Annotated in this window: 108 protein-coding genes (1 of these 108 cut by a window edge); 55 read left to right on the forward strand and 53 right to left on the reverse strand. The window is 59.8% G+C overall.

Going from position 1 to position 100,132, the window contains the following annotated elements; genetic code table 11:
* The 4 genes in view from pyrC to ACR0MI_RS08775 are tightly spaced (each overlapping or abutting the next) and all read right to left on the reverse strand, a layout consistent with a single transcriptional unit that may run on beyond the window.
* Positions 1 to 1,192 carry the 5' portion of a dihydroorotase gene (gene pyrC, locus ACR0MI_RS08760; RefSeq protein WP_170614343.1) on the reverse strand. Its footprint begins 89 nt before the window's first position, so the window shows 1,192 of its 1,281 coding nt (coding positions 1–1,192); its start codon is at positions 1,190 to 1,192; the stop codon falls past the left edge of the window.
* Positions 1,189 to 1,575 (reverse strand): hypothetical protein, encoded by a 387-nt coding sequence (locus ACR0MI_RS08765; RefSeq protein ID WP_170614344.1) that lies wholly within the window; start codon positions 1,573 to 1,575, stop codon positions 1,189 to 1,191. The genes pyrC and ACR0MI_RS08765 overlap by 4 nt, the downstream gene beginning before the upstream one ends.
* A complete protein-coding gene (locus tag ACR0MI_RS08770) occupies positions 1,560 to 2,078 on the reverse strand; it encodes a hypothetical protein (RefSeq protein WP_170614345.1) in 519 nt (172 codons plus the stop codon). Before ACR0MI_RS08770 ends, ACR0MI_RS08765 begins: the two co-directional genes overlap by 16 nt.
* Positions 2,075 to 3,010 carry an aspartate carbamoyltransferase catalytic subunit gene (locus ACR0MI_RS08775; RefSeq protein WP_170614346.1) on the reverse strand — a complete coding sequence of 312 codons (936 nt, stop codon included), beginning with the start codon at positions 3,008 to 3,010 and terminating at the stop codon, positions 2,075 to 2,077. The genes ACR0MI_RS08770 and ACR0MI_RS08775 overlap by 4 nt, the downstream gene beginning before the upstream one ends.
* A 762-nt stretch (positions 3,011 to 3,772) precedes the next feature.
* Between ACR0MI_RS08775 and ACR0MI_RS08780 the strand changes: the two genes are divergently transcribed.
* The 6 genes from ACR0MI_RS08780 to ACR0MI_RS08805 all read left to right on the forward strand — a co-directional run bounded on the left by ACR0MI_RS08780 (position 3,773) and on the right by ACR0MI_RS08805 (position 11,270).
* Positions 3,773 to 4,540 carry a uracil-DNA glycosylase gene (locus ACR0MI_RS08780; protein ID WP_170614347.1) on the forward strand — a complete coding sequence of 256 codons (768 nt, stop codon included), beginning with the start codon at positions 3,773 to 3,775 and terminating at the stop codon, positions 4,538 to 4,540.
* The gene (locus ACR0MI_RS08785) at positions 4,537 to 5,136 is read left to right on the forward strand and encodes a metallophosphoesterase (RefSeq protein ID WP_170614348.1); all 600 of its coding nucleotides are present in this window, start codon (positions 4,537 to 4,539) and stop codon (positions 5,134 to 5,136) included. Before ACR0MI_RS08780 ends, ACR0MI_RS08785 begins: the two co-directional genes overlap by 4 nt.
* The gene (locus ACR0MI_RS08790) at positions 5,133 to 5,753 is read left to right on the forward strand and encodes a LysE family translocator (RefSeq protein ID WP_170816945.1); all 621 of its coding nucleotides are present in this window, start codon (positions 5,133 to 5,135) and stop codon (positions 5,751 to 5,753) included. Before ACR0MI_RS08785 ends, ACR0MI_RS08790 begins: the two co-directional genes overlap by 4 nt.
* Positions 5,754 to 5,759: 6 nt before the next feature.
* Complete coding sequence (moaB, locus tag ACR0MI_RS08795) at positions 5,760 to 6,302, forward strand: molybdenum cofactor biosynthesis protein B (protein ID WP_170614350.1); 543 nt, start codon at positions 5,760 to 5,762, stop codon at positions 6,300 to 6,302.
* A 106-nt stretch (positions 6,303 to 6,408) separates the two neighbouring features.
* On the forward strand, positions 6,409 to 7,863 hold the full coding sequence (locus ACR0MI_RS08800) for an RND family efflux transporter (protein WP_170614351.1): 1,455 nt from the start codon (positions 6,409 to 6,411) through the stop codon (positions 7,861 to 7,863).
* A 5-nt stretch (positions 7,864 to 7,868) separates the two neighbouring features.
* Positions 7,869 to 11,270 carry an efflux RND transporter permease subunit gene (locus ACR0MI_RS08805; protein ID WP_170614352.1) on the forward strand — a complete coding sequence of 1,134 codons (3,402 nt, stop codon included), beginning with the start codon at positions 7,869 to 7,871 and terminating at the stop codon, positions 11,268 to 11,270.
* Here the strand turns inward: ACR0MI_RS08805 and ACR0MI_RS08810 are convergent.
* Both ACR0MI_RS08810 and ACR0MI_RS08815 read right to left on the reverse strand, forming a co-directional pair.
* Complete coding sequence (locus ACR0MI_RS08810; protein ID WP_480440879.1) at positions 11,248 to 11,682, reverse strand: NUDIX hydrolase; 435 nt, start codon at positions 11,680 to 11,682, stop codon at positions 11,248 to 11,250. The two genes, ACR0MI_RS08805 and ACR0MI_RS08810, sit on opposite strands and share 23 nt — an antisense overlap.
* Positions 11,683 to 11,689: 7 nt before the next feature.
* Positions 11,690 to 12,502, reverse strand: coding sequence for a protein-disulfide reductase DsbD domain-containing protein (locus tag ACR0MI_RS08815; protein ID WP_170614353.1), 813 nt, complete (start codon positions 12,500 to 12,502; stop codon positions 11,690 to 11,692).
* Positions 12,503 to 12,648: 146 nt separating this feature from the next.
* Between ACR0MI_RS08815 and ACR0MI_RS08820 the strand changes: the two genes are divergently transcribed.
* Positions 12,649 to 13,203, forward strand: coding sequence for a YqgE/AlgH family protein (locus ACR0MI_RS08820; protein ID WP_170614354.1), 555 nt, complete (start codon positions 12,649 to 12,651; stop codon positions 13,201 to 13,203).
* Here the strand turns inward: ACR0MI_RS08820 and ACR0MI_RS08825 are convergent, their stop codons facing one another.
* On the reverse strand, positions 13,204 to 14,154 hold the full coding sequence (locus ACR0MI_RS08825) for an L-threonylcarbamoyladenylate synthase (RefSeq protein WP_170614355.1): 951 nt from the start codon (positions 14,152 to 14,154) through the stop codon (positions 13,204 to 13,206). It lies immediately after the preceding gene.
* 137 nt (positions 14,155 to 14,291) lie between these two features.
* Between ACR0MI_RS08825 and ACR0MI_RS08830 the strand changes: the two genes are divergently transcribed.
* The 7 genes from ACR0MI_RS08830 (at position 14,292) to ACR0MI_RS08860 (ending at position 20,799) form a co-directional block, all read left to right on the forward strand.
* A complete protein-coding gene (locus ACR0MI_RS08830; RefSeq protein ID WP_170816944.1) occupies positions 14,292 to 15,995 on the forward strand; it encodes an acyl-CoA dehydrogenase family protein in 1,704 nt (567 codons plus the stop codon).
* Positions 15,992 to 17,041: an MBL fold metallo-hydrolase gene (locus ACR0MI_RS08835; RefSeq protein WP_480854147.1), complete on the forward strand. Its 1,050-nt coding sequence runs from the start codon at positions 15,992 to 15,994 to the stop codon at positions 17,039 to 17,041. Before ACR0MI_RS08830 ends, ACR0MI_RS08835 begins: the two co-directional genes overlap by 4 nt.
* A 3-nt stretch (positions 17,042 to 17,044) precedes the next feature.
* Positions 17,045 to 17,497, forward strand: coding sequence for a DUF6173 family protein (locus tag ACR0MI_RS08840; RefSeq protein ID WP_170614358.1), 453 nt, complete (start codon positions 17,045 to 17,047; stop codon positions 17,495 to 17,497).
* A 64-nt stretch (positions 17,498 to 17,561) separates the two neighbouring features.
* Positions 17,562 to 19,400 carry a glycerophosphodiester phosphodiesterase gene (locus ACR0MI_RS08845; RefSeq protein WP_170614359.1) on the forward strand — a complete coding sequence of 613 codons (1,839 nt, stop codon included), beginning with the start codon at positions 17,562 to 17,564 and terminating at the stop codon, positions 19,398 to 19,400.
* Positions 19,387 to 19,947, forward strand: coding sequence for a hypothetical protein (locus ACR0MI_RS08850; protein WP_170816942.1), 561 nt, complete (start codon positions 19,387 to 19,389; stop codon positions 19,945 to 19,947). Before ACR0MI_RS08845 ends, ACR0MI_RS08850 begins: the two co-directional genes overlap by 14 nt.
* Positions 19,948 to 20,014: 67 nt before the next feature.
* Positions 20,015 to 20,149, forward strand: a complete 135-nt coding sequence (locus ACR0MI_RS08855) for an aa3-type cytochrome c oxidase subunit IV (RefSeq protein ID WP_170614361.1) — start codon at positions 20,015 to 20,017, stop codon at positions 20,147 to 20,149.
* Between the two features lie 17 nt (positions 20,150 to 20,166).
* Positions 20,167 to 20,799: a hypothetical protein gene (locus ACR0MI_RS08860; protein WP_170614362.1), complete on the forward strand. Its 633-nt coding sequence runs from the start codon at positions 20,167 to 20,169 to the stop codon at positions 20,797 to 20,799.
* Here the strand turns inward: ACR0MI_RS08860 and ACR0MI_RS08865 are convergent.
* Positions 20,788 to 21,120, reverse strand: a complete 333-nt coding sequence (locus tag ACR0MI_RS08865; protein ID WP_170614363.1) for an AzlD domain-containing protein — start codon at positions 21,118 to 21,120, stop codon at positions 20,788 to 20,790. The two genes, ACR0MI_RS08860 and ACR0MI_RS08865, sit on opposite strands and share 12 nt — an antisense overlap.
* Positions 21,117 to 21,839: an AzlC family ABC transporter permease gene (locus tag ACR0MI_RS08870; protein WP_170614364.1), complete on the reverse strand. Its 723-nt coding sequence runs from the start codon at positions 21,837 to 21,839 to the stop codon at positions 21,117 to 21,119. The genes ACR0MI_RS08865 and ACR0MI_RS08870 overlap by 4 nt, the downstream gene beginning before the upstream one ends.
* Between ACR0MI_RS08870 and ACR0MI_RS08875 the strand changes: the two genes are divergently transcribed.
* From ACR0MI_RS08875 to ACR0MI_RS08890, 4 genes are read left to right on the forward strand one after another with little or no spacing between them, the layout of a single operon-like run.
* Positions 21,838 to 22,776 carry a formate dehydrogenase accessory sulfurtransferase FdhD gene (locus tag ACR0MI_RS08875; protein WP_480440889.1) on the forward strand — a complete coding sequence of 313 codons (939 nt, stop codon included), beginning with the start codon at positions 21,838 to 21,840 and terminating at the stop codon, positions 22,774 to 22,776. The genes ACR0MI_RS08870 and ACR0MI_RS08875 overlap by 2 nt on opposite strands.
* Complete coding sequence (gene mobA, locus ACR0MI_RS08880) at positions 22,773 to 23,417, forward strand: molybdenum cofactor guanylyltransferase MobA (protein ID WP_170614365.1); 645 nt, start codon at positions 22,773 to 22,775, stop codon at positions 23,415 to 23,417. Before ACR0MI_RS08875 ends, mobA begins: the two co-directional genes overlap by 4 nt.
* Positions 23,414 to 23,905, forward strand: coding sequence for a molybdopterin-guanine dinucleotide biosynthesis protein B (gene mobB, locus ACR0MI_RS08885; protein ID WP_170614366.1), 492 nt, complete (start codon positions 23,414 to 23,416; stop codon positions 23,903 to 23,905). The genes mobA and mobB overlap by 4 nt, the downstream gene beginning before the upstream one ends.
* Positions 23,902 to 25,971, forward strand: a complete 2,070-nt coding sequence (locus ACR0MI_RS08890) for a molybdenum cofactor synthesis domain-containing protein (protein ID WP_480854153.1) — start codon at positions 23,902 to 23,904, stop codon at positions 25,969 to 25,971. Before mobB ends, ACR0MI_RS08890 begins: the two co-directional genes overlap by 4 nt.
* Before the next feature lie 9 nt (positions 25,972 to 25,980).
* Here ACR0MI_RS08890 and ACR0MI_RS08895 read toward each other — a convergent pair whose 3' ends face one another.
* The 3 genes from ACR0MI_RS08895 to ACR0MI_RS08905 form a co-directional block, all read right to left on the reverse strand.
* Positions 25,981 to 26,970, reverse strand: a complete 990-nt coding sequence (locus ACR0MI_RS08895) for a hypothetical protein (protein ID WP_170614367.1) — start codon at positions 26,968 to 26,970, stop codon at positions 25,981 to 25,983.
* Positions 26,971 to 26,984: 14 nt separating this feature from the next.
* Complete coding sequence (gene greA / locus ACR0MI_RS08900; RefSeq protein WP_170614368.1) at positions 26,985 to 27,455, reverse strand: transcription elongation factor GreA; 471 nt, start codon at positions 27,453 to 27,455, stop codon at positions 26,985 to 26,987.
* A gap of 232 nt (positions 27,456 to 27,687) precedes the next feature.
* Positions 27,688 to 28,068, reverse strand: coding sequence for a VOC family protein (locus ACR0MI_RS08905; RefSeq protein WP_170614369.1), 381 nt, complete (start codon positions 28,066 to 28,068; stop codon positions 27,688 to 27,690).
* An 86-nt stretch (positions 28,069 to 28,154) separates the two neighbouring features.
* On the opposite strand from ACR0MI_RS08905, the gene soxR reads away from it, so the two are divergent.
* From soxR to ACR0MI_RS08925, 4 genes are all read left to right on the forward strand, one after another.
* On the forward strand, positions 28,155 to 28,610 hold the full coding sequence (gene soxR / locus ACR0MI_RS08910; RefSeq protein ID WP_170614370.1) for a redox-sensitive transcriptional activator SoxR: 456 nt from the start codon (positions 28,155 to 28,157) through the stop codon (positions 28,608 to 28,610).
* 136 nt (positions 28,611 to 28,746) lie between these two features.
* On the forward strand, positions 28,747 to 30,393 hold the full coding sequence (locus tag ACR0MI_RS08915; protein ID WP_170614371.1) for an electron transfer flavoprotein-ubiquinone oxidoreductase: 1,647 nt from the start codon (positions 28,747 to 28,749) through the stop codon (positions 30,391 to 30,393).
* Positions 30,394 to 30,533: 140 nt separating this feature from the next.
* Complete coding sequence (locus tag ACR0MI_RS08920; RefSeq protein ID WP_170614372.1) at positions 30,534 to 32,210, forward strand: tetratricopeptide repeat protein; 1,677 nt, start codon at positions 30,534 to 30,536, stop codon at positions 32,208 to 32,210.
* Positions 32,200 to 33,018, forward strand: a complete 819-nt coding sequence (locus ACR0MI_RS08925) for a 4-(cytidine 5'-diphospho)-2-C-methyl-D-erythritol kinase (RefSeq protein WP_170614373.1) — start codon at positions 32,200 to 32,202, stop codon at positions 33,016 to 33,018. The genes ACR0MI_RS08920 and ACR0MI_RS08925 overlap by 11 nt, the downstream gene beginning before the upstream one ends.
* Here ACR0MI_RS08925 and ACR0MI_RS08930 read toward each other — a convergent pair.
* The gene (locus ACR0MI_RS08930; RefSeq protein WP_170614374.1) at positions 33,011 to 34,009 is read right to left on the reverse strand and encodes a polyprenyl synthetase family protein; all 999 of its coding nucleotides are present in this window, start codon (positions 34,007 to 34,009) and stop codon (positions 33,011 to 33,013) included. The genes ACR0MI_RS08925 and ACR0MI_RS08930 overlap by 8 nt on opposite strands.
* A 56-nt stretch (positions 34,010 to 34,065) precedes the next feature.
* Between ACR0MI_RS08930 and ACR0MI_RS08935 the strand changes: the two genes are divergently transcribed.
* From ACR0MI_RS08935 to ACR0MI_RS08945, 3 genes are all read left to right on the forward strand, one after another.
* A complete protein-coding gene (locus ACR0MI_RS08935) occupies positions 34,066 to 34,281 on the forward strand; it encodes a putative signal transducing protein (RefSeq protein ID WP_170614375.1) in 216 nt (71 codons plus the stop codon).
* Positions 34,278 to 35,048 carry a methyltransferase gene (locus ACR0MI_RS08940; protein ID WP_170816941.1) on the forward strand — a complete coding sequence of 257 codons (771 nt, stop codon included), beginning with the start codon at positions 34,278 to 34,280 and terminating at the stop codon, positions 35,046 to 35,048. The genes ACR0MI_RS08935 and ACR0MI_RS08940 overlap by 4 nt, the downstream gene beginning before the upstream one ends.
* A gap of 125 nt (positions 35,049 to 35,173) precedes the next feature.
* A complete protein-coding gene (locus tag ACR0MI_RS08945) occupies positions 35,174 to 35,338 on the forward strand; it encodes a YdcH family protein (RefSeq protein WP_170614377.1) in 165 nt (54 codons plus the stop codon).
* Between the two features lie 100 nt (positions 35,339 to 35,438).
* On the opposite strand, the gene yddG is transcribed toward ACR0MI_RS08945, so the two are convergent.
* From yddG to ACR0MI_RS08990, 9 genes are all read right to left on the reverse strand, one after another.
* Positions 35,439 to 36,305 (reverse strand): aromatic amino acid exporter YddG, encoded by an 867-nt coding sequence (yddG, locus tag ACR0MI_RS08950; RefSeq protein WP_170619264.1) that lies wholly within the window; start codon positions 36,303 to 36,305, stop codon positions 35,439 to 35,441.
* A gap of 80 nt (positions 36,306 to 36,385) precedes the next feature.
* The gene (gene phbB / locus ACR0MI_RS08955; protein WP_170614379.1) at positions 36,386 to 37,108 is read right to left on the reverse strand and encodes an acetoacetyl-CoA reductase; all 723 of its coding nucleotides are present in this window, start codon (positions 37,106 to 37,108) and stop codon (positions 36,386 to 36,388) included.
* Positions 37,109 to 37,295: 187 nt separating this feature from the next.
* The gene (locus tag ACR0MI_RS08960; RefSeq protein ID WP_480854159.1) at positions 37,296 to 38,471 is read right to left on the reverse strand and encodes an acetyl-CoA C-acetyltransferase; all 1,176 of its coding nucleotides are present in this window, start codon (positions 38,469 to 38,471) and stop codon (positions 37,296 to 37,298) included.
* A gap of 191 nt (positions 38,472 to 38,662) precedes the next feature.
* Positions 38,663 to 39,496, reverse strand: coding sequence for an EAL domain-containing protein (locus ACR0MI_RS08965; protein ID WP_170816940.1), 834 nt, complete (start codon positions 39,494 to 39,496; stop codon positions 38,663 to 38,665).
* A 114-nt stretch (positions 39,497 to 39,610) separates the two neighbouring features.
* Positions 39,611 to 39,799, reverse strand: coding sequence for a hypothetical protein (locus ACR0MI_RS08970; RefSeq protein ID WP_170614382.1), 189 nt, complete (start codon positions 39,797 to 39,799; stop codon positions 39,611 to 39,613).
* A gap of 92 nt (positions 39,800 to 39,891) precedes the next feature.
* Positions 39,892 to 40,863: a sterol desaturase family protein gene (locus ACR0MI_RS08975; RefSeq protein WP_170816939.1), complete on the reverse strand. Its 972-nt coding sequence runs from the start codon at positions 40,861 to 40,863 to the stop codon at positions 39,892 to 39,894.
* Positions 40,860 to 41,246, reverse strand: a complete 387-nt coding sequence (locus tag ACR0MI_RS08980) for a hypothetical protein (RefSeq protein WP_170614384.1) — start codon at positions 41,244 to 41,246, stop codon at positions 40,860 to 40,862. Before ACR0MI_RS08980 ends, ACR0MI_RS08975 begins: the two co-directional genes overlap by 4 nt.
* 59 nt (positions 41,247 to 41,305) lie before the next feature.
* The gene (locus ACR0MI_RS08985; RefSeq protein ID WP_170614385.1) at positions 41,306 to 41,635 is read right to left on the reverse strand and encodes a hypothetical protein; all 330 of its coding nucleotides are present in this window, start codon (positions 41,633 to 41,635) and stop codon (positions 41,306 to 41,308) included.
* A 115-nt stretch (positions 41,636 to 41,750) separates the two neighbouring features.
* Entirely contained in the window at positions 41,751 to 42,323 is a 573-nt protein-coding gene (locus ACR0MI_RS08990; protein ID WP_170614386.1) for a TlpA disulfide reductase family protein, read from the reverse strand.
* Between the two features lie 21 nt (positions 42,324 to 42,344).
* Here ACR0MI_RS08990 and argH point away from each other — a divergent pair, with 21 nt between their 5' ends.
* The 5 genes from argH to ACR0MI_RS09015 are packed head-to-tail and all read left to right on the forward strand — an operon-like array spanning position 42,345 to position 47,999.
* Complete coding sequence (argH, locus tag ACR0MI_RS08995; RefSeq protein ID WP_170619261.1) at positions 42,345 to 43,733, forward strand: argininosuccinate lyase; 1,389 nt, start codon at positions 42,345 to 42,347, stop codon at positions 43,731 to 43,733.
* Positions 43,730 to 43,915 carry an argininosuccinate lyase gene (locus ACR0MI_RS09000; protein WP_480440899.1) on the forward strand — a complete coding sequence of 62 codons (186 nt, stop codon included), beginning with the start codon at positions 43,730 to 43,732 and terminating at the stop codon, positions 43,913 to 43,915. Before argH ends, ACR0MI_RS09000 begins: the two co-directional genes overlap by 4 nt.
* A 30-nt stretch (positions 43,916 to 43,945) precedes the next feature.
* Positions 43,946 to 44,095 (forward strand): hypothetical protein, encoded by a 150-nt coding sequence (locus ACR0MI_RS09005; protein ID WP_170614389.1) that lies wholly within the window; start codon positions 43,946 to 43,948, stop codon positions 44,093 to 44,095.
* Positions 44,096 to 44,150: 55 nt separating this feature from the next.
* Entirely contained in the window at positions 44,151 to 45,416 is a 1,266-nt protein-coding gene (gene lysA / locus ACR0MI_RS09010; protein ID WP_170614390.1) for a diaminopimelate decarboxylase, read from the forward strand.
* A 36-nt stretch (positions 45,417 to 45,452) separates the two neighbouring features.
* On the forward strand, positions 45,453 to 47,999 hold the full coding sequence (locus ACR0MI_RS09015) for a TIGR02302 family protein (protein ID WP_480440901.1): 2,547 nt from the start codon (positions 45,453 to 45,455) through the stop codon (positions 47,997 to 47,999).
* An 18-nt stretch (positions 48,000 to 48,017) separates the two neighbouring features.
* Here ACR0MI_RS09015 and ACR0MI_RS09020 read toward each other — a convergent pair whose 3' ends face one another.
* Entirely contained in the window at positions 48,018 to 48,731 is a 714-nt protein-coding gene (locus tag ACR0MI_RS09020; RefSeq protein ID WP_170614391.1) for a zinc-ribbon domain-containing protein, read from the reverse strand.
* Positions 48,732 to 48,919: 188 nt separating this feature from the next.
* On the opposite strand from ACR0MI_RS09020, the gene ACR0MI_RS09025 reads away from it, so the two are divergent.
* Genes ACR0MI_RS09025 through ACR0MI_RS09040 form a run of 4 tightly spaced genes read left to right on the forward strand, consistent with a single transcriptional unit; the run spans position 48,920 to position 51,825 of the window.
* On the forward strand, positions 48,920 to 49,597 hold the full coding sequence (locus ACR0MI_RS09025) for an ATP-binding cassette domain-containing protein (protein ID WP_170614460.1): 678 nt from the start codon (positions 48,920 to 48,922) through the stop codon (positions 49,595 to 49,597).
* Positions 49,594 to 50,493 carry an FtsX-like permease family protein gene (locus ACR0MI_RS09030; RefSeq protein WP_170614392.1) on the forward strand — a complete coding sequence of 300 codons (900 nt, stop codon included), beginning with the start codon at positions 49,594 to 49,596 and terminating at the stop codon, positions 50,491 to 50,493. The genes ACR0MI_RS09025 and ACR0MI_RS09030 overlap by 4 nt, the downstream gene beginning before the upstream one ends.
* Entirely contained in the window at positions 50,493 to 51,233 is a 741-nt protein-coding gene (locus ACR0MI_RS09035; RefSeq protein WP_170614393.1) for a lysophospholipid acyltransferase family protein, read from the forward strand. The genes ACR0MI_RS09030 and ACR0MI_RS09035 overlap by 1 nt, the downstream gene beginning before the upstream one ends.
* Positions 51,220 to 51,825 carry a pyridoxamine 5'-phosphate oxidase family protein gene (locus tag ACR0MI_RS09040; protein ID WP_170619259.1) on the forward strand — a complete coding sequence of 202 codons (606 nt, stop codon included), beginning with the start codon at positions 51,220 to 51,222 and terminating at the stop codon, positions 51,823 to 51,825. Before ACR0MI_RS09035 ends, ACR0MI_RS09040 begins: the two co-directional genes overlap by 14 nt.
* Positions 51,826 to 51,971: 146 nt before the next feature.
* On the opposite strand, the gene lpdA is transcribed toward ACR0MI_RS09040, so the two are convergent.
* From lpdA to mdh, 10 genes are all read right to left on the reverse strand, one after another.
* Positions 51,972 to 53,360 carry a dihydrolipoyl dehydrogenase gene (gene lpdA, locus ACR0MI_RS09045; RefSeq protein WP_170614395.1) on the reverse strand — a complete coding sequence of 463 codons (1,389 nt, stop codon included), beginning with the start codon at positions 53,358 to 53,360 and terminating at the stop codon, positions 51,972 to 51,974.
* Between the two features lie 74 nt (positions 53,361 to 53,434).
* The gene (locus ACR0MI_RS09050; protein WP_170614396.1) at positions 53,435 to 53,704 is read right to left on the reverse strand and encodes a hypothetical protein; all 270 of its coding nucleotides are present in this window, start codon (positions 53,702 to 53,704) and stop codon (positions 53,435 to 53,437) included.
* 2 nt (positions 53,705 to 53,706) lie between these two features.
* Complete coding sequence (gene odhB, locus ACR0MI_RS09055; RefSeq protein WP_170614397.1) at positions 53,707 to 55,224, reverse strand: 2-oxoglutarate dehydrogenase complex dihydrolipoyllysine-residue succinyltransferase; 1,518 nt, start codon at positions 55,222 to 55,224, stop codon at positions 53,707 to 53,709.
* Positions 55,225 to 55,227: 3 nt separating this feature from the next.
* On the reverse strand, positions 55,228 to 58,185 hold the full coding sequence (locus ACR0MI_RS09060; RefSeq protein ID WP_170614398.1) for a 2-oxoglutarate dehydrogenase E1 component: 2,958 nt from the start codon (positions 58,183 to 58,185) through the stop codon (positions 55,228 to 55,230).
* Positions 58,182 to 58,721: a DUF805 domain-containing protein gene (locus ACR0MI_RS09065; RefSeq protein ID WP_170614399.1), complete on the reverse strand. Its 540-nt coding sequence runs from the start codon at positions 58,719 to 58,721 to the stop codon at positions 58,182 to 58,184. The genes ACR0MI_RS09060 and ACR0MI_RS09065 overlap by 4 nt, the downstream gene beginning before the upstream one ends.
* A gap of 206 nt (positions 58,722 to 58,927) precedes the next feature.
* Positions 58,928 to 59,809, reverse strand: a complete 882-nt coding sequence (gene sucD / locus ACR0MI_RS09070) for a succinate--CoA ligase subunit alpha (RefSeq protein WP_058278790.1) — start codon at positions 59,807 to 59,809, stop codon at positions 58,928 to 58,930.
* A 19-nt stretch (positions 59,810 to 59,828) separates the two neighbouring features.
* Positions 59,829 to 60,350: a hypothetical protein gene (locus ACR0MI_RS09075; protein ID WP_170614400.1), complete on the reverse strand. Its 522-nt coding sequence runs from the start codon at positions 60,348 to 60,350 to the stop codon at positions 59,829 to 59,831.
* A gap of 19 nt (positions 60,351 to 60,369) precedes the next feature.
* Positions 60,370 to 61,038, reverse strand: coding sequence for a class I SAM-dependent methyltransferase (locus ACR0MI_RS09080; RefSeq protein ID WP_170614401.1), 669 nt, complete (start codon positions 61,036 to 61,038; stop codon positions 60,370 to 60,372).
* Positions 61,039 to 61,083: 45 nt separating this feature from the next.
* Positions 61,084 to 62,277, reverse strand: a complete 1,194-nt coding sequence (gene sucC, locus ACR0MI_RS09085; protein WP_170614402.1) for an ADP-forming succinate--CoA ligase subunit beta — start codon at positions 62,275 to 62,277, stop codon at positions 61,084 to 61,086.
* Between the two features lie 330 nt (positions 62,278 to 62,607).
* A complete protein-coding gene (gene mdh / locus ACR0MI_RS09090) occupies positions 62,608 to 63,570 on the reverse strand; it encodes a malate dehydrogenase (protein WP_170614403.1) in 963 nt (320 codons plus the stop codon).
* A 161-nt stretch (positions 63,571 to 63,731) separates the two neighbouring features.
* Between mdh and ACR0MI_RS09095 the strand changes: the two genes are divergently transcribed.
* Positions 63,732 to 64,487 carry a sulfite exporter TauE/SafE family protein gene (locus tag ACR0MI_RS09095; protein ID WP_170614404.1) on the forward strand — a complete coding sequence of 252 codons (756 nt, stop codon included), beginning with the start codon at positions 63,732 to 63,734 and terminating at the stop codon, positions 64,485 to 64,487.
* Between the two features lie 4 nt (positions 64,488 to 64,491).
* Here ACR0MI_RS09095 and ACR0MI_RS09100 read toward each other — a convergent pair whose 3' ends face one another.
* The gene (locus ACR0MI_RS09100; RefSeq protein ID WP_170614405.1) at positions 64,492 to 64,806 is read right to left on the reverse strand and encodes a hypothetical protein; all 315 of its coding nucleotides are present in this window, start codon (positions 64,804 to 64,806) and stop codon (positions 64,492 to 64,494) included.
* 167 nt (positions 64,807 to 64,973) lie between these two features.
* On the opposite strand from ACR0MI_RS09100, the gene ACR0MI_RS09105 reads away from it, so the two are divergent.
* From ACR0MI_RS09105 to sdhA, 8 genes are all read left to right on the forward strand, one after another.
* Positions 64,974 to 65,831, forward strand: coding sequence for an HpcH/HpaI aldolase/citrate lyase family protein (locus ACR0MI_RS09105; protein WP_170614406.1), 858 nt, complete (start codon positions 64,974 to 64,976; stop codon positions 65,829 to 65,831).
* Positions 65,832 to 65,837: 6 nt separating this feature from the next.
* Entirely contained in the window at positions 65,838 to 66,392 is a 555-nt protein-coding gene (locus ACR0MI_RS09110) for an NnrU family protein (RefSeq protein WP_480854172.1), read from the forward strand.
* Positions 66,393 to 66,404: 12 nt separating this feature from the next.
* Positions 66,405 to 66,611 (forward strand): DUF1737 domain-containing protein, encoded by a 207-nt coding sequence (locus ACR0MI_RS09115; protein ID WP_170614408.1) that lies wholly within the window; start codon positions 66,405 to 66,407, stop codon positions 66,609 to 66,611.
* Positions 66,611 to 67,639 carry a MaoC family dehydratase gene (locus tag ACR0MI_RS09120; protein WP_170614409.1) on the forward strand — a complete coding sequence of 343 codons (1,029 nt, stop codon included), beginning with the start codon at positions 66,611 to 66,613 and terminating at the stop codon, positions 67,637 to 67,639. Before ACR0MI_RS09115 ends, ACR0MI_RS09120 begins: the two co-directional genes overlap by 1 nt.
* A 52-nt stretch (positions 67,640 to 67,691) precedes the next feature.
* Positions 67,692 to 68,363 (forward strand): DUF1194 domain-containing protein, encoded by a 672-nt coding sequence (locus ACR0MI_RS09125; protein ID WP_170614410.1) that lies wholly within the window; start codon positions 67,692 to 67,694, stop codon positions 68,361 to 68,363.
* Between the two features lie 205 nt (positions 68,364 to 68,568).
* Entirely contained in the window at positions 68,569 to 68,955 is a 387-nt protein-coding gene (sdhC, locus tag ACR0MI_RS09130) for a succinate dehydrogenase, cytochrome b556 subunit (RefSeq protein ID WP_170614411.1), read from the forward strand.
* 13 nt (positions 68,956 to 68,968) lie between these two features.
* Positions 68,969 to 69,340, forward strand: coding sequence for a succinate dehydrogenase, hydrophobic membrane anchor protein (gene sdhD, locus ACR0MI_RS09135; RefSeq protein ID WP_170614412.1), 372 nt, complete (start codon positions 68,969 to 68,971; stop codon positions 69,338 to 69,340).
* Positions 69,341 to 69,359: 19 nt separating this feature from the next.
* Positions 69,360 to 71,165, forward strand: coding sequence for a succinate dehydrogenase flavoprotein subunit (gene sdhA, locus ACR0MI_RS09140; protein WP_170614413.1), 1,806 nt, complete (start codon positions 69,360 to 69,362; stop codon positions 71,163 to 71,165).
* Between the two features lie 74 nt (positions 71,166 to 71,239).
* On the opposite strand, the gene ACR0MI_RS09145 is transcribed toward sdhA, so the two are convergent.
* On the reverse strand, positions 71,240 to 72,109 hold the full coding sequence (locus tag ACR0MI_RS09145) for an FkbM family methyltransferase (protein ID WP_170614414.1): 870 nt from the start codon (positions 72,107 to 72,109) through the stop codon (positions 71,240 to 71,242).
* Entirely contained in the window at positions 72,093 to 72,761 is a 669-nt protein-coding gene (locus ACR0MI_RS09150) for a glycosyltransferase (RefSeq protein WP_170614415.1), read from the reverse strand. The genes ACR0MI_RS09145 and ACR0MI_RS09150 overlap by 17 nt, the downstream gene beginning before the upstream one ends.
* Positions 72,762 to 72,860: 99 nt before the next feature.
* Between ACR0MI_RS09150 and ACR0MI_RS09155 the strand changes: the two genes are divergently transcribed.
* The 4 genes from ACR0MI_RS09155 to ACR0MI_RS09170 all read left to right on the forward strand — a co-directional run bounded on the left by ACR0MI_RS09155 (position 72,861) and on the right by ACR0MI_RS09170 (position 75,557).
* Positions 72,861 to 73,313 (forward strand): hypothetical protein, encoded by a 453-nt coding sequence (locus tag ACR0MI_RS09155; protein WP_170614416.1) that lies wholly within the window; start codon positions 72,861 to 72,863, stop codon positions 73,311 to 73,313.
* Between the two features lie 17 nt (positions 73,314 to 73,330).
* Entirely contained in the window at positions 73,331 to 74,110 is a 780-nt protein-coding gene (locus ACR0MI_RS09160; protein WP_170614417.1) for a succinate dehydrogenase iron-sulfur subunit, read from the forward strand.
* A gap of 136 nt (positions 74,111 to 74,246) precedes the next feature.
* Complete coding sequence (locus ACR0MI_RS09165) at positions 74,247 to 74,393, forward strand: hypothetical protein (RefSeq protein WP_170614418.1); 147 nt, start codon at positions 74,247 to 74,249, stop codon at positions 74,391 to 74,393.
* Between the two features lie 318 nt (positions 74,394 to 74,711).
* Positions 74,712 to 75,557, forward strand: a complete 846-nt coding sequence (locus tag ACR0MI_RS09170) for a DUF1989 domain-containing protein (protein WP_170614419.1) — start codon at positions 74,712 to 74,714, stop codon at positions 75,555 to 75,557.
* A gap of 43 nt (positions 75,558 to 75,600) precedes the next feature.
* Here the strand turns inward: ACR0MI_RS09170 and deoD are convergent, their stop codons facing one another.
* The 3 genes from deoD to ACR0MI_RS09185 all read right to left on the reverse strand — a co-directional run bounded on the left by deoD (position 75,601) and on the right by ACR0MI_RS09185 (position 78,738).
* The gene (gene deoD / locus ACR0MI_RS09175; RefSeq protein ID WP_170614420.1) at positions 75,601 to 76,314 is read right to left on the reverse strand and encodes a purine-nucleoside phosphorylase; all 714 of its coding nucleotides are present in this window, start codon (positions 76,312 to 76,314) and stop codon (positions 75,601 to 75,603) included.
* Between the two features lie 16 nt (positions 76,315 to 76,330).
* Positions 76,331 to 76,648 (reverse strand): H-NS histone family protein, encoded by a 318-nt coding sequence (locus ACR0MI_RS09180; protein ID WP_170614421.1) that lies wholly within the window; start codon positions 76,646 to 76,648, stop codon positions 76,331 to 76,333.
* 122 nt (positions 76,649 to 76,770) lie between these two features.
* Positions 76,771 to 78,738: a methylmalonyl-CoA mutase family protein gene (locus tag ACR0MI_RS09185; RefSeq protein ID WP_480854177.1), complete on the reverse strand. Its 1,968-nt coding sequence runs from the start codon at positions 78,736 to 78,738 to the stop codon at positions 76,771 to 76,773.
* A 143-nt stretch (positions 78,739 to 78,881) separates the two neighbouring features.
* On the opposite strand from ACR0MI_RS09185, the gene ACR0MI_RS09190 reads away from it, so the two are divergent.
* The 4 genes from ACR0MI_RS09190 to ACR0MI_RS09205 all read left to right on the forward strand — a co-directional run bounded on the left by ACR0MI_RS09190 (position 78,882) and on the right by ACR0MI_RS09205 (position 82,749).
* On the forward strand, positions 78,882 to 80,270 hold the full coding sequence (locus ACR0MI_RS09190; RefSeq protein ID WP_170614423.1) for a 1-acyl-sn-glycerol-3-phosphate acyltransferase: 1,389 nt from the start codon (positions 78,882 to 78,884) through the stop codon (positions 80,268 to 80,270).
* 113 nt (positions 80,271 to 80,383) lie between these two features.
* Positions 80,384 to 81,670, forward strand: coding sequence for a crotonyl-CoA carboxylase/reductase (gene ccrA / locus ACR0MI_RS09195; protein ID WP_170614424.1), 1,287 nt, complete (start codon positions 80,384 to 80,386; stop codon positions 81,668 to 81,670).
* A gap of 202 nt (positions 81,671 to 81,872) precedes the next feature.
* Complete coding sequence (locus tag ACR0MI_RS09200) at positions 81,873 to 82,091, forward strand: hypothetical protein (protein ID WP_170614121.1); 219 nt, start codon at positions 81,873 to 81,875, stop codon at positions 82,089 to 82,091.
* Entirely contained in the window at positions 82,030 to 82,749 is a 720-nt protein-coding gene (locus ACR0MI_RS09205; RefSeq protein WP_170614425.1) for a LuxR family transcriptional regulator, read from the forward strand. The genes ACR0MI_RS09200 and ACR0MI_RS09205 overlap by 62 nt, the downstream gene beginning before the upstream one ends.
* Positions 82,750 to 82,797: 48 nt before the next feature.
* Here the strand turns inward: ACR0MI_RS09205 and ACR0MI_RS09210 are convergent, their stop codons facing one another.
* The 3 genes from ACR0MI_RS09210 to ACR0MI_RS09220 form a co-directional block, all read right to left on the reverse strand.
* Positions 82,798 to 83,217: an excalibur calcium-binding domain-containing protein gene (locus tag ACR0MI_RS09210; protein ID WP_170614426.1), complete on the reverse strand. Its 420-nt coding sequence runs from the start codon at positions 83,215 to 83,217 to the stop codon at positions 82,798 to 82,800.
* Between the two features lie 72 nt (positions 83,218 to 83,289).
* Complete coding sequence (locus ACR0MI_RS09215) at positions 83,290 to 83,697, reverse strand: universal stress protein (RefSeq protein WP_170614427.1); 408 nt, start codon at positions 83,695 to 83,697, stop codon at positions 83,290 to 83,292.
* A gap of 70 nt (positions 83,698 to 83,767) precedes the next feature.
* Positions 83,768 to 84,088 (reverse strand): antibiotic biosynthesis monooxygenase family protein, encoded by a 321-nt coding sequence (locus ACR0MI_RS09220; RefSeq protein ID WP_170614428.1) that lies wholly within the window; start codon positions 84,086 to 84,088, stop codon positions 83,768 to 83,770.
* Between the two features lie 141 nt (positions 84,089 to 84,229).
* Between ACR0MI_RS09220 and ACR0MI_RS09225 the strand changes: the two genes are divergently transcribed.
* The gene (locus tag ACR0MI_RS09225; RefSeq protein WP_170816936.1) at positions 84,230 to 84,892 is read left to right on the forward strand and encodes a hypothetical protein; all 663 of its coding nucleotides are present in this window, start codon (positions 84,230 to 84,232) and stop codon (positions 84,890 to 84,892) included.
* A 43-nt stretch (positions 84,893 to 84,935) separates the two neighbouring features.
* Here the strand turns inward: ACR0MI_RS09225 and ACR0MI_RS09230 are convergent, their stop codons facing one another.
* The 3 genes from ACR0MI_RS09230 to ACR0MI_RS09240 all read right to left on the reverse strand — a co-directional run bounded on the left by ACR0MI_RS09230 (position 84,936) and on the right by ACR0MI_RS09240 (position 89,386).
* Positions 84,936 to 87,224 (reverse strand): glycosyl hydrolase family 28-related protein, encoded by a 2,289-nt coding sequence (locus ACR0MI_RS09230; RefSeq protein ID WP_480854182.1) that lies wholly within the window; start codon positions 87,222 to 87,224, stop codon positions 84,936 to 84,938.
* Between the two features lie 137 nt (positions 87,225 to 87,361).
* The gene (locus ACR0MI_RS09235; RefSeq protein ID WP_170816934.1) at positions 87,362 to 87,763 is read right to left on the reverse strand and encodes a DUF4864 domain-containing protein; all 402 of its coding nucleotides are present in this window, start codon (positions 87,761 to 87,763) and stop codon (positions 87,362 to 87,364) included.
* A 48-nt stretch (positions 87,764 to 87,811) separates the two neighbouring features.
* Positions 87,812 to 89,386, reverse strand: a complete 1,575-nt coding sequence (locus ACR0MI_RS09240; RefSeq protein ID WP_170614432.1) for a lysine--tRNA ligase — start codon at positions 89,384 to 89,386, stop codon at positions 87,812 to 87,814.
* A gap of 239 nt (positions 89,387 to 89,625) precedes the next feature.
* Between ACR0MI_RS09240 and ACR0MI_RS09245 the strand changes: the two genes are divergently transcribed.
* The gene (locus tag ACR0MI_RS09245; protein WP_170614433.1) at positions 89,626 to 90,033 is read left to right on the forward strand and encodes a hypothetical protein; all 408 of its coding nucleotides are present in this window, start codon (positions 89,626 to 89,628) and stop codon (positions 90,031 to 90,033) included.
* A 10-nt stretch (positions 90,034 to 90,043) separates the two neighbouring features.
* On the opposite strand, the gene hemF is transcribed toward ACR0MI_RS09245, so the two are convergent.
* The 4 genes from hemF to clpS are packed head-to-tail and all read right to left on the reverse strand — an operon-like array spanning position 90,044 to position 93,132.
* Positions 90,044 to 90,928, reverse strand: a complete 885-nt coding sequence (gene hemF, locus ACR0MI_RS09250; protein ID WP_480854185.1) for an oxygen-dependent coproporphyrinogen oxidase — start codon at positions 90,926 to 90,928, stop codon at positions 90,044 to 90,046.
* Positions 90,929 to 90,933: 5 nt separating this feature from the next.
* On the reverse strand, positions 90,934 to 91,734 hold the full coding sequence (locus ACR0MI_RS09255; RefSeq protein ID WP_170614435.1) for an SDR family NAD(P)-dependent oxidoreductase: 801 nt from the start codon (positions 91,732 to 91,734) through the stop codon (positions 90,934 to 90,936).
* A 37-nt stretch (positions 91,735 to 91,771) separates the two neighbouring features.
* Complete coding sequence (locus tag ACR0MI_RS09260) at positions 91,772 to 92,737, reverse strand: class I SAM-dependent methyltransferase (RefSeq protein WP_170614436.1); 966 nt, start codon at positions 92,735 to 92,737, stop codon at positions 91,772 to 91,774.
* 53 nt (positions 92,738 to 92,790) lie between these two features.
* Positions 92,791 to 93,132 carry an ATP-dependent Clp protease adapter ClpS gene (clpS, locus tag ACR0MI_RS09265; protein WP_170614437.1) on the reverse strand — a complete coding sequence of 114 codons (342 nt, stop codon included), beginning with the start codon at positions 93,130 to 93,132 and terminating at the stop codon, positions 92,791 to 92,793.
* Between the two features lie 91 nt (positions 93,133 to 93,223).
* On the opposite strand from clpS, the gene ACR0MI_RS09270 reads away from it, so the two are divergent.
* Positions 93,224 to 93,925, forward strand: a complete 702-nt coding sequence (locus tag ACR0MI_RS09270) for an HAD family hydrolase (protein ID WP_170614438.1) — start codon at positions 93,224 to 93,226, stop codon at positions 93,923 to 93,925.
* A 278-nt stretch (positions 93,926 to 94,203) separates the two neighbouring features.
* Positions 94,204 to 95,604: a D-alanyl-D-alanine carboxypeptidase family protein gene (locus tag ACR0MI_RS09275; protein WP_170614439.1), complete on the forward strand. Its 1,401-nt coding sequence runs from the start codon at positions 94,204 to 94,206 to the stop codon at positions 95,602 to 95,604.
* A gap of 59 nt (positions 95,605 to 95,663) precedes the next feature.
* Here ACR0MI_RS09275 and ACR0MI_RS09280 read toward each other — a convergent pair whose 3' ends face one another.
* The 4 genes from ACR0MI_RS09280 to ACR0MI_RS09295 all read right to left on the reverse strand — a co-directional run bounded on the left by ACR0MI_RS09280 (position 95,664) and on the right by ACR0MI_RS09295 (position 99,602).
* Positions 95,664 to 96,911 carry a hypothetical protein gene (locus ACR0MI_RS09280; RefSeq protein ID WP_170614440.1) on the reverse strand — a complete coding sequence of 416 codons (1,248 nt, stop codon included), beginning with the start codon at positions 96,909 to 96,911 and terminating at the stop codon, positions 95,664 to 95,666.
* A gap of 172 nt (positions 96,912 to 97,083) precedes the next feature.
* Positions 97,084 to 97,845, reverse strand: coding sequence for a 5-oxoprolinase subunit PxpA (locus ACR0MI_RS09285; RefSeq protein WP_170816933.1), 762 nt, complete (start codon positions 97,843 to 97,845; stop codon positions 97,084 to 97,086).
* Positions 97,846 to 97,857: 12 nt separating this feature from the next.
* Complete coding sequence (locus tag ACR0MI_RS09290; RefSeq protein WP_170614442.1) at positions 97,858 to 98,856, reverse strand: 5-oxoprolinase subunit C family protein; 999 nt, start codon at positions 98,854 to 98,856, stop codon at positions 97,858 to 97,860.
* Complete coding sequence (locus ACR0MI_RS09295; protein ID WP_170816932.1) at positions 98,856 to 99,602, reverse strand: 5-oxoprolinase subunit B family protein; 747 nt, start codon at positions 99,600 to 99,602, stop codon at positions 98,856 to 98,858. The genes ACR0MI_RS09290 and ACR0MI_RS09295 overlap by 1 nt, the downstream gene beginning before the upstream one ends.
* Between the last annotated feature and the right edge of the window lie 530 nt (positions 99,603 to 100,132).

Here is a 100,132-nt window from a genome sequence, read left to right on the forward strand (position 1 = left end):
ACTTGGATCTCAGGGCGAACCGGTCCAACACAAAGGGGACATCGGGATCGAACAGCACCAGATCAGCCGGCGCGCCTTCGGACAGGCGACCGCACTCCAGGCCCAACCGTCTCGCCGGGTTCAGGGCCATGGCGCGAAACAGCGTCGGCAGGTCCAGCTGCTTGGCATGATAAAGGCGCAGCGCGGCGGGCAGCAGTGTTTCCAGCGCCACCGCGCCCGAGGCGGCTTCTTCAAACGGCAGGCGCTTGCTTTCTTCGTCCTGCGGCGTGTGCATCGAGCTGATCGTGTCGATCAACCCGGTGCGCAGCGCCTCGATCACCGCCAGCCGGTCGTCTTCGGACCGCAGCGGGGGTTTGACCTTGAAGAAGGTACGGTAGTCGGCCACGTCCAGTTCGTTCAGCGTCAGATGATGGATCGAAGTGCCCGCAGTGACGTCCAGCCCATTGCGCTTGGCGCGTTCCAGCGCGGGTAGGGCGCGGGCGGTGGTGATCTGGTCGGCGTGGTATTTTGCACCGGTCATTTCCAGCAGGGCGATGTCGCGGTCCAGCCCCATCCGCTCGGCCATTGGCGATACGGCGGGCAGGCCGCGCAGGGCAGCGAACTTGCCGCTGGTCGCGGCGGCCCCGGCGCTCAAGCCTGGTTCCTGCGGATGCGCGATGACCAGTGCGCCGCAGGATTTCGCGTAGGTCAACGCGCGAGAGAACACTTTGGTATTGGCGATAACGTGATCGCAATCGGTGAACGCAACGGCTCCTGCGTCTTGCAGGAAACCGATCTCGGTCATTTCGCGGCCCTCGCGGCCCTTGGTCAGGGCGGCCATCGGCAGCACGTTAACCGGTGTATCGGCCTGTGCCCGGCGGGTGACGAATTCCAACGTTTCCGGCGTGTCGATGGCGGGGCTGGTGTCGGGCCGAGTGACCATGGTGGTCACACCTCCCGCAGCAGCGGCAAGGCCCGCCGACTTGTAGCTTTCCTTGTGCCGTTCACCCGGTTCGCAGACCTTGACGCCGATATCAACGATACCCGGTGCCAGACAGTGGCTGCCGCAGTCGATGATTTGGGAGTCGCAAACCGGTGCCTGCCCCTCTCCGCGCGCCACAATCCGGCCCTCGGCGACCTGCAGCCACCCGGTTGCATCGGTTCCGGCCTCGGGGTCGATCAGGCGGGCGTTTGAGAAGAGAACGGTGCTCATGAAATGGCCCTTTCGATTGCGGCTTTGGTGGCGGCAGGGTCTGCCTGGTATTTGATCAGATGTTTGTCACCGCTTTTGGTGACGATCTGGACGAAGCTGCCTAGGATGTTGACCGCATCGATCTGGTTCAGTGGCAAATTGCGGGGGCCGGGGCCGGTCAGGGTGGTATCCGTCATCTGCCAAGTGGCAACCAGTTCTTCGGAGGCCAGATACCAGGCCCGGATGCCGATGGCGGCAAGCCCGGCGGGTGCGCCGGTCCAGACGTAGGGGTTGCCGATCAGCCAGAGAACCAGCATCGCACACGCCATGGCCCCGGCAGCGAGCCAGGCGTTGGTGCGGATATAGGCGCCTTTGTCCGGTGCGAAACTTACAGGATCAGCCACAGGACACCTCCGATTACCAGAAAGATCACCAGAGCAAGTATGGCCGACCCCATACGGCGTGGCTTGTCATCAACAGGGGCGGTCTGAGGCGCCGAGAACGGTTTCGCGCTTTCGGTCTCGATTGGTCCGCCGGTCCAGTTGGTGGCCTCTTCGGTATAAAGACCGGTCAGGTGCAGCCTCGGGTCCGGCGTCAGTGTTACCGGGCGGTCGTCAAAGGCGGCACTGCGCACGACCATCACCCAGCCTTCGATGGCGTCCAACGCGGCGCGGTCCAGTTGGTCGGCAGAGACGCCGCAGCCCTCGTTCAGATAGCCGTAAAGCCCGAGGTCTTCGAGGTCCGAGACCGGAAAGACGTCGATCTGGTCCGGGTCCAGTCCGTCAACCCCCAGAACCTGATCGGCAGCGCCCGGTTCGCGCAGGAACTTCGCCTCTTCGGAACGCATGTCCAGCGTGAACACGCGGAGCACGCCGCGTTCGTGGGGGGCGACAGTCAGATCGCTCATGCGGCCTCGCGCAGGTTGCGGGCCAGCAGTTCCATCGCGGCCATACGCACTGCGACGCCCATCTCGACCTGTTCCTGAATGACGGACCGGTTGATGTCATCGGCCAGTGTGCCGTCGATCTCGACGCCACGGTTCATCGGGCCGGGGTGCATGACGATCGCGTCGGTTTTTGCCAGTGCCAGCTTGGCGGCGTCCAGACCATAGCGATGGTAGTATTCCCTTTCCGAAGGGATAAACCCGCCATCCATCCGCTCTTTCTGAAGGCGCAGCATCATGACCACGTCGACATCTTTCAGGCCCTCGTTCATGTCGTCGTAGATTTCGGCTCCGAACTCGGCGAATTGCGCAGGCACCAGCGTAGGCGGGCCGATCAGGCGAATACGGTTCTCCATCTTGCCCAACAGGATCAGGTTCGAGCGGGCCACACGGGAATGGGCCACGTCTCCGCAAATGGCGATGTTCAGACGGTGTAGCCGGCCCTTGGCGCGCCGAATGGTCAGCGCGTCCAGCAGCGCCTGCGTCGGGTGTTCGTGCCGCCCGTCGCCCGCGTTCAGCACGGCGCAGTTCACCTTCTGCGCCAGCAGATCGACCGCGCCGGAATGCGGGTGCCGCACCACCAGCAGATCGGGATGCATCGCGTTCAGTGTCATAGCTGTATCAATCAGCGTCTCGCCCTTTTTGATCGAACTGGCCTGCATCGCCATGTTCATCACATCCGCGCCCAGCCGCTTGCCCGCAATCTCGAAGCTTGCCTGCGTGCGGGTCGAGTTCTCGAAGAACATGTTGATCTGGGTCAGCCCCGCCAGCACATCTGAGTGTTTCGACGACTGGCGATTCATATCGACGTATTTCTCGGCCAGATCCAGAATGGCGGTGATATCGGATTGCGACAGATGCTCGATGCCAAGAAGGTGACGATGGGCGAAACGCATGGGCGGGCTCCTGTCTGACAATCGGGCCGCTTATAAGAAGCCACGCAGCGCAAGGCAACCTAAGGATCAGTGCTCTCGGGCAGTTTCTCGCACCCGCCTTTCGGCAGGCACTGCTCGCCGGGTTTGCACCATTTGCCATAACCGCAATCAATGGCCCGGACCGGCACACAGCCTTGATTTCTGGAGCATTTGAAACCGGGACGGCACTGCGATCCGGTTTTTTCGCACAAAAACCAGCCCGGACGGGAGCAACCGCCAGCCGGCAGACAGGACGATCCCGCAGAGCAGACATTTCCGTCGTCGCAGGCGCTTGGCAGCCCGGGGTTGAACTCAGGCGTGATCCGTTCGCATTCTCCGCGCCCGTTGCAGAAACTGTTGCTTGGACAATCCAGGCGCGACGTGCATTTGTTTGCCCCTGCAGGCGCACAGCGGGTGCCGCCTGCCACGCAGCGTTCAAATGGCCCGCAAGACCGGCCCCCGCCGCAATAGGTTCCGCCTGCGCGGATGCAGTGGCCGTCAAAGCTGCACCGCTGTCCTCCGCTGCAGCAGGTGCTGCCGCATTGGAACTGCCCTGCGCGGCACTGCCCGTGCTTGTCGTGAAAGGTCGCCATGGCCGGTCCGCTGCCAAAGACGTTGAACAGCAGCAGGAGCAGGAGATATCTCAGAGCAATCAGCATGTGCATGGCCATCGTCGGTGCGACCGGGTGCCATGGCAAGGTCTATTCGCTTTCCCTCGGGCCAAAGCTGGTTAGATTATGAGGCATGGAATCGGCAATGGACCATCATACCGCGCGCGCGCTGCTGGAATGGCAGGTTGAACTGGGCGTCACCGACGCTATCGGTGACGCGCCGGTTGACCGCTATGCCTTGCCGGATACCGCGCCGAAGGCCCGGACACAGGTTGTTGAACATTCGTCGCAAGAAAAGCCGCGACAGGCGGACCCAATTGCGGCTGCCGAAAAGGCCGCGCGCGGGGCAGGGTCGCTGCCGGAATTGCGCGCAACGATGGATGCGTTCGATCTGTGCGACCTGAAGCGGGGCGCACGGCAGCTGGTGTTTGCGGATGGCACCCCCGGCGCGCGGGTGATGATCATAGGCGAGGCCCCGGGCCGGGATGAGGATCGCGAAGGCAAGCCGTTCGTGGGTCGCGCCGGGCAATTGCTGGACCGGATGCTGGCCGCCATTGATCTGAACCGGGCCGAGAATGTCTATATCACGAACGTCCTGCCATGGCGCCCGCCGCAGAACCGTGATCCGAAGCCCGAGGAAATCGGCATGATGAACCCGTTTCTGCAGCGTCATATCGCATTGGCAAACCCTGAGGTTCTTGTGGTGATGGGCAATATCAGCTGTCAGGCCGTGCTGGGAAAACGCGGCATCACGCGGCTGCGCGGGAATTGGGAACAGGCGCTGGATCTGCCGGTCATACCAATGTTTCACCCTGCCTATCTGCTGCGGCAGCCGCAGATGAAGCGGCAGGCCTGGGCCGATCTGCTGGAACTCAGGGCGTGGCTGGAGGCGAAGCGATGAAAATACTGGCGTTCTCGGACCTGCATATGGCGCGCAACCGCGCCGTCGATCTGGTTGCGGCCAGTGCAGAGGCCGATCTGGTGATCGGGGCCGGGGATTACTGCAACATGCGTCAGGGTCTGGACGAAGCGATGGCCATGCTGTCCGGTATCGCTGCACCGATGGTTCTGGTGCCGGGCAATGCCGAAAGCGCGGAAGAGCTGGCAGATGCCGTCCCCGACGGGGTGCATGTGCTGCACGGGTCCGGTATGACCGTCGACGGGCTGCGGCTGTTCGGTCTGGGCTACGGCGTGCCGGTTACGCCTTTTGGCGACTGGTCCTGTGACATGACCGAAGGCGATGCGACAGAAATGCTTGCGCGATGCGTCGGGACTGACATCCTGATCGCGCATTCACCGCCGAAAGGATACGGCGATAAGACGTCTCAGGGGCTTTCAGTCGGGTCTACGGCCATCCGGAATGCAATTGAACGGATTCAGCCCGCGTTGGTGCTTGGTGGCCATATCCATGACAGCTGGGGGTATCGCGGTTCGATCGGCCGGTCGCAGGTCGCCAATCTCGGTCCGCAAGTCAACTGGTTCGAGGTCCGCGCATGATCGAGACCGTGACGCTGCTGGCCTTTGTGCCTGCGGCCATCGCACTGAACCTCACGCCGGGTGCGGATATGATGTTCTGTTTCGGGCAGGGGCTGCGATCCGGCACAAAACCCGCGATTGCCGCCAGCGCCGGAATTTCGATGGGCTCGATGATCCATGTTTCGCTGGTCGGACTGGGATTGGGCGCGGTTGTTGCCGCTGTTCCGTGGGTGTTCGACGCGATCCGCTGGCTGGGTGTCGCCTATCTGCTGTATCTGGCATGGGGTGCGATACGGCACGGCGCGATTTCGGCCGAAGGTCCGGTAAAACCGACACGCTATGCCTTTCGCGACGGGTTTCTGGTCAACCTGACCAACCCGAAGGTCATTCTGTTTGTCCTTGCCTTTATTCCGCAATTCGTAAACCCCGCCTCGGGGTCCGTTCTGCTGCAATTCCTGATCTTCGGGGCGATCATTTCCATCGGCGGGTTCGTTATCAACGGGCTGGTGGGCGTGTTTGCCGGGGGCGCGGGTCAAATGCTGATCAACAGCCCCCGCGCGTCCAGAATTCTGGGCTGGGTCAGTGGCGGCATCTTCACCGCTCTGGCGATCCGACTTGCCATCATGGAAAGGGCCTGACGCCAAATGTCACGCATTGATGAAACCATGGAGTTCATCCCGGTTCGTATCGCCGTTCTGACCGTGTCAGATACGCGCTCGATCGAGGAAGACCGTTCCGGCCAGACCCTGGTCGACCGGATTGAACGGGCCGGCCACACACTTGCCGACCGCAAAATCCTGCCGGATGAGCGCAGCCAGATCGCAGATCAGCTGCGGGCCTGGATCGCCGAGCCCGATATTGACGTTGTCCTGTCGACCGGAGGAACTGGCCTGACGGGGCGTGATGTCACGGTGGAGGCGCATCGCGACGTCTATGAAAAGGAAATCGAGGCGTTTGGAACCGTCTTCACCATCATCTCGATGGAAAAGATAGGCACTTCGGCTGTTCAGTCGCGCGCGACAGGCGGCGTGGCGGGCGGGACCTATCTGTTTGCCCTCCCCGGTAGTCCCAGCGCGTGCAAGGACGCCTGGGACGGGATTTTGGAAAAACAGTTCGATTATCGGCATCGCCCCTGCAATTTTGTGGAAATAATGCCCCGATTGGACGAACATCTGCGACGGAAGTAGACTGGTCATACGTTCAAGTCCTTATAACCGCCTTGTGGCTTGGCTTATTTTCCGGTCCAGCTACATTTCGCGTATGGCAGCCTGTTGCAACTTGGGTGAATGATTGATGCGATTTCTGAGGCAAAGCCTTGTCGGTGTCTTTCTGGCGTCCCTGACGCTGGCCCTGTTGTTTGTGGCTGCACAGATGATCGCAAATGCGCTGCAGGATGTGCTGACCCGGGACGAAAACCGCCCGCCAGCGCAGGAGAGGGTATTTGCGGTCAGCGTCAAACCCGCGCTGGTGGAAACGGTAATCCCCTATCTGGATGCGTTTGGCGAAGTGCAAAGCCGCCGCAGGCTTGAGTTGCGCGCGGCTCTGGGCGGGCGGGTTGTATCCCTGGCCGAGGAATTCGAAGATGGCGGCGTTGTGTCCGCTGGCGAGGTACTGGTTGAACTGGACCCCGCCGATGCGCAATCGGCGCTGGACCGTGCCAAATCCGATCTGTTGGATGCCCAGTTCGAAGAGCGCGATGCCGAGCGGTCGCTGCTGCTGGCGCAGGACGAGTTGAACTCGGCCGAAGCTCAGGCCGAGTTGCGCGGACGCGCCCTGCAGCGCCAGAAGGATCTGCAAAGCCGTGGCGTCGGTGCCGCCGCCAGCGTGGAAGAGGCTGAACTGGCCGCAGCGTCGGCTCAGCAATCGGTTCTGGCCCGGCGGATCGCACTGGCGCAGGCCGAATCCCGTGTCGATCAGGCCACCACGTTGCTGGCCCGCGCGCGGATCGCCTTGGAAGCGGCCGAGCGGGATCTGGACGACATGACGATTCGCGCCCGGTTTGGCGGCACGCTGACCGATGTCACACTGGTCGAGGGCCGATTGGTGACGGCCAATGAAAAACTGGCCGAACTGGTCGATCCGGACGCGCTGGAAGTGGCGTTTCGGGTGTCGACCGCGCAGTATGTGCGCCTGCTGGACGCGCGGGGCGAGCTGATCAAAGCCCCCGTTTCCGTGTCGCTGGAAGTGACCGGCACCGACCTGGTCGCCCTTGGCCGGATCAGCCGCGACAGCGGATCGGCGGGGGAAGGGCAGACGGGCCGGTTGATCTATGCCCGCCTGAATGATGCGTTTGGTTTCAAACCCGGTGACTTCGTAACGGTCTCTGTCGAGGAACAACCCGTCGAGAATGTTGTTCGCCTGCCGTCGACGGCCCTTGATGCGTTTGGCACCGTATTGGTGCTGGGTGATGGCGACCGGCTTGAGGCGCTGCCTGTGCAATTGATTCGCCGACAGGGCGATGAGGTGCTGTTGCGCGGGCAGGGGCTGGAAGGGCGCGAGGTGGTGATCGGACGCACCCCGTTGCTGGGCGCAGGCGTACGTGTGCGCCCCTTGCGGGCCGAAGCCCGGGCGCAATCGGACACGGATATGGTCGAGTTGTCGGATGAACAACGCGCGCAGTTTGTGGCTCAGGTCGAAGCCAGTGCAGGCATGTCGCAGGACGCCAAGGCCCGCGTGCTGGGCCAGTTGAGCGAGGCGAAAGTGCCTGCATCGCTGGTGCGCCGTCTTGAAAGCCCGACAGGGGGATAAGCGTCATGATGCGCGAAATCCCCGGTGCAGCAGGCGGTATCCTGAGCTACTTCATCCGGCACCGGACCGTGGCCAATCTTTTGCTGCTGGTGATGTTGGTTCTGGGCGCCGCTGCGATTCCGAACATGCGGGCGCAGTTCTTTCCCGATGTGGTGCTGGAACGGGTGGACGTCACCGTCAATTGGGATCAGGCCGGCCCCGAGGATATGGACAGTGCCATCGTCAGGGTTCTGGAACCGGCCCTGCTGGCTGTCGAGGGCGTGACCAGCACCGAATCCAGTTCGCATCCCGGACATTCGCGCATCCGGATGGAGTTCGAACCGGACTGGGACATGGCCAGGGCCGTCGAGGAGGTGCGCACCGCCGTTGACGCTGTGACCGATCTGCCGGACGACGCTGACGAGCCCATTATCCGGCGCGGCGCCTGGCGGGACCGCGTCACGGACGTTGTACTGACCGGACCGGTCGGGACCGAACAGCTTGCGAACTTCACCGATGAGCTGATCAGCCGCCTGTTCGCAGCCGGTGTGACCCGCACATCGATCCGCGGCATAGCTGCGCCGCGTGTGGTGGTCGAGGTGCCAACCGCGCAGCTGATTGCCAATGACATCACCCTGTCCGAGATCGCCTCGGCCATTGCGGCCGAAGTCAATGCCAGCCCTGCGGGCGAAGTGACCGGGGCCAACGCGCGCATCAAAACCGGTGTTGAAAAACGGACGCCCGAGGAAATCGAAGGCATCGCCCTACGCACGTTCGAGAACGGATCAAAGCTGGTGGTCAGCGATGTGGCGCGGATTTTCGTCGAAGGCGTCACCCGTCATCGCAGCTATTTCGTCGATGACGACCCGGCCATGTCGATCCGCGTCGATCGCTCGAATCTTGGGGATGCGATCGACATCCAGCATCGGGTCGAGGATGTCGTCGCCGAGATGCAAGCCAGTCTGCCCGATGGTGTCACGATCGAACTGATCCGGACCCGGGCGCAGGCCATCACCGACAGGCTGAACATTCTTGTCGACAATGGTCTGCTCGGCCTGGGTCTTGTGGTCTGCCTGCTGTTTCTCTTTCTCAATGCGCGTATTGCGTTCTGGGTTGCAGCCGGTATTCCCGTCGCCATGTCCGCCGCGATCGCGTTCATGTATATCGGCGGGCTGTCCATCAACATGGTTTCACTGTTCGGCCTGATCATCACACTGGGTATTGTGGTCGATGATGCCATCGTGGTCGGTGAACATGCCGATTTCCGTGCACGGCGATTGGGCGAGGCACCGATGGTTGCAGCCGAACGGGCCGCCCGGCGCATGGCGATGCCCGTCTTTGCTGCGACAGTCACGACGGTTATCGCCTTTTTTGGCCTGACCCTGGTTGGTGGGCGCTTTGGCGTGTTGATCCGCGATGTCCCGTTTACCGTGATTGCCGTCCTGATCGCCTCACTGATCGAGTGTTTCCTGATCCTGCCGAACCATATGGCCCACGCCATAAAACACTCTGCCAAGGAACACTGGTATGACCTGCCCAACCGGGTGGTGAACAAGGGTTTTCGCTGGGTGCGTGACCACCTGTTCCGACCGCTGATCGCCTGGGTGGTCTGGGCCCGCTATGTGGTTGTCGCGGTGATGGTGGTGATTCTGGCCAGTCAGGTCGCGCTGTTTATCCGTGGCGATGTGAACTGGCGCTTTTTCAACGCGCCCGAGCGTGGTTCGGTCACAGGCAGCTTCATCATGCGCGAAGGGGCGACGCGGGATGACACGCTGGAAATGATGCGCATGTTGCAGCAGGCCGCCGAAGAGATGGGTCAGATCTATGCGGAGCGCCATGGGCGCAATCCCATCGAATATGCGCTGGCCCAGATCGGCGACACGCCGGGCTATGGGCTTGCGGCGGCAGACGGCAAGGACGGGTCGCTGCTGGGGGGTATTTCCATCGAACTGATCGATGCCGATCAGCGCCCCTATTCCAGTTTCGAGTTTGTCGGAGAATTGCAGGAATATGTTCCGCGCCATCCCAAGGTTGAGCTTGTCACGTTTCGCGGCTGGCGGTCCGGCCCGGGCGGCGATGCGATCGATGTTCAGTTTTATGGGGCTGAGATCGACACGCTCAAATCGGCGTCCGAGGATTTGCAGACCGAACTGTCGAAATACCCCGAGGTTTCCGCGCTGCAGGACGATCTGGCCTATGACAAGGAAGACTTCATCCTGGAACTCACAGCACAGGGTCAGGCCCTGGGATTCCGGATCGAAACGCTGGGCCGGGTTCTGCGCAGCCGCCTGAACGGCATCGAGGCCGCAACCTTCCCGGATGGTCCGCGCAGCGCCGAAATACGGGTTGAATTGCCCGAAAGCGAACTGACGGCCGATTTTCTGGAACGCACACTGATGCGGTCGCCCGAAGGGATATACGTACCGCTGGCCGATATCGTTTCGGTCCAGCGAAAGTCAGGCTTTTCCACGATCCGGCGCGAGAATGGCTTGCGGGTGGTCTCGGTAAATGGCGACATCTCCGAAGATGACCCCGATCGCGCCGCTGAAATTGAACGCGCACTCAGTCAGGAAATCCTGCCCAAAATCGCCTCCGAGCGGCAGGTCGAATGGCGCATGTCGGGGCTGAGTGAGCAGGAGGACGATTTTCTGTCGCAGGCGCGCACCGGCCTGATCCTATGCCTGACGGGCATTTATCTGGTTCTGGCCTGGGTCTTTGCGAGCTGGACGCGGCCGTTGTTAGTCATGGCGATCATTCCATTTGGCCTCGTGGGTGCCATCTGGGGCCACTACATCTGGGCTGTACCGCTTAGCATGTTCACGGTCGTGGGCCTGCTGGGGATGACAGGGATAATCATCAACGACTCCATCGTGCTGGTGACGACCATCGACGCCTATCAACAGGACAGGGGGTTGATTCCGTCCATTGTCGAAGGCACAGCCGACAGGTTGCGGCCGGTGATGCTGACCACTTTGACCACGGTTCTGGGTCTCACACCGCTGCTGTACGAAGGCTCGCAGCAAGCGCAGTTCCTCAAGCCCACAGTGATCACGCTGGTCTACGGTCTTGGGTTCGGAATGCTTCTGGTTCTGTTGCTGGTACCCGCGCTGCTGGCCATCCTGAATGACGTGACACGTCCGATGACCTCAATGCGTCGCGCCCTGCGCGCGCCGGATAGGGTGGTGCAAGGGATGATTGTCATAACCGGTCTGGCATTGCTGGCCTGGTTTGCGGTGACGATGGTGTGGCCCGCTGTCGCGGGCACGCCGCTGACCGCTCTGGCCGACTATTACCCCGGCGAAGATGGTTCTGCGGTTCTGCGTATGGGACTGGGTGTGTTCGCTGCCGGCGCAGCGCTGATCCTGGTGCTGAGCGTCGCGCTATCCGGTCTGATTTACGCGCGGCTTAGAGGCCGGATCGGGGCTTGACCCCGTCCAATGCGGTCTCCAGCAGGTCGGCGACACGAGCGCTCATATTCAATTCGCCGCGCGTGATCTGATCGATGGGAAACCAGCGCGCGTCCATCGCGTCATCGCCGGCAACCGGATCGCCGGCCTGATATCGGCAGGCTACGCCGACCAGCAGGTAATGCGACAGAACCTGCCCGTTAGGATCACGACGCAGCAGATCCAGATTGTCCAGATACTGCAGAGGTTCAGCCATCACCGATGTTTCTTCGTGCAGCTCGCGCTGCGCGGCCTGCATCACGGTCTCACCCCATTCGACATGACCGCCGGGAAATCCCCAAAGCCCGGCATCCGGTTGCTTGGAGCGCTGAACCAGCAACACCCGATCCTGATGCACAACAATGGCCAGAGCGCCGATTTTTGGGTATTGCATCACCGGATCAGCCCGCGCTGCATCCCTGAATGTCAACCGCGTGGCTGCTGCCCAGCACTGTGATCCTGACGGCTGACCGGTCCAGCGCAAAGGGACTGCCCGATGCATTGACCACCTCGGTCCGGGCGATCAGCGTGTCGCCCTGCCGCCGGGTTTCGGGATGCGCGGCCCACAACGCCGGATTGCCCGGCTCGATCACGGCGACCTCGGTCCCTCCGGCCGACGGCATGGTGATGCGCGCCTCGATTTGCATGCCATCTTTTGTGGGCGCCAGGTGGCATTTGGCGCTGGCAACACGGGCCTCGTTGGCGGAATAGGGGCGTTGTGCCAATGCGGCGGCAATGGCCGGGTTGCGTCCTGCGTTCTTGTCCAGAGTATGATCGAAACCCAGCCGCTCGGGGATGCAGACATCCTTGCACACGCCCAGATCCATCTCACCGCGCAGACGCACTGGCTTGGCAGGGTTCTTTGGCGTGATTTCGACCGGCAGAACCAGCTGATCCTGATACCCGATCGAGCGCAATCCGTTCTGGTCAAAAACATCCGGCGCAGGCCAGGTGATCGAAATGTCGCCAACGTTGCGCGACCCTTTCCAGTCGAACTGTGGCGGGATGCCCGCATCGCCCGGCGCGCGCCAGTAAGTTTTCCACCCGTCTTTCAGGGTCAGGCGCAACGCACCAAGATAGGTACCGTTGGCAGTGCGCCCGCCATCCAGAATATCCAGTTGCACAGGTTTGCCCACGCTCTGCGACAGGGCAGGCGAGGCAAGGGCAAAACAGGCGGTCAGCGCAACTGCGGCGGGTCTGAGAAGTGATCGCATACTACATAAATGCGCGCTCTGGCGCGCGATTCCAAGTCACGTTCCGGTCACTGGGGTGAAATACCGCTAAATGTCGGACGATCCCTTGCCAATTGTGGTCCCACGGGTTCATTGTTGAGACAGGACTCAGTCAGAAACGGCGGCTTATGGATCTTACCGGAAAACTGTTGATTGCGATGCCGGGAATGGGCGATCCGCGCTTTGACCACTCGGTTGTCTATATCTGCAGCCATGGTGAAGACGGCGCCATGGGGCTGATTGTCAACAAACCGTCGGACCTACGCATCAAGACATTGCTGGGGCAGCTCAATATTGCCTGCAACATTCCCGTCATAGGTGAGCGTCTGGTCCATGTCGGCGGTCCGGTCGAGATGTCGCGCGGCTTCGTCCTGCACAGTGCCGATTACGAAGCTAACCTCCACTCGATGCAGATTTCGACCGATTTCAGCATGACGGCTACGCTGGACGTGCTGGAAGATCTGGCTTCGGGCCGGGGGCCTTTGAACTCGATGCTGACGCTGGGATACTCCGGATGGGGCCCGGGCCAGCTTGAGGATGAGATTGCCATGAATGGCTGGCTGACGACCGATGCAACCTCGAAACTGGTGTTCGATGTCGCTGATGACGAAAAGTGGGAGGCCGCGCTGGCAACCCTTGGCGTTGATCCCCTGACCTTGTCGGCCAGCGCAGGACGCGCCTGATCAGCTGTCGCGCGGGGCCGCCGCGCGGCGCAGCCGGTCGTTGATTGCCGCCCCAAGGCCATGGTCGGGGATCGGCGAGACCGCAATCGGGCGACCTGTTGTGTTCAGCGCATGAAGGGCAGAAAACAGGTTGGCCGCAGCTTCGGTCAGAACACCATCAGCCGACAAGTTCAAATCGCAGTCGACCGGCCCAAAGCCCAGCAGGACTTCATCGCCCTGTCGGGACAGCGCATTCAGCCGAACCGGCGCGTCCGGAGCATAATGAGACTGTAATTGTCCCGGCGCCGTCAAAAGGTCCCCGGGCTGGTGATTATGCAGTCGCGTGTTCAGAACATCCTCGATCTGTTCCAGCGCCACGCCGCCCGGACGCAGCAGCGCCGGTTCTCCGGCCAGGCCGACGATGGACGATTCCAGCCCGACACCGCAGGGGCCGTCATCCAGAATGGCTGCGATACGCCCACCCAGACCGGCGCGCACATGCTCGGCGGTGGTCGGGCTGATCTGTCCTGACGGGTTGGCGGATGGCGCGGCCACCGGACCATCGAATTCGGCCAGCAATGCCCGCGCGCTGGGATGCGCAGGCACCCGGACGGCCAGCGTGTCCAGCCCGGCTGTGACCAGCGATGAAATGCCATGTCCGTCGCGCAGCGGCAGGACCAGCGTCAAAGGCCCGGGCCAGAACGCGGCGGCCAGTCGCTCGGCCTGATCGGACCAGCGGACGAACCGCTGCGCTGCCTGAACGGATGCGACATGCGCGATCAGCGGATTGAAGCTGGGCCGCCCCTTTGCTTCATAAATCCCGGCGACCGCTTCGCCATTACGGGCATCACCGCCCAGGCCATAGACCGTCTCGGTCGCAAACGCGACCAGAAGACCCTGCCGCAGCAGGTCCGCAGCGCGTGAGATGCCGGCCGGATCTGCGCTCAGGTCGAGTGTGCCGTGGGGGATCATGACTGGTGACGCCGCGTTTTGATTGCTTGTAACATGGGGAAGAGTAGGTAATGCCTTCGAGCCCAGATGCATAGTGCCGTGCGCGGATGATTCCAAGCCCGCCTGCGCAAACCGAACTGACAGCCCCGAGGGAAGCCATGACGTATCGCGCCCCAGTCCCAGATTATGAATTCCTGTTCCGCAACGTGATCGACTTTGACCAGATCGCAGCCACCGAGATGTTTTCAGAGGCCAGTACGGATGTGGTCAGCGCCATTCTGACCGAAGCAGGCAGGATGTGCGAAGAAGTGATGGCCCCGCTGCAACGCCCCGGTGATCTGGAACCGGCGCGGCTGGAAAACGGGGTTCTGCGCTCGTCTCCGGGGTATGCCGATGGCTGGAAGGCGATATCCGAAGGGGGCTGGATCGGGATAAGCGGCGATCCTGAATATGGCGGCATGGGCCTGCCGATGACCTTGACCAGCGCAGTGAACGAGATGATGAGCGCGGCCTGCCTTTCGCTGCAACTGGCCCCGCTGATGAGCCAGGGCCAGATCGAGGCGCTGGAGCATCACGCCAGTGCCGAGCTGAAAGAGCTTTATCTGCCCAAACTGATGTCGGGCGAATGGTCCGGCACGATGAACCTGACCGAGGCGCAGGCGGGGTCGGACGTGGGTGGCCTGGCCTCAAAGGCGGAACCGAACGGGGATGGCACCTACGCGGTGACGGGTCAGAAGATCTTCATCTCGTGGGGCGACAACGATTTCGCGAAAAACGTCTGCCACCTGGTGCTGGCGCGCCTGCCGGACGGCGTTCCCGGGACGAAGGGAATTTCCCTGTTTCTGGTGCCCAAGTTCATCCCGGATGAGAACGGCAATCCGGGCGTGGCGAATGATCTGAAGGTTGTGTCGCTTGAGCACAAGATGGGCCTGCACGGCTCACCGACCTGCGTCATGCAATATGACGGAGCCAGGGGCTGGCTGGTTGGCAAGGAACATGGCGGCATGGCCGCGATGTTTACGATGATGAACAATGCCCGTCTGGGTGTTGGCGGGCAAGGCGTCGGCGTTGCGGAAGGCGCCTATCAGCATGCGCTGGCCTACGCGCTTGAGCGCAAGCAGGGCAAGACGCCCTCGGGTACGATTATCGACCATGCTGATGTGCGCCGCATGCTGATGGAAATGCGCGCGGATGTGTTCGCGGCACGGGCCATCCTGCTGGCCAATGCAGTGGCCATCGACATGGCCAACGCGACCGGCGATGCGGACTGGTCGGCCCGCGCGGCGCTGCTGACGCCAATTGGCAAGGCTTTTGGCACCCAGACCGGCATGCGTGTCGCCGAAACCGGCGTGCAGGTTCACGGCGGCATGGGTTTTATCGAGGAAACCGGTGCGGCCCAATATTACCGTGACGTTCGCGTGACCGCGATTTACGAAGGCACCAATGGCATTCAGGCGATGGATCTGGTCGCCCGCAAAATGATGGATGGGGGTGAGGCTGCGGCGCGGCTGCTGGATGAAATCGAAGATCACGCAGAACAGGCGCGGGCCACCATGCCGGAACTGGCCGGCCCGGTCTGGGAAGCCACCGAAAGCCTGCGTGAGGCCACTGAATGGCTGGTTTCCCAGTCGGAAATGAACAACCGCTTTGCCGGGGCCGTCCCGTATCTGCAAGCCTTTGCGCGGGTTCTGGGCGCGCATTACCATCTTGCGGCAGCTCTGGCGGAACCCGATGGGCCGCGGTTCAAGCTGGCGCGGTTCTACATCAACGCTTTGTTGCCCGAATATGCGGGCCTGCTGGCAAAGGCGCAAAACGGTGCGGACGATATCTTCGCGCTCAACGTGGACGAGCTGCTGGCATGAAGGATGGTGGGCAACGATTGACGACGCACTACCCCTGGCCTGAACCTCCGGCCCCCGATGAGGCGATCGAGATTGCCGAAGGCGTCCTTTGGCTGCGCCTGCCGCTGCCCATGGCGCTTGATCACGTCAATGTCTATGCGCTGGATGATGGCGACGGGTGGACGGTGATCGACACCGGTATTTCGTCCAGAAAGTCGCGTGGCATCTGGCAAACGCTGATGGACGGGCCATTGGCGGGCAAGCCGGTGACCCGTGTTGTCGTTACGCATCATCACCCCGACCATGTTGGCAATGCAGGGTGGTTCCAGACCGAACACGGCGCTGAATTGGTGGCCAGCCGCACCGCATGGCTGTTTTCGCGGATGCTGACGCTGGACGTGCAGGAAACCTGGCCGCAGGAAACGCTGGACTACTACCGCAGCGCGGGCATGGCGCATGAAATTCTGGCAAAGCGTATGTCGGACCGGCCCTTCAACTTTGCCGACACCGTCTATCCGATGCCGCTGGGCTATACCCGGATCAAACAGGGCGACGTGATCCGCATGGGCGGGCGTGACTGGGACGTTCACGTGGGCAATGGCCACGCGCCCGAACACGCCACGTTCTGGAGCCGCGATGACAATCTTGTCCTGTCCGGCGATCAGATCATCAGCTCGATCAGCCCCAATCTGGGTGTCTATGTCACCGAACCCATGGCGGATCCGGTGGCCGAGTGGCTGGAAGCCTGCGAGCGGCTGTCGGCGCTGGCGCGTCCCGATCATCTGGTGTTGGCCGGGCACAAGCTGCCCTTCACCGGATTGCCGGTTCGCATGCGGCAACTGGTCGACAATCATCACGGCGCGCTCCGGCGGCTGCTGGATCATCTGGACCAGCCCAAAGCTGCCGCCGAGTGCTTTGCCCCCCTGTTCAAGCGTCCGATTGGCGAAGGTGAATACGGTCTCGCGCTGGTCGAGGCGGTTGCACATCTGAACCATCTCTACCACATTGATGCTGTAACCCGGTCGCGCCGCGCGGACGGGGCGTGGGAGTTTCAGCGCAAAGGGTAAGCCATGCAGGATCAGATCGAAACCTCGGCCGAGGCCGCAGAATCCGCCGCATTGCCACGCTGTTACGAGGTCCACGCCAACTCCAGTGCGCAATCGGGCAACAAGGATCTTCCCGGCCGCCTGAAAAAGCCGGTCGAAACCAAAAGCCCGGCCCAGTGGGCCTATGAACGCCTGATCCTGTATATCCAGAATTTTGAAAAGACGCTGGACGGCGATCAGGAGGTTGCCATGGGCTTCACCGGCGGCGATGCCGGGGTGATGCGGATCGAGGGGATGGGTTATTTCGACCCTGACGTGATCACCTTTTTCGGCTCGGACGCCACCGGTGCGCGCACCCAACTGGTACAGCATGTCAGCCAGTTGAACGTGATGCTGCGCGCGCTGCCCAAATCGGTCGAGGACAAGCCTGCCAACCGCATCGGTTTTCGGCTGGCTGCGGATCTGGAAGAAAGCTGACAGTCCCGCTTGCAATTCACGCAATCGCAGCCTTGAATGAGCGTATCATTCAGGAGAGCGCCGCGTGACACATTTCTCAACCGTTACAGAGGCCTGGCGGGGGGCTTGGGCGCGCCGTCGGGTGTTCGTACCGATCTATGTTGCGGTGCGACTTTTGCTGGTGGCGCTGATTGCGCCGGGCGTGGCGATAGCCGTGCAACTGGCGGTGTCCCTGTCCAATCAAAGTGCCCTGACCGATCAGGCCATTGCCGGGTTCATCCTGTCCCCGGTGGGCTTTATCGCGGCGATCCTTGCGCTCAGCCTGTTTCTGCTGGCCGAAGTGTTTGTCTTCTCCGTCATGGCGGGTTCTCTGCGCATGGGCGAGGCCGATCCCTGGCGCGCCGGCAGCTCCGCCATCCAACTGATCCTGTCCCGACTGCCCGCTTTGTTCGGCTTTGCGGTCCGGTTTGTCCTGCGCGTGTTGCTGCTGGTTCTGCCCTTTGCAGCCATTGCCGCCGTTGTCGCGTGGTGGACACTGACGGAATACGACATCAACTATTACCTGACCTTCCAGCCACCCTCGTTCTGGGTGGCGGTCGTTCTGATCGGGTTAATCGTTCTGGCATTGGCCTGGGTTTTGATCCGCAGGCTGTCGGCCTGGGCCCTGTCGCTGCATCTGGTTCTGTTTGAAAGCTGCAATCCGGCAGAAGCGTTTGAAACCAGCACCGGGCGGATGGAGGGCAAACGCGGACGCCTAAAGATCGAACTGGCGCAGTGGCTGGGCATACGCATCGTGATCGCAGCCGGAATTGCGGCTGTGGCCGGGTTTCTGTTCGATCTCGTACCCCTGCAACCGGGTGGTCGTCTGCAACTGGCACTGACCTACACACTGGTCATCGCCGCGCTCTGGTCGCTGGCCGGTCTTGTTCTGGCGGCCGTCGCGCTGGGCGCTTTGGCGGTGCTACTGGACGGTTTCTTCGAGGCAAAAACGTCAGACATCCCCCACCCCGAACCGGGCAACTTGAGGTTGCCGCTATTTGGTGTTTTGGGGGCTGCCGTCCTTGCAGTGCTGGCCGGTGGCTGGTTCGGGCAGCGGCTGCTTGAACAGGTGCAGGCCCTCGACCACGCGGATGTCATCGGCCACCGCGGGGCCGCGGCCTTGCGGCCCGAAAACACCATGGCGGCCGTTCTTAAGGCCATCGAGGATGGCGCGGACTGGGTTGAGATCGACGTGCAGGAAACGGCCGATGGTGAGGTCATCGTCGCCCATGACAGCGATTTCATGAAACTGGCGGGCGTCAACCTCAAGGTCTGGGATGCCACAATGGACGACGTCGCGGACATCGATATCGGCAGTTGGTTCGGACCCGAATACGCCTCGGAACGCACGCCGACCCTGCGTGAGGTGCTGGAAGCCGCAAAAGGCCGGTCGAAGGTGATCATCGAACTGAAATATTACGGCCATGACGTCGATCTGGAAAACCGGGTTGCCACAACTGTCGAAGAAATGGGGATGCAGGACGATATCGCCACAATGTCCTTGAAATATCCGGCGGTGCAGAAGATGAAGGCCCTGCGCCCGGACTGGCGCGCCGGTGTACTGGCTGCGACCGCAGTCGGCAATCTGTCGGGGTTGGATGGCGATTTTCTGGCGGTGAACGCGGCGATGGCGACACCCGGGCTGGTCCGGTCTGTCCATGCTGCCGGCAAGGATTTGTATGTGTGGACGGTGAACGATCCGTTGCAGATGTCGGCTTTGGCGTCGATGGGCGTCGATGGTCTGATCACCGACCGGCCTGCCATGGCCCGCGAGGTTCTGCGCGTCCGAGCCGAGATGGGTCCGGCTGAACGTTTGCTGCTGTGGTTGGCCACCGAGTTCGGGATGACCGTGGACACAGAGGCGATGCGCGATGCGAGCCCTTAAAACGGCGCTTATCCTGATCGCCCTTGGCACATCCACCGCCGCGCAAGATCTGATGCGCGGCATCGAGATGCCCGGCCATCAGGCCCTGATGACACAATCGGCCGGGGCCGAAGTGACGCCATTTGAAACCGATGGCTGCTCGGGCGGGCTGTCGGCCAGCTGGCGATTGGTGGCTGACATCATCCCAAGCTTCGCCGCACGCTATGAAAACAACCCTCCGTGGGAATATTGCTGCGTTACCCATGACAGCGCCTATCACAACGCCGGCGGCGCAACGCGGGCCGAAGACAGCTATGACGCCCGCCTGTCGGCGGACGATGCACTGCACGCCTGTGTCGAACAACACGGCGATGCGCATGCCGAAGAATACGCGGATCGTTACGGGGTGACACCCGAACAGGTCCGAACCGCCCATTCGGTCACCGCGGATGCCATGTATATGGCGGTGCGATTTGGTGGCGGCCCCTGTTCCGGCCTGCCATGGCGATGGGGCTTTGGTTTTCCGGGCTGTTCGGTATTCGGGTCACAGTCACCTGCGCGCGAATGACGTGGTGACAGCGCTTTCGTTTTCCTTTATCCAAAGCCCAAACACGCGAATTCAGGAGTCTTCCGACATGGCCGAACACAAGCACGGCGAGATGGACATCACAGTTCAAACCAAAACCTTCGAAGGGTTCGTCAAAGCCACAGTCTGGTGCTGTGTGGCCATTGCTTTCCTGGGATTGTTCCTGGCGGTTTTCGCGTCTTGATCTGAACGGGGCGAACCGTGCTCAGAATAATTGTCGCCTGCCTGTTGGCAGTGACCGTAGCTGGCTGCACCGGATCGAATCGTCCGCAGGCAGACCTGGCCGAGGTCGCTGCACGGTCCTACCGTGACCCCGGCCCGTCGACGCTGACGCTTTACACGATGATCAACACCCGGACCGGATCGGGCGCGCATACGTCGCTGATGATCAGCGCCAGCGAGCGGGTGATCTTTGACCCTGCGGGATCGTTCCGTGCGGATGTGGTTCCGAACAAGGATGATGTCCTATACGGTATCACGCCCGCTGTCGAACGCGCCTATCGCAGCTCGCACGCGCGCGAGACGCACTATGCGCGCATCCAGACCATCGAGGTCACGCCGCAACAGGCCGAGATCGCCTATCAACTGGCCAAGCAGTCCGGCCCGGTGGCCAGCGCGTATTGCGCCCATTCGACGGCAAGTATCCTGAGGCAAGTGCCGGGGTTCGAACAGATCGACGTCACATTCTACCCGGTCAAACTGTCGGAACAGTTCGCCCAGATTCCGGGCGTGGTGACAGAAGAATACCGTGAATACGACGACGCGGACCTGCAAAAGGGACTGGCTGCGAATAACGCGCGCCTCAATCAACTGGACGCGACCTCAACCCAGTAGGTAGAGCAATCCGTACAGCGTGGCGGCGCCCGAAAAGATTGCCGCCAGAACGTTCTTGGTGACCAAACCGACCGACAGCGCCACCACGGCGGCAGCCATGCGGGGCAGGTCCGGCTGACCTTCGGTTGCGGCGGGCCAGACGACAAGTGGTGCGATCAGCGCCGGAATGATCGCCACCGCCGTGTACCGCAGATGACGCAGCAGCCACGGCGGCATGGGGCGGTCTCCGACGAGGCCGATAAAGGTAAAACGCAGGGCAAAGCTGCCGACGGCCAGCCCGACGATGATGATCCACATGGTTGTCGGGTCAATTTGGGTCATGTCTCTTTCCGCTCCAGCCTGCGTTCCAGCATCAGTTCGGCCTGCGCGCCCGCCATCATGCCCGCCGCGCCCGCGATCAGCAGGCCCAGATTGAATGGCACCGAAACGGCCAGCAGGGCGACAATGATCGCAACCAGCGCCGCAATCACATGCGCCAGCGTCCGCATCATTGGTCCAATCATGGCCAGAAACGTGATCGGCAGGGCGAAATCCAGCGCCCAGCTTTCCGGGATTTGCGCGCCCAGCACCGCCCCGAGATAGGTGGCGAATATCCAAAGCGGGGTGATCGGTGTGACCGAGCCAAAGAAATAGGCCATCCGCTGCGGTACAGTCATCTTCGGCTCTTTTTCAAACTGGACGATCCCACAAGCATAGGATTGATCGACCGTCAGGTAGGCCGCAATGGCCCTTTGCCACAACGGGGCGGCCCCCAGATAAGGTGTCAGCGAGGCGGAATACATCGCCACCCGCAGGTTCACCGCAAGCGCCGAGATCAAAACAATCGCCGTAGGCGTGTTGTCCTGCAACAACTGCAGGGCGGTGAACTGCGCGGCACCCGCAAACACCGTTGCGGAAAACGCGATGGTTTGAACGATATCCAGCCCGGCCTCGGTCGCGAAAACCCCAAACAGCGTGCCAAAGGGGATGGCCACGAAGATAAACGGCGTGCCGTCCCGAAAACCCTTCCAGAAGTAAGACTTGGATGTGGTGTCTGCCATGGCTAGATCCTATGGTGTCGCCAGCACAACTAGCGGTCTTGGGAAAGGGTTGCAATTGGCCACGCACACGGACCTGTCGGACTACATCATCGCGCCTGATCCCGGCGCGGCCCGCCTGACCCGCGCGGTGGAAGGCGTGGACCAGAACGGCGAGGTCAGCCAGATCTCGGTGATCGAGGAGCGCCCGCTGACGATTTTCCTAAATGCACAGGAGATCGTGACGGCGATGACCATCGGCGATTACCCCGAATATCTGGCGCTGGGTTTTCTGCGCAATCAGGGGATGCTGCTGGCGGATGATGAGATCACCGGCGTCGATTATGACGACGATCTGGAAACCGTGGTTGTTCGCACAGCGCGCCAGACCTCGTACGAGGACAAGCTGAAGAAAAAGACCCGGACCAGCGGTTGCGCGGTCGGTACCGTCTTTGGCGACATGATGGACGGGCTTGAGGATGTCCGCCTGCCGCAGGTTTCTGTCCGCACCTCATGGCTTTATGAACTTACGGCCCGGATCAACCGAACCCCGTCGCTGTATCTTCAGGCCGGGGCGATTCACGGCACCGTCCTGTGCCGGGAAAACCGCCCGCTGGTCTATATGGAAGACGTGGGCCGCCACAATGCGGTCGACAAGATCGCCGGCTGGATGCTTTCGACCAGGGAGGAGGCTGGTGACAAGATCCTCTACACCACGGGCCGCCTGACGTCCGAAATGGTGATCAAGACCGCGATGATGGGCATTCCGGTTCTGGCTTCGCGATCGGGTTTCACGGCATGGGGCGTTGAAATTGCACGTGAGGTCGGGTTGACCCTGATCGGTCGTATGCGCGGGCAGCGGTTCGTGTGTCTGTCCGGCGAGGATCGTCTTGTTCGGGATATCGACCCTTCGTCCGTGGCGGTTGAGGACAAAAAACATCGCAGGAAAAGCGCAGGATGACCAAACCAAAGGGCGTGATCCTCGCAGGCGGTCTGGCCACCCGGATGGGCGGAGGCGACAAGGGCCTGCTGCAACTGGGCGGGCAAAGCCTGCTAACCCGGGTAATTGACCGGCTGGCCCCGCAGGTCGACGGTCTGGCGCTGAACGCCAATGGCGATCCGTCCCGGTTCAGTGCCCTGAACCTGCCTGTGTTGCCGGACACAATCGAAGGTTTCGCAGGACCGTTGGCCGGTGTTCTGGCCGGTCTCGACTGGGCCGCGGAGCAGGGCGCCGACAGCATCGTCACCGCTGCTGCCGACACGCCGTTCTTTCCCCGCGATCTGGTGGCGCGGCTGATGCAGGCGGCTGAAGGACAGGCGCATCCGCTTGTGTTGGCGACGACCCCGCGCACGGGTGACGAAGCTCTGAAATCCGGCGGTGGAAAGCGGGTCAACCGGCACCCGACATTCGGGTTGTGGCCAGTCGCATTGCGCGACGATCTGCGGGCCGCGTTGCAGGACGGGCTGCGCAAGGTCGTCTTGTGGACCGATAAACATGACGGTCGCGAGGCGCTGTTTCCGGCAGACCCTTTCGATCCGTTCTTCAACGTGAACACGCCCAAAGACCTCGAAAGGGCGCAGACCTTGCTGGAGCAGGCATGAGAGTCTACGGCGTCACCGGCTGGAAAAACGCGGGCAAGACCGGGTTGATGGAGCGACTGGTGGCCGAGATCACCGGACGGGGGTTCACGGTTTCAACCGTCAAACACGCGCATCATGCCTTTGACGTCGATCAGCCGGGCACCGACAGCCACCGTCACCGTGTTGCCGGCGCCTCCGAGGTTCTGCTGGCGTCCGGGCAGCGTGTCGCCCTGATGCAGGAACTGCGCGGCGCGCCTGAGCCGTCTCTGGACTCGCTGCTGGCCCGGCTATCACCGGTCGATCTGGTCCTGATCGAAGGATACAAACGTGAAAGCCACCCCAAGGTCGAGGCATTTCGGGCCGAACCCGGCAACCCGCTGATCGCTTTAAAGGATGAAACGATCCGGGCGGTGGCCAGCGACACGCCACTGGATCTGGATCGCCCGGTCTTTGACCTAAACGACACTGCGCGCATTGCTGCGTTCATCCTGCAAGAGGTTGGTTTGTGACCACATTCGACACCTTTGCGATGGTCGATTGGTCTGGTGGAAATGACACAGGGCCAACGCCCCGCAAGGATGCGATCTGGGGATGTATGGTGCGCGACGGGGCCACTGGTCAGGCTGAATACTTGCGCAATCGTAAGGTCGCAGAAGATTGGCTGACCAGGTTGATTGAAACGGAACTGAATGCGGGTCGGCGCCTGTGTCTGGGGTTCGATTTCCCATTCGGCTATCCTAGGGGCTTTGCCCGCGCACTGACCGGTGCGGACGATCCGCTGGGCTTGTGGGAGTGGTTCGAACACCGGATCGAAGACGCGCCGAAGGCCAATAACCGTTTCGATCTCGCCGGCCGGATCAACCGGGATTTCGGCGGCAGGGGCCCGTTCTGGTTCAACGGTCTGGCCCGCGATGTTCCGGGCCTGCCGAAAACCAAAGCGGATTATCACAATCCCTTTCCGGATCGCCGTCAGGTGGAAGCTCTGGCCAAGGGTAGCTTCACCTGCTGGCAGATGGGCGGATCCGGCGCGGTTGGCGGGCAGGTGATGACCGGACTGCCGGTTCTGTCCCGCCTGCGTCGCCGATTTGCAGGGCAGGTGGCCGTCTGGCCGTTCGAAGTGCTGGACAAACCGGTCGCCTTTGTCGAAATCTGGCCCTCACTGACGCTGGGGGCGGAACCCGATGATCGGATCAGGGACGCCTGGCAGGTCGAACAAGTCGCGAAGTCTCTGGCGCAGATGCCAGAGGCGGAACTGACCCGGCAGCTGACCGTCAGCGCCGCCGAAGAAGGATGGATTTTGGGCGTGCCACAGGACAAACCGAATATCACACCACCGCCATTGCAAAACGACTGCTTTGCCCTGCCCGCAGGCGTGGACTGGACCCCGGTGGATGAGGCATTGGCCTTGCTGCAGGACCGGCTTTCGGTAGTGAAGGGGGCTGAGACCGTGCCACTGGGTCAGGCGACAGGTCGTATTCTGGCGGCGGATCAGATCGCGAAACGCTCCAATCCGCCGCAACCCAATACGGCGGTAGATGGCTATGGGTTTGCAGGGCCTTTTGCAGAAGGCGCACAGGTTCTGCCCCTGATCCAAGGGCGCGCGGCGGCGGGTATACCGTTTGAAGGCACCGTTCCCCCCGGTCAGGCCCTTCGGGTTCTGACCGGGGCGGCTCTGCCTGCGGGTGTGGATACCGTCATTCTGGAAGAGGATGTGACCGTTCAGGACGGCCACATTGCCTTTCACGGCCCTCTAAAAAAGGGCGCGAATACCCGAAAGGCAGGCGAGGATGTGGCCGCCGGAGATCTGGCTTTGGCCGCAGGTCGCCGCCTGACACCCCCGGATCTGGCGCTGCTGTCAGCAGTGGGAATTGCCGAGGTTCCGGTGCGCAAGACCCTGCGCGTGGCGGTTCTGTCCACCGGTGACGAACTGATCGAAGCCGGAGAGCCCGCCGGACCCGGGCAGATATTCGATGCCAACCGCCCGATGTTGCTGTCTCTGGCAGCCCGGATGGGATTCGCTGCGGTTGATCTGGGCCGTGTGGCCGATGATCGTGACGCGTTGGCGACGCGGCTGTACGAGGCGTCCGAGCGGGCCGATGTGATTCTGACCAGTGGTGGCGCATCCGCGGGCGACGAAGATCATGTCTCCGCTCTGCTGCGGCAGGCCGGGGCGATGCATGAATGGCGTATTGCGCTGAAACCGGGCCGTCCGCTGGCGCTGGGGATGTGGAAGGGCACTCCGGTCTTCGGCTTGCCGGGCAATCCGGTGGCGGCACTGGTCTGCACGCTGATCTTTGCGCGCCCCGCCCTGGGGCTGATGGCCGGCGAAGGCTGGCAGGAACCGCAAGCGTTTGACCTGCCCGCCGACTTTGAAAAACGCAAGAAACCTGGTCGCCGCGAATATCTGCGTGCACGGGTCCGGGACGGTCGTGCTGAAGTATTCGCGTCAGAAGGTTCGGGCCGGATCAGCGGCCTCAGCTGGGCCGAGGGACTGGTCGAGATCGAAGACGGCGCGCGCCATATCCGGCCCGGCGACCCTGTCCGGTTCATTCCCTATGGCAGTTTCGGGCTGTAGCGGCGCCTGTCAGTCGAAGGTACCCGCAACCCGTCCCAGCAGCATGAACGCGCGGGCGGTTCGGGTTTCACCTAGCGCGGTCAGTTCAGCATCGCTGGCGATGGGCTCGAATTCCACGATCATGTTGTCGAACCGCCGCAGAAAATGGTGCGCGGCGTCGCGGAAAATCGGGTCCTGCTTCATTCGCGCCGCCGTCAAGGCCAGCGAGGACCGGTCCCGAATGCCGCCCAGAGCGGCCACTGCACGGCCGCGTGCGCCCTGCGCGAACTGGCGCCAGATTTCAGGTCGGGCCATGTCGGGACGCAGGTCGTCCATATAGATCCCCTCCTGGCTGAGAAGGGTCAGCACATCCTGCGAGGCCTGCACCAGTTGTGCGGTCTTCCTGTCCTTCAGCGCCAGCCTCAGGGCGTCGAACCCTTCGGCATCGTCCTGTGTTTCAGGAAAGTTCAGGGCACGGATAAAGATACCGGTCGGCAGAGGGCGCGCGATGTCTTCCGCTGGTGTGCCAAGCGCAAGTGAGGTCTGGTCTCCCGGTGATGGTGCCGCCCTGCGCACAGGTTCGCGGCGCTTGGAAGAAAACGTAGCCAATGCGCTTTCCGTCTTCTTCGCTGTCTGCGCGATTTCATCCAGCTTCTTGCTGACGGCAGGCTCATACGTACTGGCGGCGCGCTGCTGCTGCGTGACATAGGCGTTTCGGATCGCGTCGATTGCCGTCTGCAGTCGGGCACTTTCCTCGCGCATGACGCGGCTGGCGCGCATGGCCATGGCCGCCACCCAGATCATGGCCACGGGCATGAACACTGCAAGCAGCGTGACGATGAAACTGCTGGTTTCGACCCGGCCGGGCAGCACCAGAAAAACCACCGAAACAACCAGCCAGATCAGGCTGAGAACAACACCCGCGATCTCGATGCCGCTCACCGACGGCGCTCCGGGGCGATCGTAGATGCCCAGAGATGTCGGTTGCTTGGTTTCGCGGTCAGGATTGGACCCCGACATGATCAACGCTCCGATCAGGCGTACTCGATACTCAGAATTTCATAAGACCGCACACCGCCGGGGGTACGGACTTCGACACTGTCCCCCTCTTCCTTGCCAATCAGGGCGCGGGCAAGGGGGGATTTGATGTTCAGCAGGCCTTTTTCGATATTGGCCTCATATTCACCCACGATTTTCCAGGTCTTTTCTTCGTCGGTGTCTTCATCGACCAGCCTGACCTTGGCGCCGAACTTGATCGCGCCCGACAGTTTGGCCGGATCAATTACGTCAGCCAGCGACAGGATGCCTTCCAGCTCTTTGATGCGCCCTTCGATAAAACCCTGTTTTTCACGGGCCGAATGATACTCGGCGTTTTCCTTCAGGTCGCCCAGTTCCCGCGCCGTCGCAATGGCCTCGATGATCGCCGGGCGTTCGACGGACTTCAGGTTCTTCAATTCCGCCTCAAGCGCGGCATTGCCCGCGGGCGTCATGGGAATTTTTTCCATTTTGTCTTCGTCCACGCATAAATTGAGTCGCCCCGCCGCTCAAAGCGTCGGGGCGAATGATGGGTCGTCAGATACCTGACCCAAATGCAGCGTGAAATGCAAGGGGGCTCAGTGGTTCCGGTGCTTTATTCGCGAACTCGCGCCGTCGGGATGGGGCAAGGCATGCCTGCGGCGATGCCCCAGAAGGTCGCCCCTGCGCCAGTGATGCGCTTCGGTTCCCAGCCACAGCAACTCAATCATACTGCACCACCTCGAATTCGATGCCGTTGTCATCCTCGAAATAGAACCGCCTGCCGGGTTCGTAATCCGCATGGTTGTGCGGCTTGAATCCCGCTTTGCGCACCTTGCTTTCAGTGGCATCGATATCCTCGACCAGCACGCCGACATGGTTCAGCCCGCCGACATAGTCGTAACTGTTCTCACCCGAGCGCATGGGTTTGCCCGGCGCATAGAGCGCGAGATAGGTGTGTGCGCTGCCCACGTGGACCGTATAGCCGCCAGCGATTGCCGGACCTTCCCACCGGGTTTTCCAGCCAAAGACCTTCTCCATCCAGTCTGCCGAAGCCTTTGGGTCGCGGACAGTGAAATTGGTGTGTTCAAGCGTCGCCATCATGGGATCTCCTTTGCGAATTCAGGCTTGTCACGACTCACCGTAATTTCTAAACCTAACTTTAGGTCAAGAAGTTTTTTGAGGTTCTGATGGCTGCATCCGAAGGGCTGGCAATTGGCGCACTGGCCCGGCGCACCGGACTGGCTGTTTCAGCCATCCGGTATTACGAGGCACAGGGCCTGATTGCACCCTGGCGCAATGCAGGCGGGCAGCGTCGCTATCAACGTGCCGATATCCGGCGGCTGAGTTTTGTCATGATCGCCCAGCAATTCGGCCTGACCCTGCCGGAGATCCGAGAGGTGTTGTCGGGCCTGCCCGGAAACCGCACCCCCACACCGCAGGACTGGAAGCAGATCAGCACCACCCTGCGCGCCCGGCTGGATCTGCGAATCGATACCCTGACACGATTGCGCGACAATCTGGATGGCTGCATCGGGTGCGGCTGCCTCAGCCTGCCGAAATGCGCCCTTTACAACCCCGATGACCGGGCAAAGTCCAATGGTAGCGGTCCCAGGTATCTCATGGGTGATACACCAGACGGCTGAACTGCCGTATTGCTGCTGTTTTACGCCGTGTTTCGATTGACCAAGGTCTTGCCGACCGGGTAATCAGCCGTGAAACAAAATTGCGCACACCACGCAGTGAAAGCGCCAATTCGGAAAGTTAGCTAAGGAGCCCGCGATGGCCGAGATTGAACGCGAAGCGATGGAATACGATGTGGTGATCGTGGGCGCAGGCCCCGCGGGCCTGTCGGCGGCCATTCGTCTGAAACAGCTGGATGCCGACCTGAACGTCGTTGTTCTGGAAAAGGGCTCGGAAGTGGGCGCACATATCCTGTCGGGTGCGGTACTGGATCCGTGCGGTCTGGATGCGCTGATCCCCGACTGGAAGGAAAAGGGCGCGCCGCTGAACGTGCCTGTGCACGAAGACAACTTCTACATGCTGGGTGAGGCGGGCAAGATCCGCATCCCGAACTTCCCGATGCCGCCGCTGATGAACAACCACGGCAACTACATCGTGTCGATGGGCAATGTCTGCCGCTGGATGGCGGAACAGGCCGAGGAACTGGGCGTGGAAATCTTCCCGGGCATGGCGTGTTCTGAACTGGTTTACGGCGACAATGGCGAAGTCAAAGGCGTTGTTGCTGGCGTTTTTGGCCTGGAAGCAGATGGTTCCTACGGCCCGAACACCGAACCGGGCATGGAGCTGCACGGCAAATACGTCTTCCTGTCGGAAGGTGTGCGCGGCTCGCTGTCGAAAGAAGTCATCGCCAAATACGACCTGTCGGCCGGCAAAGAGCCGCAGAAATACGGCGTCGGCATGAAAGAGATCTGGGAGATCGACCCGGCCAAGCACAAGGAAGGCTCGGTCACGCACACCATGGGCTGGCCGCTGGGCAGCAATGCGGGCGGCGGGTCGTTCATCTATCATCTTGAAAACAATCAGGTCTATGTCGGTTTCGTGGTGCACCTGAACTACAAGAACCCGCACCTGTATCCTTACATGGAATTCCAGCGCTTCAAGCATCACCCGATGGTCGCCGAACTGCTGAAAGGCGGCAAGCGCGTGGCCTACGGCGCCCGCGCGATCACCGAAGGCGGCCTTCAGTCGATGCCGAAACTGGTCGCACCCGGCGTGGCGCTGTTGGGCTGTTCTGCGGGCATGGTCAACGTGCCGCGCATCAAGGGCAACCACAACGCGATGCTGTCGGGCAAGGCCGCAGCCGAGGCTGCTTATGACGCCATCAAGGCCGACCGCTCGGGCGACGAACTGACCGCCTACGAGGCCGACGTGCGCGAAGGCGCAATCGGCAGCGACCTCAAGAAGGTGCGCAACGTCAAGCCGCTGTGGTCGAAATACGGCCTGACTGCTTCGCTGGTGCTGGGCGGCATGGACATGTGGACCAACACGCTGGGCTTCTCGTTGCTGGGTACTCTGGGTCATGGCAAGAACGACGCGGAATCGACCGAAGATGCCAGCAAGCACAAGCCGATCGACTATCCCAAACCTGACGGAACGCTGTCGTTCGATCGTTTGACCAACGTTTCCTTCGCGGCCACCAATCACGAGGAAAGCCAGCCCTGCCACCTGCGCCTGGCCGACCCCGAGATTCCAGTCAAGGTCAACCTGCCCAGGTTCGACGAACCGGCGCAGCGCTACTGCCCGGCGGGCGTCTACGAGATGGTCGAGGATGAAAACGGTCCGCGATTCGTGATCAACTTCCAGAACTGCGTCCACTGCAAGACCTGCGACATCAAGGATCCCAGCCAAAATATCACCTGGACCACACCGCAGGGCGGCGACGGGCCGAACTATCCAAACATGTAAGCGAAAACCCGGGCAATGGCGGCGTCGTGAAGGCTCTGCCATTGCCTCTCAGGGGCCAAAGCCCTAGCTTATCGTTCAGATAACGATAGCGAGGCAGAATTCTGGTGATTTCCCTGGTTCGACGCGTGGCATTGGCTGCAATGCTTTCTTCCCCTATTGCCGTTCCGGTCTTGGCCGATACCGGCGCCGGGGCGTATCTTGCGGGTCGTCAGGCGATCTATGAAAGCGACTATACGGCGGCCGAGAAATATTATTCGCAGGCCCTTCGCTTTGATCCGGAAAACCTGCACCTGCTGGAAAGCGTGGTCGTGGCCCGTCTCGCGCTGGGCGAGATTCAGCGAGCCCTGCCCGTCGCGCAGAAAATCGTGGACAACGACTTGCCAAGCCAGGCCGCGCGCATGGTGCTGTCGGCGGCTTTGGTGGCAGACGAAAAATATGACGCGTTTCTGGCCCTTGATCCTGAAACGCAAGGTGTCGGGCCGCTGGTTGACGGGCTAATGATTGCCTGGACCTACATGGCGCAGGGCGCCATGACCAAAGCGATGGAGCAGTTTGACAAGGTTTCCACGCAGGACGGTCTGAGGGAGTTTTCGCTGTATCATAAGGCAATGGCCCTTGCGTCCGTGGGCGATTTCGAAGGGGCTGAGGCAATTTTTGCCGAAAACAACGGAACCATTGCCCGCTTCAGCCGCCGCGCTGCACTTGCCCGGGCCGAGGTCCTGTCGCAACTGGACCGCAATGCCGACGCGCTGGCATTTCTGGACGAAGTGTTTTCCATAGGCAGCGACCCGACCATCGAAGGCTACGAGACGCGTCTGACCGACGGCGAAACCCTGCCTTTCACACATATCGGATCAGCTCGGGACGGCATGGCCGAGGTTTTCTTCTCGGTTGGCGCGGCACTGAATGGCGAAGCGGCACAGAACTATGTCCTGCTTTACACACGTGTGGCGACCTTTCTGCGCCCCGATCACGTCGACGCGATTTTGCTGGGGGCAGAGCTGCTGGACGATCTGGAACAGTTTGATCTTGCAGTTGCGGCCTATCGGACAGTGCCTTCTGACAGCCCTGATTTTCACGTTGCCGAACTGGGCCGGGCCGAAGTTTTAGGGCGTGCAGGCAAGAAAGACGCTGCAGCGGAAGTTCTGCAGAACCTGGCGGCACAACGTCCGAACCTGCCGTCCGTTCATGTGGCACTGGCCGATTTGTTGCGCCGGGACGAAAACTATGCCGCCGCGGTGCCGTCCTACGACCGGGCGATCGAGCTGACCGAAACCGGGGCGGGCGGCAGTTGGTTCCTGCACTATGCCCGCGGAATTTCGCATGAGCGTCTCAAGAACTGGGATCAGGCCGAGGCGGATTTTCGCCGCGCGCTTGAACTGAACCCGGACCAGCCGCAAGTGCTGAATTACCTCGGCTACTCGCTGGTCGAACGTCGCGAAAAGCTGGACGAGGCGCTTGAAATGATCGAACGCGCCGTCGCCACGCGCCCGGACAGCGGTTATATCGTGGACAGCCTCGGTTGGGTTCTGTTCCGGCTCGGCCGCTATGAAGAAGCCGTTGAGCATATGGAACGCGCCATCGAGCTGATGCCGGTCGACCCGGTGGTCAATGATCATCTGGGCGACGTCTATTGGGCCGTTGGGCGCGACCGCGAGGCCGAGTTCCAGTGGAAACGCGCCCTGTCTTTCATCGACCCCGACGACACCGATGGTGAGGCCGATCCCGACCGTATCCGGCGAAAGCTCGAGATCGGGCTGGACGCGGTTCTGGCGGAAGAAGGTGCAGAGCCTCTTCAGGTTGCCAATGAAGGCTGAGGCATTTGCCCCCGCCAAGATCAACCTGACCCTGCATGTGACTGGCCAGCGCGAAGATGGCTATCACCTGCTGGATTCTCTGGTCGTGTTCGCAGATATCGGTGATCACCTGACGTTCGAGCCCGGCCCGGACCTGTCGATGGACGTCACCGGTGAACATGCCCGGGGTGTACCATCCGATCAGCGTAATCTGGTTTGGCAGGCGGCGGATGCAGTTGGCTGGACAGGCCGAATTACCCTGAACAAGTCGTTGCCCCATGGGGGCGGTATCGGCGGCGGGTCTTCGGATGCGGCCGCGACATTGCGTGTGCTCGCGGGATCGGGCAACGGAAAGCTGCCGAACCCGGTGTCACTGGGTGCTGATATCCCGGTCTGTTTGATGGCGAAAGCCGCGCGAATGCGGGGCATAGGCGAACAGATCAACCCTGTTTCCCTTCCGCCGCTTTATGCGGTTCTGGTCAACCCTTGCGTCGGGGTTCCGACCGGTTCCGTTTTCAAGGCGATGGAAACGCGCCACAACCCGGCTATGCCCGAGGATATCCCTGAATTTGAAACGGCGGAAGACTGCGCCGCGTGGCTGAAAGGCCAGCGCAACGATCTGCAGGCACCGGCCATGGGCATTGCGCCTCAGATCGGGCGGGTTCTTGATGAGCTCGACGCCTCTCGCGGTGTTCTTTTGTCGCGGATGTCCGGCTCGGGCTCGACCTGTTTCGGGCTTTACCCGTCCATGAAGGCCGCGCATTTCGCGGCCTATGAAATCGGCGCGGCCCATTCCGACTGGTGGTGCCGCGCAACGCAGCTTAATTGAGGCGCGCGACCACGTAGTCGGCCAGATCGCGCAGCAGCGACCGGATCTCGTGATCGGGCAGCACCTCCAGCGCGGTTTTGGCCTTGGCGGCCCAGCCGATGGCATCCGAACGGGTGGCCTCCAGCGTGCCGTATTTGTTCATCAGGCTTAGCGCGTGATCCAGATCGCCATCCTGCTGGCGGCCCTTGCCAATCGTGCGTTCCCAGAAGGCGTGTTCGTCTGCCGTGGCCTGCGCCACGGCCTTGATCACCGGCAGGGTCAGTTTGCGCTCGCGGAAATCATCGCCGACATTCTTGCCGGTTGCCTTGCTGTCGCCCTGATAGTCCAACAGGTCATCGGCGATCTGAAAGGCAATGCCAAGCGCGTCGCCATAGTCGAACAGCGCTTTCACCTGCTCTTCCGATGCACCGGCAATCACGCCGCCTACCTCGGTTGCAGCCGAAAACAGCGCGGCCGTCTTTCCGCGCACCACCTGCAGATAAATGCCCTCGTGGGTGCTCAGGTCGGTGGCTGCCGTCATCTGCAACACTTCACCCTCGGCAATCGTGGCCGAAGCGTTGGCCAGAATGTCCAGAACGCGCAACGACCCGGTTTCCACCATCAGCTGGAAACTGCGGGAAAACAGGTAATCGCCAACCAGAACACTGGATTTGTTGTCCCACAGCAGGTTTGCCGTGGGCCGCCCGCGCCGCTGGGCGCTTTCGTCCACAACGTCGTCATGCAGAAGCGTGGCGGTATGAATGAATTCGACCGTCGCGGCCAGACGCACATGGTGGTCGCCTGAATAGCCAAACAGACGGGCTGCGGCCAGAGTCAGCATGGGGCGCAGACGCTTGCCGCCCGCCTCAACCAGATGAGCGGTCACTTCGGGGATACGAGGGGCGTGTTCCGACGCCATGCGCGTGCGGATCAGATGGTTTACCGCATCCATTTCACCGGCCAGAATGTCGGCCAGCCGTTCATGTGGTTTCGAGATTGTGCTGACGTTCATCACACTCCTGATACAAGGCTCGACTTCCGCCGCTCCTTGCCCTTACATCCATCCCCATGGAAGAACTATTGCGCAGCACCGATCCGACAATCCTGGCCTTTGCATCCGCTCTCCTTGAAGGCGAGGATATAGACTGCTTTCAGATGGACGTAAATATGAGCATCCTCGAAGGCGGCATAGGAATTTTCCCCCGCCGCCTGATGGTGCGCGCCGACGACCTGATCCGCGCCGAACGGGTAATGCGTGACAACGACATCCCCTTGGGCCGATGAGCGGGTTCTCCGACAGCGAGCTGATCTGCAACGAGTTCCTCGGCGGACGCGTGCGGCTGTGGCAGCCTTTGTCCGGCTATCGCGCAGGTGTTGACCCGGTTCTGCTGGCGGCCTCGGTTCCGGCCACGGCAGGCCAAACCGTGCTGGAGCTTGGCTGCGGGGCAGGCGCCGCCATCCTGTGCCTTGCCGCCCGCGTGCCGGGCCTGCACCTGACAGGGGTCGAATTGCAACCCGCCTACGCCGATCTGGCGCGGCGCAACGCCGCAGAGAACGATGTGCCGCTGGCAGTGATACCGGCAAACCTGACCGATCTACCCAATGATCTGAGGCAAAGACAGTTCGATCACATTATCGCCAACCCGCCCTATTACCGCCCCGGCGCACACAGCCCGGCGCAGGATTCAGGGCGGCAGGTGGCGCTGGGCGAGCAGACACCGCTGTCGGACTGGATCGGCGTGGCCGCCAGGCGGCTTGCCCCGCGCGGCTATCTGCACATGATCCAAAAGGCCGAACGCCTGCCGGACATGTTGTCGGCCTGTGCCGGCAGACTGGGTTCAGTCGAAGTCCTGCCGCTGACGCCGCGCGCGACCCGAGATGCGGAACTGGTTATTCTGCGCGCGCGGAAAGAGGGGCGCGCTGCCTTCCAGCTCCATTCCCCGCTGATCCTGCACACAGGCGCACGGCACGAGAGGGACGGTGAGAGCTATACGCCCCAGGTAACTTCGGTGCTGCGGAACGGGGCCGGGCTACCCGGATTCTCGGATTGATAGGCGGTGACCGGCCGAATTTGTCGGATTTGTGACAGATTCTGTGCGTCTGCGGCGTGACAGGCTGGAAACGATGTGGTCAACTTCCCATGTAAAACTCAGACATCCAACTAAGGAGGATCGCCATGAGCGTGAGCGCACATCTGACGGAACTGAAGAAAAAACACGAAAGTCTCGGTCTCGAAGTGGAAAAAGCCCAACGCTCGCCAGGAATTGATGATCTCCATATTGCGCAGCTCAAAAAGCAGAAGCTCAAGCTGAAGGAAGAGATCGAACGCCTGTCCAATTAAAGCGTCCAGCACCTGACCTGAATCACTCTGTATCGCCAATGTCCCGAAAGCACCAAAGGCGCGGCAGGTTATTGGCGATGCAAGTTCAGGGCAGGGCGAACTAGGACTTCAGACTGGCCCGCGCCGCAATTGTGGCCCCGCCGGTGATCAACAGCGCCGCGACCGCCAGACCCCAGGAAGGGGCGGCGATCCCGGCGAGAACCAGCGCAAGCGTAGACAGCAATGGTGCCGCATAGGACGCGGTGCCCAGTATCTGAATGTCGCCCCGCTTGACCCCGATATCCCAAACATAAAACGCCAGCCCGACCGGTCCCAGACCCAGGGCAAGGATCGATGCCCAGCCGAATGCGGTCGCGGGCCAGACCGTTTCCTCCACAGCAAGATGCAGCGCGCCCGAGGCAATTGCCGCGGCGATGCAGAAAACAGCAACCGAACTGGTGGGGGTATCGCCCAGACGCCGGGACAGAACGGAATAGCCCGACCAGGTCAACGCGCACATCAGTGCCAGCGCATATCCGGGCAGGTGTTGCACCTGAAACCCGGTGCTGCCGCCACCGGCAATGATCAGCGCCGCGCCCGCGAAACCGAAGCAGGCACCAATCAGATGCCCGATGCGCAACCGCTCGCCGGGCAACAGCCCCGACAGCAGAACGATCAGCAAAGGCCAGAGATAGGCGATCAGACCCGCCTCGGCCGCGGGGGCCATCCTCAGTGCCGAGAAATATAGGGCGTGATAGCCGAACAGACCCAGCGTTCCGAACAGATAAGTTGTCCAGGGTACGCGCCCAAGTTGTTGCAATCCGCCGGTGGCCCAGGTCCAGATCAGGCCCAGGGTGCCGCCGATTGAAAAGCAGACGGCGTTCAGCAGCAACGGTGGTGTCGGTGTCGAGCCGACAGTGAACAGGGCCAGCAGGGACCACAGCAGCACAGCAATAAAACCAATCGCCGTTGCGCGCATTCTGGTCATGGGGCAGCCTCTTCGGGAATCTGAAATTGACAGGGCCGGCCCATTTGGACCGGCCCGTTCAAAATTGCAATCGCTCTTGATCAGACGAAGAACTGCGCACCGTTGGCCGAGATGGTCGAGCCGTTGATGAACTGGGAATCGTCCGATGCCAGGAACGCCACGCAGCGCGCGATTTCCTCGGGCTCACCCAACCGGCCGGCCGGGATCTGACCGATGATCGATTCGCGGACTTTTTCCGGAACCGCCATGACCATCTCCGTAGCGATATAGCCGGGGCAGATCGCGTTTGCGGTGATGCCCGCACGTGCACCTTCCTGCGCCAGCGATTTCACAATGCCCAGATCGCCCGCTTTGGTTGCGGCATAGTTCACCTGCGCGAACTGGCCCTTCTGTCCATTGATCGAGCTGATGACGATCACGCGGCCAAACTTACGCTCGCGCATGCCGGGCCAGACCGGGTGTACGGTGTTGAACACGCCGGTCAGGTTGGTGTCGATCACCTGATGCCACTGCTCGGGCGTCATCTTGTGGAAAGGGGCGTCTTTGGTGATACCGGCATTTGCCACAACGATGTCGATGGGGCCAACTTCGGCCTCGACCTTTTCGATACCCGCCTTGGACTCGTCATAGTCGGCGACGTTCCACTTATAGGTGGCGATACCGGTTTCCTCGGTGAATTTCGCGGCGGCTTCGTCATTCCCCGCATAGGTGGCTGCAACGTTGTACCCTTCGGCTTTGAGCGCCTTGGAAATTGCTGCGCCGATGCCGCGGGAGCCGCCGGTTACGAGTGCTGTACGTGCCATTTAGGAGTCCTCCAAATTTAGTCGGCTTGGTAATTCTGTTACTCTGAGAGAGATTGGTGCGCAATATCGTTTCGTTCAGGTCTTTGCTTTTCTGCTCAGCGAAATTGTCGCAGCTACGGTGTAAGGCTTGATTGTAACAAAAAAGGGCGTCCGTGGGACGCCCTTTTCTATTTGGTTCTCAACGCACTTAGTCGCGCTCCACGCACAGGGCGACACCCATGCCGCCGCCGATGCACAGGGTCGCCAGACCCTTCTTCGCGTCGCGGCGCTTCATTTCGAACAGCAGCGTGTTCAGAACGCGGCAGCCCGAGGCACCGATCGGGTGGCCGATGGCAATCGCGCCGCCGTTCACGTTCACGATCGACGGGTCCCAGCCCATGTCCTTGTTCACGGCGCAGGCCTGCGCGGCAAAGGCTTCGTTCGCCTCGACCAGATCCAGATCGTCTACCGACCAGCCGGCTTTCTCCAGCGCCTTGCGCGACGCGTAGATCGGGCCCACGCCCATGATCGACGGGTCCAGACCGGCAGTGGCGTAGGATGCGATACGGGCCAGCGGCTCGATCCCGCGCTTTTCGGCGTTTTCAGCAGACATCAGCAGGGTTGCGGCCGCGCCGTCGTTCAGGCCCGAGGCGTTTGCCGCGGTGACAGAACCGTCCTTGGTGAAGGCAGGGCGCAGCTTGGCCATGGCTTCCATGGTCGCGCCGTGACGGATGTATTCGTCGCTGTCCATCACGATGTCGCCCTTGCGGGTCTTGATGGTGAACGGCGTGATCTCGTCGGCGAACTTGCCGGCCTTCTGCGCGGCTTCGGCCTTGTTCTGCGAGGCAACGGCGAATTCGTCCTGCATGTCGCGGCTGATCTGCCACTTCTCGGCGACGTTTTCAGCGGTCTGACCCATGTGATAACCGTTAAAGGCATCCCACAGACCATCGCGGATCATCGTGTCGATGTATTTCATGTCGCCCATCTTGTGACCGGCGCGCAGGGCGGCAGCATGGGGCGAAAGGGTCATGTTTTCCTGGCCGCCGGCGGCGACGATTTCGGCATCGCCCAGCTGGATGTGCTGTGCGCCCAGAGCAATGGCACGCAGGCCCGAGCCACAGACCTGGTTGATGCCCCAGGCCGCGCTTTCCTGCGGCAGGCCGGCATTGATGTGCGCCTGGCGCGCGGGGTTCTGGCCCTGAGCGGCGGTCAGAACCTGGCCCATGATGGTTTCGCTAACCTCGCTTTTGTCGATTCCCGCGCGTTCGACAACGGCCTCAAGCACAGCGGCCCCAAGATCGTGGGCGGGGGTGTTGGCAAACGAGCCGCCAAAGCTGCCGACACCGGTACGTGCGGCGGATGCGATTACTACGTTGGTCATTCGATTAATCCTTTACCGTCATGGTCCTGTGGGAAATGTGACGGCGCAGATCGTAGAGGATCCCCCTGCAATCAAGAGCGCCCCGTGATCCCCGCTCCAGCACCATTTGGATATCGCAATGCTGCACGCGCAGCAACGGGCAGCTTGTCTCAGGGCGGCAGGTCGTAGGCTGAAATGTGTTGCGGCAGGTGTTAAGTCCCTGTCTCCTGTGTCTTTTCCGCTTTCCACGGCGGTTTGACCGAAGGCGCGCCGAACAGAAAGCCCTGCAGGCAATCGACACCGCTGGCCACCAGAAACTCGGCATCCTGCTTGGTTTCAACCGATTCGGCGGTCACGAGGATTTCGAATTCGCGGGCAACCGCGATCAGGGCTCTGACCAGCGCCTGATTGTCGGGGTTCGTGCTGACACCACGCACGAATTGTCCGTCGATCATTGCCGCGTCGAACAGAAACTCGCGAAAGTGGCGAAAGCTGAAGTTGCTGGCGCCAAAATCGTCCAGCGCAAAGGCGATGCCGCGGGCCTGCAGACGATCCATGAAATCGACCACCAGTTCCGGTACCTGCATCGCCGAACTTTCCGAGATTTCAAGGATCAGCCGCTCACCCAGAGCGGGGTCATTTTTCATGAACCGCTCAAGAATACGCGACCAGCGGGTGTAACCGATCGAGCGGGCCGACATGTTGATCGACAGTCGGATCCCCGGATTGCGCGTCAGGGTGCGCAAACCCATTTCAAGCGCGACACAGTCCAGCTCGCGCCCGATTGGCGTGTTTTCAACCTCGGGCATGAACTCGCGCGCTGGAATGACCCGCCCGGTTTCGTCCAGCACCCGGATAAACCCTTCGTAGAACGCCACGCCGTGGGGGGCATTGGCCTGCATGACCGGCTGAAAGGCCAGCTTGCATTGCTTGTGTTTCACCGCCTCCGTCGCCATTTGCACCGTCGACAAATCGCGCGAAGCCACCGCCGCGTTCAGCGGATTGTCCGCGCCTTCCGGCAGATCAGCCAGTTTCCTGTCCCGCATGGGCGCACCCGGTCCTTGCGTAAAATTGATAGGGGTCTGATGCCCATATCAGAGCAAAGAAGTGAATCTGACGTTAATCGAGACAGAAGCGTAAAAGCTGCTATGTGCCGGGGATCACTTGGCCGATCGGCTGGTCTGACGCAATGTGGTTGCTGCGCCGATCAGGGCCCCAAGAAGGCCCAGCGTCATCATTGCAAAGCCCAAACCCAGGAATACCGAAGGTCCTCCGCCAATGGCTGTCAGCATGGCAAGGACAAGGCCGGTCAGGCCAAAAACAGTATAAAGGGTCGTTGTACGAGACATAAAGGCCTCCGGGCACGCTAAATCAAAACATCGTTCTAATATGAAGCCGGGGCCAATAATATCAAGTATTCAGCGTAAGATAGTCGTTGCGCTCAGGAATTTTCCGCCTGTTTTGCGGGCAAAAATTCCTCGAGATGTTCAAATCCGGGCGTTCCGCGATCTTCGGGATGTCGGGCCAGATGGCTGGCCTTGATCTGCTCAGAATTCTTCCGGCTTCCGTCATGGCTGTAGCCCGGCGGCGCAAAGCAATAGGCCAGGCGCTGCCGCCATGTCAGCTCGGGCTGCGTCGCGTCGCGCCAGATGCCGACCCATTCGTGAAAGGCCACGCGCAGCGGGTTGAACGTGCCGATATTATGCACCAGCCCATAGTCGACACGGTCATCATCCTGTTCCGGTACAAAAGTACCGAACATCTTGTCCCAGATGATGAACACACCAGCATAGTTGCAATCCAGGTAACGCGCATTGCGGCCATGATGCGCGCGGTGATGGCTAGGGGTGTTCATCACCGCCTCGAACCAACGCGGCATTTTGCCGATGGCTTCTGTGTGAATCCAGAACTGATAGATCAGGTTCAGCCCGCCGACGAACAGCACCATCGCGGGATGGAACCCCAGCAGGATCAGCGGCGCGCGCACCACCATCATGAAGGTGAACGTATAGGTCCACGTCTGCCGTAGCGCCGTGGTCAGGTTGTAATGCTGCGAACTGTGATGGTTCACATGGCTGGCCCAGACCCAGCGGATGCGATGGCCAAACCGGTGCACCCAGTAATAGCGCAGGTCATCCAGCACGAAGCAAAGAAAAATCACCGGGATCGAAGTGCCCAGGTCCAGCGGCGTAATCCGCCACAACCACATGAAAAACGCGTATGCGATGAAGCCCAGCAGAAAGCCCGAGGCGATGTTGCCCGCACCCATGATCAGCGAGGTTACGGCGTCGCGCGTCTCATACCGTCCGCCGCGGCCCTTGATGGCAATCCACAGAAACTCGGCCAGAATGGCGGCGATGAAAAACGGGACGGCCCATTGCACGGCGTCGGGAAAGCTCACTTGGTCGGTCATGAAGGGTCCATCATCAGACGCCAGTGCTGGCGTTCGCTGTCATCAAGGCTGAGGATTACGCGTGGGGTGCTGAAATCATGAAACTGAACCTCGATGCCTTTGGGATGGTCCATCCAGTCGAAATCAAGCAAATGCCGCGCCACGGTATCCGCACCGAACGACCACAAAAGCCCCTTGCCAGCGTCCGTGCGGATCAGCGCCGCATGGCCGTCATGGGCAATCATGACATCAATGATGTAGTCCTCCGGGGCATGTCGCAGCCATTCCGACCGCGCCGTGTCCGGTGTCAGAAGGCGCAAACGGGACTTGCCCGTCGCATGCAGCAACAGGGTAATTCCGGCGATACCGCCGACCACCAGAACCAGCAGGATTTCAAGCGGCATTCCGTCCTCCCGCCGACAAGTTGCAAGGCGGATAACCGACTGTCAAAGGTGGCGTCGCGTCAGCCTTTTTCCAGACTTTCCAGGATTTCATGCTGCACCACGCGCCGGACGAACGGGACCAGACCTTCGGGACCAGACGTGCGGTCTTTCAGGTGAATGCAGATATCCGGACGGCGGGAGGCGATTATGCCCACCATTTCGCCCCGTACCTTGTCATCCAGCCCCGCGCCCATGATGGCGCATGCGATCCGGGGTTCGGCGTCCAGTTGCCGCCGCACCTCATCAGGGTCATGTGCACCCAGCCATTGAATCGGCAGGTGATCCAGTTGCTGCGCGACATCTCCGATCACATTCGGCAAGCGTCCAATCAGCAAAACCACAGGTCTCATCGTCACCTCCATTCCCAAAACGCAAACTGCCCCGCCCAACAGGAGGGGCGGGGACAGTATATCACGAGATTGAAATGGACGGGCCTACATTACCGGATTGTACCGATAGTCTTTTTCAGCTTTCGCCCTCTGTGCCGACCAGCGCCGCGATGATCGCCTTGGCGCTGTCCGAATTCCATTCCGCATCCCCTATCAGGCGCGCGATTTCCTGTCCCTCGGGGTTCAGGATGACGGTGATCGGCAGGGCGATGACGCCGAATTCACGCGCGGCGGCCTGGCTGGGGTCCTGATGGCGCGGAAGGTTGACGATTCCGTTCTCGTCGAAGAACTTCTTGATCCCGGCAGGGGTGTTTCGACCGGTGGCCAGGGTGAGAACCTGAAATTTGTCGCCGCCGAATTCTTCCTGCAATTCTGCAATCTGGGGCATTTCCTTGCGACAGGGCGCGCACCACGTGGCCCAGAAATTCACCAGCACATATTTGCCGGCGTAATCTTCAAGTGTGCCGACCCCGCCGTCGTCTTCCAACTGGAACTCGATGGTCTTTGCCGGTTTGGGTTCCTTATGCAGGATCAGCCGCTTCAGGCTGCCGTCCCGCAGCGGCGCCAGAGTTTCGGCATCACTGGCCAAAGCCGCATTTGCACCCAGCGCAAGGGCCATATAAAGGGGGATCAGACGTAACAGGCGCATATCAACTCCGGGTTTTCCAACATGACCGATCAATCCTCGAACCAGATGTGGGGCGGCCGCTTTGCCGCCGGTCCAGACGCGATCATGGAGGCAATCAACGCCTCGATCGGGTTCGATCAGCGGATGGCAGCCCAGGACATCGCAGGCTCGCGCGCCCATGCCGCCATGCTGGCTGCCACGGGCGTTATAACTGATAGTGACGCGCAGGCCATTCGGGAAGGGCTGCTCACCGTTTTGTCAGAAATCCAGAACGGAGATTTTCAGTTCTCGACCGCGCTGGAAGACATCCACATGAATGTTGAAGCGCGCCTGAAGGAAGTAATCGGAGAGCCCGCAGGCCGTTTGCACACGGGCCGCAGCCGTAACGATCAGGTGGCAACCGATTTCAAACTCTGGGTCCGCGATCAGCTGGACGCGGCGGAAACCGGGTTGCTGGCCCTGATCCGCGCGCTTTTGGCGCAGGCCGAGGCCGGGGCGGACTGGGTCATGCCGGGCTTTACCCATCTGCAAACCGCGCAGCCAGTGACGTGGGGTCACCACATGATGGCCTATGTCGAGATGTTTGGCCGTGATCTGTCCCGCGTGCGCGACGCCCGCGCCCGGATGAACGAATCGCCGCTGGGTGCCGCCGCGCTTGCGGGCACTTCTTTCCCGATCGACCGGCACATGACGGCCGAGGCGCTCGGTTTTGACCGCCCCGCGGCGAACTCGCTGGATGCGGTCAGCGACCGCGACTTCGCGCTGGAATTCCTTTCGACCGCCTCGATCTGTGCCGTGCATCTGTCGCGCTTCGCCGAGGAACTGGTGATCTGGTCCTCGGCCCAGTTCCGGTTTGTGACGCTGTCAGACCGGTTCTCGACCGGATCATCGATCATGCCGCAAAAGAAGAACCCGGATGCGGCGGAACTGATCCGCGCCAAGGTGGGGCGCATCTATGGCGCCAATACCGCGCTGATGATGGTGATGAAGGGCCTGCCGCTGGCCTATTCCAAGGACATGCAGGAAGACAAGGAACAGGTCTTTGACGCCGCCGACAACTGGATGCTGGCGCTGGCGGCGATGGAAGGCATGGTCAAAGACATGACCGCCAACCGCGACAGCCTTGCCGCCGCCGCCGGATCAGGTTTTTCGACCGCTACCGACCTGGCTGACTGGCTGGTGCGCGTTCTGGGCCTGCCGTTCCGCGACGCCCACCACGTCACCGGCGCGCTGGTGGCCATGGCCGAAGCCAAGGCCTGCGACCTGCCCGATCTGACCCTTGAGGATATGCAGTCTGTCCATGCCGATATCACGAATGATGTCTATTCTGTCCTAACCGTCGAAAATTCGGTAAACTCACGTCAGTCCTATGGCGGCACGGCACCGGATCAGGTCCGCGCCCAGGCCGAGCGATGGAAGGGACTGGTGTGAAACAAGTCATGCGCATCCTCATGCTGATCGCGGTCGGAGTTGCTCTGGCCGGGTGCGGCGCGGACGGCGAGCCGACCACCCCAACCATGAGCGCCAGTGTCGGTGTCGGATCAAATGGCGTTCACGTCGGCGCAGGCGTCGGGTTCTGGCGCGGACCCGTCGGTGTGTTCTTTGGTGTCTGACCGGCCGAACGAAAGAACGAAAAACTCTTGATGAAAACCTTTCTTCTGATCCTTTCGCTGGCCGCCCTTGCAGCTTGCGACCCAAACTACAAACCGCGCTCTGAACCGGCGGCGGAACCCAGAGGTTCGGGCATTTCCATCTCGGGATATGGCCGCGTGGGAATTTCGACGACAAAATAAGGGTTCCGCCGGAATCATTTGCTCCGAATGCCCTTTTTGGTCTAAGCGCGCAGTCATGGATCACTTTCTCTACCGCGACGGCGCGCTCTACGCCGAGGATGTCCCGATTTCCGAGATTGCAGCCGCGGTCGGAACGCCGTTCTACGTCTATTCCACCGCGACATTGCTGCGGCACTTTCAGTTGTTCGATGACGCGCTTGAGGGCACCGATCACCTTGTCTGCTACGCGATGAAGGCGGCCAGCAATCAGGCGATTCTGAAAACGCTGGCGCAAGCCGGTGCGGGAATGGACGTGGTCTCGGGCGGGGAATACATGCGCGCCAAGGCAGCCGGTGTGCCGGGCGACAGGATCGTGTTTTCGGGCGTTGGCAAGACGGCGGATGAAATTCGCACCGCACTGACCGGTGGCATCCGCCAGTTCAACGTGGAATCCGAGCCCGAGATGGAGGTGATCAATGCCGTCGCGCAGGAGCTGGACGTTGTGGCGCCGATCACAGTGCGGGTGAACCCCGACGTCGACGCCAAAACCCACGCCAAGATCGCGACCGGCAAGTCCGAGAACAAGTTCGGCATCCCGATTGCGCGCGCTTCCGAAGTCTACGCCCATGCTGCCAGACTACCCGGGCTGGAGGTGATCGGCATCGACGTTCATATCGGCTCGCAACTGACCGAGCTTGAGCCGTTCGAGCTGGCATATACCAAGGTGGCGGAGCTGACCGAAAAGCTGCGGTCTGAAGGGCACGATATTCGTCGCCTCGATCTGGGCGGTGGTCTCGGCATTCCGTACACCCGCTCGAATGACGCGCCACCACTGCCGGTGGAATACGGTGCACTGATCAAGAAAACGCTGGGCCATCTGGGTTGCGAGATCGAGATCGAGCCGGGCCGATTGATTGCCGGAAATGCCGGGCTGATGGTCAGCAAGGTGATCTATGTGAAATCCGGCGAGGGTCGCGATTTCCTGATCCTTGACGGCGCCATGAACGACCTGATCCGCCCCGCAATGTACGAGGCGTATCATGACATTGTCGCCGTTCATGAACCCGCGCCGGGGGTCGAACAGCAACCCTATGACATCGTGGGCCCGGTCTGCGAAACCGGTGATACCTTTGCCAAGCAGCGCGATATGCCGCCGCTGAACGCCGGTGATCTGGTCGCGTTCCGCAGCGCCGGGGCCTATGGTGCGGTGATGTCCAGCGAATACAACACCCGTCCCCTGATCCCCGAGGTTCTGGTGCATGGGGATCAATTTGCGGTTATTCGTGAACGCCCAAGCTTTGACGAAATCATAAACCGCGATACCATACCCCCATGGCTCTGACGCGATGATCGCACGGGCCTGATCAGGAGGCCCGCCTTGAGCGACAGATCAAACCTGCCTATTCCCCGGCTGTCCCTGTGGCTGACGCTCGCAGGGATGCTGGCCGAGCGGGTTTTGCGCGCGTTTTGGCCGTTTTTTTCTATTTTGATGGCCATTTTGGCCGCTCTGATGTTGGGTCTTCAGGATCTTGTCAGTGTCGAATTTGTCTGGGCGGCGGGCAGTGTCGCGCTGATTGGACTGCTTTCTGCGCTCATGTTCGGGGTCAGGCGATTCCATCTACCGACACGCGCCGAGGCGTTGGTGAGGCTAGATGAAACACTGCCGGGACGCCCGATCCAGGCCTTGGTAGACGATCAGGCCATCGGCTCCATGGACGCGGCCTCGGTCGCCCTGTGGCAGGCGCACCAGAAACGCATGGCACAAAAGGTGGCGCAGGCCGAACCCGTAAAGCCTGACCTTAGGCTGGCAGACCGCGACCCCTTTGCCCTGCGCTATGCAGCGCTTCTGGCGCTGGTGATCGCAACCCTGTTCGGGTCGTTCTGGCGTATCGGATCCGTGGCCGAGATGACGCCGGGTACTGCGACAGCGGGGCAGGGGCCAAGCTGGGAAGGCTGGATCGAACCGCCCAGATACACCGGTCTGCCGACGCTCTATCTGGCCGATCAGCCGGGCCCCGATCTGACGCTTCCACAGGGCAGCCGCATCACGTTGCGCTTTTACGGAGAAGTCGGGTCACACAGCCTGACCGAGACCACGTCTCTTTTGGGGGCCGAGGCCGAGACCAATCCCGAACAGGATTTCGTGGCCGAACATTCAGGGCAATTGAAGATCGAAGGCCCCGCAGGGCGCGAATGGGCGCTGAACCTGCTTGCCGACGCGGCGCCGCAGATTGCGGTGACCGATGTGGCCGAAGCCGAGGCGGGTGGTCAGATGAAACTGCCCTTTGCGGCAAGCGATGATTATGGCGTGGTCTCGGGCACCGCATTGATCGAACTTGATCTGGCCTCGGTTGATCGCCGCTTTGGCCTGACTGCAGACCCTGAACCGCGCGAAGCCGTGACCGTTGAACTGCCCATGCCGATCACCGGCGACCGGGCCGATTTCACGGAAGACCTGATCGAGGATTTCTCGGAACATCCCTGGGCACACCTGCCGGTCACGATAACCCTGATGGCACGGGATGCCGCCGATCAGGAAACCTGGTCCGATCCCTATCAGACGGCCCTTCCTGCGCGCCGTTTCTTCGACCCGCTGGCTGCCGCGGTGATTGAACAACGGCGTGACCTGTTGTGGGCCCGTTCCAATGCGCCGCGCATTGCGCAAGTTCTGCGCGCCGTGTCCCACCGCCCCGAGGATTTGTTTCGGTCCGACACCGCCTATCTGAGGCTTCGGGTCGTGCTGCGCCGGTTGGAGACGTTCACCGATTATGGCCTGAAGCCGGATCAGCAAGCCGAAATAGCCCAGGCCCTGTGGGATCTGGCCGTGCTGATCGAAGATGGCACTCTGGCCGATGCGCTGGAACGCATGCGCCGCGCGCAGGAGCGCCTGACGGAGGCGATGAAGAATGGTGCCAGTGACGAGGAAATCGCCGAGCTGATGCAGGAGTTGCGCGAAGCCACGCAGGATTACATGCGACAGCTTCAGCGGCTGGCACAAGAAAACGGTGAAGGCGGCGAGAACCAGACAGGCCCAAATGGCGAGTCTCTGCAGATGACCCAGGACGATCTGCAGCGGATGATGGACCGCATTCAGGAACTGATGGAACAGGGCCGCATGGCCGAGGCGCAACAGGCGCTGGAAGAGTTCCAGCAGATGATGGAAAACATGCGCGTGACCCAAGGTCAGGGGCAGGGCGGACAGTCCGAGGGTCAACAGGCCATGGAAGGGCTTGCGGAAACCCTGCGCGAACAGCAGGGCCTCAGCGATCAGGCGTTCCGGGATTTGCAGGAACAGTTCAACCCCGGTGCGCAGGCCGGCGAAAGCCGCGGCAACGAAGGCCGTTCCGGTGGCCTGGGCCGGGGCCAGAGCCATGAAGGCCAGGGCGGTCAGGGTGACGGCTCGGACGATCAGGCCGGCGGCGGACAACAGGGCCAGGGATCGCTTGCAGACCGCCAGCAGGCCCTGCGCGAGGAACTCAGACGTCAGGAACAGGGCCTGCCGGGTGCCGGAACCGCCGAAGGTGAAGCGGCGCGCGAGGCGCTGGGCCGCGCCGGTCGCGCCATGGACGAAGCGGAAGACGCCCTGCGCGGCGACGATCTGGCCGAAGCCATTGACCGACAGTCCGAAGCGATGGAGGCCCTGCGCGAGGGCATGCGCTCGCTGGGCGAGGCGCTGGCGCAGAACCAACAGAACCAACCGGGACAGGGCTCGCAGGAAGGCGACATGGAGGCCAACAACCGCGATCCACTGGGCCGCAGCCCGGGTGCTGCCGGGTCGATCTCGACCGACGACAACCTTTTGCAGGGGGAAGACGTCTATCGCCGCGCGCGTGAACTGCTGGACGAAATCCGCCGCCGCACCGGTGAATCCGATCGGCCCAAGATCGAGCTGGAATACCTCAAACGCTTGCTGGAACGTTTCTGACGCTTGGTTTTGCGCGGTTCAGTTCTGAACCGCCCCGGATTGCGCTTGAAGCCAGACGCGCGCCTGATCCACCAGCGAGACATAGGGTTTCAGAACAGGGTCGGCCTGCGGAACAGCTTCACTGATCTGCTGCGCGTTGCCGTAGATCAGAAACAGAAGAACACCGATGATCAGGATCAGTGAGAATCCCCGCAGAAAGCCGCCCGATTTGCGCTGCGCGGGCTGATCGTCGGTATCGGACGCGTTCACTTCATCGCTGCGCAGGCTGGAATTGATCGCCTCGACATCCGGCAAAGCGTCTTTCTGCCCCGCATCTGCGGCGGTTTCCACGGGAACGGATTGCGTCGCAGGCGCCGGTTTGGCGACCGGTTCCAGCGCAAGATCAGGCTGGCTTTCAAGGCCGCCCCCTTCCTTGGCCCGCAATTCCGCCTCGCGGGCTGCCTCCTCCTTCAGGATGCTGGCGACAGAGGGGTCGACACCGCTTTTGGCTTCAGCAGGCTGCGCCTCTGCGGGCTCGTTCATGTCGTCCGCTGGCGGCGATGCGGGCTCGGGCGCCTCATCGGTTGCAGCATCCGGTGCTGCCGGTTCGGGCGCAGAGACTGCTTCAGCCGGGTTCTTCGCCTGAAACCACGTCTCTTCACAATTGGAACACTGAACGTCGCGGCCTTCTTCCGGAATAACCTCATCCGGAACTTCATACTGGGCACTGCAATTGGGACACGTAAGACGCATGCTGCCTCCTGGCCGATTGATCGGCCTGATAGTAGTTTTTTAAGGAACCATATTCCGTTAAGACCCAACAGCAAAGGGCGATTTCGGTTTCACGGGTCAAGTGTCACCAAATCGACCCGGTGCAGGCATTGAAACCGCAACCGCGCTCGGGCAAGAAGAGCGGCAGAAAAAACCTGGGGGCGCACCTTGTGATCGAGCTGGAGAATGTCAGCTACACCTATGGCGACGGCGAACTGCTGAGCGACGTGTCGATCCAGCTGCCGCCGGGGTCCTTCCACTTTCTGACCGGTCCTTCGGGTGCGGGCAAGACCACGTTCCTCAAACTGTGCTACGGCGCTCTGTTGCCGACATCCGGTCGTCTCAGCGCGTTTAACAGCGATATTGCCCGGCTGGACCGCGACCAGATGGCCCTGTTGCGTCGCCGGATCGGCGTGGTCCATCAGGATTGCCAGTTTCTCGACCACATGACACTGGCGGAAAACGTGGCTCTGCCGCTGATGGTTTCGGGGCGGGCCGAAACGGCCGAACAGGACAACCTGACAGAACTGCTGAGCTGGGTCGGGCTTGGATCAAGGCTCGAGGCGCATCCGCCGGAACTGTCGGGCGGCGAACGCCAGCGCGCCGCGCTGGCCCGCGCGGTGATCCTGTCGCCGGATGTGGTGCTGGCGGATGAACCCACCGGCAATGTGGACTGGGAAATGTCGCAGCGCCTGCTGCGCCTGCTGGTCGAACTGAACCGGATGGGCAAAACGGTGCTGATCGCGACCCATGACCTCAGCCTGATCCGCGCCGCCAAAAGCCAGGTACAGGCGCGTGTTCTGCGGATCTCGCAGCGCAAGCTGCAGCTCGCGGGGGCCGATCTATGAGCAATGGCACCATCCGCAACCTGCTGTCGCGCGACAAACGCGCCGACCGGGTGGTTCCGCCCACAGGGTATACCGCGCATCTGACCCTGTTCGTCTCGGGCGCGATGGGATTTCTGGCGGTATTTGCGCTGGCCCTGTCGCTGGCTTCGGGCCGCGTGGCGGATCGCTGGGCGTCGGAACTGGCCGGTGCCGCCACCTTGCGCATCAACGCCCCTGCCGGACAGCTTGCGGCCCAGACCGAAGCCGCCCTGACCGTCCTTGGCCAGACCCCTGGAGTCGCCTCGGCCCGCGCCTTGACGGATCAGGAACAGGCCGCTCTGCTATCGCCATGGTTCGGACCCGATCTGCCACTGGACACTCTGCCCGTGCCGCAACTGATCGAGATTATCGAAGGCGAACCGGGGCTGGATGCCGCCGGGCTGCGCCTTCGCCTGAGCGCCGAGGTGCCTGGCGCGGTTCTGGATGACCACACACGCTGGCGCGAACCGCTGGTTGACGCGGCCATGTCGGTGCGGCGACTGGGCTGGATTTCCATTCTGCTGATCGGCGGTGCAACCGCCGCAATGATCACGCTGGCTGCCAACGCCTCGCTGGCCGCCAACGCCCGGATCATCGAGGTCCTACGCCAGGTCGGAGCCCGCGACCGTTTCATCGCCGGAGCCTTCGTGCGCCGCTTTACCTATCGGGCGCTTCTGGGGGCCGGGATCGGAACCCTGTTTGGAATGATCGGCGTGTCACTGCTGCCCGATACCTCGGATGCGGGCGGGTTTCTGACCGGGCTCGGCTTTCAGGGGGCAGGATGGTTGCTGCCGGCCGTCATCCCGCTTCTAGGTGCTACGGTTGCGTTCTTCGCGACCTGGAGCGCCGCCCGCAGAAAACTAAAGGAGCTTTCCTGATGCGAACAGGTTTTCAATGGATTCGCTCTTTGATCTTCATGATCACAATCTATGCCTGGATGTTGATCCTTGGCATTGTCTTCGCGCCCTATGCCCTGTTCACCAAACGCGGCGCATTGCAGGCCTGCAAGACCTACGCCCGCAGCACGATCTGGCTGGCCCGCTGGATGGTCGGCATCCGCTGCGAGGTGCGCGGATCACCCCCCCATGACGAAGTCGTCATCGGCGCCAAGCACCAGTCCTTCCTCGACATCATCATGATCTTCAGCGCCATCCCCCACGGCAAGTTCATCATGAAACGAGAGCTTCTGTGGACCCCGATCATCGGCATGTATGCCCGCCGCTTGGGGTGTATTCCGGTCAACCGCGGCAAAAGGGGCGCGGCCGTGGCGAAGATGGTCAAGGATGTCGCAAAGGAATTCACCGAACCTGGTCAACTGGTGATCTACCCGCAAGGCACCCGAGTCGCGCCGGGCGTTCAGAAACCATACAAGGTTGGAACCGCGGTGCTTTATGAAGGTCTCGGGTTTCCATGTGTTCCGGTGGCCACCAATGCGGGCGTTTTCTGGCCCCGCTCCGGGATCATGCGCAAGCCCGGCCTTGCAATTGTCGATTTCCTGGATCCGATCGAACCGGGTGTGGCCCGGGACGAATTTCTGGACCGGCTGGAACAGGAGATCGAGACGCGGTCGAACAGTCTGATGCGGGAAGTGGGGTTTGATCCGGATGGAGTTCATTGACGACATAACCGCGCTTGAGGCGCTTTATGGCAAACCCGGCGCGCCGTCCTTGCGCAAGGTGGTGCGCCATCTGACACCGCTTTACCGAAAATGGATCATGGCTTCACGCCTTTGTATTCTCAGCACGGTGGGCCCCGAAGGTGTCGATGGCAGCCCGCGTGGCGATGATGGCCCCGTGGTGCTGGAGCTTGACGCCAAAACTCTGGCGCTTCCGGATTGGCGTGGAAACAACAGGCTGGATTCCTTGCGCAATATCGTCCGCGACCCGTGCGTTTCTCTCATGTTTATCGTGCCGGGGTCGAACAACGTCGTTCGGCTGAACGGAACCGGGCGCCTGACCGCAGATATCGGAATGCGTGACAGGTTCGAGAAACACGGGAAGACCCCGGCAACCGTCATTGTCATCGAAATAGACGAAATCTACACCCAATGCGCCCGTGCCCTGATGCGGGCCGGAACTTGGACAGGCAGGGACCAGAGCACCGATCTGCCAACGATCGGCGAAATGCTGGCCGAAGCGTCAGGTGGCGAGGAAGGCGGCGCGGACTACGATCGTGAATGGGTCGCCCGCGCGGCAAAAACCATGTGGTAACGGGGGCTCTGCCCCGCCGCGCGTGCCGCGCGACTCCCCCGGGATACTTTCGGCCAGATAAAGAGCGGATCCGAACTTCATCTGGCTCCAAATATCCCGGAGCGCGAGGCAGAGCCTCGCATACCTTGGTTCAGTCTGGTGGTTCCCTACGAGTGTATCGGACCGTCGCCACAGGCCAGTGCTGCTTCGCGCACTGCTTCGGAATAGGTGGGGTGGGCATGGCAGGTCAGGGCCAGATCTTCGGCCGACGCACCAAACTCCATCGCCACGCAGACCTCGTGGATCAGATCGCCGGCAGCCGGGCCGATGATATGCGCGCCCAGAATTCGGTCCGTGTCCTTGTCGGCGAGGATTTTGACAAATCCATCGGCGGCAAAATTCGCCTTGGCGCGGCCATTTCCCATGAACATGAATTTGCCGACTTTGTAGGCGCGGCCCTGTTCCTTGAGGGTCGCTTCGGTCTCGCCCACATTGGCCACCTCGGGCCAGGTGTAGATCACGCCGGGAATGACACCATAGTTGACGTGCCCATGCTTGCCTGCAACCTGCTCGGCGGCGGCCATGCCTTCGTCTTCGGCCTTGTGCGCCAGCATCGGGCCTTCGGTCACGTCACCGATGGAATAGATCCCCGGCACATTGGTCTGCCAGTCGGCCCCAACCTTGATCTGGCCGCGTGGCGTCATCTCAACACCGAGAGCGTCCAGTCCCAGTCCGTCCGAGTACGGCTTGCGCCCGGTGGCGACCAGCACGGTATCGGCTTCGATCACGTGTTCGCTGTCGTCCTTGAGCAGCTTGTAGGTCACCTTGGCTTTGGTCTTGGTGGCTTCGGTCTTCTGGACTGCCGCCCCCATGACGAATTTCAGGCCCTGTTTCTTGAGGATGCGCTGGAAGGTCTTCTGCACCTCGGGGTCCATGCCCGGCGTGATTTCCTTGAGGAATTCGATCACCGTCACCTCGGCCCCCAGGCGGCTGTAGACCGAGCCCAGTTCCAGCCCGATCACGCCGGCGCCGATGACAACCATCTTCTTCGGAATCTTGCCCAGCGACAGCGCCCCTGTCGATGTCACGACCACCTTTTCATCGACCTCGACACCCGGCAGAGCAGACGGTTCGGAGCCGGAGGCGATGATGATGTTCTTGGCCTCATGCACCTCGTCGCCCACCTTGACTTGACCGGCAGCGGGGATCGAACCCCATCCCTTCAACCAGTCGATCTTGTTCTTCTTGAACAGGAACTCGATGCCCTTGGTGTTGCCCTCGATCACCTCGTCCTTGTAGGCCTGCATCTGTTTCCAGTCGACAGAGGGGCTTTTGCCCTTCAGGCCCATCTTGGCAAAGTTATGCTCGGCCTCATGCAGCTGATGGCTGGCATGCAGCAGCGCCTTCGACGGAATGCAGCCCACATTCAGGCAGGTACCGCCCAGCGTATCGCGGCCTTCGACCACGGCGGTTTTCAGCCCCAGCTGGGAGCAACGGATGGCGCAGACATAGCCGCCGGGTCCGGCGCCGATAACGATGACATCATAATTTGCCATAATATTCTCCTAAATCGACCGGATCACCCGGTGGCCGCACGACCCGGCATCTGCGGGTCGGGGCATGTTCGTCCTTAGACGGGTTCCAACAGCTTGATCGTGATATGGGCAATGCCGCCGCGCTCGTGATGCATGGCCAGCTCCTCGGATCCGAAAAAATCCCTCGCCTTGTTCAGGTCCACCACCTCGAACATAGCAATTGCGTGATCCTTCTGATCGGGATCGCGCCAGACATGCAGGTCGCGGATGCCCGCGGCCTTGCGCATTGGCTGATCCTCGCGGAACACTTTCAGCCAGGCATCGAAATCGGCCACGTCGGCCTGCCAGAGTACATGTGTCGCCATGATTACAGATCCATCAGGAGGCGGCGCGGATCTTCCAGCGCCTCTTTTACACGTACAAGGAAGGTCACGGCGCCTTTGCCGTCAACGATCCGGTGATCGTAGGACAGCGCCAGATACATCATCGGGCGGATCTTGATCTCACCATTGATGACCATCGGACGATCCTGGATCTTGTGCATGCCCAGAATACCCGATTGCGGGGGGTTCAGGATCGGCGACGACATCAGAGAGCCGTAGACACCACCGTTCGAGATGGTGAAGGTGCCGCCCTGCATTTCGGCCATCGACAGCTTACCGTCACGGGCGCGCTTGCCTTTTTCGGCGATGGCTTTTTCGATTGCTGCAAAGGACATGCTGTCAGCATCACGGATGACCGGAACAACCAGACCTTGAGGCGTGCCGGCGGCAACCCCCATGTGCACGAAGTTCTTGTAGACGATATCGGTGCCGTCGATCTCGGCGTTGACTTCCGGAACTTCTTTCAGCGCGTGGCAGCAGGCCTTGGTGAAGAAGGACATGAAGCCAAGCCGCACACCGTGCTTCTTCTCGAACTGCTCCTTGTACTGGTTGCGCAGGGCCATCACCTCGGTCATGTCCACCTCGTTATAGGTGGTCAGGATCGCTGCGGTGTTCTGTGCATCCTTCAGGCGCTTGGCGATGGTCTGGCGCAGACGGGTCATGCGCACGCGCTCCTCGCGGGCCTCGTCCTCGGCGGCAACCGGTGCGCGCTGGGCCTGGGCAGCGGGGGCGGGCACAGCCGCCGCAGGCGCTGGGGCTGTAGCCGCTGCAACAGCTTTTGCCACGTCTTCCTTCATTATGCGGCCATCGCGGCCCGTGCCCGTGACCTGATCGGAGGACAGACCGGCCTCGGCCATCGCCTTTTCGGCGGACGGCGCGTTTGCAACGTCCTTGCCAGCGCTGGCCGCCGCCGGAGCAGCCGCAGCGGCAGCAACAGCCGGTGCGGGCGCCGCGCCAGCGGCCGCGCCCGAGATCACCGCCAGTTTCGCGGTTGCATCCACGGTTGACCCTTCGGGTGCCACGATTTCGGCCAGAACGCCGGCTGCCGGGGCCGGGACCTCGACTGACACCTTGTCGGTCTCCAACTCACACAGCATCTCGTCCTGGGCCACGGTGTCACCAACCTGCTTGAACCAGGTGGATACGGTTGCTTCGGTAACGGACTCGCCCAAAGTCGGGACCATCACGTCGACGCTGCCTCCGGATGCTGCCGGTGCTGCCGCCGGAGCCGGGGCGGCCGCAGCAGGCGCAGGGGCGGCGCCTTCACCGGCGGTAATGGTGGCCAGCAGGGCGTTCACGCCAACCGTTTCACCCTCTGCCGCTACAATCTCGCCCATCACGCCTGCGGCGGGCGAGGGTACTTCAACTGTCACCTTGTCGGTTTCCAGTTCACACAGCATCTCGTCCACTGCCACGGCGTCGCCGGGTTTCTTGAACCATGTTGCGACCGTGGCTTCTGTGACGGATTCGCCAAGCGTGGGAACACGAACTTCAATCGTCATCGCTTACTTTCCTTCAATGCTCAGCGCTTCGTTCACGAGCGCCTCTTGTTGGGCTTTGTGTTGGCTGGCCAGACCCGTCGCGGGCGAGGCCGAGGTTGCGCGACCGGCATAGACTGGGCGAGTATGTTTTGCGCCGATACGGGTCAGCACCCATTCGATATTGGGTTCGATAAAGGACCAAGCGCCCTGGTTTTTGGGTTCTTCTTGACACCAGACCATTTCGGCACCCTTGAAGCGCTCAAGCTCGTTGATCAGCGAATGCGCCGGGAACGGGTAATACTGCTCGATCCGCATCAGATAGACGTCATCAATGCCGCGTGCGTCGCGTTCCTCCAGCAGGTCGAAATAGACCTTGCCGGAACACATGACGACGCGTTTGATCTTGTCGTCCGCAACCAGCTTGGTGTCCGAATTACCTTTCTGCGCGTCGTCCCACAGCACCCGGTGGAAGCTTGAGCCGGTGGTGAAATCCTCGGCCGTGCTGACCGCCAGCTTGTGGCGCAGCAACGATTTGGGCGTCACCAGGATCAGCGGCTTGCGGAAGGTGCGGTGCAGCTGACGGCGCAGGATGTGGAAGTAGTTCGCAGGCGTCGTACAGTTCGCCACGATCCAGTTGTCCTGACCGCACATCTGCAAGAACCGCTCCAGACGGGCCGAGCTGTGTTCAGGTCCTTGACCTTCGAACCCATGCGGCAGCAGAGTGACCAGACCGGACATCCGCAGCCATTTGCTTTCGCCCGAGCTGATGAACTGGTCGAACATGATCTGCGCACCGTTGGCAAAGTCACCAAACTGCGCCTCCCAAAGAACCAGTGCGTTGGGTTCGGCCAGCGAATAACCGTATTCGAAACCCAGAACCGCATATTCGGACAGCATCGAGTCAATCACGTCATATTGCGACTGGCCCGCGCGAATATGGTTCAGCGGGTAATAACGCTCTTCGGTTTCCTGGTGGACGAAACCCGAGTGGCGCTGGCTGAACGTGCCGCGCGTCGCGTCCTGACCTGCCAGTCGCACCGGGTAGCCCTCGGTCAGCAACGACCCGAAGGCCAGCGCCTCGCCCGTGGCCCAGTCGAACCCTTGACCCGACTCGAACATCTGTTTCTTGTGATCCAGCAGACGACCCACGGTCTTGTGCAGGGCAAAGCCCTCGGGTGCACGGGTCAGCGCACCTCCGATTTCGCTCAGCGTTTCGGGTGTGATGGCCGTCTCGCCGCGCATGTATTCTTCTTTGTTCTTGTCCAGATGAGACCAGCGCCCGTCCAGCCAGTCGGCCTTGTTGGGTTTATAGTCCTTTCCGGCCTCGAACTCATTGTTCAGATGCGCCTGGAAGGCCGCCTTCATGTCCTCGATCTCGCCCTCGGGGATCAGGCCGTCCTTGACCAGCCGCTCGGTATAAAGCGACAGCGTGGTCTTATGCGTCTTGATCTTCTTGTACATAATCGGGTTGGTGAACATGGGCTCGTCGCCCTCGTTGTGCCCGAACCGGCGATAGCAGAAGATGTCGATGACCACGTCCTTGTGGAACTTCTGACGGAACTCGGTTGCCACCTTGGCGGCATGTACCACGGCCTCGGGGTCGTCGCCATTCACGTGGAAGATCGGTGCCTCGACCATCAGCGCGATATCGGTGGGATAGGGGCTGGAGCGCGAGAAGTGCGGCGCGGTCGTGAAACCGATCTGGTTGTTCACGACGATGTGCATGGTGCCGCCGGTCTTGTGCCCGCGCAGACCCGACAGACCGAACCCTTCGGCCACGACACCCTGACCGGCAAAGGCCGCATCGCCATGCAGCAGAATGGCCATCACCTTGGTGCGGTCGGTGTCGTTCAACTGATCCTGCTTGGCGCGGACCTTGCCCAGAACCACCGGGTTCACCGCCTCAAGGTGCGATGGGTTGGCGGTCAGCGACAGGTGCACCGAGTTGCCATCGAACTCGCGGTCGCTGGACGCGCCGAGGTGGTATTTCACGTCGCCCGAACCGTCCACGTCCTCGGGCTTGAAACTGCCGCCCTGGAACTCGTTGAAGATGGCGCGATAGGGTTTGCCCATCACGTTGGCCAGAATGTTCAGACGGCCCCGGTGCGGCATCCCGATCACGATATCGCTCAGACCCAGCGCGCCGCCGCGCTTGATTATCTGTTCCATCGCGGGGATCAGCGCCTCACCGCCGTCCAGACCGAACCGCTTAGTACCCATGTATTTGACGTGCAGGAACTTTTCGAACCCTTCTGCCTCGACCATCTTGTTCAGGATCGCCTTGCGGCCTTCCTTGGTGAAGGCGATCTCCTTGCCGTAGCCCTCGATCCGTTCCTTCAGCCATGCGGCCTCTTCCGGGTCAGAGATATGCATGTATTGCAGTGCGAAGGTGCCGCAATAGGTCCGCTTCACGATCTCGACGATCTGACGCATGCTGGCCATCTGCAGGCCCAGAACGTTGTCGATGAAGATCGGTCGGTCCATGTCGGCATCGGTAAAGCCGTAGGTCCTTGGATCCAGCTCGGGGTGGTTGCTGGCTGCGCGCATGCCAAGCGGGTCCAGATCGGCGGCCAGGTGGCCCCGGATGCGATAGGCCCGGATCAGCATCAGCGCCCGCAGGCTGTCCAGCACGGCGCGCTTGATCTGATCGTCGCTGACCTCGACACCCTTGGCCGCAGCCTTGTCCCTGATCTTCTTGCCTGCCGCCTTGGCGTCGATCTCGGCCCATTCGCCGGTCAGCGCACCCGTCAGGTCATCCCCCGGCACCGGCGGCCAGTCCGTGCGCGCCCAGGATGGCCCTTCCGCTTCTTTCTGCACATCCGGCGCGTCGTCGCCCATGGCTTTGAAGAACTCGGCCCAGGCGGCATCCACCGCACCGGGGTTCTTGGTGTACTGGGCGTAAAGCTGCTCCAGATATTCGGCATTGTGCCCCTGCATGAAGCTCGAGGCATGAAAGGCTGAGTTGGGCGAATGTTCGGTCATTGGGCTACCTCATATGGGTTGGGACCGTATTGGTTGGTGCCTGGCTGGCTGGGGCGGGTCAGCCACCACAGCACCAGAAGGGGCGACACAAACAGAACAAGCAGTGTCGGAATGACGATAAGCAGCGTGGCACGTGTCAGCAGAATATCCATCGTACCACCGTGGAACTGGCTGGCGAGGCCGATGCCAAAGATCAGAACCGCAAACGCGCCCACGATCAGCAGGATCGGCAGCAGGGCATAAAGCCCGCTCCGCCCGGTGTCGTGCATCCGGCGGAAGGCCACGGCCAGATGCGGAAAGAATACGATCAGGCCGACAATGCTCTGCACAGGTTGCCGGGACGTGGCGGCGACGGACTTGACCTCATCGCTTTCACTGACCGCGACCTGAGTGAAGAACTGCCAGTCGATGATACCGGCAATGATGTTCCAGATCACGATGAACAGGAAAAAGAACCAGTATTCGGGCCGCGAGGCACGGCCCGAGAAGGTGAAGAACTTTGAGAAACAGGTGCGGATGGCGTCAGAGAAGGTCATGGGCTTACCGACCATCGCGTTACGAACCGACCATCGGCAGCGGACGCAGCCTTGGATTGAGCGAATGTTGCAGCCAATATCGCGACGAATGGAATTGCCCAAGTAGCAAATTTACGCGGCAAAAAAATAGGAACATCGGGCGGGCGTTTTTCGCCCACCCGTTTTTCGGGCGCTGCCCTCAGAGCATATGCCCGGTTCTTGTTCATTTACCCAATCGCTTCCAAAACAGCCTCACCCAGCTGCGCCGGGCTTTCGGCTACAACGATACCGGCCGAGCGCATTGCTTCGATCTTGTCCTCGGCACCACCTTTGCCACCGGCGACAATCGCGCCTGCATGGCCCATGCGACGGCCCGGAGGGGCTGTGCGGCCCGCGATGAAACCGGCGGTTGGCTTTTTGCGGCCCTTCTTGGCCTCGTCTGCCAGGAACTGCGCGGCTTCTTCCTCGGCGGAACCACCGATCTCACCGATCATGATAATCGACTCGGTCTCGTCATCTGCTAGGAACCATTCCAGCACGTCGATATGCTCGGTGCCTTTGATCGGGTCGCCGCCGATGCCCACACAGGTAGACTGGCCCAGACCCACATCAGTAGTCTGCTTGACGGCCTCATAGGTCAGCGTGCCCGAACGCGACACAACACCGACCGAGCCGCGCTTGTGGATGTGGCCGGGCATGATGCCGATCTTACAGGCGTCGGGCGTGATGACACCGGGGCAGTTCGGGCCGATCAGACGCGATTTCGAACCTTCCAGAGCACGCTTAACCTTCATCATGTCCAGAACCGGGATGCCTTCGGTGATGCAGACGATCACTTCCATCTCGGCATCGATCGCTTCGAGGATCGAGTCGGCTGCAAACGGCGGAGGAACGTAGATCACGCTGGCGTTGGCTTCGGTCACATGCTTGGCCTCGTGGACCGAGTTGAACACGGGCAGGTCAAGATGGGTCATGCCACCTTTGCCCGGGGTCACACCGCCGACCATCTTGGTGCCATAGGCGATGGCCTGCTCAGAGTGGAATGTTCCCTGCGAGCCGGTGAAGCCCTGACAGATGACTTTGGTGTTTTCGTCGATGAGGACTGCCATTTACTTTCCTTTGTTCCTGCTAGCCGGGATAGGTCATAGAGACGCGCACAGTGCCCGGAGTTTCATATCTGTGGTTGTTCTGGATGGTTGAGAGTTCGATGATCAACGGCAAGCCGCCGTCCAGTGAGATATGCCAGCTTGTCGGGCTGAACTGCTCAGTCGTCGGAAAATACTGGTAAAGCGTTCGGCCCACGATCGCCGCCATGTCCGCCTGATTCAGATGGGTTGTGTACACAGTGCAAAGACCGGCGGGACGGCTGGTATCGTCCACCTCGGCATGCGCCGTGTTTGCGGGTGCGTCGAAATAGTGGCTGCTGCCCCGATGAATGCCGTATTCGTTCACGCCGCGATCGACCTTGCGATAGGTGAACCCTGCCGCCGGAAAGGCCTGCGCGGCCTGCGCCCGCCGGAACATCACCTCGACGCACCAATAGGTCAGGCCGGTGACATTGGCCTGCGCCGCATCACGCAGCGTTACGCCCTGCTGCGCCAGAACCGGTTGCGCCAGCGTCAAAAGCGATATGAATGCCCAACGGATCATGACAGGGTTTCAGCGCCTTTCATGACGCACCTCTGTGCCGCTCAAGGGCGGCGATGACCTGTTCGCGCAACCAAATGCCCAATGACCGCTGGTTCTGCCCCGCCGGGCTTTGCAGATACTCGGGGTCCAGGTTGATCTCGCCTGTTTCCGAAATGGTCTCAACGGGGTCGTCGAAATTAAATGGCGCGGCGCAGGGGTTGAACCTTTGAAAGCCAGCATTGGCTCTCAGCCTTCCATTGACGGGAACGTAATGCATTGTGGTCAACAGGTAGGGTGTCCCGCTTTGCACGAAATTTTCGAAGAAGGCCCAGCGCAGCCACCATTTCAGGTGAAACAGGCAATCCCGGCACATCATCAGGTCGACCCGGGGCAACGGATCGGACGTGATGTCCAGATGCATGAAGGAACGACCCGGTGCCCCGTGCCGGGCTTTGACCGCATCAACCACCTCAAGCGAGATATCGCCGCCGGTATAGTCGATGCCCGTCAGATCCAAATGCTGCATCCATGTCCAGTCCCCACAGGGCGCATCAAGAAAGGTCCGGACCCGATAACTTTCAAAGATCCCGGGCAGTGCCGCGCGTAGCGGAGCCGTCGCCTCAAGCGTCGAGCCCTGACCCGAGCGCGGCCCTTTATGGCGCCCCGCCCAGCTCAAGTTTTCAAACGCGTTTCTCAGACCGCTGCGCATCCCGGATGTCCTATCAGCCCCTGTGGTTGAACCAGCTACCCGAGCTTACCCCTTGACCGCCTTCACGATCTTCTCGGCACCGTCTTTCAGGTTGTCTGCCGCAATCACGTCCAGGCCGGAGGTGTTGATGATCTCTTTGCCCTTCTCGACATTCGTGCCTTCCAGGCGCACGACCAGCGGTACTTTCAGGCCGACTTCTTTCACAGCCGCGACAACGCCCTCGGCAATTACGTCACAACGCATGATGCCGCCGAAGATGTTGACCAGAATGCCTTTGACGTTCGGATCGCTGGTGATGATCTTGAACGCTTCGGTCACTTTCTCTTTGGTAGCACCGCCGCCAACGTCCAGGAAGTTGGCGGGCTCGGCCCCATAGAGCTTGATGATATCCATCGTCGCCATCGCCAGACCCGCGCCGTTGACCATGCAGCCGATCTCACCGTCCAGCGCGATGTAGTTCAGGTCGTATTTCGACGCTTCCAGTTCCTTGGGATCTTCCTCGGTCGTGTCGCGCAGTTCGGCGATATCGGGGTGGCGGTAGACCGCGTTGCCGTCAAAGCCGACCTTGGCGTCCAGCACCTTGAGGTCGCCCTTGTCCGAGATGATCAACGGGTTGATCTCCAGCATCTCCATGTCCTTCTCGACGAAGGCGTTATAGAGCTGGTTCATCAGCTTGACGCATTGCTTGACCTGCGCGCCTTCCAGACCCAGCGAGAAAGCGATGCGGCGGCCGTGATAGGCCTGATAGCCGGTTGCGGGATCAACTGAGAAGGACAGGATTTTCTCGGGCGTGGCTGCGGCCACCTCTTCGATGTCCATGCCGCCTTCGGTCGAGCATACGAACGAGATGCGGCTGGTCTGGCGGTCCACCAGCAGGGCCAGGTACAGTTCACGCTCGATGCCCGAACCGGCTTCGATATAGATGCGGTTGACCTGCTTGCCAGCCGGGCCGGTCTGATGGGTGACCAGCGTGCGGCCCAGCATCTTCTTGGCTTCTTCGGCGGCTTCCTCAACCGATTTGGTCAGACGGACGCCGCCCTTTTCGCCGGCATCGGCTTCCTTGAATGAGCCCTTGCCGCGCCCACCCGCATGGATCTGTGCTTTGACGACCCAAAGCGGTCCATCCAGTTCACCGGCTGCGGTTTTGGCTTCCTCGGCGCGCAGAACCGCGCGACCCTCGGAGACCGGAGCGCCATAGCTGCGAAGAAGAGCCTTGGCCTGATATTCGTGAATGTTCATCGAAACTGTCCCGTCTGACTACGATTAAACCGTTATAGGGGGGTCTAAGGGACAAGTTTAAAGGGTTTTTTGATGGACGTAGGGGAATTAGCGAAGATTTTTCGGATTTGTGATCACGGCGTTTTATCGTGTGATCACAAAATTCAACCGCCGCCGTCATTGATTCGAAAGTTCTTTGACCGCTCTGGAAAACATATTCAAAAAAGGCATTTGCGACGTTTGCGCCAACACTGCCGATTGGGTTTTGTCCTGAAATCCGTCGTCGTCCGGATAGTATGAAAAAAGAGCCGGCCCGAAACGGACCGGCTCAGCTTTAGTGCAGGCGCGAGATTAGCTCAGCGAGCCGTCGATGCCCTTGCAGGCTTCGATCAGACCTTTGACGGCGTTGACCGAGTTGTCGAACCCCGCCTGCTCGTCTTCGTTCAGCTTGATGTCGACGATCCGCTCGATGCCGCCGGCACCGATAACGGTCGGCACACCAACATACATCCCATCGACGCCGAACTCACCGTTGCAATAGGCCGCGCAAGGCAGAACGCGCTTTTGGTCTTTCAGATAGGCCTCGGCCATTTCGATCGCCGAGGTGGCGGGCGCGTAATAAGCCGAACCGGTTTTCAGCAGGCCAACGATTTCGGCGCCGCCGTCACGGGTGCGCTGCACGATGGCGTCCAGTTTCTCCTGCGTGGTCCAGCCCATCTCGACCAAATCGGGCAGCGGGATGCCGGCGACGGTCGAATAACGGACCGACGGCACCATGGTGTCGCCGTGGCCGCCCAGAACGAACGCTGTGACGTCGCGCATCGAGACGTTGAACTCTTCCGACAGGAAATGCGCAAAGCGCGCCGAATCCAGAACGCCCGCCATACCGCAGACCTTGTTGTGCGGCAGACCCGAGAATTCGCGCAGGGCCCAGACCATCGCGTCCAGCGGGTTGGTGATGCAGATCACGAATGCGTCGGGGGCGTGGGCCGCGATGCCTTCGCCGACCGACTTCATGACTTTCAGGTTGATGCCCAGCAGGTCATCGCGGCTCATCCCCGGCTTGCGGGCCACGCCTGCGGTGACGATGCAGACATCCGCGCCCGCGATATCCGCATAGTCGCTTGTGCCGGACATGGCCGCGTCAAAGCCCTCGGACGGGCCGGACTCGGCAATGTCGAGCGCTTTGCCCTGCGGCAGCCCGTCAGCAATGTCAAACAGGACAACGTCACCCAGTTCCTTGACAGCTGCAAGGTGCGCGAGCGTGCCGCCGATGTTCCCCGCGCCGATCAGCGCAATCTTGGGTCTGGCCATTTGGAATATCTCCGGTCGGTTTTGAAATCGCGGTTTTGCTAGTCCTTAAATGGGTTTCGCGCAAGGGTCGCGCAGCGCGGCATGCGACCGCATACCGTTTGCGCCGGGCAATCAGTTTGCGCTAAACCGGCTGGGAAATATGCCAAATCGGGGCCGCCCGCATGTTCGATCTGAACCTGATGTTTTTTGCCGTGGCGATCCCGGCGGTGATATTTGCGGGGATTTCCAAGGGCGGTTTCGGCTCGGGCGTGGCTTTTGCGTCCTCGTCGATTCTGGCGCTGATCCTCGAGCCGGGGCAGGCGCTTGCCCTGATGCTGCCGATCCTGATGGTGATCGATGTGGCCACCCTGGGGCCCTACTGGAAACGCTGGAGCTGGCCGGATTCCCGCCTGTTGATCCTGGGTGGCGTGCCAGGCGTGGCGCTGGGCGCATGGCTCTATCGCGCCACCGATGACGACCTGCTGCGGCTACTGATCGGCGGGATCTCGGTCGGGTTCGTGATCTGGCATGTCGCGCAAACCCGGGGCTGGGTGCGCGGCTTTGCCAACCGGCTGCCGCCTTCGGCCGGTCTGACAGCCGGTCTGGTGGCAGGCTTCACCAGCTTTGTCAGCCACGCCGGCGGCCCGCCCGCCGCCGTCTATCTTCTGTCACAGCGCCTCTCGAAGACCGAGTTTCAGGCCTCGACCGTTCTGGTGTTCTGGGTGATCAACGTCGCCAAGTTCGTTCCCTATGCATTTCTCGGCCTGTTCACCTGGCATACCGCGCTGGCGGACCTTCTGCTGGCGCCCTTCGCCATTCTGGGCGCCTGGCTGGGCGTCCGGGCGCACTGGATGATGTCCGAGCGCCTGTTCTTTGGCATCGCCTACGTCCTGCTGACCCTGACCGGAACCAAGTTGATCTGGGATGCACTGACCTGACGGGTCAGATCTTGTCACCTTTTGGCGGCAGCGCATCCGCCAGCGCCTCATAGGATTGACCCGCCGCCACCAGGCACGCCATACCGTCAGGCAACGTGACGATGATGGTCCAACTGCCGGTTTCGTCTGACGCGTAGATCTCCATCACCGCGCCCTGGCGGGCAATTCCGATGCCTTTTCGTGTTTCGCCGTATGTGGCCGCCAACCGCTCGATTACGTCCGGGCGCGGGGCGCAGGTGCCCGGCCGGGCAAAGACCTGCTGCGCGGCGGCGACCATGATTATCAGACCCAATGTCATCCTCAGAACCGTCATCCTCATATCCGACCCCTTTGCTGTAAGACCTCAAAAGCTGACGGCAGAGGCGTGAAATCCGGTTAAACCGCCGAGCGTTGCGTGCCGATGCTGCGCTGCGGCGATTTTTGCCTTGAACTTTCCGGTAAAAAATGCCCCATTCCGCGCAACATTATTTCTTTGGGAGAAGCCAGATGGACCCGCGCCAGCGCCCCTATCGTTCCGTTCTTTATATCCCCGGTTCGAAAGAACGGGCGCTGGACAAGGCGCGCATTCTGCCTGTGGACGCGATTATTTTCGATCTGGAAGATGCAGTTGCAGCAGACGAAAAGGACAATGCGCGCGAAACGCTGAAAGGTGCTCTGGCCCAAGGCGGTTACGGCAACAGGGTCCGGATCGTGCGAATCAACGGTCTGGACACCGAATGGGGCCGCGCCGATGCCGAGGCCGTGCGCGACATGGACGCAGACGTCGTGCTGCTGCCCAAGGTCAACTCTGCCGCAGATGTGGACGCGCTGGCGGCCATCACCGGCGATCTGCCAATCTGGGCGATGATGGAAACCCCGCGCGGCATGCTGAACGCGGCTGAAATCGCGGCGCATCCCCTGATGGCCGGATTTGTCATGGGAACCAACGATCTGGCTAAGGAACTGCAAACCCGGTTCCGCCCCGACCGCCTGCCTCTGATGACCTCATTGGGCCTGTGCCTGCTGGCCGCCAAGGCCGAGGGCCTCATTATCGTCGACGGCGTCTACAACGCCTTCAAGGACAATGACGGGCTGGCCGCCGAATGCGCGCAGGGTCGCGACATGGGCTTTGACGGCAAGACGCTGATCCACCCGGCGCAGGTCGACGTAACCAATGCGGCCTACGCGCCATCGGACGCCGAGATCGATCTGGCCCGTCGTCAGATCACCGCGTTTGAAGAGGTCGAGGCCCAGGGGCAGGGGGTTGCTGTCGTCGATGGGAAGATTGTTGAAAACCTTCACGTTGTAACCGCACGAGAAATTCTGGCAAAAGCAGAGGCAATATTGGCTTTGCAAGCGGGGTAGCCGGCAATGGGTTTTCTTCTTCTGGTTCTTGGTGTGGCGCTTTGGTGGGCGGCGCATCTGTTCAAACGCGTCCGTCCGGAACAGCGCGCCGCCATGGGCGAAAAGGGCAAGGGCGCGGTGGCATTGGCGCTGCTGGTGTCGGTCCTGCTGATGATTTTCGGCTACCGCATGACCGATTTCATCCATGTGTGGTCGCCGCCGACCTTCATGATCCACGTCAACAACCTGTTGGTCCTGATCGCGATTTTCATGATGAGCCCCGCAGGAACCAAGGGAAAGCTGCTCAACGGCATGCGCCACCCCATGCTGGCCGGGTTCAAGACATGGGCCTTCGCGCACCTGCTGGTAAACGGCGATCTGGCGTCGATCATCTTGTTCGGCGGGCTTCTGGCCTGGGCCGTAGTAGAGGTGATCGTGATCAACCGGTCCGAGCCTGAATGGACGCCCGGCGAACCTGGCACTTATGGCAAGGACGCGATGTTCTTTGTGGCCTCGATTGTTCTGCTGGGCGTCATCGGTTACATCCACGGGCTGGTCGGCCCCTCACCTTTCCCCTCGTAAGGAGCTGACAATATGGCATTTCTCTACCGTCTCCTGACCGAGGAGGACACGTCAGCCTTCTGCCACAAGGTTTCGGACGCGCTGGCCAAAGGGTGGGAATTGCACGGATCGCCGTCCTATGCCTTCGATCCGGCCGGCAACGTCATGCGCTGCGCGCAGGCCGTGACCAAAGAGGTTGCGGCCGACTATTCACCTGACATGAAACTGGGACAGCAATAATGGCAAAGACAAATCCGGGTCATTTCTTCGAGGATTATTCGGTCGGGCAGGTTCTGCATCACGCGGTGCCCCGCACCGTCACGACCGGCGAGCGCGCACTGTATCACGCGCTTTATCCCGCGCGGCATGCGCTTTACTCCTCGGATGAATTTGCCCGGAATTGCGGCCTGCTGCAAAGCCCGATTGACGATCTGGCCGCCTTTCACGTTGTGTTCGGTAAAACGGTCCCCGACATATCGCTGAACGCGGTGGCCAATCTGGGCTATGCCGAGGGTCGTTGGCTGCAACCGGTCTATCCCGGCGATACGCTGCGGTCGGAATCCGAGGTGATCGGGCTCAAGCAGAACTCGAACGGCAAGACCGGTGTGGTTTGGGTGCGTACCCGCGGGCTGAACCAGCGCGACGAAGTTGTGATCGAGTATGTCCGCTGGGTCATGGTGCGCAAAGCGAACCCCGATGCCCCTGCGCCGGAAACGGTTGTTCCGGATCTAAAAAAAGTGCTGGACCCGCAAGATCTGGTGGTGCCGCAGGGCCTCGATTTCTCGAAATATGACTTTGTACAATCCGGCGAATCCCACCGCTGGGATGCGTACAAAACAGGCGAAACCATCGATCACGTCGACGGCGTGAGCGTGGAAGAGGCCGAGCACATGCTGGCCACCCGCCTGTGGCAGAACACCGCCAAGGTTCATTTCGATCTGACCTTCCGACCCGAAGGACGTCTGATCTATGGCGGCCACGTCATCTCGATGGCACGTGCGCTGTCGTTCAACGGGCTGGCAAACGCGCAGATGATCGTCGGCCTGAACGGTGGTGCCCACGCCAATCCGTGCTTTGCCGGCGACACGATCAAGGCTTGGAGCGAGGTTCTGGACAAGGCCGAAACCGGCACGCCCGGCATTGGTGCCATCCGTCTGCGACTGGTGGCGACCAAGGGGGGTGAACCATTTGCGTTAAGAAACGATGACGGAAAATACCTGCCGGACGTTCTTTTGGATCTGGACTACTGGGCCCTGATGCCGATCTGACAGATTACATTCATTTGAACGCAGATCGCGCCAACCATGCTAATCTGGGTTCATGTCTTGGCTTCGCAATATTCTGGCCTGTCTCTGCTTTGCTCCACCGGCAGCCGCGTGCGATCTGGCGCTGGCGCTGGCGGTTGACGTATCAGGATCGGTCGACGCGCAGGAGTTCCGTATTCAGATGGATGGCCTGTCTGCTGGATTGCGCGACCCCGTTGTGTCCGAGGCACTTGTCAGGGGACAGGCGCAACTGATGCTTGTCCAGTGGACTGGGTCCTCGCGTCAGAGGATCACGATCCCCTGGACCCGCATCGACAGCTTCGAAGCGCTCGACCGGTTTTCCCAACAGGTTTCTGATGATCCAAGGGTATGGCGCAACTTTTCCACGGCGATTGGCGAGGCACTGGAGATGACGGTTCCCAGCTTTGACGAGGTTGCGGACTGCAAACGACGCCTGATCGACATTTCCGGGGACGGGATTTCGAACGAAGGGGTTGAACCCTCGCAGCTCCATGCGGTTCTGCGCAGCCGGGGCATCACCGTAAACGCCATCGCAATCGAAGAAAGCGAGCCGGATCTGACCGCCTATTTCTTTGAGAATGTCATTGTCGGCGAGGGCGCATTTGTCGTCTCGGCGGCTGGATTTGACGATTACCCGGAGCGTATCCGCAAGAAACTGCTGCGCGAAGTGACGCAGCAGACGGCGGGCTTGCGACAGAGCAGATGAGATTCGTGATCACATTGCTTTGCCGTTGAAAACGCTAACATAGGCGGCGCAATATGTGATTTGTGATCACGAGAATATTTACCGTGATCACATATTAACTTTATCTGTGATTTTGGACCGAATATGCGGCTTTTTGCATCCGCAGCACGTGACAGACCCACAAAAAACGGTAAAACCTTCGGTAGCCAACCGAAAAGGAGCCGCCATGGCCGATGTTAATCGGGGCAACCGCCCGCTTTCTCCGCATCTGTCGATTTATCGTCCGCAGCTGACGTCGGTCACGTCCATCCTGACGCGCATCACCGGCAACGCCATGATCGTGGCCGCTTTGCTGATCGTCTGGTGGTTCCTGGCCGCTGCCACATCGCCCGAAGCGTTCGAGCGGGCCAACTGGTGGCTGACCTCGGTTCTGGGCGATCTGATCATGGCCTTTTCGTTGCTGGGCCTGTGGTATCACTTGCTGGCGGGCGTGCGGCATCTTATCTGGGACAACGCTGTGGGGTTGGACATTCCAACCGCCTACAAGCTGGGTTGGGCCGTTGTGATCGGTTCCGTTGTACTGACCGTTCTGACCCTTTTGATCGTCGGATAATTAGGAGGCCCTCATGCGTTATCTTACCGACCGCAAGCGTGCGATTGGCCTGGGCTCTGCCAAGTCCGGCACGGCTCATTTCTGGGCGATGAAGGTCAGCTCGGTTGCGTTGCTGATCCTAGTGCCACTGTTCATTTTCACTTTTGGACCGATATTGGGGCAGCCGTTTGACGTGGTGCTCGACTACTATGCGCGCCCGTTCCCGGCCATTGTCGCCGCGCTGACCCTCGCGGTCGGTTTCAAGCACTTCGCCGACGGCGCGCAGGTGATGATCGAGGACTACGTGCATGGCACGATGAAAAAGGTCCTGATCATCCTGACAATCTGCCTGTCCTACGCTGCTGCTGCCGCTGGTATCTTTGCCATCGCGCGCATCGCCCTGTAACACCCCGGAGCTGAACGAAATGGCTGCATACGAATACGAAACACACGAATATGACGTGGTCGTTGTCGGCGCTGGCGGGGCAGGTTTGCGCGCCACGCTGGGCATGGCCGAGCAGGGGCTTCGCACAGCCTGCGTAACCAAGGTTTTCCCGACCCGTTCGCACACGGTTGCCGCGCAGGGCGGTATTGCCGCGTCGCTGGCCAATATGGGCCCCGACAACTGGCAATGGCACATGTACGACACCGTCAAAGGCTCGGACTGGCTGGGTGATACCGACGCGATGGAGTATCTTGCGCGCGAGGCCCCCAAAGCGGTTTACGAACTGGAACATTACGGCGTGCCGTTCAGCCGGACCGAAGAGGGCAAAATCTATCAGCGTCCCTTTGGCGGTCACACTACCGAGTTCGGTGAAGGCCCCGCAGTGCAGCGCACTTGTGCGGCGGCTGACCGAACCGGTCACGCAATTCTGCACACGCTTTACGGCCAATCGCTGAAGAACAACGCCGAATTCTACATCGAGTATTTCGCCATCGACCTGATCATGTCCGAAGACGGGCAGTGTCAGGGTGTCGTCTGCTGGAAGCTGGACGACGGCACGATGCACGTCTTCAATGCCAAGATGGTTGTGCTGGCCACGGGTGGTTACGGCCGCGCCTATTTCAGCGCCACCTCGGCCCACACCTGCACCGGTGACGGTGGCGGCATGGTGGCCCGTGCCGGTCTGGCGCTGCAGGATATGGAGTTCGTTCAGTTCCACCCAACCGGCATCTATGGGTCCGGCTGCCTGATCACCGAAGGTGCACGGGGCGAGGGCGGATACCTGACCAACTCGGAAGGCGAACGGTTCATGGAGCGCTATGCGCCCCAGTACAAGGACCTTGCGCCGCGTGACTATGTCTCGCGTTCGATGACCATGGAAATCCGCGAAGGACGCGGTGTTGGCAAGGACGGGGATCACATTCACCTGAACCTGAGCCACCTGCCGGCAGAAGCGTTGGCCGAACGTCTGCCGGGCATTTCGGAAAGCGCCAAGATCTTTGCCGGCGTTGACGTCACCAAGGAACCGATTCCGGTACTGCCGACTGTACACTACAACATGGGCGGCATTCCAACGAACTATTGGGGCGAGGTTCTGAACCCGACGGCCGAAGACCCGACCGCCGTGGTTCCGGGCCTGATGGCCGTGGGTGAGGCAGGATGTGCCTCGGTGCATGGTGCGAACCGTCTGGGGTCGAACTCGCTGATCGACCTGGTGGTCTTCGGCCGTGCGGCAGCGATCCGCGCCGGTAAGGTTGTGGACGCAGATGCGGCGAACCCTGTGTTGAATCAGGCGTCGGTCGACAAGGCCTTCGACAGGTTTGACGCCGTGCGCAATGCCGATGGTGCAATCCCGACCGCCGATCTGCGTCTCGAGATGCAACGGACCATGCAGGCCGATGCAGCCGTGTTCCGGACTGCAAAGACCATGGCGGAAGGCGTCGAAAAGATGACCGCGATCGCGGCCAAGATGGACGACCTGAAAGTCACCGACCGCAGCTTGGTCTGGAACAGCGACCTGATGGAATCGCTGGAACTGACCAACCTGATGCCCAGCGCGCTGGCCACTATCGTCGGTGCCGAAGCCCGCAAGGAATCGCGCGGTGCCCATGCACATGAAGACTTCACCGAACGCGATGACAAAAACTGGCGCGTTCACACAGTCAGCCGTGTGGAGGGCAACAAAGTCGATCTCAGCTATCGCCCCGTTATTGTCGATCCGCTGACGACCGAAGATCAAGGTGGCATAAACCTGAAGAAAATCGCACCCAAGGCGCGGACGTTCTAAACAATTCCGCGGGCCATTTCCAAACTAAATGGCCTGCGCTCTCGCGGCGGCGAATGCCTGCGAAAATACTTATCTTATTGTGCTGCGACGTAGCAGTGAATGTACGCCTGCGTATCCGCTTCGGAAATTGCTTGCCGCTGTGCCAGGATTTCAAGAATCTTGATGCTCACATCCGTGAAGCCGAAAACACCCTCGGACAATATCGCCATTCGTTTCAGCTCGACCGTGCCGATCTTGTCGGGCATTGACAGATCCCGAAGATAGATGATGTCACCGTCCAGCATTTGCGAAGGTTTGAAATCGGTCAGCAGGCCTGACCACTTTGAAACAACCAAACGATTTTCGATATGGGCGAAGCTGTGCGGAACCAGCCCGAAGTTTCTTATGAGCGTATCTATTTCGCCGAAACCGGGCTGATCTTCGTAAAGCGGAAAGAACGAAACCTCGGTTTGTATCGCAACGACATCCCTGAGGGTGGTTTTTCCGGCCTCGAACACGGAAAGCTCGGCCCCCTGAATGTCGATTTTCAGAAAATCTACGCGACCGATATCCTGAATATCATCCAGCTTTCGTGTCTGGATTTCCATCGAACCTATTTGCCGGGCCGCTCGGCGCAACCCTCTCAGGTGCCGCAATGTAGCATCGCGCAGGCGCAACAGCGACGTCAGGCCAGACCCTTTGTAGATGTTCAGGGTCGCCAGCCGTCCGTCGCCGACAGCGGTATTGAAATATTGCTCGTTCGGTCCCTTTTTCCGGATCAGGTCGCGCATGGTTTCTTCTTGCGGTTCAAAGCCGATGACGTCGCAATTTCCGGATGCCAGAAGATCGCGATAGGGCGCATCATGGCGCATGGGGTTGGCGCCGATATCGGCGATGCGCACCAGATCGGGAAGATCAAGAAGGCTATAGAGAGATGAGAGTCTGGAACTAAAGTCCTGATTCACCGACAAGCTCCTTCAGGGTGTTGGCGAGCATTTGGCTAACGTTCTCCGGGTGCCGTGCTGTGGCGAAATCGAAACAGGCCTGCCGTTTTTCGGATAGCTCCTGGTCGGTCATCTGCATCACGTGACGCAGCATTCGTATCAGACCCCGCGCGTTATGAGGCTGATACAGCAGATCATGGCAGGCCTCGGGTGTGGTATCTCGGTGCGCTGCCGTGTCGGGGGCAATGATCGGCAGACCGAAACTGAGTGCCAGCATGGCTGTCCCGGATGTGAATGTCTGAGCGGACGGTAACACATAAGCATGGGCCTGCGCGAAAACCTCAGGGATGTCTTCGTTGGGAATACGCGTATCGGTCACGTCAACAGTGTCGACTGACTGTAGCTGGCGGATCACGCGGCGATTGGCAGGAAATACTTTGCCCGCAACATGCAGACGAAAATCGTAGCCCCGTCGCGACAGCTTAGCGACCGCCGCGTGCAATATGTTCAGCTCGCGACCGCCTCGCATTGTGCCAAATGTAAGAAACCGGGTCTTGTTCCGCGCGGGAAGCGGGCGGTTCAGGGTGATCTGGCTATCTTCGTAAACGTCAAGATAGCTGGGGTGCGGGATCAGCCGGATCTTTTTCGGATCGGCATTATACTCCTTAATCATGTGCTTTTTGGCATGCGGAGTGTGTACGTGGATCAGATCGACAAGCTTGGTTAGCTGTATGCGACTGGCTCTGAATAACTCAATCTCACCGGGATTCGAATGCGCGACCTGATTGTGAATGGTCCAGATAACCCGGCCGCCATTGTCCTGAAACTGGCTCAGATTGTCGTGGGCTATCTGAAAACGCAAAATATGGGAGTCAGCCAGCCCGTCCTTGCTTTGAAACAACCGATCGTCCCAATGCAAATGAACAATGCCGTGCTGTTTCCTGAATTCCGGCTGACCAAAGGTTGCGAATTCTCCATTCCGAGCTCCGCGCAGGATGAATTCCGGCCCGCATTTCTGGTACATCATGTGTTGATACGGATTCCCGGTGCCGAAAGGTATGTTGGCTACTTTTGTCGGCGGCATGAGTTAGGTTTCCGTCTCAAAACATCAAATAATCTCAGTGCTGCAGAAAGGTTTGTAAAGGTCAAATTTCCCAATTTATTCGGCTGTTTCAATGGCTATACTGTTGGCTTTTTGCGCTGCAGTATGTATCAATGGCCGTGAAATTCACGAGGTCGGAAATGGTACAACTTACCCTACCCAAGAATTCCCGTATCACGACAGGAAAAACCTGGCCCAGGCCGGACGGCGCCAGCAACGTGCGCAAGTTTCAGATTTATCGCTGGAACCCGGATGACGGGCAGAACCCGCGCGTGGATACGTATTTCGTTGATATGGACGATTGCGGCCCGATGGTTCTGGACGCGCTGATTTATATCAAGAACAAGGTGGATCCGACCCTGACGTTCCGCCGCTCGTGCCGTGAAGGCATCTGCGGTTCCTGCGCAATGAATATCGACGGGATCAACACGCTGGCCTGTATCTACGGCATGGATGAGATCAAGGGCGACGTGAAGATTTATCCTCTGCCGCACATGCCGGTGGTCAAGGATCTGATCCCCGACCTGACGCATTTCTACGCGCAACATGCCAGCATCATGCCGTGGCTGGAAACCAAGACCAACCGCCCGGCGAAAGAGTGGAAGCAATCCATCGAGGATCGCAAGAAATTGGATGGCCTTTACGAATGCGTTATGTGCGCCAGCTGCTCGACATCCTGCCCCAGTTACTGGTGGAACGGTGATCGTTACCTAGGCCCCGCCGCTCTGCTGCACGCCTATCGGTGGATCATCGACAGCCGGGACGAGGCCACGGGCGAGCGCCTGGATGAATTGGAAGATCCGTTCAAGCTGTATCGCTGCCATACGATCATGAACTGCGCCAAGACTTGCCCCAAGGGGCTTAATCCGGCCAAGGCTATTGCCGAGATCAAGAAAATGATGGTTGAGCGCGCCGTTTAATCGAAACACAACAATATGCGCTTGCCGCCTTGCGGCAAGCGCATTGCCCGTCTGCAAAATTGTATGATGTAGCGGTGACCCTGCAGCTATATCTTTGCGACAGGGAGGAGTGACAGGATCTAACGGGGTCACTCCGATGAAAAAATCTAAAGAAAACAAAAAGATCAACGCGTCCGAAGCGTTGGAAATTCTGGATCAGGCCTGGGCCTATTACACGCCGGAACCTGTGCTGAGGCTGGCTGAGGGTGAGCCTGAGTTGTTCGAATACGCAAACGCAGCTTGATGCGCGCGGCAAGGGCAACCCTCTTGAATTTCACCGGCAGATGAGCAAAGCAGAACCATGCCAGTTCTTCTGCTTTTGCTCGCTGCGGGTGTTTTTGCCTATTTCTTTTGGAGGTCGCGCCATTCGTCTCTGACCCGGGATTGCCGGTGGCGTCAGCATCTGAAAGAGGGCACGTGGTCCTGCGCGTTTTGTGGGGCCGTTGTCCAAACAAATGATCAGCCCAAGCAATGCCTGAGGAATCAGGCTTAGTCGGAACGCCGAGGCTTTTCAGGTCACGTGATATGAGGCACTCTGGCCAAAAAGCTGGATGGACTGTTGATGGCTCTGCCCCCTGAAGATGCTGCGGCCCGCCGGGCGATAAAACCGGTGATCTGTTATCCCAATGACACTTTGCCCATGCCTGATCTTGCGCTGTACCGGCGCGTCCGAAAGGATGCGATCAAGACGGATGAGGTGTTGGTGCCCCCGCGCGATGCCCGGTGTTTCGAGGTGCCTGCGGGTCATTTCTTTCGCATCACTTCTGTCGAAGGGCCGCAGGTCGGCGATCTGAATATATGGAATTTCAACGACTTATCGGAACGATTCTATTCCGGAAAGTCCCGCGCCCTGCATGGTACGCATCTGACAGTCGGAGAGCGGATGTGGTCAAGCTTTCCCAACTTGCGCCCGCTGGCCACGATTGTCGAAGACACGCTGGACTGGTACGGGATCGACGAATTTGGCGGGTCCGTGCATGACGTGATTGGAACCCGGTGTGATCCTTACACCGGAAACCTGTTGTCGGGGACGCAATACCACCATTGCTGCCACTCCAATCTGACCCGCGCACTGGCGGACCACCTGCAAATTGAGATGTCCGAGGCTGAGCAGGCAGTTCACGACGTCCTTAACGTTTTCATGTGCACCGGATTCACACGAGATACCGGTCAGTATTTCATGAAGGCGTCACCCGTCCGTCCGGGCGACTATCTGGAGTTCTTTGCCGAGATCGACCTGTTAGGCAATCTGAGCGCATGTCCGGGCGGGGATTGTTCATCCGTGCATTCTTCGGATACCGCAACCTGCCATCCGTTGCTGGTTGAAGTTTTTGCGCCGATGGACGGTGCGCTGGACGGCTGGGCAAGCCCTGACCCGAACCGCTATGACCGGTCGCACGGGCGTTAGCCTGGCGGGGCAATAAGGGGCGAAAGGATCGCCCCTAGTTTGGTCACGTTGCGTCCGGGAACGCGGCCTGCAATGCGATTTCGACCATGTCGCCAAAGCTGCTTTCACGTTCTGACGACGGCAGCGCCTCGCCGGTCAGCAGATGGTCTGAGACGGTCAGAACCGCCAGCGCCCGGCATTTGTGGCGGGCGGCCAGAATATAAAGCTCTGCGGCTTCCATCTCGACGCCGAGAATACCGTGCCGGACCATCTGTTCATTCAGATCCGGACGCTCATCGTAGAATACGTCCGACGAATAGATGCCGCCGACATGCGTGGTCGTGCCCTTGGCTTGCGCGGCGCTGGCCGCGGCCTGCAACAAACCCCAATCGGCGCAGGGGGCAAAATTCAGCTCTTTCATGATCCCGCGCGAAGGCGTGCTGAGCGTGGTCGAGGTCATGGCCAGAATAACGTCACGGATATTGACGCTGTCCTGCATTCCACCGCACGAGCCGATGCGGATCAGGGTTTTCGCGCCATAATCACGGATCAGTTCATTGACGTAAATTGACAGGGACGGCATTCCCATACCGCTGCCCTGAATGGTTACAGGATTTCCCTTCCAGGTGCCGGTAAATCCCAGCATTCCGCGTACGTCATTGATTTTTCTGACATCCGTCAGAAACGTTTCCGCCGCCCATTTTGCCCGATACGGATCACCGGGCAAAAGAACGGTTTCAGCGATTTCACCTTTTTCAGCGCCGATATGAATAGTCATTTTCCGGCCAGCCCTGTCAGATTTCCAGATCTGCGATATCCGCGCCCGATTTCAGCGCGTCATGTACCCATTGCGGTTTGCGACCGCGGCCAGACCAGGTCTGTTCGGGTGCGGCCGGATTGCGGTATTTTGCCTTAGCTTTTGAGCCTTTGGGTCCACGCGGCGCGTCGCTCGACAACTCGGCCAGTGAAAACCCAAATTCGGCTGCCGCTTGTTCCGCCGCTTTCAAGGCGTTTTGGCGCTCGCGTTTTTCCGCTGTTTTAAGTGCCTTTTCGATCTGATCGCGCAATTCCAACAGGTCCTTACGGGACATATTGTCCAGATTGATCCCCATTATTTCTCTCCCATTCATTTATTTTACGACAGGCCAATTGGCCATTCGCATCCCGAACAATGCCGTAATCTATTCATTCGGATTTGGGAATAGAAACTAGGAATTAATCTCGGTTTTGTGCGTTATTCCGCTGCAAGGTTTTTTGGATCGGCCAAGGTGACAATATCGCCCATAATCGCATTAAGTTCGAAATTTTTTGGCGTGTAAATTCGGGCAACGCCAAATGATTTCAGTTTTGCCGCATCGTCATCCGGAATAATGCCGCCGACGATGACCGGGATATGATCCAGTCCGGCTTCGCGAAGTCGGGCCATGACATCCTGTACCAGCGGCAGGTGGCTGCCGGAAAGGATCGACAGGCCAATGACATGGGCGTCGTCCTCGATCGCGGCCGTCACGATTTCCTCGGGCGTAAGGCGGATGCCCTCATAGCTGATATCCATACCGCAATCGCGGGCACGGAAGGCGATTTGTTCGGCTCCGTTGGAATGACCGTCCAGCCCCGGCTTGCCAACCAGGAACTTTAGACGCCGCCCCAGCTTGTCGCTGACCGCGTCCACTGCGGCCCGCAGATCCTCCAGGCCTTCGGTCTTGTTCGAGACCGAGCCCGAAACGCCGGTCGGGCCGCGATAGGTGCCGTACACCTTGCGCATCTCTTCGGCCCATTCGCCGGTTGTTACGCCCGCCTTGGCGGCGGCAATCGAGGGTTCCATGACGTTGGCCCCGGATTGCGCAGCCTCGCGCAACGCCGCCAGAGCCGCTGCGACCGCGTTGTCGTCGCGGTCCGCCCGCCATTCGTTCAGCCGCCCGATTTGCTCCTGTTCAACCGCCGGGTCGACGACCATGATGCCGCCATCTTCGGTTTGCAGCGGCGAAGGTTCGCCTTCGGTCCATTTGTTCACGCCGACCACGACGGTCTCATTGCGCTCGATGCGGTTCAGGCGATCCGCGTTGGAATCCACCAGCCGCGATTTCATGTATTCGATCGCGGCAACAGCACCGCCCATCGATTCGAGGTTTACCAGTTCGGCCCGCGCACCCTCTTTCAACTCTTCGACCTTCGCATCCACGGCCGGGTTGCCGTCGAACAGGTCGCCAAACTCAAGCAAGTCGGTTTCATAAGCCAGAATTTGCTGCATCCGCATCGACCATTGCTGATCCCAGGGCCGTGGCAAACCCAATGCTTCGTTCCAAGCAGGCAACTGCACTGCCCGGGCGCGCGCCTTTTTCGACAACGTCACGGCCAGCATCTCAATCAGGATGCGATAGACGTTGTTTTCCGGCTGTTGCTCGGTCAGACCAAGAGAGTTCACCTGAACGCCATAGCGGAATCGGCGGAATTTGGGGTCTTCGACCCCATACCTTTGTTGCAGGATTTCATCCCAAAGGTCGACGAATGCCCGCATTTTGCACATTTCAGTGACAAAGCGGATTCCCGCATTCACAAAGAACGAAATCCGTCCGCACAGCGCGGGGAAGTCTTCGGCCGGAACGCGCGGGCGCAGTTCGTCCAGAACGGCGATAGCGGTGGCCAGCGCATAGGCCAGTTCCTGTTCAGGTGTCGCGCCAGCCTCTTGCAGGTGATAGGAACACACGTTCATCGGGTTCCACTTCGGCACGTTGGTGTAGCAGTATTCGGCCACGTCCGCGATCATCTTCAGCGACGGTTTCGGCGGGCAGACATAGGTGCCGCGGCTCAGGTATTCCTTGATCAGATCGTTCTGAACCGTGCCCTGCAGCTTGGAAACGTCCGCGCCCTGTTCTTCGGCCACGGCGATATAAAGCGCCAGCAGCCAGGGCGCGGTGGCGTTGATCGTCATCGAGGTGTTCATCTGCTCCAACGGAATCTGGTCGAACAGAACCCGCATGTCACCCAGATGGCAGACGGGCACACCCACTTTACCCACCTCGCCCCGTGCCAGCGTATGATCGCTGTCATACCCCGTTTGAGTCGGCAGATCGAAGGCAACGGACAGGCCGGTCTGCCCTTTGGCCAGGTTGCTGCGATACAGCGCGTTCGAGGCCTGTGCGGTGGAATGACCAGCATAGGTTCGGATGAGCCAGGGGCGGTCTTTCTGCATCTGCGTCATGGGTGGGCCTCGCGTTTGGGTGGGCAACATAATTTCGTCTAAGGGTTCTAAAGCGCAATTTTTGGGATATGTCAATTCGCTGCGTTGCGGCATCCCGAATTGTTCAGATTGTAGGTGTTTTGGAATAATGGCACTGTGCCGCCATGACGCAGACCGTGGAACTTCCGCTTTGGCTGTTTGTACTGATCGTGGTCTTCGCTGCGGTCACTTTTGCGTCGCATTTTCTGTTCCCGTCGGTGCGCTGGTTTTTTCGCCGCCGCCTGGAGCGGGCCGTGTCGCGCCTGAACCAGCGGCTGCAAAGACCAATTCAGCCGTTCAAGCTGGCTCGGCGGCATGACATGATCGAAAGGCTTATCTACGACCCACAGGTTGGCTATGCGGTGCAGCAACATGCACGTGAACAAGGTATCCCCGAAGGCGTTGCTTTCGAGCAGGCCCGCCGCTTTGCCCGCGAGATCGTTCCGTCGTTTTCAGCCTTTGCCTATTTCAGCTTTGCCATCCGTATCGCGCGCCTGCTGAGCAACGCGTTTTACGAAGTCCGACTGAGCCATCAGGATGAGGACGCCTTAAAGAAAATAGATCCCGACGCGACGGTTGTCTTTGTCATGAACCATCGCAGCAACATGGATTATGTACTTGTCACTTACCTGGCAGCGCAGCAATCGGCACTGTCTTACGCGGTCGGAGAATGGGCGCGCGTCTGGCCGCTGAGCCGCCTGATCCGGGCGATGGGCGCGTATTTCATCCGGCGAAAGTCGGGAAGTGACCTCTACCGTCATGTACTGGCTTGTTATGTGCGTCATGCAACCGAGGCCGGTGTTACGCAGGCGATGTTCCCCGAAGGCGGGCTGAGCCTGACCGGCGCATTGGGGCGGCCCAAGCTTGGCTTGCTAAAATACATCATAGACGGGACCACATCCGATGGACGGGATGTGGTCTTTGTTCCCGTGGCGCTGAATTACGATCGTGTACTGGAAGATACGATTCTGACCCGGGCCGCGCTGGGAAGCGAGCGGCGCTTTCGCGCAAGGATCGGGGTTGTGACGCGTTGGATGCTCAAGCAGGTCTGGCGGCGCATTATTGGTCGATACACAAGGTTCGGCCTTGCCTCTGTGCGCTATGGCGAGCCTGTTTCGCTGCGGGCCTATCGGGCAGGTGGCAGCAAGGACCTGATGACCGATCTCGCACGTCTGCTGATGGCGCGTATTGGTGAGGCGATACCCCTGGTGCCTGCGCCTGCAGCCTGTTGGCTTGTGCGCGAACATGGTGAGATGTCCGGTGCAATGCTGACCGACCTGATCGCCCGCTTCATGCAGCGGGACGGAGGCGGATCCGAATCCAACAGCGATGCGATAACGTTCGCTGTCAACCAGTTGGTCGAGCGCAGGGTATTGCGACAGGTTGACGGAAAAATCTCATCCTCAGGGCAAAGATTGGATCTTCTGAACTACTATGCCGCCTCTGCGCCAAAGGAAATCGAGACGTATTATGCTGCAGAAGCGAAAGGTCTTTCTGCAACTGCTGGGTCATAAAATTACAAAAACAGTGTCAATATCTATTGCAATGTTACTCGATGGCCAATATTCCATCGGTTAACGGGCGCGATTCTGCGTCGCGGCAAACGAACTGATTAAAGGAGGCCAACATGGCTCTGGACACCGACAGCGGTATCGCGTCGTACGAGGCACCTGAAAAAGACCTCTATGAGATGGGTGAGATCCCTCCGATGGGGTATGTCCCCAAGAAAATGTATGCCTGGGCCATCCGCAAAGAGCGCCATGGCGAGCCTGACACTGCCATGCAGCTGGAAGTGGTTGATGTGCCTGTATTGGACAGCCACGAGGTGCTGGTTCTGGTGATGGCCGCAGGTGTCAACTACAATGGCGTCTGGGCGTCGCTGGGCAAGCCGATCAGCCCGTTTGATGGCCACGGCCAGCCGTTTCACATCGCAGGTTCCGATGCTTCGGGTATCGTCTGGGCCGTGGGCGACAAGGTCACACGCTGGAAAGTCGGCGATGAGGTCGTGATCCACTGCAACCAGGATGACGGTGATGACGAGCATTGCAATGGCGGCGATCCGATGTACTCGCCCAGCCAGCGTATCTGGGGCTATGAGACTCCGGACGGGTCTTTTGCCCAGTTCACCAATGTCCAAGCGCAGCAGTTGATGCCGCGCCCCAAGCACCTGACCTGGGAAGAAAGCGCCTGCTACACGCTGACGCTGGCAACCGCATACCGGATGCTGTTCGGTCACGAGCCGCATGACCTGAAGCCGGGTCAGAACGTTCTGGTTTGGGGCGCGTCGGGTGGTCTGGGCTCTTACGCGATCCAGTTGATCAATACAGCCGGCGCGAATGCGATCGGTGTGATATCAGACGAAAGCAAGCGTGACTTTGTCATGGGGCTGGGCGCCAAGGGTGTACTGAACCGCAAGGACTTCAATTGCTGGGGTCAGCTGCCCACGGTGAACACGCCGGAATATGCCGAGTGGTTCAAAGAGGCCCGCAAGTTTGGCAAAGCGATCTGGGACATCACCGGCAAGGGTGTGAACGTCGACATGGTGTTCGAACATCCGGGCGAAAGCACCTTTCCGGTCTCGACATTCGTCGTCAAAAAAGGCGGCATGGTTGTGATCTGTGCCGGCACCACCGGCTATAACCTGACCTTCGACGTGCGTTACATGTGGATGCACCAGAAGCGACTTCAGGGGTCTCACTTCGCGCATCTGAAACAAGCCGCCTCGGCCAACCAGCTGATGGTCGAACGCCGTCTTGATCCCTGCATGTCCGAGGTCTTTTCCTGGAACGAATTGCCTGCCGCGCACATGAAGATGATGCGCAACGAACACAAGCCCGGGAACATGTCCGTTCTGGTGCAGGCACCGAGAACCGGTATGCGCACACTGGAAGAGGTTCTGGACGCGCGCGACTAAGTCCACGAAGCCAATTTCAGCGCCCGCGAATCACATTTTTGGTTCGCGGGCGTTTCTTATTTTAGAGGGACTTCAATGCTTTCAGAGAGTTGCAATATCGGCCCCGCTATTTTTGGGGAGTAGAAAGCAGTGAATATGCGAAAAAACACTATGCATGCTATGGTTGTGTTAACCCTTCGTTAACCGTTTCGGAGAGACCCTGATGGCGCAAAATGAGTGGATACTGGACGTATTGTCGGACCTCAACGCCTTTGCTTCGGCAAACGGTTTGACCGCGCTGGCCGAGCAGCTTGACGATACCAGGCTGATCGCAGCGGCCGAAATCGCGTCCATGAAGAATGAGGTGCGGGCGCCGGCGGATGGTCACAAGACTCGATTTGAGCCAGATCCTGGAGGATTTGGAAAACACCAGCACGCTTGATGAACTAAGTGCTATCGCTGTTCATCTCAGAGACAAGCTGCAGATTGAACACATCATCTATCACTGGGTTGATGGGGCAGGGGATCAATACGGATATACGACCTATCCCGACGCCTGGGCCGAGCGATATCAGGAAAAGAACTATCACCGGATCGACCCGGTCATAATCGGGTGCTTCCAGCGATTTCATCCTGTTGACTGGAAATCACTGGACTGGTCCGGAAAGGTCGCCAAGGCTTTTCTTCTGGACGCGCAGCAGCACGGCGTCGGCAATCAGGGTTACTCCATCCCGATCCGCGGTCCCAACGGCCAGTTTGCCCTGTTTACAGTGAACCACTCCTGCGATGACGAAACCTGGCAGGATTTCATCTCCGAAAATGGGCGTGGCCTGATCCTGATTGCCCATTACTTCAACCGCAAGGCGCTGGAGTTTGAGCGTGAGCGGCAACCGGACGCTCCACGTGCCCTGTCCCCGCGCGAGATTGACGCGATGACCTTGCTTGCACTGGGATATAGTCGCGCTCAGGTCGCACACTCCCTGTCGATTTCGGAGCACACGCTGCGTGTCTATATTGAAAGCGCGCGGGCAAAGCTGGGCGCGCAGAATACCACCCATGCCATCGCCACGGCCCTCAGCCGGGGACTGATCGTGGTTTGATGGCCTGCGGTTCCGGTTTGTCTTTGTGGATGAGCAGGTGCTCAGCCTTTAGGGCCGGACGAATTTTGCATTACCGACCGAACGCACGCTCGTGGCTGGGGGGCGTTGTTGTGTCTGTCCGGTCGAAGAGGCTTGATTGAGAATCCCGCAGGCGACACCGTCGCCATTTGGATCGTTGCGTTCATGATACCCTGGTTGGCCCCGGACGAATGGTCCCGGGACAATCTTCAGAACGGTGTCACACCCCGCCATCGCCACAAGATGAATAATGGCGTCGTTTCTTTCGTACTCGGACGTCCGCAAATAGATGTTGACGGCGACCAGTGCCGTAGTCAGGGGCAGGGCCAGAACCATGAACAGAATGCGGATCGGGGACAGAGCCCTTTTGCGCGTCGCGTCTGCCCGACGATACCGGTGAGCGGCGCGCGGATTCAGTTCGGGCTCAGGTGGTACGGATCTTTTCAACATTTCGCGCTGATCTTCGCCCGGATTTGTGGCAAAGCTTTGGCCTCGGAATGGCGAATGCTGAAGGACTGAATATCAGCGTACTACGTGAACCGCGCAGGCCGCATGGCGCACCACATGGTTGGCGGTTGATCCAAGCAACAGATCCTGCATGCCCGGTCGGTGGGAAGCGATGATGATCAGGTCAGGTTTATGCTCCTGTGCCCAATCCAGAATCGTCCGGCCGGAATGCCCTTCGACGACAACGCCCCGCGCGTTGGGAATATTTGCTGCCAGTTTGTCCAACTCGGCCTGAATGGCCCTGCGGGCTTCGGTCAGATATTCCGTCGGCATGTACGAGATCGCGTAGCTTGGAATATGTTCAACGACATGCAGCAGCGTGACCTTTGCCTCAGGGGTCGCCAGAATTTGCGCCAGTTTCAGTGGTCCGGACGTGTCACGTTCGACATCGAACGAAATGGGTACAAGAATGTTGTGATACATGACACGAGCCTCCGTTTCAGGTTTTCAGACTGAACCCAAGTTCAGTTGTGGTCTTTGATTCAGGTCAGGATCAGCCGAATGTTTCCGCGACATCATACATGACCGGTTCGAAACTTTTGCACAGCTCATTGATCTTGCGGTTCCGGTCGCGCATCTCGGGAGTGCGGAGCATGGCAAGGAAGTCTTCGCGGCGTTCCCATTGCGAGTAGTTTGCGATCCTGGTTTGGGCATCGTTGACGTGCAGACCGGCGGATACGAAACCCGGTTGTTTTGAGATGAATTCCGCATAGGCATCCGTCAGCGCCTCAAGCAGGTCCTGACAGGTCCCCGGTGTCATTTCGAATGTGGTGATAACAGTCTGAACGCTTGCGGATTTTGAAATCTGTAGCATCTGGAATCTCCTTTGGCTTTTCTCAGCCTAACACAGGAACCGGAAACGTCTCGTGTTTCGTTTTGTGTCTTCGGGAATTAGTTTCCAGAAAACAAACGAAAAACTAACGATCCGTTAACCATGCTCGGGGAAGGTGCGGTCATGATCCGCATCTTGCTTTTCCTTTTTCTGATGACATTGGCCGGTCCGGTTTTTGCCGGGGCCTGGCTGAGGGAACAGAATACCGGCTCTGTCGCGGCTGCAATCACGGGATTCAGGACCGAGGACGGCAGCTACGAATACAAATCGTCACTTTATGCAGAATGGGGGTTACGCCCCGGACTGACGATTGGGCTAGACGCCGAGGAGCACCAACACCTTTATGGCCACGCTTTGATTTTCGCCCGTACTCCGGTCGCGGATCTTGGGCGCAAAGGTCGGTTTGCCGCCGAATTTGGTGTCGGCGCACATCACCGGCAAAAAAGCGCGTGGGCCTTGTACAAGGCGACTGTGTCTTACGGAAATGGGTTTGAAAGCGGTTGGGGAAATGGCTGGATCGCGATCGACGCAGCTTTGGAATACCGCACGCACGATGCGCTGTTTCGCAAACTTGATCTGACGGCGGGGCTGTCATCTCAGCGATGGATCAATCCACTGCTGCAGCTTGAAAGCACATATACCCCCGGCCGTCCGGTTTATTGGAGCGCACGGCCGTCAGTGATGATCCGCCGAAAGGGCGGGAGTACAACTTGGGTTGTTGGTGCCGAACGGAATGCCTTCCAAAGCAACGTCGGGATCAAATTTGCCTTGTGGCGCGACTTCTGATGCGGCGGGAGTTGGCCGTCCTCCGGGGACGGCCATGTCGGCCTCAGCTGTCCATGCGTAGGGTAACGGATACTTCCCCGCTAAGTTGCTCTGGCCAGCGGAGGATCACGTCGCGAGCGCCAAAACCCTGTTCGAGCTCGGCATATGGGCTCGCGTGGCTCACACTGCCAAACACCGTTCTCAGGGGACCAAGCGTGGTCACGGCGTCACACCCCCGCGCTTTGCCCGCGAATGGAAGCTTGCCCACCGACAACACACCCCATGCAAAGGATGGCGTCTGTTGCTTGTGCTGCACCCGAACCGGGTTTTCTGAATCCGTCAGCGTTCCGTGGAATGTATTGTGTTGGAACGTGACATTCATGTGCGCGTTATTGTTCAGGTCCGCAAAGCTCGTGTCCACGCGTTCGGCCTTGTAGATACTCCCGCTCGAAGACCGGAACTTGTTTCCGGTGACGATGAAGCCGTTCAGGAAGTGGCCGGGGCCGTGCGGTCGGATAACGATGAAACTGAACCATGACGGCGCCTCGCTACAGTAAAAAATATTGTCTGTGATACTCAGCGCGCTGAAGGAATAGCCGGACGTATAGGTCGGAGCGGCATCCCGTTCATTCGTCCATTCGAAGTAGCAATTGTCGATGTAGTTCTCAGCAATGGTCGAACTGTTGTAAGTGCGCGTCAGGATCAACCCGGCGGTTCGCAACCCCTGCGGAATGCTGTCGCCCTGAAAGAAATGATTGCCCAGAATCAAGTTTTTGGTGCCGCCCAACAGAGCAAAATGCAGGAACCGAACCGCCCGATTGTGCCGCAGTTTGACATCATTCGCTGTTGCATTGAGGGCGATCGAACGGCGATCGGTAACGTTCAGGGACTCCTCGGCAGACAGGAACTGGCAATTGTCGATCAGCAGGCCCTGACAACCGGTTCCGATGGATGTGATCCCCCGATCCATGGGACGGCTGATAAAGCAATTGCTGACCGCAAACGTGCTGCCGGATGGAGCCAGACGAATGGCGCTACATCTGCTGTTGCACTGAAATTCGATCTCTTCCAGGCTGAACTTCCGCAGCGTGTCGAAGCCGCTGAAATCAAGCAGATACTTGAAGCTGGTGAAGGTGAATGTCTGTGTGCCAGCAGCATTGTAAATCGGCGCGTTCAGCGTGATTTCACCGGCACCCTCGTTCTTCGAGCGGACATAAATCTCGCGCCCGACACCATTGCCCTGAATCAGGGCACCAACCGGAATATTCGCGACGTTAGCGACATTTGTCAGCCGTGTTTGGTCCGCAGGGTTGTAGGTTGCGACCGAGGTGAAGATCTCGGTGTCCCAGGCCGAGCTGCTTTTGACGTCAAACTGACCATTGCGGATCACGCGCCGGGTTGAAAAACCACTTTTCTTATTGGGAACGGCAGCGGCCATGTCGATGGGCTTGCTCACCGAAATCTTGCGCCCGCCCATATCCAGCGATTCATGATCTGAATTGTTCAGCAAAGCCTGAAACGCTTTTTTGAAGCCAAGCTCTTCATCGCCAAAAGCCGATATATAAGTCGGCAGGTCAAAACCTTGGGTCAGCAACAGCATCTTGTCGTCGGGCATTGTAACGGTGCCCGCAAAATCAACTTCTGACACGATGGTTGTGTTTTCTGCCAGCAAATAAGTACCCTGCGGCACAAACACACGACGGCCCCCCGCCGCCTGATCGGCTGCTTCGAACGCAAGGGAATCGTCCACAACCCCATCGCCGACTGCGCCGAAATCCGTGACATCCACGCTGCTGATCATGTCGCGCAGAAAAACACTCGTGATGTCGGTGATCTGAAGATCGTCAATGCGCACCACGGCCCCGTTTGGCCCGTCGATATCCAGACCGAAATGTCCATACAGTGCCTGTGCGCCCCACGCCATGTCGACGCCAGCCCGCTGGCCAGTTCCGACAATGGCGGTAATCTCATGAACTGTGCCGTACCCCGACAATTGCGTGGCAGGCCCCTGTTCGACGACACCGGTCACGTGCACGTCGCCGGCACCACCGGCCCACCCTGCGATCCTGACGGTGGGCAAGGGACCACTGATGGCTTTGACCCGTGCCTTGATCTGCAGGTAACAGCCGGGCAGCAATGGCGTCTGCCCCATATAGCGCAAGTGTTGGGTCGTGCTCACTTTGAGGATTTCAAGACATCTGGCAAAGTTCGGATCCGAGGGCACAAATGCGCCCGTACCCGACCCTGCATATGTCGGAGACCCCGGGGTGCCATCGCCGCTGGACCAGACGCCCAAACCATCTGCGAACGGAGGCGGCATAAACACGATGCCGTCGGTGATTGCCTTGTTCATTCGAATCCCTTTCCCAAGCGCTGCCGATCAGATTGCGGCGCGCACCAGACCATTGCCCGGGTGAATTCCGGGCGCGATAGTCTGGATACCCAATGGGGATTAACCGGGTCTCATGTCACCGTGACGGTCGTGTTGCGTCAGGCTGTGGGGGCTGCTTTCCCCAGCAACTGAACCGCGTTGATTTTCCAGCCGTCTTCCTGCTGAACCATCTGATAGTCTAGGATATGGGTTTGGCCGCGACCATCCACGATCAGAACTTTCTGCCACAACGCCCCGGCAATTTCGCGCAGTTCCAGAAACCGCAGGTCCGACGGGCGCCAGACCATCGGATATCCATTGCGAACCATTGCCCCGAAATTATCGGGGTTTTGGAACAGACGCTGGATGTTCGGGCTGGCGAAAGTAAAGGCGGTATCAAAATCATCGACTTTGAACGCCTGAATCTGCGCCGCTATATTTGCCTCGATTTCGGAGCTTTGGGCAAAAACGCCCGTAGCCATTGCGACAGATAACGATAAGGCAAGTAATGAACGACGCATGGGGGCACCTCCTGACGGAAGGGTAGCCCCATGCGGGATCAGGTCAAATCAGGCCAGTTCTCCGGCCAGCGCTTTTTCGATCAGCGCGATGGTTTCGGGCACGCCATAGAGCGCAATGAAGCCGCCGAAACGCGGCCCCTGAGAGGCGCCAAGCAACACTTCGTACAAGGCGGTGAACCAGCCGCGCATCGGATCAAACCGCTCGCGTCCGATGGAATAAACCACTGATTGCAGCGCCTCATCTTCAATTGGGCCGTCATAAACCTCCAGCGCGGCTTTCAGCGCCTCCAACGCCTCGCGTTCCTGATCCGTCGGTGCGCGATGTTTGCGGGTCGGCTTAACGAAATCATTGAAGTAACGCACCGCAAAGCCTGCCGCCTGATCCAAGTCGGGATGCGTGTCGGCCGTGGCCTCCGGCGCGTAGCGACGGATAAAGCCCCACAGCGCTTCTTTGTCTTCGGCACCAGATACCGATGCCAGATTCAGCAGCATGGCGAACGGAACCATCAGCGTGGATTCAGGGACATCTCCACCATGGATATGCCAAACCGGGTTATTCAATTGCGCTTTCAGATCCTGCCCCGGATAGGCGCGCAGCTGTTGATGATACTCATCATAAGCCTTTGGAATCACGTCGAAATGCATCCGTTTTGCCGTCTTGGGCTTCTGATACATGAAATATGCCAGCGACTCGGTCGGTGCGTAGGTCAGCCATTCATCAATCGACACGCCATTGCCGGAGGATTTAGAGATCTTCTGCCCGTTCTCATCCAGAAACAGCTCGTAAGAAAAATGCTCGGGCGCGCGACCACCCAGGGCCCGGCAGATTGCGTCGTAGATTTTCTCGTTGGTGGCATGTTCCTTGCCATACATCTCGAAATCCACACCCAGCGCCGCCCAGCGCGCACCGAAATCCGGCTTCCACTGCAGTTTGACGTGGCCACCGGTGACAGGAACCGTCCATTCCTTACCGGTCTCATCGTCAAAGGTCACAGTATAGGTCTCGGCGCAGACCTTCTTCATCGGCACATACATCACCCGCCCGCTTTCGGGGTGAAGGGGCAGGAAGATCGAATAGGTCTGCTGGCGCTCTTCCCGGAGGCTTTTGAGCATGATCGCCATGATCTCGTCATAACGCTCGACCGCACGCTTGAGCACTTCGTCAAACTGCCCGGACTCATAAAATTCCTTGGCCGAGTAGAACTCGTACTCGAAACCAAACGTGTCCAGAAACCGCCGCAGCATCGCATTGTTATGCTCGCCGAAGCTGTCATATTCACCAAACGGATCAGGCACCGAGGTCAGCGGGCGTTGCAGATGCTGCTCCAGAATCTCGGGGTTCGGCACATTGGTTGGCACCTTGCGCATCCCGTCCAGATCGTCCGAGAAGCAGATCAGCTTGGTCGGAATATCCGACAACGCTTCGAATGCGCGCTTGACCATCGTGGTCCGCGCGACCTCGCCGAAGGTTCCGATATGCGGCAGACCGGACGGGCCGTAGCCGGTTTCGAACAGCACATACCCCTTATCCGGAGCCCCTTTCTGATAGCGTTTGAGCAACCGGCGCGCCTCTTCAAAGGGCCAGGCCTTGGACGACATCGCGGTTTCACGCAGGTCAGACATTTGCTTTGAACTCCATAGGGAAATGCGCAGGTCGCCCGATGCGACCAACCCGGCCTCTCCTATTGTGCCGGTGCAGCATGAGTCAATAAAGGGCGTTCGTTTTCCCGGCAAATTCGAGCCGTCTGCCAAATGCACAGGGGTAAAACACTGAAAAAGGGCAGGCGACCACGGCTTTACTCGACGCGCAGCGCAATTATTATTTTATATCAGACAACTTGGGTTACACGGAGGCGATCAAGATGCGGATTGCAAAGACTGCGGCTCTGGCGATGTTGATCGTCCTACCGGGGATAGCACAGGCGGTCGGTTTTGGCATTGCCGTGCGGCCCGCGTTTCGGACCACGGTGACGCCGCTGCCAAACGGTGTCTACGAGGTTGCCGCGATCGGCACTTCTGCCCCGGTGGCGTACTGGTGTGGTATAGGGGATTATGCAATCCGGACGCTGAGAACCAAGTCCAACCAACGCATATATATTGCCGGCGCCTATGTGCCCAAAGCAAGGACTGTACAGTTCTCGCTGACACCGCCCGAGGGTGCCGATACCAGCCCGGGCTATTCCGTCACCGTCAAACGGGTAGGCGCGAACATGACGGCGGCGTCGGCACAGGACTATTGCTATGACAATTTCATGGATTTCGGGTTCTGAACGAGATTGATCAGACCCATTTGGCCATAGGCGGCAGGCTCATCAGAACGGCGTCCGGATCGTGCCCGGTTTCCAGTCCGAATTTGGTGCCCCGGTCGTAGACCAGATTGTATTCCGCATAAAGCCCGCGATGCACAAGCTGAGCGTTCTTGTGTGTGTCATCAAAACCCTGGACCCGACGCCTTTCCACCAAAGGCAGGAACGCAGGCAGGAATGCGCGGCCGATGTCCTGGGTCAGGGCAAAATCAGCCTGCCAGTCGCCGGTGCAGTAATCATCCATGAATATGCCGCCAACCCCGCGTGCCCTTTTCCGGTGAGGGATATAGAAATACTCGTCAGCCCAATCCTTCAGCCGCGGGTAATGTCCTGGCCCGTGCGGGTCCAGATGGGCTTTTTGGGTGGCGTGGAAATGCGCAGTGTCCTCGTCATATTCAATGCAGGGGTTCAGGTCTGAACCGCCCCCGAACCACCAGGCATGTGGTGTCCAGAACATCCGTGTGTTCATGTGCACCGCCGGTACGTGCGGGTTTTGCATGTGCGCGACAAGGCTGATGCCCGAGGCCCAGAACCTGGGGTCTTCGGTCATCCCCGGAATACCCTTGCGGGCTGCCATGGCCTGCTGCGCACGCTCGCCCAGTGATCCGTACACGGTCGAGACGTTGATACCGACTTTTTCAAAAACGCGCCCACCGCGCAGGACCGACATCAACCCGCCACCTGCGTCCGATCCATCCTCTGATTGCCGCGTGGTTTGTTTGACTTCAAAACGTCCGGCTGCGGCGTCCGAAAACGGCCCGGTCTCATGTGTATCCTCCAGAGACTCGAACGCATCAACGATTTCATCACGCAATTGGCGGAACCATGCGGCAGCGGCGGATTTTTCGTTTTCGAACATTTGTCTCAGTGCGCTGGAGCGGCGACCGGATCCAGCAGGGTTCGGCCTCCGTCGATTGTCATGATCTGACCAGTAATGAAGCCGGCCGCATCAGAGGCCAGAAACTGCGCGGTTTCCGCCAGTTCGTTCGGAGCAGCAATCCGGGCCAAAGGTGTATGTTTTTCAATGTCTTTGCGAAAATCGCGGTTTTCTTTCAGGGTTGATTGCAGTGACGCGCTCATGACCGAGCCCAATGCGATGGAATTGACGCGGATACGGTTCGGCGCCAGTGCAACCGCCAGAGAACGCGTCATCTGATCCAGTGCAGCGGTCGAGACAGAATAAGCCAGCAAATCGGGGTGCGTGCGCCGCGCCGCTATGGAAGACAAGTTGATGATCGAACCCGCAGGGCCATCATCCTGATCTTCGGCCTGTTTCGTCATGCGTTTGGCAACCAGCTGACTGAGCCGCAAGGCAGGCATCAGGTTTTGGTTCAGCAAATCACGGACCGAGTCGTCTTCCGCATCCAGCGGGTCCGTCTGCCGGACCTGTCTTGATCCATTGACCAGAATATCCACCTGATCGAAGGCATCGATGGTTGCGGAAAGCAAATTGGCAATGGTCAGCTTCTCGCGCAGATCGCCTGCGAAATACCGAATGTTGCTGTCATCTGCCTGTTCCCCCAACTCCTCGATCAATCGCTTTTCGTCCATATCCGCGAACATGACGTTTGCACCCGCATCCGCAAAATGACGGCCGATTGCCAGACCGACGCCGCTGGCACCGCCTGTTACGATTGCGGTTTTGCCTGAAATGGAAAACGACATGAGCTTCCTCCGGAGGTTTGGCGCAGGTTAACCGGGATCACCGGCGAGGGCGAGAGGCGTGGAACACCTTGAAACGGTTGTCACCGGCGACCTCTTCAACTTGCCTGAAACAGTCTGACAACGTGGCCTCATAGGGCAGATGCCGGTTTGCGACGATCCACAGTTCGCCATTGCGGGTCAGGTTGCGTGCTGCCGCCTTGATAAAGTCCTGGCCCAGCGCAGGTTCAGCGCTTCTTCCGGTGTGAAACGGTGGGTTCATTATCACCGTGTCCAAGGGCTCGGGCGCTGTCCACGTCACGGCATCAGCCCAATGAAAACACGCAACCCGAGAAGTCACGTTAGAGCGGGCGCAGGTCAACGCTGTATGATCGGCCTCAACAAGATGCAGCGTGCGAACTTCGGCTCGTTCCAGCAGTTTGGCCGAAAGAAATCCCCAGCCCGCGCCGAGATCGGCAACCCGAGGCCCCGGATTTTCAGGAAGTACCTGCGCCAGCAATGCCGATGCCGGATCAATACCGTCAGCCGAAAAGACACCGGGGGCTGTTAGATAGCCGTCAGCGTGCTGAACTTCCGGCGCGGCCCAGTCGGAAAAGGCCGTTTTGTCGGACTGGAACCAGAAAATCTTGCCATGCGCCTTTGCAATCGGTCCCTCGACAGGCACCCGTTTGCGAACATCTTTGAGAATGCTGTCAACGCCATTCGTTTTGCCGCCGTCGACGACGACCCTACCGCTGGCATGGTGACACGCCTGATGAATCATGGACCGGGCAAGCGCTTTGGCGCGTGGCAAAAAGACAATTGCGTCCTCGCACGGTTCCTCAGATGCCGACGTGACATCGAAACCCAACGTCGCGAAATGGTCGTGGAAGGGTTTGAAGGGCTGAACCAACTGAGTTCCGCGTGGCAGAGCGGAAAGACTGCAATCCGGCGAAGGGCCGATCACGGTCAGCGGCTGCGACAGCACCAGACCGCTTTCCAGAGCAAGATCAATACGTGACGTCATGTGTGATACCGGCAAGAGGTCCGGCTCGGAGCATCAGGCCCGGCCGCTTTTGCTTACTCTTCTCTTTCCATGGTGCATTGCAGGGGGTGTTGGTGCCTGCGGGCGAAATCCATTACCTGTCCCACTTTGGTTTCGGCGATCTCGTGGCTGAAGACACCCACGACGGCAACACCCTTCTTATGGACCGTCAGCATGATCTCGAACGCCTGCGCATGGGTCATCCCGAAGAATCGCTCCAGTACATGCACCACAAATTCCATCGGCGTGTAGTCGTCGTTCAGCAGCAGAACCTTGTATAATGGCGGACGCTTGGTCTTGGGGCGTGTCTGCACAAGGACCGACGAGTTCGCATCGTCGTCCGATTGGTCAGACATCATCCATTGGTAATGCAGCATCGCGTGTAACAATTCGATTCAGGCTTCGGTTTATCTGAGCGCTTATATAACGTCGTTGGCGTCAGAGGAAAGAGCAAGCGGACGTATCGGAATGCATGAAAAACTGACCACCATCGGCTTCGATGCAGACGACACATTGTGGCACAACGAGCGATTCTTTCAGCTCACCCAAGCCCATTTCGCGGATCTGCTGGCCGATCACGCGGACCGCGATCACTTGATGGATCGCCTGTTGGCTGCCGAAAAGCGGAATATCCGGCACTACGGATACGGTATCAAGGGCTTTACCCTGTCCATGATCGAAACTGCGATCGAAGTGACAGAGGATCGGGTGCCCGCATCCGTCATTCGGCAGCTTGTCAATGCGGGGCAGGAGATGCTGGCCCACCCGATCGAGCTTTTGCCGCATGCGCAGGCCGCCATCGAAGGTGTATGTGAAACCCACCGTGTGGTTCTGATCACAAAGGGAGATCTGATCGATCAGGAAAGGAAACTGGCACAGTCGGGATTGGGCGATCTGTTTGATCACGTGGAAATTGTCTCGGAAAAGACACCGGAGGTTTATCGCGGGATTTTCGAACAGCATGGCGATGGTCCGCTGGCTTCCATGATGGTCGGCAACTCGATGCGGTCGGATGTCGTTGCGCCAATTCAGGCCGGCGCATGGGGCGTTCATGTACCGCACGGGCTGGTTTGGGAGGTCGAGCAGGCAGAAACCCCCAGCGACAATCCGCGATTCCACGAGCTTGCGGATCTGGGCGATCTGGTCGATCTCGTCAGGGGACTGACCTGATGTTGCCAATAGGTCTCAGTTTCATAAATTCTTGATCTACCGTGACCAAACCCGAGTCCGGGGTGTGCATCTAGTGGGCGGATTTGGTCGCGCCGCTACATATTGGGGTTTTGTTAGGCGTCACGAATTGGCGAATTGCCCAGCTTTCGGTTTATTTAGCGACAGCCCTGTGCTAGCCTTGTTGCCAACAAAATAAATGAAGCCGACCGGGAAAACCCGGCGGTGCGAGGCAGACAGAGGCAAAGATCGTGCAGATTCGGCGGACAGTTCCAGCCCGAATGGGCTTATTCCTTACAGCACTGTTGTGGTTACTTGTTTTTGTGCCATTGCAGGCCATTGCAGCACCCTACGCGGCGATGGTGATTGATGCGCGCACCGGTGAGGTTCTTCATTCGCGCAACGCCGATACGCGCCTTCACCCGGCCTCTCTGACCAAGATGATGACGCTATACATTGCGTTCGAGGCGGTGCGTAACGGTGAAATCACGCTGGATACGCCGGTTCGGATCACCAGCAAGGCTGCTTCCGAGCCGCCTTCAAAACTGGGCCTGCGGACCGGACAAACCATCGCGTTCCGCTACCTGATCCGCGCAGCCGCAGTAAAATCGGCCAATGATGCGGCCACGGCCATCGGGATTACTCTCAGCGGGTCCGAGGCAGCCTTTGCCCGCCGCATGACGCGGACGGCCAAGGCGATGGGGATGAGCCGCACGACCTTCAAGAACGCGCATGGCTTGACCGAGTCGGGTCATTTGTCGACAGCCCGCGACATGACAACGCTGGGGCGCCATCTGCTTTATGATTATCCGCAGTACTATAACCTGTTTTCGCGTCAGTCGACGCATGCGGGCATTAAGACCGTGCCCAACACCAACCGCCGGTTGCTGGCTGCGTACAAAGGCGCGGACGGGATCAAAACCGGATACACACGGGCTGCGGGCTTCAACCTCGTTGCATCGGCCAAGCGCAAGGATGAACGGATCATTGCAACTGTCTTTGGCGGCAAGTCGGGCGCGTCGCGCAACGCCAAGGTGGCCGAACTGCTGGACATGGGTTTCCGCCGGGCTCCTTCGCGCGCGCCAATTCGCAAACCCGCACGTCCTGCCTATGCAGGAAACGCCGGGCTGGGCAGCGCTACGCAGGTCGCCAGCCTTGTAGGCGCGCCGGAAAAAAGCCTGCGACCGGTCCTTCGCCCAACCGCTGGTGGTGCGGTGCAGGTGGCAGGAACCGTCGCCGAAACAGCAGCCGAGAACGGAGAGCGTATTCAGGACGGGATAGCGGCAGCGATTGCGGCGGCAGATATCGCGCCGACCGCACCTCCTGTCGAAAATTCGGACACGCGTCCGGCGCTTCGCCCGGACAATCTGGTTTTGGCGTCGGCCGAACCTGCAAAGGAGCCCGAACCCGAGCAGGAGGTCGTTACCCGCCTGTCTACGTCAGGTGGGCACCTTTGGGGCGTGAACGTGGGACGCTACACAACCCGGTATGAAGCTGAGAAGATTCTGTTGAAAACGGCGCTGTCGGAGATGACCACGCTGGAAGGCACTTTGCGCAAGGTGAACCAAAGCTCGCGCGGGTTTGACGCCACCTTTCAGGGCATGACCCGCGAACAGGCCGATCTGGCCTGCCGCCGCCTGCAGGCGCGCAATGTCACATGTTTCATGATCGGGCCATCATAAGGTCCGGCATATTCTCTCCTGGATGGGTCTGGGCTGCGAGTTCCCCTCGCAGCCTTTTTTCAGTCGAATACGTGGCCGTGTTCGTATTGTTCATCCTGACCGGCGGCGGCTGTCAGGGCAGCGACGTTGTCCTTGGTGAAGAACCCGTCATACTTGTGGCAGCGTTCGATGTACTCGGTGATCAGCAATGTATTCTTCGAGTGTTTCGAGAAGATCTGTTTAAGGTTTGGGTCGTCTTTGCATTCGCCCACCACATGGGCCAGAAACGGTACGCCCTTGTCCTTGAGAGTGTTCACCACGAAATCGACGTTCTTTTCACCCGCGCCGTGATCGCCATCCAATATTTCGACGGCCATGTGATGCAGGCGACGTCCGAAATTGCGGACAAAATCCTCGGTCGGCATCGGCAGCTTGGCAAATGAGTTCACGAATGACGGTGTGTTGTTGGCTGTGAACACCTTGGCAGGCGATTTCTTGTCGTCATCGACATTGGCGTTCCGGTTCACGTTCGTAGACGAGTTCATGTCAAAGATGTTGTACGCCCCCCAGAAATAGTAGGGAACCATGGTCAGGAACTCGAGGATCGCATCTTCCCGCTCACCGGCCAGAACACGGGTGGCCAGATGGTCGAACCCCAGCATCAAGGGACCGATCTTGGTGTCTTCTGCAAAGGCCGCCGCCTCGTGCAGCCGCTGCTTCTCGGCGTCGCTCAGCAAGACGCGGTCGCCCAGGCCCAGGCTGTCGGGATCATTGAAATCATGTGAGGAATAGCCGACCCGGTTGCAGGTGAAATCCGACGGGGTGGTAAAGCGGAATCCGTCCAGCGTGTAAAACGGGTTCTCGGTATCACCGCTATATTCAAATCGGATGTTCTGATCTTCCAGCGTTTTGCTCAGATCATTCAGGTCCGAGGCCGCGAACACCTCACCCACGTAGCGGGTTTGCGGTGTTTTGCGCGCCAGAGGGTACATGCGGTTGATGCGGGGTATGAAATCCTCGAACGTGTCGCTCAGCGGCGCCATGATGATCAGCGACGGATATTCGGGATGAGAGTGCATTACCGCGAATTTGTGCGTCGCCCCAAGATAGCTTGCCGAGTGGCGATACGGCGTCATCACGTAAAGTTCGACCATCGTGTCGAACAACGCATTCGGTTCGACCTGAATGACAATCGCCCGCATTGGTCCGACCTGATCAGCAATTCCGGAACTGGTCCGCCGCTCATAAATCATTGGCAGATACTCAGCGAAAAATTCGGAATTCTTCTTGTCGCCTCTGGGCTGATACGACATCAGGTCGAAAGACATTTGTGTGCCTCCTTGCGAGAAAACAGGCTGCGACAGGATTGGCCGGACCAACCATCGCGAATTACGTTATTTTAATTACAGTATTCAGAACATGCACTTGCGCACATGCTAGGGGCTGGCCGACAATCGGGCAACAGTAAGATACTGGGGGCAGATGGTTGCGAAGACCTGTCTATCTGGTGAATTTTGTGACCTCGACCCCGCCGTCAATCAGGTTCTGACGTACCGAGCGGGCGATTTGAACAGCGGTCGGTCCGTCGCCGTGCAAACAGATCGTGTCAATCGAAGTTTCCAGCCGCTTCCCGCTTTCGGTGATGATTGCGCCCTCCCGGACCATGTTCAGAATGCGTGGCCCGGCGATGTCGGCGTCGTGAATGAAGGCTCCGGGCAGGCTGCGGTCGACCAGAGTGCCATCATCGTTGTAAGCGCGATCGGCGAAGATCTCGCCCACCCAGTTGCAGCCCAGTTCGCGCACGGCTTCTTCCTGCCGGGTTACTGCCAGAACCATTATGATGATGTCCGGGTCCACGTCCAAGGCACCCTGATAGCAAGCCCGCGCCATGTCTAGATCGACCGAGCACATGTTGGCCAGCGCGCCATGAAGCTTCAGGTGGCGTACATGGGTCCCCACTGCTTTCGCCACCCCAATGGCGGCGCCCAATTGATACCGCACCAGATTGCGCAGGCTGGCATGCGGCACTTTCATGTTGCGCCGTCCGAAGCCCTGAAGGTCCGGGAAGCCGGGATGCGCGCCAATGCCGACGTCATTTTCAGCGGCAGTGGCCATTGCTTTTGCCATCACATCCGGATCGCCCGCGTGAAAGCCGCAGGCTATATTGGCCGAGGTGATGATCTTTAGCAGGTTCTCGTCGTCCCCCAATTTCCAGGGTCCAAAGCTTTCACCCATATCGGCATTCAGATCGACGCGGGGCATCGGCATATCTCCTTAGTCGGTGGCAGAGACGACTCCGCCGATCAATTGGTAAGACAACAGGTCGGCGATGTCATGCGGATCGCGCACAAGTGCCTCGACACGGCCCGGCAGGCGCGCAAGTTCAGATTGGTAAGCGGCATGCAGGTTCAGGGCCTCGTCCATGGTGACAAACGAAAACCGAATCTTTCCACTCGCCGGGGTCTGCGCAGCGCGCGGCAAATCGCATGGTAGAACGGTAGCGATACGCGGGTAACCTCCAGTGGTCTGGCACTCGGGCAGCAGAATGAAGGGGTTTCCAGTGCCGGTCATCTGGATGTCGCCGGGCGTAATGACCTCGGACAGAATATTGAGCTGGCCTTTGGCGGCAAAGCCGTCGCCATCACTCTCCAGTTGCATGCCCATCCGATTGGCCCGCGTGCCCCGCTGGAACTCGGTGGCGGCAAAGCGGTCCAGGGTTGCATTGTCAAACAGAGGGGTCTGAAAACTTCTGACAACGCGCAGTACGCCACCCGAAAACCGATCATCGGGGCGCAGTTTCATCCCAGTATTGCCGTTGTCAGATCCAGCAACCAAAACATCGCCAGGCTGCAATGGTTGCCCGATCCTGGCGGTCAGGTGGGTCGAGCGGGACCCAAGAAAAACCTCGGCATCAACGCCACCGCCCAGATGCAGGTAGCCATAGTTGCCTTGAAGCGCCGCCCCGATTACCAATCGCTGCCCGGTCTCCAAACTGTGCGAGGCGTGCCACGCGACGGCGCTGCCATCAATGCTGGCCTGCATCGGTGCACCGGTCAAAGCGATGCGAATGGTCCGGGTGGCTTCGAACTCCCCCCCGGTCCCCGCCAATTCCAAAGCTGCACATTCCGGGCTTTGCCCCAACAGGGCCGCGCCTTCGTGCAATGCAAGATTATCGGCGGCTCCTGACCTTGAAAGACCTTGATCCAGATAGCCAGAGCGTCCCTGATCCTGGAGCGTGCAAGATGGGCCAATGCGATGGACGATCAGACTCATCAGATAATCTCCTGACAGGTCGCGCCACCTGTGCCGTCACTGTTTGTTGCCTGAATATGTTCCAACTCCTTACGTGAGACGGGTTCGAATTGCATTTCGTCCCCAGGATTCAATGCAAAGCACGGATCGCTCTCGGGCCGGAAACAGCGAAAGGCAGTCTGCCCCACATGCCGCCATCCGGTCGGCGTTGGGCCGGAGAACAGCACGAACTGCGAGATTGCCAGAACCAAAGCCCCTTCTGGCACCATCGGGTTCAAATCCTTCAGTCTGGGAATGTTGAACTCCGGACCCAATGGCCCGAGATATGGCTGCCCCGGTGCAAAGCCGATTGTCAGCACACGAACCCGGGACTGGCCAAGCCGATGAATCGCTTCACTTGCTGTCAGCCCGGCCGCCCTGGCGGCGTCCTCCAGTTGGGGTGCCAGTTCCGTGCCAAATACCGTTGGCACTCGCCACAGCTTGCGGCCCGAAGGCAAAGCAGCATTGTACCAGTCGTGCTGTTTCAGAAGCGCTTGGACGCGAATCTCCAACTCACGATAGTGCAGGCGTAACGGATCGAACCGAATGTAGACCGATGCAAGAGAGGTCGATGTTTCGCACACACCTTCCCAGTTCCGGCTTTCAACTTCTGTCCGAAACGCCAGCGCTGCACGATTTGACCGTTCTGTCATGGTATCGGCGTAGGTCACCAGAATGCCGTCAAGGCCGACGGTTCGAACCATTGGGAAAGGATCAACGGTATTCATGTTTTGCCATAGCCAGCACAGTTTCAGTCGCCCGGGAACCTGACCGCATCTGGCGTGCGTGTGCAAGTGTTTGGCTGGATGTATCTCCGGTTATCGCCTGTTGGCAAATGGGTGCGGGAAATCGATCACCAATGTGCCTTGTTGTGTGAATCGTATCGCCAAACTTGGCGATTCAGACACGAAAAGACCGGCGACTCGCACAATCCGAGTCGTGGCTTCTTGTGTAGTGTATCCACGTAGCCTCTATATATTGTGTGCTGGTGCTGGTCCCCGTACGATTCCAACAAAGGGTTCCGCCTGCTAACCGTGATGAGGGTATGGATTCTAGGGCAGTATGGCATCTTATAATATTGATATTATTTCAGAAAATCGCTCTTCGCAAAAAATTTCCGCAGAACGTGTTTTTTCGCTTGCGGCTGATAAGTGTTATGCTTAGAACCCCCTTCACCGGCGCTGCTGAGGCGGTGCTGACGGGTCGGGGAGACGGCCTGACGGACTGGAAAGACGGTTGAGACGCTCGGGAGAGACCG

The organism is Ruegeria sp. D4 (assembly GCF_056534475.1).

Bases quoted from the DNA above. Each gene is read 5' to 3' on its own strand.
- ACR0MI_RS09230 (WP_480854182.1), bottom strand. From the start codon at position 87,224: ATGAACAAGGCAATCACCGACGGCATCGTGTTTATGCCGCCTCCGTTC.
- ACR0MI_RS08785 (WP_170614348.1), top strand. From the start codon at position 4,537: ATGAAAATACTGGCGTTCTCGGACCTGCATATGGCGCGCAACCGCGCC.
- ACR0MI_RS08975 (WP_170816939.1), bottom strand. From the start codon at position 40,863: ATGACCGACCAAGTGAGCTTTCCCGACGCCGTGCAATGGGCCGTCCCG.
- ACR0MI_RS09120 (WP_170614409.1), top strand. From the start codon at position 66,611: ATGGCAAAGACAAATCCGGGTCATTTCTTCGAGGATTATTCGGTCGGG.
- ACR0MI_RS08800 (WP_170614351.1), top strand. From the start codon at position 6,409: ATGCGATTTCTGAGGCAAAGCCTTGTCGGTGTCTTTCTGGCGTCCCTG.
- ACR0MI_RS09035 (WP_170614393.1), top strand. From the start codon at position 50,493: ATGCGAACAGGTTTTCAATGGATTCGCTCTTTGATCTTCATGATCACA.
- mobA (WP_170614365.1), top strand. From the start codon at position 22,773: ATGACCAAACCAAAGGGCGTGATCCTCGCAGGCGGTCTGGCCACCCGG.
- ACR0MI_RS08815 (WP_170614353.1), bottom strand. From the start codon at position 12,502: ATGCGATCACTTCTCAGACCCGCCGCAGTTGCGCTGACCGCCTGTTTT.
- ACR0MI_RS09220 (WP_170614428.1), bottom strand. From the start codon at position 84,088: ATGCTACAGATTTCAAAATCCGCAAGCGTTCAGACTGTTATCACCACA.
- ACR0MI_RS09275 (WP_170614439.1), top strand. From the start codon at position 94,204: ATGGGCTTATTCCTTACAGCACTGTTGTGGTTACTTGTTTTTGTGCCA.
- ACR0MI_RS08770 (WP_170614345.1), bottom strand. From the start codon at position 2,078: ATGAGCGATCTGACTGTCGCCCCCCACGAACGCGGCGTGCTCCGCGTG.
- ACR0MI_RS08905 (WP_170614369.1), bottom strand. From the start codon at position 28,068: ATGATGGCGACGCTTGAACACACCAATTTCACTGTCCGCGACCCAAAG.
- ACR0MI_RS09065 (WP_170614399.1), bottom strand. From the start codon at position 58,721: ATGACCTTCTCTGACGCCATCCGCACCTGTTTCTCAAAGTTCTTCACC.
- ACR0MI_RS09190 (WP_170614423.1), top strand. From the start codon at position 78,882: ATGACGCAGACCGTGGAACTTCCGCTTTGGCTGTTTGTACTGATCGTG.
- ACR0MI_RS08830 (WP_170816944.1), top strand. From the start codon at position 14,292: ATGACGTATCGCGCCCCAGTCCCAGATTATGAATTCCTGTTCCGCAAC.
- ACR0MI_RS09295 (WP_170816932.1), bottom strand. From the start codon at position 99,602: ATGAATACCGTTGATCCTTTCCCAATGGTTCGAACCGTCGGCCTTGAC.
- ACR0MI_RS08920 (WP_170614372.1), top strand. From the start codon at position 30,534: ATGCTTTCTTCCCCTATTGCCGTTCCGGTCTTGGCCGATACCGGCGCC.
- ACR0MI_RS09100 (WP_170614405.1), bottom strand. From the start codon at position 64,806: ATGAGGATGACGGTTCTGAGGATGACATTGGGTCTGATAATCATGGTC.
- ACR0MI_RS09210 (WP_170614426.1), bottom strand. From the start codon at position 83,217: ATGTTGAAAAGATCCGTACCACCTGAGCCCGAACTGAATCCGCGCGCC.
- ACR0MI_RS09075 (WP_170614400.1), bottom strand. From the start codon at position 60,350: ATGATCCGTTGGGCATTCATATCGCTTTTGACGCTGGCGCAACCGGTT.
- phbB (WP_170614379.1), bottom strand. From the start codon at position 37,108: ATGGCACGTACAGCACTCGTAACCGGCGGCTCCCGCGGCATCGGCGCA.
- sdhD (WP_170614412.1), top strand. From the start codon at position 68,969: ATGCGTTATCTTACCGACCGCAAGCGTGCGATTGGCCTGGGCTCTGCC.
- ACR0MI_RS09050 (WP_170614396.1), bottom strand. From the start codon at position 53,704: ATGGCGACACATGTACTCTGGCAGGCCGACGTGGCCGATTTCGATGCC.
- ACR0MI_RS08935 (WP_170614375.1), top strand. From the start codon at position 34,066: ATGGAAGAACTATTGCGCAGCACCGATCCGACAATCCTGGCCTTTGCA.
- ACR0MI_RS09280 (WP_170614440.1), bottom strand. From the start codon at position 96,911: ATGTCTTTCGACCTGATGTCGTATCAGCCCAGAGGCGACAAGAAGAAT.
- ACR0MI_RS09080 (WP_170614401.1), bottom strand. From the start codon at position 61,038: ATGCGCAGCGGTCTGAGAAACGCGTTTGAAAACTTGAGCTGGGCGGGG.
- deoD (WP_170614420.1), bottom strand. From the start codon at position 76,314: ATGACTATTCATATCGGCGCTGAAAAAGGTGAAATCGCTGAAACCGTT.
- ACR0MI_RS09185 (WP_480854177.1), bottom strand. From the start codon at position 78,738: ATGACGCAGATGCAGAAAGACCGCCCCTGGCTCATCCGAACCTATGCT.
- ACR0MI_RS09125 (WP_170614410.1), top strand. From the start codon at position 67,692: ATGTCTTGGCTTCGCAATATTCTGGCCTGTCTCTGCTTTGCTCCACCG.
- ACR0MI_RS08985 (WP_170614385.1), bottom strand. From the start codon at position 41,635: ATGAGACCTGTGGTTTTGCTGATTGGACGCTTGCCGAATGTGATCGGA.
- ACR0MI_RS09270 (WP_170614438.1), top strand. From the start codon at position 93,224: ATGCATGAAAAACTGACCACCATCGGCTTCGATGCAGACGACACATTG.
- soxR (WP_170614370.1), top strand. From the start codon at position 28,155: ATGGCTGCATCCGAAGGGCTGGCAATTGGCGCACTGGCCCGGCGCACC.
- sucC (WP_170614402.1), bottom strand. From the start codon at position 62,277: ATGAACATTCACGAATATCAGGCCAAGGCTCTTCTTCGCAGCTATGGC.
- ACR0MI_RS08980 (WP_170614384.1), bottom strand. From the start codon at position 41,246: ATGCCGCTTGAAATCCTGCTGGTTCTGGTGGTCGGCGGTATCGCCGGA.
- ACR0MI_RS08875 (WP_480440889.1), top strand. From the start codon at position 21,838: ATGGCTAGATCCTATGGTGTCGCCAGCACAACTAGCGGTCTTGGGAAA.
- ACR0MI_RS09095 (WP_170614404.1), top strand. From the start codon at position 63,732: ATGTTCGATCTGAACCTGATGTTTTTTGCCGTGGCGATCCCGGCGGTG.
- sdhC (WP_170614411.1), top strand. From the start codon at position 68,569: ATGGCCGATGTTAATCGGGGCAACCGCCCGCTTTCTCCGCATCTGTCG.
- ACR0MI_RS09290 (WP_170614442.1), bottom strand. From the start codon at position 98,856: ATGAGTCTGATCGTCCATCGCATTGGCCCATCTTGCACGCTCCAGGAT.
- ACR0MI_RS08855 (WP_170614361.1), top strand. From the start codon at position 20,015: ATGGCCGAACACAAGCACGGCGAGATGGACATCACAGTTCAAACCAAA.
- ACR0MI_RS08945 (WP_170614377.1), top strand. From the start codon at position 35,174: ATGAGCGTGAGCGCACATCTGACGGAACTGAAGAAAAAACACGAAAGT.
- ACR0MI_RS09105 (WP_170614406.1), top strand. From the start codon at position 64,974: ATGGACCCGCGCCAGCGCCCCTATCGTTCCGTTCTTTATATCCCCGGT.
- ACR0MI_RS09020 (WP_170614391.1), bottom strand. From the start codon at position 48,731: ATGCGTCTTACGTGTCCCAATTGCAGTGCCCAGTATGAAGTTCCGGAT.
- ACR0MI_RS08775 (WP_170614346.1), bottom strand. From the start codon at position 3,010: ATGCGTTTCGCCCATCGTCACCTTCTTGGCATCGAGCATCTGTCGCAA.
- ACR0MI_RS08825 (WP_170614355.1), bottom strand. From the start codon at position 14,154: ATGATCCCCCACGGCACACTCGACCTGAGCGCAGATCCGGCCGGCATC.
- ACR0MI_RS09180 (WP_170614421.1), bottom strand. From the start codon at position 76,648: ATGGGGATCAATCTGGACAATATGTCCCGTAAGGACCTGTTGGAATTG.
- ACR0MI_RS09205 (WP_170614425.1), top strand. From the start codon at position 82,030: ATGGTCACAAGACTCGATTTGAGCCAGATCCTGGAGGATTTGGAAAAC.
- ACR0MI_RS09005 (WP_170614389.1), top strand. From the start codon at position 43,946: ATGAAAACCTTTCTTCTGATCCTTTCGCTGGCCGCCCTTGCAGCTTGC.
- ACR0MI_RS09170 (WP_170614419.1), top strand. From the start codon at position 74,712: ATGGCTCTGCCCCCTGAAGATGCTGCGGCCCGCCGGGCGATAAAACCG.
- lpdA (WP_170614395.1), bottom strand. From the start codon at position 53,360: ATGGCAAATTATGATGTCATCGTTATCGGCGCCGGACCCGGCGGCTAT.
- ACR0MI_RS09060 (WP_170614398.1), bottom strand. From the start codon at position 58,185: ATGACCGAACATTCGCCCAACTCAGCCTTTCATGCCTCGAGCTTCATG.
- mdh (WP_170614403.1), bottom strand. From the start codon at position 63,570: ATGGCCAGACCCAAGATTGCGCTGATCGGCGCGGGGAACATCGGCGGC.
- ACR0MI_RS08820 (WP_170614354.1), top strand. From the start codon at position 12,649: ATGGATCTTACCGGAAAACTGTTGATTGCGATGCCGGGAATGGGCGAT.
- ACR0MI_RS09040 (WP_170619259.1), top strand. From the start codon at position 51,220: ATGGAGTTCATTGACGACATAACCGCGCTTGAGGCGCTTTATGGCAAA.
- ACR0MI_RS08970 (WP_170614382.1), bottom strand. From the start codon at position 39,799: ATGTCTCGTACAACGACCCTTTATACTGTTTTTGGCCTGACCGGCCTT.
- ACR0MI_RS08870 (WP_170614364.1), bottom strand. From the start codon at position 21,839: ATGGCAGACACCACATCCAAGTCTTACTTCTGGAAGGGTTTTCGGGAC.
- ACR0MI_RS09255 (WP_170614435.1), bottom strand. From the start codon at position 91,734: ATGTCGTTTTCCATTTCAGGCAAAACCGCAATCGTAACAGGCGGTGCC.
- ACR0MI_RS09160 (WP_170614417.1), top strand. From the start codon at position 73,331: ATGGTACAACTTACCCTACCCAAGAATTCCCGTATCACGACAGGAAAA.
- ACR0MI_RS08915 (WP_170614371.1), top strand. From the start codon at position 28,747: ATGGCCGAGATTGAACGCGAAGCGATGGAATACGATGTGGTGATCGTG.
- ACR0MI_RS08835 (WP_480854147.1), top strand. From the start codon at position 15,992: ATGAAGGATGGTGGGCAACGATTGACGACGCACTACCCCTGGCCTGAA.
- mobB (WP_170614366.1), top strand. From the start codon at position 23,414: ATGAGAGTCTACGGCGTCACCGGCTGGAAAAACGCGGGCAAGACCGGG.
- ACR0MI_RS09165 (WP_170614418.1), top strand. From the start codon at position 74,247: ATGAAAAAATCTAAAGAAAACAAAAAGATCAACGCGTCCGAAGCGTTG.
- ACR0MI_RS08810 (WP_480440879.1), bottom strand. From the start codon at position 11,682: ATGCAATACCCAAAAATCGGCGCTCTGGCCATTGTTGTGCATCAGGAT.
- ACR0MI_RS08930 (WP_170614374.1), bottom strand. From the start codon at position 34,009: ATGAACGTCAGCACAATCTCGAAACCACATGAACGGCTGGCCGACATT.
- ACR0MI_RS09240 (WP_170614432.1), bottom strand. From the start codon at position 89,386: ATGTCTGACCTGCGTGAAACCGCGATGTCGTCCAAGGCCTGGCCCTTT.
- sdhA (WP_170614413.1), top strand. From the start codon at position 69,360: ATGGCTGCATACGAATACGAAACACACGAATATGACGTGGTCGTTGTC.
- ACR0MI_RS08965 (WP_170816940.1), bottom strand. From the start codon at position 39,496: ATGCGGGACAGGAAACTGGCTGATCTGCCGGAAGGCGCGGACAATCCG.
- argH (WP_170619261.1), top strand. From the start codon at position 42,345: ATGACCGATCAATCCTCGAACCAGATGTGGGGCGGCCGCTTTGCCGCC.
- ACR0MI_RS09110 (WP_480854172.1), top strand. From the start codon at position 65,838: ATGGGTTTTCTTCTTCTGGTTCTTGGTGTGGCGCTTTGGTGGGCGGCG.
- sucD (WP_058278790.1), bottom strand. From the start codon at position 59,809: ATGGCAGTCCTCATCGACGAAAACACCAAAGTCATCTGTCAGGGCTTC.
- ACR0MI_RS08925 (WP_170614373.1), top strand. From the start codon at position 32,200: ATGAAGGCTGAGGCATTTGCCCCCGCCAAGATCAACCTGACCCTGCAT.
- ACR0MI_RS08990 (WP_170614386.1), bottom strand. From the start codon at position 42,323: ATGCGCCTGTTACGTCTGATCCCCCTTTATATGGCCCTTGCGCTGGGT.
- odhB (WP_170614397.1), bottom strand. From the start codon at position 55,224: ATGACGATTGAAGTTCGTGTTCCCACGCTTGGCGAATCCGTCACAGAA.
- ACR0MI_RS08790 (WP_170816945.1), top strand. From the start codon at position 5,133: ATGATCGAGACCGTGACGCTGCTGGCCTTTGTGCCTGCGGCCATCGCA.
- moaB (WP_170614350.1), top strand. From the start codon at position 5,760: ATGTCACGCATTGATGAAACCATGGAGTTCATCCCGGTTCGTATCGCC.
- ACR0MI_RS08805 (WP_170614352.1), top strand. From the start codon at position 7,869: ATGATGCGCGAAATCCCCGGTGCAGCAGGCGGTATCCTGAGCTACTTC.
- ACR0MI_RS09215 (WP_170614427.1), bottom strand. From the start codon at position 83,697: ATGTATCACAACATTCTTGTACCCATTTCGTTCGATGTCGAACGTGAC.
- lysA (WP_170614390.1), top strand. From the start codon at position 44,151: ATGGATCACTTTCTCTACCGCGACGGCGCGCTCTACGCCGAGGATGTC.
- ACR0MI_RS09285 (WP_170816933.1), bottom strand. From the start codon at position 97,845: ATGCCCCGCGTCGATCTGAATGCCGATATGGGTGAAAGCTTTGGACCC.
- clpS (WP_170614437.1), bottom strand. From the start codon at position 93,132: ATGCTGCATTACCAATGGATGATGTCTGACCAATCGGACGACGATGCG.
- ACR0MI_RS09245 (WP_170614433.1), top strand. From the start codon at position 89,626: ATGCGGATTGCAAAGACTGCGGCTCTGGCGATGTTGATCGTCCTACCG.
- yddG (WP_170619264.1), bottom strand. From the start codon at position 36,305: ATGACCAGAATGCGCGCAACGGCGATTGGTTTTATTGCTGTGCTGCTG.
- ACR0MI_RS08865 (WP_170614363.1), bottom strand. From the start codon at position 21,120: ATGACCCAAATTGACCCGACAACCATGTGGATCATCATCGTCGGGCTG.
- ACR0MI_RS09225 (WP_170816936.1), top strand. From the start codon at position 84,230: ATGATCCGCATCTTGCTTTTCCTTTTTCTGATGACATTGGCCGGTCCG.
- ACR0MI_RS09235 (WP_170816934.1), bottom strand. From the start codon at position 87,763: ATGCGTCGTTCATTACTTGCCTTATCGTTATCTGTCGCAATGGCTACG.
- ACR0MI_RS09260 (WP_170614436.1), bottom strand. From the start codon at position 92,737: ATGACGTCACGTATTGATCTTGCTCTGGAAAGCGGTCTGGTGCTGTCG.
- ACR0MI_RS08960 (WP_480854159.1), bottom strand. From the start codon at position 38,471: ATGACCAACGTAGTAATCGCATCCGCCGCACGTACCGGTGTCGGCAGC.
- ccrA (WP_170614424.1), top strand. From the start codon at position 80,384: ATGGCTCTGGACACCGACAGCGGTATCGCGTCGTACGAGGCACCTGAA.
- ACR0MI_RS08840 (WP_170614358.1), top strand. From the start codon at position 17,045: ATGCAGGATCAGATCGAAACCTCGGCCGAGGCCGCAGAATCCGCCGCA.
- ACR0MI_RS08895 (WP_170614367.1), bottom strand. From the start codon at position 26,970: ATGTCGGGGTCCAATCCTGACCGCGAAACCAAGCAACCGACATCTCTG.
- ACR0MI_RS09155 (WP_170614416.1), top strand. From the start codon at position 72,861: ATGCGCGACCTGATTGTGAATGGTCCAGATAACCCGGCCGCCATTGTC.
- ACR0MI_RS09030 (WP_170614392.1), top strand. From the start codon at position 49,594: ATGAGCAATGGCACCATCCGCAACCTGCTGTCGCGCGACAAACGCGCC.
- ACR0MI_RS08940 (WP_170816941.1), top strand. From the start codon at position 34,278: ATGAGCGGGTTCTCCGACAGCGAGCTGATCTGCAACGAGTTCCTCGGC.
- ACR0MI_RS08850 (WP_170816942.1), top strand. From the start codon at position 19,387: ATGCGAGCCCTTAAAACGGCGCTTATCCTGATCGCCCTTGGCACATCC.
- greA (WP_170614368.1), bottom strand. From the start codon at position 27,455: ATGGAAAAAATTCCCATGACGCCCGCGGGCAATGCCGCGCTTGAGGCG.
- ACR0MI_RS09150 (WP_170614415.1), bottom strand. From the start codon at position 72,761: ATGATTAAGGAGTATAATGCCGATCCGAAAAAGATCCGGCTGATCCCG.
- ACR0MI_RS09115 (WP_170614408.1), top strand. From the start codon at position 66,405: ATGGCATTTCTCTACCGTCTCCTGACCGAGGAGGACACGTCAGCCTTC.
- hemF (WP_480854185.1), bottom strand. From the start codon at position 90,928: ATGTTCGAAAACGAAAAATCCGCCGCTGCCGCATGGTTCCGCCAATTG.
- ACR0MI_RS09200 (WP_170614121.1), top strand. From the start codon at position 81,873: ATGGCGCAAAATGAGTGGATACTGGACGTATTGTCGGACCTCAACGCC.
- ACR0MI_RS08780 (WP_170614347.1), top strand. From the start codon at position 3,773: ATGGAATCGGCAATGGACCATCATACCGCGCGCGCGCTGCTGGAATGG.